The following is a 111,579-nucleotide window of genomic DNA, read 5'->3' as shown; positions in this document are numbered from 1 at the left end:
TTGCGGCCTCCTACAATAGCGTCGATGCGCCCCGTCCACGTCTTGGTTGGGCTAGCGGAGATGAAGTTGACCGCACCGCCCGTAGCATTGCGGCCATAGAGAGTCCCTTGCGGCCCGCGCAGGACTTCGACGCGATCGAGGTCGACCGCGCGCAGGGTTCCCATGAAAGGCCGGGGCAAATAGGCGCCATCCGAATAGATCGCGACCGTCGGTTCGGACGAACCAGCCACAAGGGTCGAGCCGACGCCGCGGATAGTCACAATGGTGTTGCCGAAGTTGGGGACGAACACCAATCCAGGAATCACATTGGCCAGGGCTATGGTATCAGTGACGCCCCGGCTGAGAAGGGTGTCGCCACTCACGGCGGTGATCGAAGCGGGAATATCCTGAACGCTGACGCTGCGCCTCAGCGCGGTCACGACGATGTCGGAGCCGTCATTGCCGCCACTCGACGGCGGGGCCTGAGGCTCTGACGCGGCCGACCCGGGCTCGGTTGCGCCGGCACCCGCAGCCACGGGAGTCTGAGCCCCTGCACCAGACGCTGCCAGCGCACATGAGAAAAGTATAAACGCGCCGCTCGACACACCCCAAAAATTCATATCATCCTCCCAGTGTTTCCATACGCACTAGCCGCACTGAGGATATAGTCAATCGTTTAGTTATCTCGTCATCCGGTGCGTTGGCTCTGTTGCAAAGATTGGCGGCAGTCAGAGGTAGGCTGTCGCTCTGCGCCGATCAGGCGGCTGCTGCGAAATGGTGGTTGAGCATGCCCATGGCCTCCGTCAGCGCCGAGGGCCCAATGCCAAAAGCTCTCTCCACAAGGCGCACCTCGCCCCTGATGCCGGGCTGCAGGCACCAGGGGCGAGCCTGTCCTTTGCGCAGGGCTCGCATGACTTCGAATCCCTTGATCGTGGCATAGGCCGTGGGGATCGATTTGAAACCGCGCACCGGCTTGATCAGTATCTTGAGCTTTCCGTGATCGGCCTCGATCACGTTATTGAGATACTTCACCTGCCGGTGGGCCGTCTCCCGGTCCAGCTTTCCTTCGCGCTTCAATTCGGTGATCGCTGCACCATAGCTCGGCGCTTTGTCGGTATTGAGCGTGGCAGGCTTTTCCCAGTGCTTCAGGCCTCGCAGGGCCTTGCCCAGGAACCGCTTCGCTGCCTTGGCGCTGCGGGTCGGCGACAGGTAGAAATCGATCGTGTCGCCCCGCTTGTCGACTGCCCGGTACAGGTAGGTCCACTTGCCCCGCACCTTGACGTAGGTTTCATCCAGGCGCCAGCTCGGATCAAAGCCACGCCGCCAGAACCAGCGCAGCCGCTTCTCCATCTCCGGGGCGTAGCACTGGACCCAGCGATAGATCGTCGTATGGTCGACCGAAATGCCGCGTTCCGCCAGCATTTCCTCAAGGTCGCGATAGCTGATCGGATAGCGACAATACCAGCGCACCGCCCACAGGATCACATCACCCTGGAAATGGCGCCACTTGAAATCCGTCATCGTTCCGTCCGTCCAATCTCCGCCAAGCATGCTCAAGCTTCACGATTTTTGCAACAGAGCCCACCGACGATGCGGTGCTGATGTTCGACCGCCTGCTGGGTCAGATGTTTCGGCGCGAGCAGAACAGCGCAGACACAGCGCTCAAGCGCGACCGGCGCAACATCAACGGTAAGATCCGGCTACTTGCCCGGCTCGGCGATGCCCTGCTCACTGCCAAGGTGTCGGGCGGCGACATCGGCGCCGCGGTCGAGGCCGTAGTTGGATGGGATGATCTTGGCCGTGAAGTCGATGAAGCCCGCAAGCTGATCCGCCCCGATGCCGTCGATCCCGTTACCGTCGCCGCAACCAACTACCCCGTTCTCGGGGGCGTTTGCGGGAGGGGGCGGAATCCTACGCTCTCATGACCGTCATTTTGGAAGCGGAGCCGCACAGAACCTACACCAAAACTGAGGTCCGGTGTAATTGAAACTGATGATGCACCTGATGGGTGTGCCGCGAGCCGATCGACGACGATTGATCATGCTCTCATCCGCGGATTGACTACCGCATTTCCCATTTCCGTCGTGGGCCTTCCTCTCTCTAAGCACGGGCATCGGTCGAAACCTGCCCCAACGTACGCCGAGGGTTACCCATCTTGCCTGGTCTTCGCGGCACGCCCATCAGGTCCAATAACTTGAGATGCCGTCGTCATGCGGGCTGCATACGTCGCCCGATGTCCCAGACAAATCCCACCAATTCGCGAGCGATCGCCGTGATGACCTTCGGCAAGGGCTTCCCGGACGCAGCCAACATCCGGTAGCGCTGGCACAGTCGGACTTGTGCTTTCCAGGCGATGGCTTTGACTTCATCCGGCAGTCCCTCGACCCGGGCTCGATAGCGGCGTTCTTCCCGCGCTGGCAGTCGATAGGACCAGGCCGCCTCCACCAACATTGCTCGCGCTTCGCGGTTGCCGGTCTTCGTTATTGCGCCTCGGCGCGTCCGGGCACCACTCGACGCTTCAGACGGGACCAGCCCCAGCCAACCCATGAGCTGTTTTGGGGTATCGAACCGACCAAGGTCGCCTATTTCTGCAACTAAGGTGGCGGCGACAATCAAGCCGACACCCCGCAAGGCCTGCAGAGCCTGAACCAACGGCGCCAGCGACCAATAGGGCAATGCCTCCACCAGCATTGCATCCAGTCGGTCGCAGCGCTGCTGTGCTTCCTCGATCCGGCGGATGCTCTCGCCGAATACGAATTGCTGGTGAGGTGCATCAAACGCCTGCTCACCGAGCCAGCGCCAGTGCGCCTTGGTCCAATTGGATCGACCGGCGAACTTGCGCCCATGGCGCAGAAGGAAGCTCAACAACATCTGCCGGCCAGCAACCAAATCGTGTTTCGCCTGGCGTCGCCCACGAATCAGATCACGGATAGCCTCGTGTGCCTCGTCCGGGACCCAGATCGCCGTCAATTCACCAGACCGTAGCAATCGGGCGAGCGTCATCGCGTCACGTCGGTCGGTCTTTATCCGGTCCGCAGGTTTGCGCGGCATGACCGATGGCGCAATCACGCTACATTCCGCCCCCAGATCGACTAACTGACGATGAATTCCGTAGCCACAGCCGCCTGCTTCATAACAGAAATGCAGCGCGACATCCGGGCTGCTCAGTCGGGCCACCAGACGCCGGATCGAATCCTGCGTGTTGGGTATGGTCCCGTAGAACCGGATTTCTCCAGTCCGACCGTCATCGGCGAGCGCAACTGCAATCGTCTCTTTATGGACATCGAGACCGACAAACTTGCTGATCGACATTGTCCTTCTCCTTCCTGACAAGCTGAGCTTACGCCCCACCTGCCTCGAAGCGCGAGGCGAATGACGGTCATTGGGTCTAAGGATTTGGGCCAGCGATATTCCCCGGTTAGATTGATGTGTTCCCATCCCAACGGCGAGACGTGGGCGAGTAGATCAGGCGCGATATGGGTACCGCTGGCGGCCCGGGTATTGACGACCTCGCCGAGCTTCATGGTGTTCCAGAATATGATGATGGCGGCGAGCAGGTTCATTCCGGCGATGCGATAGTGCTGGCCTTCGCCGGATCGATCCCGGATTTCACCTCGGCGGTGGAAGCTGATGGCGCGCTTTAGGGCGTGGTGGGCCTCACCCTTGTTGAGGCCGATCTGAGCCTGGCGCTGGAGGCCGGCATCAAGAATCCAGTCGATCATGAACAGGGTTCGCTCGATGCGGCCCACCTCTCGCAATGCGAGGGCCAGCTCATTCTGGCGCGGGTAAGAGGCGAGCTTGCGAAGAATCTGGCTGGGGGCGACGATCCCCGCTGCGATCGTCGCCATGATGCGCGGGATGTCGGGCCAGTTGCGCTCGATGAGCGGTTCATTGATCTTACCTCCGACCAGCGCTCGCACATTGGCCGGCGTCGCGTTGGGCGTGAAGGCATAGAGTCTTTTCTGAGGGAGATCGCGGATACGGGGGGCGAACCTGTAGCCGAGCAAGGCGCAGGCGGCGAACACATGATCGGTGAAGCCGCCCGTGTCGGCAAAATGCTGGCGAACGCGGCGGCCCGCGTCATTCATGAGCAGCCCGTCCAGGATATAGGGAGCCTCGCTGACCGTTGCCGGGATCACCTGGGTTGCGAACGGCGCATATTGATCGGACACATGGCTGTATCCCTTGAGGCCCGGGACGTTGCCATATTTCGCGTTGATCAGATTCATCGCCTCGCCCTGCTCGGTAGCAAGGAAGAACTGCCCGTCGCTGGATGCCGATTGCCCTTGTCCCCAGAAGGCGGCCATGGGCAGGGCGGCGTGGGCCTCCACGATCATGGCGAGCGCCCGATCATAGGCGCTGCCTTCGACATGCCAGCGCGCGATCCGCAGCAATTCCCAGAAGCTGTGCGTGTTGGTCGCCGCCGCCATCTTGCGCAAACCGAGATTGACGCCTTCCGCCAGCAACACGTTCATCAGGCCGATCCGGTCGCTGCAGGGCGCGCCGGTGCGCAGATGCGTGAACGCCTCGGAAAATCCGGTTCGCTCATCGACTTCCAGCAACAGATCGGTGATCCTCGCGGGCGGGAGCTGTTGATAGAGATCGAGCACGAGATCCTCGGCCCCTTCGGGCGTGTCGGCCCTCAGCTTGTCGATGTGCAGCTTGCCGTTCTCGATGATGCCGCCTGGGATCGTGCCGGTTCGCGCCGCGCGGCCAAACTCCTTCAGCCGTGTATCCAGTCGAGCCCTGCGCTCGGCCAGCCATTCGCCGGGTCGCAGCGGCACGGCGAGCCGCGCGGTCTGCTCTATCGCCTGTGGCGGGACCAGAAGCTGCTTGAGGTCGCCATAGCGGCGCGATCCCGCCAACCATATGTCACCGGACCGGAAGGCGTCGCGGATGTGGAACAGCACCGCGATTTCCCAAAGCCGGTGGTCGCCGCTGGGCTCAGCGCGAAGATGACGATGCCATTTCGAGTTGGGACGTAGAAAATCCACCGGCGGATCGACCTTGATCCCGTTACGCAGCATCGCAACGGCCGCCAGAAGAGGCGTGGCGATCGGCGCCGCCTGCATGTCGAGCAGGCGCAGCATCCTGGGCGCGTAGAGGCGGAAACGGTGATAGCCGTCCAGCACACGGCTGAGCGGGTCGGCCGCGAGCACGTTGGTCAGCGCGGAGGCCGTGGCGACAAGGGTTCTGAACCGTTCCCAGCCAGGCCCGGTGGCGATTATCCCGTCCAGGGCCGTGCCATCGTCCTGCGCTCCAAGCAAAGCACCACCGATTTCGGCAAAGGACTTCAGCGTGTCCCGAACGGCCGCCTTTTCGTCGGCGATCCTGGTGTTGCAAAGGCGTTCGGAGGCCCGATAGAGACGGCCTACGATGCGATCGTGGGTCTCCACGATGACATCGGCCAGCGATGACCGCCATTCCAGGGTGCAGACAGCGAGGATCGCAAGCCGCCTGTCTTCGGGCAGATCACGCATGCCGTCGGCGTAATAGCGCTCGCCCTGCCGGCGAAGCCGGGTCACACGATGCGCCGGCACGCCGTCCAGCAAATCCGCCGGAAGATCGAACCTTTGAAGATATTCCAGTCGATCCATCAGCCGGTTAGCGGCTGCTGAATTTGCGCCAACCTCGAACTGTCGCAGCCATACGAAGCGCGTGACGCGACCATCCACCGTATCCTCCAACAGGTGAGCCAAATTCTCGCTCAGGGTTGGCGTGATGCGATGGGCGATAAGATCCTCGATCCGGCGCTCGGCCTCAACCAGCGCATCGGCGCAAAGGCGCTCGATCGTCGAGGAGCCGGGAAGGATCGTGCGGGTGCGGCGACACTCCGCAACGAAGCGACGGGCAAGATCCTCATTCGATGTCGCCGCCTCGGCTTCCCGAGCGATCCATTCGCGCAAATCCCGTGCGCCCCGCCCCGAAAAGGAGCGATAGCCGTAGATTCGGCGAAGGTCCGCCAGATGCTCGTGCCGGGTCTCCTCGCGCGCGGCATAGAGGAGTAGATCGTCGCTGGTCAGGCCGAGCTGGGCCGCGATGAAATCCGATACCTGCGCCGGGATCAACTCGCCAGGAGCGAGCACCCGGCCCGGGTAGCGCAGGACGCACAGTTGCAGCGCGAAGCCAAAACGATTGTGGGCGCGCCGGCGCTGGCGGATATGCCCGAGATCCTCATCGCTGAGGGTATAGTGCCGCAGCAGCTCACCTTGATCGACCGGCAAGTGAAGCAGCGCCTCGCGCTGTCGATCGGTCAGGGTCACGCGACGCGGCATACATGCTCCTTATTCTTTCCGAGCTACGGTTTGAGATAGCTTGATTGAGATGCTGGTTAAGATACACAATAGCCCAATCTTATGTGCTCATGTTCGTCACCGCCTCAAACCTTCGTTTGTGATCCATGCTGATCGGCTACGCCCGCGTGTCCAAAGCCGACGGCTCGCAGTCGCTCGACCTGCAGCACGATGCCCTTCGCGCTGCCGGTGTCGAGCCAGGCAATATCTATGATGATCGTGCATCCGGTAGCCGTGATGATCGCCCCGGTCTTGCCGCCTGCCTGAAATCGTTGCGCGACGGCGATGTCCTCATCGTTTGGAAGCTCGACCGGCTCGGCCGAACGCTCACCCACCTGGTCAGCACGGTGCAGAATCTGTCGGATCGCGGTATCGGTCTGCGGGTGCTCACCGGCAAGGGCGCGCAGATCGACACCACGACGCCATCGGGCCGGATGGTGTTCGGCATTTTTGCCACACTGGCGGAGTTTGAGCGGGATATGATCCGCGAGCGCACCATGGCTGGCCTGGCCGCTGCCCGCGCGCGGGGACGCAAGGGTGGCCGCAAGTTCGCCCTCTCCAAGGCCCAGGTGCGGCTCGCTCAGGCTGCTATGGCCCAACGCGACACGTCCGTTTCCGACCTCTGCAAGGAACTCGGGATCGAGCGCGTCACTCTCTACCGCTATGTCGGTCCCAACGGGGAACTCCGGGATTACGGTCAGCGCGTGCTTGCTGCCAAAACGCGATGATGATGACGGGAGCCCCGATCAAACTTACCCAAGCGGACGCCGCAGACGTTGCAGACCTGTACAACCGTTGCAGCGACTATTTCCTGTTGCAGGACGGGGCCGCGCCCACGCTGGACGATGCTCGCGAGCTTTTCTCCGATGTGCCGCCCGAAAAGAGCGCCCACAATCAAGCTGTCCTGGGATGGAAGGGGCCTGGCGGCCTATATGCAATCGCGGCCATCCTCCGCGATTATCCGCGTGATGGCACATGGTATCTCGGCTTCATGATCGTAGATGCCGCACAGCGTGGTCGTGGCGTCGGACGCTCAATTTACTCGACGGTCGAAAGCTGGGCCGCTGCGAGAGGTGCCACAGAGATTCGGTTGGCCGTGCTGGAAGCGAATGAAGCGGCAGAGCGATTTTGGCGTTCTCTCGGCTTCATTGAGTATCGGCGCGTTGGGCCAGACACCTTCAAAATGCGTAGCCATCGCCGGATAGAACTGAGCCGTCGCCTTTCTGGCGCGACCGTAGAAGGCAGCAACAAGTAAGATCTCGCGCCGGCTATCTGGGCGAGCTTGGCGTAGGATTCCGCCCCCTCCCGCAAACGCCCCCTTATTGAGCATAATCATGGTTTCGGTCAGGGCCGAGGGTCCAATTCCGAATGCTCTTTCAACCAGGCGCACCTCCCCCATGATACCTGGCTGCAGGCACCATGCCTGGGCCTGTCCTTTGCGTAGGGCGCGCATGACCTCGAAGCCCTTGATCGTGGCGTAGGCCGTTGGCATCGACTTGAAGCCACGTACCGGCTTGATCAGCATCTTCAGCTTGCCGTGGTCGGCCTCGAGCACGTTGTTCAGATATTTCACCTGCCGGTGCTCGGTTTCCGCCGCCAGTTTGCCTTCGCGTTTCAGCTCAGCGATTGCTGCGCCGTAGCTGGGTGCCTTGTCGGTATTGAGTTTGGCCGGCTTTTCCCAGTCCTTCAGGCCACGAAGAGCTTTGCCCAGAAAGCGCTTCGCCGCTTTGGCGCTGCGTGTCGATGACAGATAGAAATCAATCGTGTCGCCCCGTTTGTCGACCGCCCGGTACAGGTAGGTCCATTTGCCCCGCACCTTTACGTAGGTCTCATCCAGACGCCAGCTCGGATCAAAGCCGCGCCGCCAGAACCAGCGGAGACGCTTCTCCATCTCCGGCGCGTAGCGCTGCACCCAGCGATAGATCGTCGTATGATCGACATCGATCCCACGCTCGGACAGCATTTCCTCGAGATCACGGTAGCTGATGCCGTATCGACAATACCAGCGCACCGCCCATAGGATGACCTCGCCGGTAAAATGCCGTCCTTTGAAATCGTTCATCGCAACTGACCTTGACAGTACATGAGCCCAATCTTGGAAACCGTGTCAGAGTTTGCAACAGAGCCGCCGGCGCCACCAGCCCGGACTCGTCCCTCGTTCGCCAGACCGCCGCCGCCTATGCCAGCGAAGGCGTGACCGCGCGGCTCAGCTTTTCCTCGACCGACGCCAATGTGCCGATGAACCTCGGCATCCCCGCCATCACCATCCCGCGCGCGGCCACGGGCGGGCGTGGTCATTCGGTTGATGAATGGATTGATGTCAGCCCGGAACCCTCGCTCAAGGTCAAGCGCATGGACCTGCTCGCGATCCTTGCGGCGGCGGGCTATCGCTGACATCCTGCGCAATGTGACCGGCGCCTTGTTTCAGGCGCCGGTCTGTCACTTCCAGCCCTTATGGCGCGCCGTATGGCCGATGCCCGGATTGAAGGCGTTGGTGGGGTCCAGCGTCTGATAATGGTCGGCCAGCGCGGGCTTCGCGACATAGAGATGGCCGACATTATGTTCGGCCGGATATTCGGCGCCCCGCGCATCCAGCAATTCCAGCATCCGATGTTCCAGCGCCATCGGATCGGTGCCTTTGCGCACGATATAGTCCTGATGCAGCACATGGCAAAAGAAGTGCCCATAATAGAGTTTGTGCAGGATCGGCTCCGTCACATCGGCCGGCAGGGTTTCGAACCAGTCGCGATCGTCGCGCCGCAAAGCGATGTCGAGCGCGACGATATCCTCCACGTCCTGCGGATGAATGGTGCGGTATCGCACCGCCGCACCTGCCACGGCAAAGCGATGCAGAAAGGCGGCCTCGGCTTCCTTGGGTGTGCATTCATAAAAGTCGCCCGAACCACTGGGGAAGCTCTTCTTCAGATGCGCCCGCGCCTCTGATATTCCGTCGCCTACCATTTTCAGGATCAGATGATGTTCGTACCGATCACGGAAATCGCGCATGCGCTGCGGCAGATGATTGGGGAACAGCCGGCTCACCGCCTGCATCAGCCGGTCGCTTAGCCCCTTGGCAATCGCATCGACCCGCCCCTTGAGCGCGAACAGGCGGGGCAGGCGATCGGTGCCCAGATGCTTGATCGCCAGATACATGTCCTTGCCATAGATGGCGGCGATGTCGAACGCATCGCGATGAATATATTCGCCCGATACCGGCAAGGACGCAAAGCCCCCCAATATGGCCCGGCGCAATGCCGTCAGTTCGGCGGTATCATTGGTGCCGATATAGAAGGTCGCGCTCTGCGACTCCTTTGCAAATGTGTCGAGCCGTACCGCAAACAGAGCGACCTTGCCCGCGCTGCCCGATGCCTCGAATAATCGGCTGGGGTCGGCGTTGAAGCGGGCCGGCGTGCCTGCATCGATGTCGCGGACATGCGTGGCATAGCCATCGTCGGACGCCCGGCCGCTCTCACTAATGTCGGCGGCCGTGAAATCGCCCTTCTCGACGCGCGCCAATATGGTTTCCGGGTCCTCCCCCAGCGCGATGCCCAGATGGTTGACCAGCCTCAATTGTCCGTCGCTGCCCACCTGCGCATAGAGCGCCAGTTCGGTATAAACCGGCCCACGCCGTACCAGCGCGCCGCCCGAATTGTTACACACGCCGCCAAAGACTGACGCGCCGATGCAGGATGATCCGATCACCGAATGCGGTTCCCGCCCGACCCGCCCCAACTGCTTTTCAAGGTCGAACAGGGTCGTGCCGGGCAGGCAGACGATTTGCTCCCCGCCCCGGATCATGTGCAGGCCGCGAATACGCAGGGTGTTGATGATGACGACTGGCCGGTCATAGCCGCCATGCGGCGTCGATCCGCCCGTCAGTCCGGTATTGGCCGATTGCAGGATGACGATGACGTCGGCCGCAATACAGGCCTGCAACACCCGCCACTGTTCGATCAGCGTGCCGGGCTGCACCACTGCCAGTACCGGTCCGGATCCAAAGCGAAATCCGGTCGCGAACCGGCGCGTCTGCCGGTCGGCTGTCATCACATGGCGCTGCCCTACCGCTTTGCGCAGATCGGACAACAGGGAAACATGACCGGCATTCATCAGAAAACATCCTTCGCTAAACGCAATTCTCGCAGCCGTTCGCTGCTGCCCGCGCGCATGAACGGGTTGGTGGCATATTCATCCGCGATGGTGAAGGGAACGGTGGGTTCATCCCTGTCCCGCGCTGCTGCTACCCGGATATTACGATCTGCGATTGCCTGATTGCCCGGCTCCATGGCGGCGGCAAAGCGGCCATTGCCGCTCGTATATTCATGGGCGCAATAAATGCTGGTATCCGGGGGCAGGGCGGCAAACATTTCCATATTGCGCCACATCTGTTCCGCCGTCCCCTCGAACAGGCGGCCACAACCCATGGCGAACAGCGTATCCCCCACAAAGATCAGACCCGCCGCCGGAATATGATAGACGACATGGCCCAGTGTATGGCCCGGCGTCGCCAGCACCGCGATGCGCGTTTCGCCAAGCTCGATAATGTCACCCTCGCGCACGGTTATGTCCAGCGTCCCGATACGATCCCGCTCGGCGTCCGGGCCATGGATGGTGGCCCCATATTGCAGCTTCAGCGCCATGTTCCCCCCGACATGATCGTCATGCCAATGGGTGTTGAGGATGATGTCCAGCGTCCACCCCCGCCGGTCGATTTCATAGGCGATGCGTTCGGCATCGGGCGTATCGACCGCCGCTACCCGGCCGGTCGCCATGTCGCGGATCAGCAGGCCGTAATTATCCTGAAGACAGGGGAACAGCACGACCTCCACGGTCGGCCGGGCGGCAGGATACAGGCTCATCTCATCTCCAGTCGGTGCGTCATATCGAGAATTTCAGCGCCGCCACGATGGCGCTGTGATAGGTGGTGCCGTTGCTGTGGGAGTCCGTGTCATAATAGCGGACATCGAACGCCAATGTCTTGGTCAGCGCATAGGTCGCGCCCAGATTCCAGGCCTGAAAATCCTTGAAGCGATGGATTTGCTCGATGCCATAGGCGCCGCTCGCGGTCAGTTTCGGCGTCAGGGCATAGCTACCGTTGATTTCGGTGTAGAGCGCGCGGGTGTCGAGTGTCAGAAAATCCGGCGCGTAAAAGGCTTTGGCACCGATCGTCCCTTTGCCGATCGTCTGTGTGACCGCTGCCTTATATTCTACCGTGTCACGATTGGGGCTATTGGGCGCGCCGATATAGCCATAGCGCACGACACCGATGTCCAGGCTGGTATTGCCGAATGTCGGCGCCCAACCGGCGTAGAGATCATATTCGGCGTCTGTTCCGTCGTTGAAATCGACATTCTCACCGCCGACCCGGACATAGAAATCCCGATATTGCGCCGATGCCAAAGCAAAGGCGAACGGATTGCGATCGGTCTGCGAAATACTGCGGAACCGATAATCAGTTGCGACCCCGCCAGACAGGTTCAGCGTCACGGCATTCTCCTCCTGCGCACGGGCCGGCACAGACAGGCCGGCGATGGATGATATGGCCATTACGGCCTTGATTCTGTTCATCTTTCCTCTCCCTGAAATGGCCGTTTTATGGGCGCACCGCTCCGCATGCCGTCCCATGGTGGGGACATGCGGAAAGGGGCGGGGAGAGGCCTGGCCTTTAGGCCTCTCCCTTTCTTGGGTCAGGCCTCTTGGCCCGTCGGCAATGTCAGGAAAACTGGATGCCGCCGTCGATCAGCACGCACTGGCCCGTCATATAATCGCTGTCGGGCGATGCGAGGTAGGATGCGAGCTTTGCGACATCTTCTGGCACCGACACACGACCCATCAGGATCGCCTCGGAATATTTCTTCAGCGCTTCGCCCTTCTCCATCCCTTCTTCCTTGGCGAGCTTCTCGTCGATCAGTTCCCACATGGCGGTGCCGACGATGCCGGGGCAGTAGGCGTTGACCGTGATCTTGTGCTTGGCGAATTCCATGGCGGCCCCCTGCGTCAGGCCGCGCACCCCCCATTTGGATGCGGAATAGGTCGACAGCAGCGCAAAGGGGCGGAACGCCACGATGGATGCCGCGCCGATGATCTTGCCGCCCTTGCCCTGACGGATCATCTGCTCGGCTGCCGCCTTGTAGCAAAGGAAGGTTCCGCGCAGATTGACGCCCATCACCTGGTCCCATTCGTCCACGCTGGTTTCCAGCAGAGACGTGACCCGGGCGATCCCGGCATTGGACACCATGACATTGAGTTCGCCCAGATCCTGCGCGACCTTTGCCACCATGGCATTGACGTCGGCCTCGACCGACACGTCGGCGATGACAGTCGTCACCCTGCGGCCCGTTGCGCGGATTTCTTCTGCCGTTGCTTCCAGTTGATCGGCGTTGGCGGCAATGTCGTTGAGCGCAATGTCATGGCCGTCCTGCGCCAGACGCTGGGCGATCGCCTTGCCAATGCCCCGGGCGGAACCCGTGACCAGTGCGACCGACTGAGTGATTTCTCGCGACATTTATATTCTCCTATGGTGCGTCCACGGGTCGGCACGGAAATGTACCGCCCGGGACTTATGATGCCGGAGGCCGGAAGCCGCCGGCGAAAGGGGGAATCAGATTTCGTTTCGCGCCATTAGTCCGGCGAGGTGATCGGCCTGCCGGATCGCCAGGGCGACGATGGTCAGCGTGGGGTTTTCGGCCGCGCTGGTCGTGAACTGGCTGCCATCGGAGATGAAGAGATTCTTCACCTGATGACTCTGGCCAAAGCGATTGACGACGCCATCCTCCGGCTTCTCGCTCATCCGGTTGGTGCCCATATTATGGGTGGAGGGATATGGTGGCGTCAGGACGGTGCGTCGCGCTCCTACGGCATCATAGATGGCCGCGCCCTGCTTGAAGGCATGGTTGCGCATCGCTTCGTCATTGTCATGGTCGTCATAATGGACATTGGCGACCGGCATGCCGAACTTGTCCTTGGCGTCGTGGTTCAGCGTGACGCGATTGGTGGCGCGGGGCATGTCTTCCCCCACGATCCACATACCGGCCATATGGTCGTAATGATCGAGTGCCGACGTGAAATCGCGGCCCCAGCCCCCTGGATTCATGAATGCGCCCATGAACGGCACGCCCAGAGAGATGGTCTCGAACTCATAGCCCCCGGCAAAGCCCCGGCTGGTGTCGTGCCGCGCTTCGTCGCGGATGATCCCGGCCATCACCGTGCCGCGATACATATGGACCGGCTTGTCGAACACGCCATAAACCGAACCCGTCGTGTGGCGCATATAATGGCGTCCGACATGGCCCGATCCGTTGCCAAGCCCGTCCTTGAACATATTACTCTCGGAATTGAGCAGGATGCGCGGACTTTCGATCGAATTGCCCGCCACCGCGACAACGCGCGCCTTCTGCCGGTGCATTGCGCCATCCTTGTCGGCATAGACCACGCCCGTCACCTTGCCCGATGCGTCATGCTCGATGCGGATGACCTGACTTTCGGGGCGCACCTCCAGCTTGCCGGTCGCCTCGCCCTTCGGAATTTCGGTATAGAGGGTCGACCATTTCGCCCCTGACTTGCACCCCTGGAAACAAAATCCGATCTGCTGACAACTGCCGCGATCGTCGCGTGGCTGGCTGTTGATCGACATATTGCCGGTATGCACTTCCTTATAGCCGATCTTGGTCGCGCCGGCATGGAACACCTTGTAATTATTGTTACCGGGCAGGCGGGGGATGCCGTTGGTGCCGGTGGTTCCCATCTTATATTCGGCCTTGGCGTACCAGGGCGCCATTTCCTTGCTATCGATCGGCCAGTCGAGCAGCGATGCATCCTTTATGTCGCCATAGGTCGACCGCGCTTTCCACTCATGCTCCTGAAAACGCAGCGATGCGCCGGCCCAGTGGGTCGATGTGCCGCCGACGGCCTTCACGATCCATGCGGGCAGTTCGGGGAAATCGGTCGCCACTCTCCAACTGCCTGACGTGGTCCGCTTGTCTGTCCAGGCGAGCTGGGCGAAACTTTCCCACTCGTCATTGATGAAATCGTTGATTTCGTACCGGGCGCCCGCCTCCAGACAGACGACCTTGATACCTTTTTGCGCCAGTTCGTTGGCCAGCGTTCCGCCGCCCGCGCCAGAGCCGATGATGACGACGACACTGTCGTCGTTCAGGTCAAATTGTGCCATTCTATATCCTCTCCGCCGCGCTCAGGCCGGCAGCCAGTCGAGATCGTTGAAGCCGCGATGGAGGTAGCCGCCCTTTTCGGCGGAGGAGCCTTCATAGCCCAGCTTGGTCCACAGCTCCTGCTGGTTGTAGAGCGCCGTTACCATGCCGGACCGCATCGCCTTGAAGAAAGGCGACTTGGCCTTTTCCAGCGATTGCAACACAGCCACGCGGTCCCCTTCGGCCTCGATCGCCAGATAGGGCTTGCCCTTCATCTTCTGCGACGCGGCGTCCAGTTCGGCGACGCCTTGCTTCATGCTGGTCGCCTTGGCCGGATCGTCCGCCATGGTGCCGTCGATGGTGGCGACGGCGGTTTCATACATGGCGTCGGGCAGGCGGTCGTGCGGATACAGGTCGCGTGCCATCTTGACGAGCGTCGTCAGATCGGCGGCGCCTCCCGTCTTGAGCGTTACGGCTGCATTGGCGACACCCGGCAATACCGGCGCGGCCGCGAGCAAAGCGGCCGTGCCGACCGAACGGCCCAGAAAGCGCCGCCGGTCCATCACCTCAATTTTATCTACCAGTCTCATTACATTCCTCTCCCTTGCTTATGTTGTGATCGGGATGGCTCAGACGTAGCGACCATGGTGCTGCAACACCTCGATCTTGTATCCGTCGGGATCCTGAATGAAGAAGAAGCGGGCCATCAGCGCGCCTTCGCGGAAAAATTCCTTGATCGGCTGTACGGTGATGCCGGCTGCTTCCATACGGGCATGTTCCGCATCCAGATCCGGCACCGTCACCGCGATATGGCCATATCCGTCGCCGAACGTGTAAGGTTCGGTGCGATCATGGTTGATCGTCAGTTCCAGTTCGACGTCGTTTTCCGGGTTGCGCAGATAAACGAGCGTGAAGCCGTCGAACGGATAGCGGTCCGCAATGTCCAGCCCGAGTGCGGCCTTGTAGAAATCCACCGATCGCTGTTCTTCCAGAACACGGATCATGGAATGAATGATCTTTGCCATTTTTGGTCCTATTTCAGAGTGGAGAGATAATCGATGATCGCCTTGCGCTTGGCGGCATCGGCCTGTGCGTAGGCCATCTTTGTGCCTGGCACGGCCTTCGCACTGCCGGTCAGCCACTTGTCGAGCGAGGCGGCATTCCAGGTCTGGCCGCTCTTCTTGAGTGCGGCGGAATATTGATATTTGGCGCCGCTTGCCGCCTTGCGCCCGACGATACCTGCCAGTGAAGGGCCGACACGGTTTTCACCCGCCTTGACGGAGTGGCAGGCGCCGCATTGCTGACCGAACAGTTTGTCACCCGATGCCGGGGCGGATTTGGGAATGGCCATCTGCGCCTGAGCGGCGGTGAAACCGCCTGTCAGGGCGATAACGGCGGCGATTCGCGTAATCGTGAAAAAATTTAGCAATATTCCTCTCCAGGTGATTTGCGCGTGCAAACCTAACCGGCAAGGAGCGTGCCAAATGATGTGGATTGGGAAAGAAAGCCCAAAAATCCGCGCAAATATGGGCGGCCCATGCGATCGTTACGCTTGAGACGAGTTTCTGTATTGATCGGCTGCCTGTGTCAGATGGCACAAAATTGTGCCATCCTCTGTGTCATTGAAACAGTTCTGCCGGGCTGAGGCACATCTTGCCTGCCACTCGACAAACTCCGGGGATTGGTCGTAAATAGGGTATCCCCCGTAGCAACGGACGGGAATGGAGAAGGATGTAAGGCGAAAAGCCTGATTGGAGGATTAGTGGCGCGATTGCAGGACATGGATCTGCAAAGTCCATCATCCGCGCTGGCGAGCGTGTTCGTACAAAGCCCGAGCGAACTGGATTGTGCGTGGGAGGGTTTTTTGTCCGGCGCCCCGCGGGACAGTTTGTTGGCGCGCAATCCCATATTGGATAGCTGGGAACGGTGCCGGGCTTCGGATGTCGGCATTTCGACCGCCTTCGCGCCGCAACTGGCCCTCGATTTTCTCGATTCCCGACGGCGTGAACATCGCCCGCTGCTGCGCGCCTCGGCCGAAACATTGGCGGAGGCGGCCGACATATTGACCGGCACCGACGCCATGATGTTGATCACCGATCCGGCAGGTATCGTGCTGGACGGCATGGGCGATAATCAGACGCTGCGCGCCGGCACCGACATTGCGCTCTGTCGTGGCGGGGACTGGCGCGAAGGGGCTGCCGGAACCAACGGCATTGGCGTTGCCATCGCGACGGCGCGGCCGATGATGGTCCATGCCGGTGAGCATTATTGCGAACCGATGAAGAAATGGAGCTGTGCGGCGGCGCCCATCATCCACCCCGGCGATGGTTCGGTCGCTGGTGTCCTCAACATTTCGGCGCGCAGCAGCGCCGCCAACGGCCAGATGTTCGCATTGGCTGTGCTGGGCGCACGTCGTATCGAAATGGCGATGATGCACGAAGCGGATCAGTTCCGCGCCCGCCTTCTCGAAGTGGCGCTGGAACAGGGGCGCCATTATCATCGTGACGGTCTGCTGGCGGTTGATGAACATGGTCGTCTGGCCTATGCTTCGTCTCAGGCGGCCCGCATGTTGCGTGACCGGCTGGGTGTGCGGATGGTCAGCGCCCGGCCCGGCCAGCGCGCATTTGATGTTGCGGGACTGCCGCGCGAAATTCCCAATGACTGGATTCGACCGATCGAGGTGGATGGCGGGCTGAACGGCTTCATGGTGGTGATCCCGACCGCCGAACCGGCGCGATCTTCCGCATCTTCGCTTGCCACCCACCGTTCCGTGCCGACACGCCGCCATGGTGATGAAAGCGATCCCGACCGTTGCGACTTTACCGCCATCGTTGGTAACAGTCCGTCGATGAAGGCATCGATTGCCCGTGCGCAGAAACTCGCCCCGTCGCCTGTGCCCATGCTCATTCAGGGTGAAACCGGCGTCGGCAAAGAGTTGTTTGCGCGTGCCTTCCATGGTCGTGGCCCCAATGCGGCCGGACCGCTGGTCATGTTCAACTGTGGCGCCGCCAATCGCGAGATGATTGCCAGCGAATTGTTCGGCTATGCGCGTGGTGCTTTCACTGGCGCGTCGAATGAGGGGCGGCCGGGCCGTTTCGAACTCGCCCATGGTGGTACGCTCTGCCTTGATGAGATCGGTGAACTGGCGCTGGACCTGCAACCCTATCTGCTGCGTGTGCTGGAGGAAGGTGTCGTCTCCCGTATCGGTGAAGGGGATGTACGCCGCGTGGATGTGCGCGTGATCGCCATGACCAATCGCGATTTGCATGCAGAGGTTGCCGCCGGGCGTTTCCGTCGCGATCTGTTGCACCGGCTGGCCGTCGCTTCCGTCACCGTTCCGCCGCTGCGGGATCGGGGCGGCGACATCGATCTGCTGCTGGCGCGTTTCGCTGCCGATTGCGCGCGGCGTTACGCGCATGCGCCAGTCCGCTTCACGGATCGGGCGCTGGCTATCCTCCATGCCCATGACTGGCCGGGCAATGTCCGCGAATTGCGCAATGTCGTCGAAACGGCGAGTTTGCTGGCGACCGATGATGTGGCCGACGAACATTGCCTGCCCGATGATCTGAAATCGGCGCAGGTCGTACCGGCCGTATCGCCGTCTGCCAACGGTTTGGAAGAGCGGGAACAGATTGCCAATGCCATCGCCATGGCGGCTGGCAATATGTCGATCGCCAGCACCATGCTGGGCCTGTCGCGATCGACCCTGTATCGCAAGATACTGCACCATAATCTCAGCCGATCGGCGATCCGGGATCAGGTGATGGGCAGGGGGGAGGACGGCGCCTGAACGATCAGGACGCCGCCCCTTTCCCAATTCAGGTCAACGCATCGACCGGCTTTCTCATGCTCCTATGCCCGAACCGGGCATAGAGTGTCGGCAGCACGAACAGCGTCAGCAGCGTGGCGGAAATCAGCCCGCCGATGACGACGGTCGCCAACGGTTTTTGCACTTCCGCGCCCGATCCGCTGGCGAACGCCATCGGCACAAAGCCCAGACTGGCCACCAGCGCGGTCATCGCGACGGGGCGCAGGCGCTGCATCGCCCCTGCGCGAGCCGCCTCGGCCCGATCCATCCCTGTGTGGATCATCGCCTGAATGGCGCTGACCATGACCAGCCCGTTCAGCACCGCTATGCCCGATAACGCGATGAAGCCGACCGCCGCCGAAACGGAAAAATCCATCCCCCGCACGAACAACAGCATCACCCCGCCGACCAGCGCGAACGGCACGCCGGTAAATACGATCGCCGCATCGCGCACATTGCCCAGCGCCCCATAGAGCAGCAGCAGGATCAGGACGAAACAGGCCGGCACGACCAGCTTCAACCGTTCGCTGGCCGATTTCAGATTTTCAAACTGCCCGCCCCATTCCAGGTAGCTGCCCGGCGGCAATCGCAACCCGGCGGCGATGCTGGCCTGTGCATCTGCGACCACGCTGCCGACGTCGCGGCCGCGGACATTGGCCTGCACCACGACGCGCCTCTTGCCATTTTCCCGACCGATCTGGTTCGGTCCTTCGACGATGCGCGAGAGGGAATTGCGGGCCAAGCTTTGATGCACCTTAATCAGGTGGTTTCTTGTCCTTGCAATCTGATCGAACTTTCGAGTAAGTGCGAGACCTTCATTGGACCCGGCATTGCCGGGTGGCTCGGCCCGGCGCCTATCCCCGGGATAACCACTAGCGAAATTAGGGCTTCGCTTTTCCGAGTTCTGAGCGTTTCCGCGCATAGGCGCGATGCCCCGCTAGCCAATCTGTAGGTTCCTGAATGACATCTTTTGCCTCGCTGAAACGCGAATGGCTCGCAAATCCGCGTGCGGACATACTTGCGGGTATCGTCGTTGCATTGGCGCTGATCCCCGAAGCCATCGGCTTCTCGATCATCGCAGGCGTCGATCCGCGCGTCGGCCTTTATGCCTCCTTCTCCATTGCCGTCATCACCGCCCTTGTCGGCGGTCGCCCCGGCATGATTTCCGCTGCCACAGCCGCCATTGCGGTGCTGGTGCTTCCACTGATCCGCGACCATGGCGTCGAATATCTGTTCGCCGCCACGATCCTCATGGGCGTGATTCAGGTCATTGCCGGATTCCTCCGGCTCGACATGCTGATGCAGTATGTGTCGCGGTCGGTGATTACCGGCTTCGTCAATGCGCTGGCGATCCTGATTTTCATCGCCCAGCTACCACAACTGACGGGCGTGACCTGGGTGACATATGCGATGGTCGCTGGCGGCCTTGCCATCATCTACCTGTTCCCACGCATCACCAAGGCAGTGCCTTCGCCGCTGGTCGCGATCGTAATCCTGACGGTCCTCTCGATCTATGGCGGGCTGAACGTCAACACAGTCGGGGACATGGGCAAACTGCCATCATCGCTGCCTGCTTTCCTCATCCCCAACGTGCCTTTCACGCTGGAGACGCTGCAAATCATCCTGCCCTTCTCGCTCACGATGGCGGCCGTTGGTCTGCTGGAATCGATGATGACAGCGCAGATCGTGGATGACCTGACCGACACCGGATCAGACAAGCGCCGTGAGATGAAGGGCCAGGGCATCGCCAATTTCGCGACCGGATTCCTCGGCGGCATGGGCGGCTGCGCGATGATCGGCCAGTCGGTCATCAACGTGAAGTCAGGCGGCTCAACCCGGCTGTCCACCTTCGTATCGGGCGTGTTCCTGCTATTCCTGATCGTGGTGCTTGGCCCACTGGTGGCGCAGATTCCGATGCCTTCGCTGGTCGCGGTGATGATTATGGTGTCGATCGGCACATTTAGTTGGCGCTCGATCAAGGATCTCCGCACCAATCCATGGCAATCCTCGGTGGTCATGGTCGCCACCGTCGTCATCGTCGTATGGACGCATGACCTGGCGCAAGGCGTGTTGGCGGGCGTAATCCTGTCCGGCCTGTTCTTCGCCAGCAAGGTCAAACGCCTCTTCACCGTCGCGTCTGAGCTTTCGGCCGATGGCAATGCACGCACCTATCGTGTTGCCGGTCAGGTGTTCTTCGCCTCCTCGGACAGCTTCACGTCCGCTTTCGATTACAAGGAAGTGCTCGATCGTGTCGTAATCGACGTGAGCAACGCGCATTTCTGGGACATTTCGGCGATTGGCACACTCGACAAGGCGATCCTGAAATTCCGTCGCGAAGGCACAGCGGTTGAGGTGGTTGGCCTCAACGACGCCAGCGCCTCGATGGTCGAACGCTATGCCATTCACGACAAGCCGGGTGCTGAAGCGCAGCTCGGCGCGCATTGAGGAGAGACGCCATGACCAAGATACTCGCCTGTATCGACGCCTCGGCCTATGCGGCCAGCGTCTGTGATCTCGCTGCCTGGGCGTCCAAGCGACTCGATCTGCCGATTGAGCTGCTCCATGTCGTGCAGCGCAAGGATGCCGTGGCAGAGCGGCATGATTTGAGCGGTGCTATCGGCCTAGGAGCCAGGACTGACCTTCTCGAAGAACTGACGAAACTGGAAGAGGCCGATGCCAGGCTTCAGGTCGAGCGTGGCCGCATCTTGCTTGCGACGATGGCTGAGCGCCTCCAGGCTGACGGTGCGAAAGCGATTGCCCCCCTGCACCGCCATGGTGGCATCGTGGAAACGATCCTGGAGCACGAAAGCGATGCCCGCGTCATTGTCATTGGCAAACGCGGAGCCAGCCATGAGTTCGCATCCGATCATATCGGGTCGAAGATCGAACGGGTCGTGCGCGCCAGCGCCAAGCCCGTGCTGATCGCGTCCAGGGCGGTCGCGGAACCGCAATCGGTCATCCTTGCCTATGATGGCAGCAAGGCCGCCGATCGTGCGCTGGAGCGGGTCGCCAACTCACCCCTATTCGACGGTCTACCGGTCCATGTCGTCACAGTCGGTCCTGATGACGAAAAGCATCGCAAGCTGCTGGATAACGCGGGTGCTGCCCTGGCCGGTGGCCGGTCTGTCGAATTGACGGTCGTGCAAGGCAAGCCCGAGGATGCCATTGCCGAGGTGGTTGGCAAGACCCCGGACGCGCTGCTGGTCATGGGAGCTTATGGGCATTCGCCCCTTCGTACCCTGATTGTCGGCAGCACCACGACGACGCTCATTCGCACGGTTCATGTGCCGGTGCTGCTGGTGCGTTGACGTGGCGCTCGACCTCGACCTTTTCCGCGAGAAGCTGCTGCTGTTGAAGCAGATGCTCCTCGCCCAGGAGGAAATGTCGAAAGAGGGCCGCGCGCCGGTTACGCTCGAACAGGACAGCGTAGGCCGACTGTCGCGGATCGACGCCATGCAGGTGCAGGCCATGGCGCTTGCCCAGCAACGTCGCCGCGAAAGTGAGCGTGAAGCTATCGACGCTGCCTTGCGCCGGATCGAAGAGGGCGAGTTCGGCTATTGCGTCACCTGCGGCGAGGAGATCGCCGAAGCCCGCCTGGTCAACCTTCCCTCGGTGACGAGCTGTATCGAGTGCGCCCGTCAGAAATAGAAGTGGAGAGGATCATGCCCACTGGCACGGTCAGATATGTGGACCGGGATCGCGGATTTGGTTTCATTTCCCGCGACGACAAGCAGCCCAAGGTATTTGTGCATGTAACTGCCGTGCTGGAAGCCGGGTATGCTGATCTCGAAAAGGGTCAGCGCTGGGCCTTCGATCTGGCTGAAGATCGAGGAAAGCAAGTCGCCGTCAATCTCACTGCGATATGATTATCAGGACCACAAAACGGTTGTCTGTAAACTAAACCACCGAGGCTGTTGAAAAAGGCGCAGAGTAGCGGGACTGAACAAGGTGGCCGTAAGTTTCAGATCCACGAGGATAGGAGCGGTAGCCATGATGGGAGCGCAGCACCAGGGCGGCAGGGCGGCAAGCTGGCGAGCGCTTGGAGCCATGCTTCCTAAGGATCACGTCCTACGTCGGATTGACCGGCTTCTGGACATGAGCGAACTGCGTGCTGCGCTAGCGTCGCATTACAGCGCACGGGGCCGGCCCTCTGTCGCGCCGGACCTGCTTATCCGCATGGCCCTGATCGGACGCCTGTATGGCATTACATCGGAGCGACGGCTTTGCGAGGAAGTTAGGTTCAACTTGGCCTATCGCTGGTTTTGCCGGCTTCCACTCGATGCAAGCGTGCCCAATCACTCGACTTTTAGCAAAAACCGCCATGGGCGTTTCCGCGATGCGAACGTCTTCCGTCTGCTATTCGAGCAGACAGTGAGGCGGTGCGTGGCGGCAGGGCTGGTCGCACGCAAGGATGCCGCGATCGACGCCTCGTTCATCGCGGCCGATGCAAGTTGGCAGCGCAAAATGGGCGATGGCGACATTGCCGGGGTGCGACTTACTAGGCCTGTGCGGGAGTGGCTTGCCGACGAAGCCATTGCGCCCGCACAGGAGCATGGCGCGCCGCGTGGCAAGCCCGCAGCGATCTCGCGTACTGATCCAGGAGCGGCATGGTCAGCACGCACGGCGCGAGGCCGGTTCGGCTACGCTTTCAACGTGCTGATCGATACCCCAGGAGGCGTCGCCGTGGAGGTGGAAGCCAGTCCCGCCCGCTTCGCTGCAGAAGTGGATGCGGCACGTATCATGCTCGCCCGCGCGGGCGACTGCTTCGACTATCAGCCCAAGCGTGTCGCAGCCGATACAGCTTATGGCAGCGGCGCGTTTCTGGCTTTCGTAAACGATCGCGGCTCGGTTCCACATATCCCGGTGATGGAACGATCAGAGCAGACGAACGGCAAGTTTCCGCGCGAAGCCTTCAGCTACGATTCAGAGCGGGACCACTATGTTTGCCCAGCGGGTAAGCTGCTCCGTTATCGTGGCACCCATCGCCAGGTTGGATGCCTCCGGTATAGCGCCAGTACCCTCGACTGCCAGAACTGCCGGCTGAAACGGCAATGCACATCCGCAAACAACCGGTCAGTGACCCACAGCGAACATGAAGATGTGCGCGATCTGGTACGTAGCGAAATGCAGACCCCGCTTTTCCAGCGGTCGATGCGTCTGCGTCGAGGCGTGGAGCGCCTGTTCGCCGACGCGAAAGGCAAGCGCGGTCTGACGAGGCTCCACCTCCGGGGCCTTCGCGGTGCTGAGGAGGAGTTCCTGTTAGGCGCTGCGGTTTCTAACCTCGTGCTACTCGCGCGCCCAACCAATCAACCCGCCCGTAAGCGCTTCCCCCCACCCGCTTCTGAACGCATCAACCATATGGCAGAAGTCAGCCGTGGACGGTTCGAGCAAGCCAAAGCCGCCGCTATCTTTTGATGCTGATCCCGCCAGTGAGTAGACGGTGGCCGGTGCAATGAACTGACCAGATACACGCGAGGCGCCAACGGCCCCGCTCAGGCGTCCGAAAACACCTGATTGCCGTCATCCTCTCGCCGTTGTCCTATAATTGATGGTGAAACGGGAACTCGGCGGCACGATCAATCTGGGATCAGCGCCCATCCGCGTAATTGCAATGTCGCCATTGTCGCTAGTGCAGATACGTCGATCTCGATGCCCTGCTCGACCGTAGCGGGGTCAATCGTGTTTCCGACCAGTGCCTGGCTGCACACCCTAATGGACACACCCGCGCGCTTCAGCGCGCCTATCAAAGCGAGGTTCGGGTTCGATGCGCTGCCGGTCATCGTAGCATAGGCGTCGTCCTCGACAACGATCGGCGTTGCCGGGCCATGGACGATCACGATCACGTCTCCCGGTAGCGGCCTTACTTCGTCTGCTCCAAGGAGGTTCAGGAAGCGCGCCACCTTGTCCAGCGTTGGATTGATTTTATCGGGCGTTGCCGCGGCCTTGGTCACATTGAACAGCACGCGATAGCGCAACTTGCGATCAGGGCGTTCCGCAGCACCTTCGACGGGTGTGATCGCGCCATAGCCCGGTACCACCGCCTGCCGAGGCACGCCGGCTGAAGCACTGACGCTGCTCATGAGTGACAAGCATCCTGCAACAGCAATGATTGGCATCCGCATCCGCGTTTTCCCTCTTCAGCCGAAATGATCAGCCAACTCTCGCAAAAACGGCCGCACCGATGTTTTGCGGTCGGATCACGGAAGGCGTCTCGCGCGGTCGCACTGGGCGGGGGGCCGGGGCTGTATGGGGAGCCAACAGATCGTCGCCTCCGAACATCGCTTCCAGGGTGCGCACGCACAGTGCGGCTGCATCGTTCGCAAGACGGTAGTGAACCTGCTTCGCCTCACGCCTGGTCTTCACCAGATCGGCGCGTCGCAGTTCGGCAAGCTGCTGGCTGAGCGCCGGTTGCGTCACGCCAGTGGCAGCCTCGATGTCCGCCACCTGGCGTTCGCCGCCCAACAGATAGGACAGGATCATAAGCCGCTGCGGCTGCGCGAACACACGCAGCTTTTCGACCGCGACGTCAGCAAGCGCGCGGGACTGGTGGATTGCCGTCACCGGTCGGCCTTCGTCTGGTGAAACCAGTCGGCTCCCGCGCTGCCCGGCAAGGCAGGAGGCAGAAGCACGTCGTCGCCCGGCTGCCAGTCAGCGGGCGTGTAAGCCTCGCCATCAGCTGAACGCTGCAATGCCCTTACCGTGCGCAGCATCTCGTCGACCGACCGACCAACATTCATCGGATACCAGCTAAGCGCGCGGATGATGCCCTCAGGGTCGATGAAGTAGGTCGCGCGCACGGTTGAGGCATCGCCGGCCTGCTCGTCGAGCATACCGTAAGCATAGCCCACCGCCAGCGAGGGGTCCTCGATAACCGGAAATGGCACCTCTACACCGAAGACGTCTTTGATCGCGCGTAGCCAGGCCACGTGCGAGTAGAGGCTGTCGACCGACAGCCCAAGCAACACGCAGTCCAACTCCTCGAACCTGGGTGCAGCTTTGGCCAATGCTACGAACTCGCTTGTGCAAACCGGGGTGAAGTCGGCAGGGTGCGAGAAAAACACGACCCAGCGACCACGATACTGATCGAGCGCAATCTCGCCCTGCGTGGTGCGGGCGGTGAAGTTCGGGGCTGCATCCCCGATGCGCAGCGAGCGCGATATGTTTGCATCCATCATTTCCATTCCTCCCAAATGGCACAGGTACCCCGTTGACGCAATACAATTACATGACTACATAAATCATGAAATCAATAAACGGAGATGGTCATGCAATCGGTTCTGAACGAAGCCACCGCCCAGATCAGACGCGCAAAAACAGCCGGATCGCCGGTCGTTCAGTCCTTCTTTGATGAGCCCACCAACACCGCGACCTATGTCGTTTGGGACACGGCAACGAAAAAGGCTGCGATCATCGACAGCGTCCTCGATTTCGACGCTGCGGCGGGTCGGACCAAAACCGCGTCGGCGGATGCGGTGATCGCTTATGTGCGGGATCAGGGTCTGACGGTCGATTGGCTGCTGGAAACCCATGCTCACGCTGATCACCTGTCCGCAGCACCCTATCTACAGCAGGCTCTTGGCGGGCAGCTCGCGATCGGTCGTGAGATCATCCGGGTCCAGAACGTCTTTGGCAAAATCTTCAACGTCGGCACAGACTTTGAGCGCGATGGCTCCGAGTTCGACCGGCTTTTCGAGGACGGTGAACGCTTTGCCATCGGCAACATCGACGCCATTGCGCTGCACGTGCCCGGCCATACGCCGGCAGACATGGCCTATGCCATCGGTGACGCGGTCTTCACCGGCGATACGCTCTTCATGCCCGATTACGGCACCGCGCGGGCAGACTTCCCTGGTGGCGACGCACGCCAGCTTTTCCGCTCGATCCGCCGGCTCATGCAACTGCCGGACGAGACGCGCCTGTTCCTCTGCCACGACTACAAGGCGGTGGGCCGCGACGAATATGTCTGGGAGACGACTGTAGGCGCACAGCGTGTCGGCAACGTCCATGTCCACGAAGGGGTCAGCGAAGACGACTTCGTCGCGATGCGGACCAGTCGCGACGCCACCTTGTCGATGCCCAAGCTCATCCTGCCCTCGATCCAGGTGAACATGCGCGGTGGTCATCTGCCGGAGCCGGAAGCCAACGGCACCCGCTATCTCAAGATTCCGCTGGATGCGCTGTGATGCCAGGCTTTCCCCATGCCATGCCGCTCGAAGGCTTCATCGGCGGACTGATGATCGGTGTCGCCGCGGCGATCATGCTCCTGGGGAACGGCCGCATCGCCGGGGTCAGCGGCATGTTCGCGCGGGCTTTGGGCCTTACGGATGGAGGTCCACCGTGGGCAATTGCGCTGCTCTTCACCGCGGGTCTGCCTTTGGGCGCGGGTATTGCAGCGGGCAGTTTAGGCGTGAAGGCCAGCTTTCCGACATCGCTTTCGCTGATCGCCGTCGCCGGTCTGATCGTCGGTATCGGAACGCGGCTCGGGTCCGGGTGCACCAGTGGTCACGGCGTATGCGGCCTGTCCCGCCTGTCGCCCCGGTCCATCGCAGCGACCGTCACGTTCGTGGCGACCGGCGTCGTCACGGTCACGATCATGCGCCTGTCCGGGGTGGTACTGTGATGCGCCAGAACCCTATTTCACTCGTCAGCGGGACGCTGTTCGGCGCTGGCCTTGCCGTCTCCGGAATGATCGATCCGGCGCGGGTGCGGGCGTTTCTCGATGTCACCGGCGCATGGGACCCGACCTTGGCGTTCGTCATGGCAGGCGCGATCCTGCCGATGGCGGTAGCGTGGTTCGTCGTGCGGCGTCGCTCGACCCCGATTGCGGCCGAACAATTCCACACGTCCGCCACCTCGCCGATCGACTGGCGCCTCATCGGCGGTGCGGCCTTGTTCGGCATAGGCTGGGGCATGGTCGGATTGTGCCCAGGTCCCGCCATTGCCGCACTGGCGATCCAGCCTCTGCCGGCACTGGTCTTCATCGCCGCAATGGCGCTCGGCGCTGCCGTCCACCGCTTTGCATTCACATCCCGCCGTTCGGCCTGATTAGACAGGAGACGTCACATGGCTTTCAAGCAGATCACCCCGTCCTTCTCTGCCGCCCCCCAACTGACGCAAGACGACCTCGCCGCTGCCGCGAAGGCAGGATATCGCTCGATCATCTCAAGCCGTCCGGACGGCGAGGAGCCGGGCCAGCCAAGCGCGGAGGAAATGGCCCGGATGGCGGGCGAACACGGTTTGGCGTTCGCCCATGTCCCGATCGTACCGGGCAAGGCGACGGACGCCGATGCGGATTGCATGAAGGCGGCGCTGGCCACGCTGCCACAGCCGACGCTCGGCTTCTGCCGTAGCGGGACGCGCGCGGCGACATTGTGGGCGTTGGCCGAGGCTGATCGCGCCGATCCGGCGACAATCATCGGCCAGGCGAAGGCAGCGGGGTACGACCTTGCCGATCTCACGCCTGCGCTGAAGCGGCGTTCCGAAAGGGCGGATCAATGACCTACGACATCGTCATCATAGGGGGCGGTGCCGCCGGCATCGCGACCGCCTCCAGCATTCTCAAGCGCAACGCCAAGGTAACGATCGCAGTCGTCGACCCCGCCACGGAGCACTACTACCAACCCGGTTGGACAATGGTCGGGGCTGGCGTCTTTACGCCCGAACAGACCCGCAAAGCCGAAGCCGACGTGATGCCGAAGGGCGTCGAGTGGATACGGTTGCCCGCGCTCACCATCGACCCCGACCGCAACACGGTCGAACTCGCTGATGGAGGCATGCTGACCTATCGTATTCTAATCGTCGCGCCCGGGCTGCGCCTGGCGTGGGAGAAGATAGACGGGTTGCCTAACGCCCTCGGCCGCAACGGCGTCACCTCTAACTATCGCTACGATCTGGCATCGTACACCTACCGGCTCGTCAAAGAGTTGCGGCAGGGACGGGCGCTGTTCTCGCAGCCGCCTATGCCGATCAAGTGCGCCGGCGCACCACAGAAGGCGATGTATCTCTCCTGCGACATCTGGCGCGACAGCGGCGTTCTTCCCGCAATCGACGTCGAATTCCACAATGCCGGCGCCGTCCTGTTCGGGGTCGCAACCTACGTCCCGGTGCTTATGGAATATATCGAGCAATATGGGATCGACCTCAGGCTCGAATCCAATCTGGTCGCGGTCGATGGCGATCGTCGTGTGGCCACGTTCGAGCGCAAGCAGGACGGCGTCGCCGAACGGATCGAACGCGCGTTCGACATTCTCCACGTCGTTCCGCCCCAAGTGTCGCATACGGTCGTCGCCAAGAGTCCGCTCGCGGTCGCAAACGGCTTCGTGGATGTCGACGAGGCCACGCTGCGCCATAAGCGATACGACAACGTGTTCAGTCTCGGCGACGCCGCTGGCACCAGCAATGCGAAGACGGCAGCGGCAGCCCGCATGCAAGCGCCCGTCGTCGCGGTGAACGCCCTGGCCGCGCTAGATGGCAAGCCCCCCGCTGCCGACTACAACGGCTACGGCTCATGCCCGCTCACCGTCGAACGCGGCAAGATCGTCCTCGCCGAGTTCGGTTACGGCGGGAAACTGCTGCCGAGCTTCCCGTCATGGCTGTTGGACGGAACGCGCCCGACCCGTGCCGCCTGGTTCCTGAAAGAGCGAATGCTGCCCCCGATTTACTGGCAGGGCATGCTGAAGGGTCGCGAGTGGATGGCCGCCCCACACGAGATCGGCAAGACGGCATGATCCTCGAACCAATCCAGTATCTGCTCGGGGCCCTTTCGGGCAGCCTGGTGGGATTTACCCTTGGCCTCGTAGGCGGCGGGGGCTCGATCCTTGCAGTACCGCTGATGGTGTATCTGGTGCGCGTACCCGATGCGCACCTTGCTATCGGCACGAGCGCGTTTGCCGTTGCAGCCAATGCCGCGACCGGTCTGATCGGCCATGCCAAGGCTCATACCGTAAAATGGCGGTGCGGGGGCATGTATGCCACAGCGGGCGTCATCGGTGCGCTGCTGGGGTCCACCGTTGGCAAGGCCGTCGATGGCGGCAAGCTGCTCTTTCTGTTCGCGCTCGTCATGGTCGTCGTTGGCGTCCAGATGCTGCGCGGGCGGGGTGATGCAGGTAATCCCGGCGCTGAATGTAACCGGGAGAAGGCACCCAAGGTGCTGGGCTACGGCCTTGGGACCGGCTTGTTCTCAGGCTTCTTCGGCATCGGAGGCGGCTTTCTGATCGTTCCAGGCCTCATCGGGTCGACGGGCATGCCGATCCTCAACGCCGTCGGTACGTCGTTGATCGCCGTCACCGCATTCGGGCTAACGACCGCTGCCAACTACGCGTTTTCCGGGCTCGTGGACTGGCCGCTCGCTTTCGCCTTCATCGGTGGTGGCGTTGCAGGCGGGTTGATCGGCACGCGGATTGCCAAGCGTCTGGGCACGGGCAACATGCTCAGCACGGTCTTTGCGGTGCTGATCTTCGTAGTGGCCGCCTATATGCTTTGGAAGAGCGCAGGCGCGTTTCTCTGATGGGCAACGCAATTGCTATCGGGCCACTCATGCTGGCGGTCGATCGTGGACTGGCGGTGCTGTGCGTCTCCGTGTTTCTCGGACTGACGGCGCTGGCAGGACGGTTCCGCTTCCCGCGGGTGTCGGCGGTCGCGACCAGTGCCATTGTCGTCGGACTAGTGACGGCCCGGATCAGCTATGTCGCGGCGCACTGGACGAGCTACGCCGATGCTCCCCTGTCCATCCTCGCAGTGTGGCAAGGCGGTTTCGCGCCTGCTCCTGGCCTCATCGCCGCTGCCGGGACGCTGGCCTTCCGGCTTGGCAGAACGCGCGCGCTGGCGATAGGCTGGGGTGCGCTGGCCATAGCTGGCGGCCTCTGGTTCACGCTTCAGGCTCTGATCCCGCCCGTGACCTACGGCCCGTTTCCCTACCATCTCGCTTTGACGACGCCATCTGGTGCTCCGCTCCCCCTTGATCGCTTCCGGGGGCGCCCCTTCGTGATCAATCTTTGGGCGACTTGGTGCGGCCCATGCCGGCGCGAGCTGCCGATGCTCGACGCGGCAGCATCACGCTATCAGGAGGTGCCGATCCTGCTCGCCGATCAGGGTGAGGCACCAGCGATCGTCAAGGGGTTTCTTAGCCGTGAAGGCATCGGCGCGAGCAATGTCGCGCTCGATCCTGCCCGTGAGCTTTCCCAAGCCTTCGAAGTGGCTGGCTATCCCGCAACCGCCTTCGTCGCTGCGGACGGCACGATCGTGCAGCTCCAGCTTGGCGAGCTGTCACGCGCCGCCCTCGCCGATGGCATCGATATGGCAAGGAAACACCGATGAACCGACGCAACTTCTTCGCTCGTGTCCTTCTGGCCATGGTCGCTTTCGCCGGGCCGGCGATGCCCACGGCTGCGCAGCAACCCGATCTGTCGCGTAAGGCAGTCATCGACGATCCCGTCGCCCCGAAGCGTGTCGCCTCAGCCTATGACGTCACCGTTGTCGAGTTTTTCGACTACAATTGCCCGTATTGCCGCCAAACGGAGGCGGTGCTGAACGCGCTGGTTGCGGCCGACCCGAAGGTTCGGATCGTCTATCGCGACTGGCCGATTTTCGGCCCCGCGTCGCGGGAAGCCTCACGGGCTGCAATTGCAAGCCAATGGCAGGGCAAGCATGCCGCTTTCCATCAAACGTTGATGACCTCACCGGGCCGGCTCGATAACGCTGGGGTCAAGGCTGCTGCCGCGAGAGCCAAGGTGGATTGGCCACGTCTGCAACGCGACCTGAAAACGCGCGGCGCAGAAATCGATGCGCTCCTTGCACGCACCAATGCCATCGCTGAAGCGATCGGGTTCAACGGGACGCCAGCGCTGATCGTCGGTTCGCAGGTTGTGGCCGGCGCAGTCGATCTTCCGACGTTGCGTCGGCTTGTCGCCACCGCGCGCAGCAAGCCAGGGGAACGCTGAGCATGACGGCTGCCCAAGGATGAAGGGATGACGAGAAGTGTAAGTATCGCACGACGTGAAACACATGTTTCCCGACAGGGGACGACGCAAACGGATTGCAGTTCCATGACGACGCCCGATTATGTACGACAAACCCTGTCGCCTTGATCTAATGCGCGACAACATCAATTCAGAGGTTTGTCGTACATGCTCATCGGGTACATGCGTGTCTCATCGGTCGACGATCGCCAGTCGGTCGACCTGCAGCGCGATGCTCTCATCGCCGCCGGCGTCGATGAGCGTCATCTCTATTCCGACAAAGCATCGGGCGCACGGGACGATCGCCCCGGGCTGAAGGCTTGCCTGGAGTACCTGAAGCATGGCGACACGCTGATCGTTTGGAAGCTCGACCGCCTCGGGCGATCCCTGGCCAACCTTCTGACGATCATCACCGACCTGAAAGACCGGCGCGCTTGCTCAATATGAACGCGCGCTCACGCGCGAACGGGTGATGGCGGGTTTGGCAGCAGCTCGGCGGCGCGGTCGGCACGGGGGGCGTCCACCTAGCATCAACGCGGAAACGATCGAGCAGATCACTGACGCACTCAATGCTGGTGCAAGCAAGGCGTCAGTGTGCCGGTCCTTCAAGGTGCCCCGATCGACCCTCATCGGCACGCTTGATCGGATTGGCTGGACGGGGCCAGCCAAGGCCTGAGCAGATGCCCCGCCGTTCTGTTCTGACCGAGGCGCAACATGCCGAGTTGTTCGCCTTGTCCGAAAACGAAGCCGACCTGGTGCGGTACTGGACGCTCGGTGTCGACGATCTGCGCGCCATCACGAGCCGAAGGCGTCCCCACAACCGACTCGGTTTTGCGCTACAGCTCTGTGCCTTGCGCTATCCCGGCCGGCTGCTGAAGCCCGGCGAATTCATCCCGGATGCTCCTCTCAGGTTCGTCGGGGATCAGCTCGGCATCCCGAGACAGCCACGATGGTGCGCGGGCAAATGAGCAAATATGTGCGGCATCTCGGCAGCCTGGTCGAGGACCTGCTCGACATCGCACGCATCGACCAAGGCAAGATCGCGCTCAAGAAGGAGCATCTGTTGCTCCAGGATCTGCTGACCTTTGCCGTCGAAGGATCACGCCATCATATCGATGCGGCCAGCCATGAGCTGATCCAGGATGTCGCGCCTGAGCCGATCTGGCTGGAGGCCGATCATGCCCGTCTTGCGCAGGTCGTCGGCAATCTCCTCACCAACGCCGCCAAATACACGCCTGCGGGCGGAGAAATTCACCTCTCCGCGAGGCGCGAAGAGGATCAGGTCCGCATCGAGGTCGCCGATACGGGCGTCGGCATCCCGGCGGAGATGCAGGCCCGGATCTTCGATCTGTTTGCCCAGATCGATGGGTCCAACCAGCGCACGCAGGAAGGACTTGGGATCGGACTCGCGCTCGTCAAACAGTTGGTCGAGCTCCACGGCGGGACGATCACGCTCAAGCGCAGCGCGCCGGGAGAGGGCAGCGTTTTCGAGGTCGTCTGAGGCGGGCCGCGACCTCTACGGTCCATCGTCCCCAGGCTCGGCCACTCCTGTTGTTCGCTCCTTTTCGAACCCGTGCATGCCCCACCACCACTGCAGCGCGATGATCGCGCCTTTGGCGGGCTGCAACAGGCCAAGAAGCAGAACAAGCGCCAGCGGTACGATGATCGCCATCATCGCGGTGACCGAGAGCGCGAAATCGCGGGCCAGCGCGATGATGAGGGGCGCCATGAGGTGACCGGTCACGATGATTGCCACATAGGCCGGGAAGTCGTCCGCGCGTTGATGGCTCCAGTCCTGGCCGCAGTGCGCGCAGATGGTCACAGGTTTGAGGAATCGGTAGAATAGGTGCGCTTCGCCGCACCTTGGACAGCGGCCGCGCACGCCGCGTAGCGCGGCGGTACCCAGCGTTTCGGGCAGAGCGCAGTCTCGACGTTTCGGCCCGATGAACTGGGCGGGCGGGGCGCCGGCCGGACGATCACGGCGATCGAATGGCGTTCGGGTGAAAGCAGGCAAGATCATCTCGCTGCTATCGAAAAGAGAGGCAAGGCTGGACGGCAGACAGCCCCAGGAATCATATGGCTTTTACACTCAAATATGAAGGCGCAGTTATGATGTATAAAACATCATTCCGACGTCCGAAATGTGCGCTCGTCTGATTAAAGCGGCGATCCGAGAGCCTGCGCTGCGTCGTCCAGATCCGCCTCCGCGATGACATAGCTGTCGCCCTCTCCGGCAAAGAAGAGGTTCAGTTGCGCCTCGCTTCGGGCTTCTGGCGCGGGACCATGGTGCGCCTCGTCCCAATGCGCCTCGACGAAGCTCCACAAGGCCGCGCTGGCCGCTGGCCGATCGTCATAGATGCCTACCTTCTCCGTCCCCTGGAAGACGATCACTAATACCGTAGCCAGCACAGCCTTCTTCGCCCTTGAACCGTTGCCTTTCATGGGATTCCGCACGAACCTGCGACGCTTCAGGCACCCCGTGCGGCTTTCATTCACCCTCCGGGCAAGATGGGCAAAGAATGAGCGGGTTCAACAGGCTGAATTAAGACCATTTTGGAGCTAAACCATTTGCCAATATGCTTGTGCTAGGAAGTGTCGAACGCGCGGGAACAGGTGTCGTCTCAAGCGCGTACTGGACATGGCAAGAAAGACATAGAGACTCATGGCGCAGTTGACGCAGATGGAAATTGCCAATTGGCTTGCGATTTACGTTGGCGTCGGCCTGTGCTGCGCGCTCGCAGTTTCGCTGTCGGTCGGGGTGCTTCTCGGACAGCTGGTTCAGGAGCGTGCCTGGCGCCAAATTCACGATGTGCGTGGAGCAGCATTGTTTCTGCCCCGGACCTGGTGGCGCTGGCAGAAACTCTATTTGCTGTCGACGCCGGTCACCTTGGGCATTGTGGCATGGTTCGCCGCGACGCTCCGCTGGTCCTGAGCAGAGGCGAGGGCGCTCGCCGTATCATTATTGCCTGATGCGCCGGGCTCACAGGCCTAAGGCGGTTCGCACGATATCCGGTACGGCACCGCGCTCAAGCGCGTCGGGCCCGAGGCTAATCAGCGGCGCGATCATCTCGAGGCGCGGATGGATGGCGGCCTTCACCGCCAGAAAGTTCTCGTCGAGGGCGCTCTGCGCCGCAACGACCAGCTGCCGGATCTCGCCGGTCTCTCTCGACTGCGCTTCAAGCAGGAAGTCGGGCCGACAGGCGCCTTGCGGGGTCAACTGGTCGAAGAGCGGCTTTTCGATCACGAGATCAATACCGAGGCGATCGAGCCCTCGTCGCGCGTCAAGCAGGCCGCGATAGAGAGATCGCTCGAATTCGGAGGCAACCGGCACGAAACGCTGGCCTGAGAGGATGGGCTGCGCATAGGCGCGCAGCGCCGCATAGCCGTCGGCCTCGGGATATTCGCCGACCACGACCAGCACCAGGTAAGGACCTTTGATCGGGTTGCCGCGGATCGATGGGGACTGCACCCGATTGGCGAGCACCACCGGCTCGGCGCCCGCGACATGGATGGTCGCACCCTGCACCGCTGTCGCGTAGAGCGCGAGGAACGCCTGCGGTGCGTGACCCGGTGGCCACTGATGGGATAACGCGCGCAGACCTGCGAACACGCGATTATTGTGAAAGGGGCGGGCATGTGTCCATAAGGCGCGGCCGAGCTCGATGCCGGGTGCAAGCTCGATCCGCGCGGCCGCCGCGCTCAGGGCCCTGAATTCTTGTGCAATGGAGCGTTCGGGCGGCTCCGCCCCAAGCGGCGGCGTGCGATGGACACCGGCCAGGGTCATAAGGCGCCAGAGAAGGCGGGCGAGACGCGGCACCGTCGCATTGCGTGTCCTGTCGTCGATACTGTCGGCCTGCGGCTTTTGCGCCAGCTTCTCAGGGGCTGGCCGCAGCACTTCGAAATAGCCTTCCGGGGGATCGGCCGGCGAATGGGGTGTACGGATCTCCGAAATGCGATTGGTCGCCTGCTCGCGAAAGAAGGGGCATTGGGGACGATGCTCGGGCCGGTCGGCGCCCGTCAGGCGCCGCAGATAATAGGTTTCAGCTTCCGACAGGAAGGCGGGGGTCAGGACCGGCGGCCGGGTGTCGGGACCCAGGCAGTCGCATGCGATCCACTTGGCGCCGATCCGTGCTTGCTGGACCAGCGCGATCCCCGCCTCTTCATCGCCGCGCGAGCCTTCGCCCGTATACCAGCGCACCAGTGCGGACCGCACGAGGTCGGGAAGGGGGATGCGACGACCTTTTTGTCCGTCGCCCTGCCGGTCGATCAGCCACATGGAGAAGCCCTTTTGGAGCGCAATGGGCAAAGTCTGACCAGGCGCCGCGGGATTGACAACGGGATTTGGGTTCACCTCCACTCGGGCAAGGACAGGTTTCGGGAGGTTTTATGAAGACCGCGCTCCTTGCTGCACCGCTGCTCACCATCACCCTCGCGGCCCCGCTTGCCGGCGCCAGCCCGCAAGGTTCGCCGCGCACCGTTCAGCTTATCACGATGGGCGTGCCGGCGCCGCCACGCCTGCCGGCCGCTGCGGGCTCAGATGGCACAGACCGCCCGGACACGCCCGCGGTGGACGAAGGAGCTCCGCTCGCCGAGGCACGTCCAGCCGCGCTTCCAGCCTCGTTCAGCGTCCATGATCTCAGCCGCAAATGGGTGCAGTTCCAGATGGCGCAGACCTACGGGCAAGTGGCCCCCGGCGAGACCTCGCCGGTCGACGTGTCGGCTTCCGGGGCGGCGCCGCCAGTTGCGGCCGCGCCCGGCGTTTCTGCCGAGCCGACGCTGGAGGCGATACCCGTCCCTGCGTGGATGCGCGGCGGACTGGCCTTTGCCAGCGCCGCAACCCGATACACGGCAGGATGCTATGCCGGAGGCTATCGGCCGGCCGGTTTCCTCAGCGCCCAGGCGGAGATCCGGCGGGCGGGCTATTACGGGATGATGAGCGCGATCGCGTGCCAATATGGCATCCCGGTCGGCCTTTTCGACGCCATGATCATCCGCGAAAGCCGCTACAATGACCGGGCCGTTTCGCCGAAAAATGCCTATGGATTGACCCAGCTCATGCCCGGCACGGCCGCGGGGCTGGGCGTGGATCGCTACGATATCGAGCAGAATCTGCACGGCGGCGCGCGCTATCTGCGCAGCCAGCTCGATCGCTTCGGCCAGGTCCATCTGGCGTTGGCGGCCTATAATGCCGGGCCGGGACGGGTGCGGGACGGCCAGGTGCCGCGGATCGCCGAGACCCAGGCCTATGTCGACGATATCCTCCTCAACTGGCGGCGCTTGAGCGGTTTCACGCGGACGGCCAGTGTTACCGGCCCATCGTTGCCGCCGACTCCAACATCGCCGCGTTTCAATGGACGCAGCGCGATCGTTTCGCGCTTCTGAGGCGAGACCGAGCCGACGGACGCCGGTGCGAACCGCGCGGACGGCGTCCGTCGGTCAATCCAGGCGGAAGCTCTGCTCCATGCGGGCGCGACGCTCGATGATCGCGATGACCTCGCGTACCACCCGGTCAACGACGCCGTCGCGCAAGGGGCCTGCCCATTCGCGGCGGATCTCGGTGCCATCCATGCCTTCCACGTCGTTGAGCGCATGGACAAGCGAGAGCGGCAGGCTCGCGAACACCTCGGAAATCATCTGCATCATCGTCGAGAATCGGCCGTCATGGAGAAGATCCAGGTCGCGAAGAGTTTCGACACCGAGAACGGCCTGGATGAACCCGATTTGAAGGACATGAAGGATCGTCTGAAACTCGACGAGCGTCATGCTCTCACGGGTGGAAGGATCGGCGGTGGGCCGCAGAAGATTAGACAGGCGGTTGCGCCTGATGCCGGTCTTGAGCGCCAGTTTCCGCACGCTCACATTTTGATCCGACATCGCCTGAAGAATGTAAGGAATATAGTCCCTGAAGGGGATCGCAGCGTTCTCTTCAGCGGACTTGCTTTCGTCCGTCGAGGAAGGTGCCCCGCTGGTGGCAAGGGATGTCATGAACCGGCCCCCTGATCCTGCTCCGTGAGAGCACCAAATCACAGCGGGAAACGCTTTGCAACAACCTGTGACCTGGATTTCTTTATAGGTATCGGCTAAGCCATTGGTACGGATGGACTTACCTGTTGCGAATCGCTCGCAATTTTTCCGGCGGCCTGGGTAGGCGGTAAATCGAGCCCCTGTTCGCGCAACTTCGCTACGACGGCCTTCGCCTTCTGCTCGACGATATAGTCGAACAGGAGAAGCGACAGCATGTCGCCGGCGGACATGCCCTGCCCGAGTTGCTTGGCCAGAATATGCTGGGCCTCGCTGAGGTTCTCGGCGCTGCTCGCGGTAACGCGCAGTTTGATACGAATGCCGCCTTCGGTGGGGATCTTGTCCAGATGCGAGCGAAGCACATCGGAATCATGATCCATGGCCGCGGCGGAGGCGGCGCGGGCATTCACCAGCGTCGCGAGCGTCTGGTAAGAATGGGTTTCGTTCGAGCGCAGCCGCACGCTTTCGGTGGTGAGGCGGAAGAAGTGCTCGGAGATATCGATGCTGACCTGTCGGGGGAAACCTACTCCCGCCGCGTCCTGTCCCTGTGACGTTTTGTAACCCTGCCCCACTCGACCCCCCTGAGTGCCGGATCCCGCGTCCTTGCTACGCGGCACGAACCTCATGCCGATTCCACGGTAGAACCTAACCGTTAACCAATCTTATCGCAAATTTTCGCGAGTCGCGCGGGTGGCTCGGATTTCGGGCCAGCGTGGCGCGCGCTGGTGACCGTCCTGGTCTGCACGGCGGGCCACCCCGGCTCGCAGCGCGTACCGGAGCGGTTCGCGCGCGGCGCCAAGCGACTCGGGCTGGAAGAAAAATTCATGTCTCCCGCAACGCGCCGAGCCGGGGAAGGTTGCTCGGCCGGCGAGCGAGGGGACAGCCTTCGATTGGGCGCGGAACCGCCGCGTCTCAATCGGAAGGAAATGCTCATGCAACAGGTACTGAAGCATGGCGGGCGGGTAGAGCTTGCGATCCTCGTGATCGCGGCGCTGGCCTTCGCGCTGCTCATGTTCGCCGGACCGGCCTTCGCCGGCGCCGACACCACCTTCGACACCGCGCTCACCAAGTTCACCGACTTCCTCGAGGGATCAGGCGGCAAGATCATCACCGTGCTCAGCCTCGCCGGCGGCGTGGTCGCGCTCGCCTCGGGCCGCTTCTCGATGGGCCAGATCGCCATCCCGGTGGGCGTCGGCGTGGGCGCCGGCACCGGCGTGCCGATCGTCACCTCGACCGTCACCGCAACGATCTGACGTGGGTTCGGCCGGCGGCGTAGCAGCGCCGACGGTCCAAATGGAGGGTGGTGCGATGTCTGCGGACAAATATGTCATTCCAACTCATCTGGATGATCCAGAACTGATCGGGCTGTGGACCCTGGATGAGTTCCTCGCGATGGTGATTCCGTTCACCTGGGGGATCCTGTCTCAGCATATCCTTATCGGCATTTTGCTCGCTGGAGCAGGCTGGTGGGGCTTGAAGCGCGCTAAGGCGGGACGGGCGGCATCCTGGCTGCTGCACATGGCCTATTGGCACCTTCCGGCCGGGTTCACCGGCATGAAGGCGACACCGCCCTCCTACCTTCGACTGATGGCCGGCTGACATGGAGATCGCCAACAGCCACGCGCAAAGCCAGCGCGTTCTCAAGCAGCGCAACCTCCTCGTCGCCATCGCCGGCGTGCTCGCAGCGATTACCGCCATCCTCTTCCTGATGGTAGCGACCCGCGATCGGGAGATCGTCCTGCAGCCGATCCTGCGGTCGCCGCTCACAGTCAGCAGCGCCGGGGTCAGCCGCGAGTATCTGGAGATGGTCACGCGCGACGCCGCGGTGCTGACCCTCGATCGATCGCCGAGCAACCTGGAATACTGGATGAAGTCGGTTCTCGATATCACGGCGCCAAGCGCACAGGGGCGGCTCAAGGCGGACCTTCTCAAGATCGTCAACGAGCAGCGCGGATCCTCGATCGCGCAGTTCTTCGCGATCCAGTCGATGAAGCTCGATCCGGACAATCTGACCTCGGACGTGACGGGCGACCTGCACACGATCGTAGGGAGCAAGGTCATCTCCAAGGACCGCCGGACCTTCCGCTTCAAATGGAAATATTCGGGCGTCTCGCTGCAGCTCGTCGGCTTCGGGATGGTGTCCAAAGCCGAGGAAGGAGATCAATGATGAGTGCTATCGCCATCGGCAGCACGGCTGCCGGCGCCGCCTTGTGCTCCCGATATTATTGCCACGCCAGCCGTTTCATCGGCGCGGGACTGGTCGCGGCCGGCCTGCTTCTGATCGCCGAGCCCGCCTGGGCGGACCAGACCATCATGGCGTCGGACAGCAGCCAGGTCGACTGCCAGGCGTCGGCCAAGGACCTGACCCGCATCAGCCTCGTCGAGGACGAGTTCGCCAGTGTCTCGAAGATCTCCACCGGCAATCCGACGGACGATTTCAGCGTCGTCAACGAACCGGTGCGCGGCGACATCTACCTGTCGGTACCCGAGGGTTTCGGGCGGTCCGCGCTCTCCTTCTTCGGCACGACCAAGCGCGGCTATGTCTACAAGTTCGTTTGCCGCATTGGCGGCGAGCAGGCCGCGCAGGTCTTCATTTCCAATCCGGCGATCGCGAAAGATCGCTCGGGTGAGGCGGTCGCCGCCACAATCAAGGCCGGCCCCCAGGACGCAGCCGTCGAACTCGTACAGGCGATGTATTCCAACAGCATCGTCGATGGCTACGAGATGCGGCAGCGCACTTTGCGCCCGGTCTTCGTCGGCGGGCTCAAGGTCCAGATGATCGCGGAATATCGGGGGCAGGAGCTCACCGGCAAGGTTCTGCGCATCGAGAATATGAGCAACGCGCCGATCGCGCTGAACGAAGGCGCGGTCGCGCCGCGCAGCGCGCTCGCCGTCTCCATCGCCGAGCCGATGCTCGCGCCCGGCAAGGTCACCACGGCCTATCTCGTCTCGCAGATCGGGAGGTAGTCATATGGCACTCGCGGATATCTTCTCGCGCACCCGTCGCACCCTGGACGGTCCCGATGAAGAAACAGAAACTGTTTCACCGGTAACCGGCGAAATCGGCAGAAACGAGGCGACCCGCAAGAAGCAGCGGTTGCTGCTCGCGGGCGTTGCCGGCGCGGGGCTGGTGCTCTCGTCCTTCTGGATCTTCGGGGGCAACGACAAGGACGCGGCCGAAGACGACGACGGCGAAAAGGTCGAGGTGTCGACCAAGGATCTCGTGAACCGCAACCTCTCCCAACAGGAGTGGATGGGGATGTCCGAGAACCAGTTCCAGTCGATGGAAAACCAGCTGAAGTCGGTGAATGCGCAGCAAAACCGCGTCGACGCGCTGGCAGCCCAGGTCGAGGCGCTGAAGGGGCAGAACCAGGCCCTTCAGGCCGATGGCCAGCGGGTCTTCTCCGCCTACCAGGCCGAGAACGAACGACTCAAGCGCGAGGCGGCCCAGCAGCGGGCGGCACCGCCGCCCCAACCAGGTCCAGCCGCGCTTTACGGTCCGGGCGGGACCCAGGCCTATCGGCGGCCCGATGGCACGCCGGGGGCGGCCGGGCCCGCCGGCGCGCCGATGGGCGGCGCGGAGGTCAAGATGGTGAACTTCCAGACCACCGAGACCGGCAATGCCTCGCGCGTCGCCAAGGGCAACACGGTCTATACCGACAGCGTCAATTACCTGCCGCCCAACAGCTTCGCATCCGCCAAGGTGATCGTCGGCGTCGATGCCAGTGCCGGCGTCAACAGCCAGTCCGACCCGCTTCCGGTCGTGCTGCGCGTGACAGGCCCTGCACGCAGCGTCTTCCAGAACGGGCGCCTGCTCACCACGAAGATCGAGGGCTGCCTCATCAACGGAGCGGCGCGCGGCGACCTTTCGGCCGAGAAAGTCTACGTCAAACTGCAGAAGATGACCTGTCCGCAGCCCGGCGGCCGCTACGCGGTCTCGGAGGTCAAGGGCTTCATCGCCTTCGGCGGCAAGACCGGGGTGCGCGGCCGGGTGGTCTCGCGCGAAGGCGGGCTGGTGACGCAGGCCTTCATCGCCGGCCTCTTCGGGGGCTTTGGCCGCGGCTTCTCCGCAAACGCCAATTCGGTGTTCCAGGGCACCAACATCACCACAAACGGCAAGCGCGACAAACTCTCGGCGGGCGAGATCCTGGAGGGTGGCTTCGGGGAAGGCGTCGCCCAGACCGGCGACATGGTCTCGAAATATCTGATCGAGCGCGCCGAACAATATCAGCCGGTGATCGAGATGCCGACTGGCATCGATGTCGAAATCGTCTTTCTGGAGGGTGTCTATGTCCGTAACTGATCGCCTTCGCGCCGCTGTTGCGCGTACGCCCTGGAGCTATGGCCTCATCGCCCTGCCGGTGGTGGGACTGGGCGCCGCCGCCATCGCTGCCGCTGCCGCTGCCGTTCCGACCGAAGACAGCCAGGTCGCGGGCCTGCTCAAGGCCCGGCTGCCCAAGACCGAGATCAGCGCGGTTAACTGCGCCAAGGTCGCAGGGCTGTGCGAAGTGACAGCCGGCGCCAACCTCTTCTATGTCGATCGCGGCGCCCGCTATCTGGTCATCGGCCGGGTATACGACATGGAAACGCGGCAGGACGTGACCGCCGCACGCCTCCTGGAGATGAACCCCGACATGCTGGTCGGCGGCGCCGCCAAGGCCAATGCGACGGCCGCGCTCGGCGGCGAGGCGGACGTTTCTCCCGTCGCACCCACCGCCGGCGCGCGCCGTGTCTCCGTGCCGGTGCGGCCGGCCACGCTGTCGCTCGCGGGGCTGCCCCGCGACGGAGCGATCGTCTGGGGCAACAAGGCATCGAGCCAGTCGGTCACGGTCTTTACCGATTTTCGCTGCGGCTACTGCCGCGCGCTTACTAGCGTGCTGCGCAGCATGGACGTCAAGGTCATCGAACGGCCCATTTCGGTCCTGGGCAGCCGGGATCTGGCCGACCGCGTCTATTGCGCCAGGAACCGGGAAGAGGCGCTCCACGCCGCCTATTCCGGCGCGCCGTTCGAAAGCGAGGGCAAATGCGACACGCGTGGCCTCGACGCCAACGAGCAGTTCGCCCGCAGCCATGGCCTGAGCGGGACCCCGGTCATCGTCCGTAGCGATGGCGCCATGCTTGAGGGCTACCGGCCCAAGGACGTGCTGGAAGCATGGCTGAAGGGAGCCAAGTCGTGAAGGGCCGCGCCACTCGCTGGCATGCTGGCCTGGCGCTCGCCGTCCTGCCACTCATGGGGGGCTGCGCATCGTTCGGCAGCAATATCGCGGGGAGTTTTTCCTGCCCTGCGCCGGACGGAATTTGCGCGCCGTCGTCATCGATCGACGACCGGGCACTGGCCCTCATCACGGCTGAAGCGCCGGACGCCGTGCCGTCACGGGCGGGACCCTATCGCGATCCCGACATGGGAGCGGGAAAAGGCGCCCGGACGGCGGTGGCAAGCACGCGGCGCATGCCTGTGTCGATCGGAGAGGCGGGCCGCACGCGTGAGAAAGTGCTGCGGATCGTCTTCCAGCCTTATATCGACGAGCGCGGCCGGCTGCACGAGGCGAGTGCCGTCCATGCCGTGGTTGCGCAGGGCGAGTGGCAGCAGCAGGCTATCGCGGACGCGTCTGGCCTGTCCTCCCGCAATGAGCGCGCCGCGGCCTATGCGGGCGAGACGCTCGCCGACGCGGTCGATCGGACTGAGACGGAGCGCTTCTCCCCCGCCGAAGGCCTGCCTGACCCGGCGGCTGTCGCTGCCGCGCGGGCGCGTGCGACGGCAGATCCGGTTGCCAGCATCAAGAGCGCTGTCGCGGCCCGGCTTTCGCCAAGGCCCGATGCGCGGGCGCGGCGCAAGGTCGCAGCGACGCCCCCGCAACCCGTCAGCGCTGCGGCCCCGTCCGCCGAACCGACTGCTCCTCCCGCGGCAGCGGCTGCACCGCCGACACGCGCGGTCCCGTCCGCTCCGCAGGCTGCGGCAGTCCCTGGCGCTCCCGCCAAGACGACCGCCGGCGCGGAAGCGGCGGCGCGGGTGAAAGCCGATAGCCGGTACCAGGCGGTGGCGTCGCAGGCACAGGATGGTGCGCGGGCAGCGGCCACGGGCGCGCAGGCGCCCGACTTGCGGCCGGTGCTCAAGCCCACGGTGAATTCGGCCGCATTCCCCGGCGCCGTCGCGGAGGAGAACTGACATGGCGAAAGGCGGCTTTTTCGACAGCATGCTCTCGGGGCTCTTCGGCGATGCGGCGCGTCCCGATGATGACCGGCCCGCGCTCGGCGTTCCCATGCTGGCGCACTGGCTGCCCTATCGCAGCTACGATCCCAAGACGGGGATCTTCTACAACAGCGCCTCGCGCGGTTTCGTGATCGAGGCCGCTCCAATGGTGGGCGCTGACGAGCGCACCGCGGAGATCATCACGCAGTTCCTGTCCGAAGGCATTCCCGCGCCGGGCTGCATCCAGTTCCATCAGTGGATGAGCCCGCGCGTGGGGGAGGCGCTGAGCAAATGGTATCTGCCGCGCTACGCCGCACGCGGCGTCTACGAACGGATGGCCAAGCACCGGGTCGATTTCCTCAGCGACGGCGTATGGCAGTCGCTCTCGAAGGACGCGCCCTTTTGCCTGCGCCATCACCGCGTGGCGATCTCCTATTCGACGCCCGAGAGTTCGTCGGTGTCCGATGACGACATCGTCTCGGTCATGGAGGGCCTCGTCTCCGCGCTGGCTTCGGTGGGGGTCACCACCCGGCGCATGGATCCGGTCGCGCTGATCGCCTGGATCGACGACATCACCTCACCGACCACGGCTGCCGGCGAGGACGTCGTCAGCTACAATCCCTTCGATCCCATCGCCGACCAGGCCATTCGCCGCGACATCGAGCTCCGGGTCGAACCCGACCGGATGCTGCTGCGCACCGAGCGGTTCCGACCGACCGGCAAGGTCCACGAAGGGGCCCCGGAGATCGGCGAAATCTATCCCGATGTCTTCGACGTGCGCTCCTTCTCGGTGCGCAACCTGCCCAATCGCTGGGCGCCCTGGGACATGGCGAAGCTGGTGGGCGACATGTTCACCGACAAGCTGCGCATGCCGTGCCCGGTCGCGACGAACCTGTGCGTTGAATATCCGGACACCCAAGCCTCGTCGAACAAGGCGAGTTTCAAGTTCATGCGGACGACGAGTCTCGCCGATTCCAAGTCCGCGCGTTTCCTGCCGCAACTGCGCGACCAGAGCCAGGAGTGGCGCTTCGTCAACGACGAGATCCGGCAGGGCCGCAAGCTCGTGCGGGTGTTCTTTTCGGTCACGTCCTTCTCGCCCAAGGGGCGCGGCGACGCCAACGAACGCGTTCTCAAATCTGTCTACCGAGCAGCGGGCTGGGACCTGCTCGACGACCGCTACCTGCAGGTGATGGGCCTGCTCTGCGCCATGCCCATGACGATGGCCAACGGCCTGTCGCGCGATCTCGAGCGGATGAAGCGCATGCGCACGCTGCTTACCACCACCGCCGCCAATCTCGCGCCGCTGCAGGGCGAATATCTGGGCGGCCATGTGCCGCATCTCCTGATGGTGGGACGGCGCGGCCAGCCTTTCTTCTGGTCACCCTTCGAAAACGCGGCGGGCAACCATAATGTCGCGGTCTTCGGCAAATCGGGTTCGGGCAAGTCGGTGGCCTTGCAGGAGCTGTGCGCCTCGCTGTGCGGCGCTGGCGCGAAGGTGGTCGTGATCGACGACGGCCGATCCTTCGAGCATTCGGCCAAATTGCAGGGCGGCGCCTTCGTCGAGTTCACCATGAGCTCTGGCTTCTGCCTCAATCCCTTCTCGATGATCGACGAGGCCCAGGCGGCGGAGGACGAGGACTATCTGCTCGACTGCATGGCGATGCTTAAGGCCATCGTGAACCAGATGTCGCGCCACATCGACCGTCTCAACGATACCGAGCGCGGCCTCATCGATGGCGCGGTCAACACGGTTTGGGAGGCGCACGGCCGAAGAGGATCGATCGACCTTGTGATCGAGGCGCTCGATGCAACCGGCAACGCGCTCGCGCACGATCTCAGTATTGCTATGCGCCCCTTCTCGGCGGCGGGCACCTACGGCCGGTTCTTCCAGGGGGAAGTCAGCTTCGAACTGAAGGCGCAGCTCACCGTCTTCGAGCTCTCGGATCTCTCGGCGCGCGAAGAACTGCGCAGCGTGGTCCTCACCGCCATCATGTTCATGTCGCAGCAGGTGATGCGCAAGGTCGATCGCGCAATCCCCAAGGCACTGCTGCTGGATGAAGCCTGGCAGCTGCTGCGCGGCGGGGCCATGGCCGACTTCATCGAGACCTATGCGCGCACCTGCCGCAAATATGGCGCCTCGCTCGTCACCGCCACGCAGTCGCTCAACGACTATTATAAGTCGGCGGGGTCAATCGCAGCGCTGGAGAACAGCGACTGGTTCGTCATTCTGCAGCAGAAGCCGGAAACGATAGCCGATTTCAAGAAGCATGATCGCTTCGAGATGGACGATTATACCGATGCGCTGCTGCGCTCCTTGAAGCGCAACGGCTTCGAATATTCGGACATCATGATCAAGGGACCCGAGACGCTGGCGGTTGGTCGCCTGGTTCTGGATCCCTATTCGGCCACATTGTTTTCCTCGAGCCCGCAGACCTTCGCCCGGATCGAGGCGCTGATCGGCGAGGGTCTCAGCATGGACGAGGCGATCGAGCGCATCGCCTTTCCCGACAATCCCGAGAAATGGGCGGCGAATGCGGAGAGTGATCCCGACGTCGCAATCGCTGCGGAGTAGGTCCAGTGGCATCCATCCCGAGCGAAGAGACGCTTAAGCCAAGCCCACCGGCGGCGACTACCCCGTGCATCCGGCTCGACTTGCGCACGATCCTCTATTGGTATCTCCACCTTTTCGGCTTCACCCTGTCGTCGCTGCTGATCAGCTGGGGATTGTTCTTCCTCTTCTTCCTGGCGATCGGCGGCTTCTCGATCGACGGCATGATGCACCAGCTGGCCAATATGGCGAGCCGCTACGTCGCCGCGGACCCAGCGCGCATCGCATCGTTCAAGCAGGTGCTGGCCTGCGCGCAGCTTCTCCTGGCCGGCGCGATCATCGTGCTGCGCCGACATCTCATCATTCCGCGTCATGTGTCTGAAGGGAACCGTTCCCATGGCTGAGCAGGCTGAACTCGATCTTCCTCCCGTCCCCGCGCCGTCTGGCAAAGCCACGCGCTCGCGCCGCCGGACCCTATTCGCAGGATTGACCCGCTGGCAGATGCTGGGCGGGCTCCTGCTGCTCGCGGCGCTCGTCTGGGCGATGTGGGTGACCCGGCAGGTGAGTGCCCGGCCCGATCATATCGTCTCGGTCAAGCTCTCCGAACTGGTCGGAGAATATGTCGAGGCGCAGCGCTACTCGGCATCGCCACCTGAGCGGGTCAAGGCCGAGATGCAGGCCTTCATGGCATCGCTCGACAAGGAGCTTGCGCGTCGCAGCGCCCATGGCGACGTCATCCTCGTCGGCGAGGCTGTGCTCAGCAAGAATGTCGATGACATTACGGAAACGGTGAAGAAGGCAGTCTACGCCTCGGGCGTGCCGATACCCAAGCGGATAACGGCCGAGGAGCTGCAGCGCCTGCAGCAAATGAGCCTGCAGGCCGCGCCCGAGATGCCCGTGCCGCAGGATCCGCGGACGGCCGCGCCGGCGAGCGCCGCACAAGCCACTGCCCAACCGGTTCCATCCGTCCTGCCCCCGGCCGTTGGTGCCCAGGGAGCCACCGTGTCGAGCTTTGGAGCGCCCGATGTCGGCCCTGCTCAGTGACAAGGGCGAAACCCCGATGGTGCCGGCGCACCCCGCGCCGGCCTGGCGACCGCGCAAGCATCTCTGGGCGGCGCTGGGGCTCCTGTCGGTCGGCACAGTGGTTCTGGGCGCGATCGCGGATTGGCGCGATCGTCATGCCTTCCTCATCAACACGAGCGAGTCCCTGCCGAACTGGGCGTTCCTCATCGATCGGGGCCGACTGCCGGGCCGCGGTGACTATGTCTTCTTCGACCCGCCCGCGACCGCTCTCGTGCATCGCCATTTCGGAGCGCGGCCCGCTATGTTCGGCAAGCTGGTTTATGGTCTCCCCGGCGATGTCGTTTCCCATAGCGGGAACGACGTCCTGATCGGCGGGCGCATGGTGGCGCGCATGAAGCGAGCCTCGCGCCTGGGCGAGCTGTTGACGCCCGGCGCGACCGGGCCGGTCCCGGCGGGCTGCTATTTTGTCGGGACGCCGCACAAGGACGGGTTCGACAGCCGCTATGCCGACATCGGATTCGTCTGCGCGCGCCAGATTATCGGGACCGGGGAGCCGCTACTATGAGGCGCACCATCCTGCTGGCGGCGACGACCGCATGCCTTGGCGGCACGACCCTGCTTCTCGCCGGCTCCGCCAGCGAGGCGCGCGACTATGGAACGGCAGGGCAGGCCTTTCCGATCATCGAGCCTGACCTGCTCGCGACGATCGAGGCGCGGCTGCGCCGTGCCGAAGCGAGCGGCGAACTGGCGCGAACCAACGCGCTTTTCGCCAAGCGGGTCGAGGCCAAGGTGCGGCGGCCAGATCCCGTGGCCGGTATCTCGCCGGCCCAGGAGACGCGCAGCTGGGATTTCGATCCCTCGGTTCGCATCGACCATGATGTCCGCGACCAGAAGGGAAATATGATCGCAAAGGCGGGTCAGAAGGTGAACCCGCTCGATTTCGTCGGCATTCATCAGGATCTTGTCTTCGTCGATGGGGATAATGCCGAGCAGCTGGCTTGGGCTTGCGGCAAATATAGCGACATGAAGGCGAAGATCATCTTCGTGAAGGGATCGCCGATCGAGGCGATGTCGCAGCGCAAGCGGCGCTTCTATTTCGACCAGGAGGGCAAGCTCACTGGCCGCTTCGGCATCGAGCACACGCCCGCCGTCGTCAGCCAGGCGGGCCGCGTGATGCGGGTCACCGAACATGCGCTCAAGGGGAGGGCGGGCTGATGCCCTTGTGGCTCGACCTCCTGCGCACGCCGATGGCCGCGCCCGAGACAAGCGACCTGCGCCGCATGCGCCGGACGTGGCAGGCGTTGTGCATCCTTCTCGCGCTAGTGGTCGGGGGGGGCGGCCCGCTGCGCCAATGGGTCGGCCGCCCGGCCGTCGCGGCGGTGGCCCTCGCGCTGCTCGTCGGCACGGCGCTCTACACAGCGCTGTATCTGGCTCGCAAGCAGCGCGCTGACACAGCCTATCTCGATCAATTGGGAGAGCGAGAATGACGCGCGGTCTTCGATCCCTGCTCGGCGCTGTGTCGCTTCTCCTGACGCTGGTGCTTTTTGCGGCGCCAGCGCAAGCGGCCGGACCGACCTGCAACGGCAAGTTCGTCAATCCGATCACCGACGTCTGCTGGTCGTGCCTCTTTCCCCTGTCGGTGGGCGGCCTCAAGATCTGGCCGAGCGGCCGGCCCGATACCAGCAATCCCGCCTCGCCGGTCTGCGCCTGCGCGGATCCGTTGCCGCGCATTGGCATTGCCGTCGGTTTCTGGGAGCCGGCTCGCCTGGCCGATGTGACGATGAAGCCGTGGTGCTTCCCCAACCTGGGCGGTATTCGCATCGCCCCCGGGTTCGATATCGGACAGGGCTATCTCGCCGGTCCCTCGATGGTCGGCGGGCGGTCGCAAAGCACGGCCAAGTGGCATGTGCACTGGTATGTGTATCCGCTGCTCTATTGGATGGAGATCCTCACCGACTTCGTCTGCTTCGAGCAGGCGAGCTTCGACATCGCCTATATGACCGAGATCGATCCGCTCTGGCAGGACGATGCCCTCACCACGCTGATCAACCCCGAAGCGATCATCTTCGCCAATCCGATTGCTCAGGCCGCCTGCGCGGGTGACTGCATTGCCGGAACGGTGAACCTACCGCTCGATCCGCTCTTCTGGTGCGCGGGCTGCCAGGGTTCGATGTACCCGCTCAACGGCAATGTCCCGGCCTCGATCGGCCATGTGCAGTCGTCGCGGCTGGCGGTCTCCCGCTTCGCCTACAAGATGCACCGCGAGGCGCTGGCCTGGGGGACGATGGGCTCGAAGGGCCTGTGCAAGAAGTACCTCATGCCGATCATGCGCAAGCAGCAATATCGCTTCCAGATGGTCAATCCGATCCCGACCGTGAGCGGGAGGTTCGCCTGCTCCGCAATCGGGGCTTCCACGATGCCGCCCGATGCGGGTCGCGCCTATCCCGCCGGCGGCGAGGACATGGGCTACCTCGTCTGGCGCAAGCGCAACTGTTGTGTCCTGTAGGGAGGGGTCGATGCGTTTCGCTGCCTGGGGCGTTACCGCCCTGCTTGCTACCGCCGGTGTATCGGCGCTGCTCGCTCAGACCGTCGATGGTCTCGACGTGCAGGCCATCAAGAAGCGCTCGGCCGATCTCGCCGCGGATGCCGAAGCCTTCGTGAACCACGTCAAGGATCGCGGCGACCAGTTCCGCGAGGAAGCCGTCGCGGTGCGTGAAGCCGGCACCGAAAACATGCGGCAGGTCGCGGCCAAGGATCTGCCCAAGGGGCCCGACGGCGCGATCGACTTCGATGAGATCGTGCAAGGCGCCGCCGGCAATGCCAGCGTCAAGAGCGGCGAGGCGCCGCAATTCATCGTCTTCGCCAGTCTCTCGATGCCGCCGCAGTCCCTGAAGCCGCTTATTCGCGATACGGCGCGCGCTGGCGGCGTCGTGGTGTTCCGCGGCTTTCCGAACAATAGCATGAAGGAGTTTTCGGCTCGGCTCGGGCAGATCGTCGAGCGCCAGGACGAATTCGCCAATGTCGGCATCGATCCGCGACTGTTCCGAGCTTTCAATGTGCAGGCGGTCCCGACCTATGTTGCCGTGTCGTCCGATTTCGACCTGTGCGCCGGCTTCTCCTGCCAGACAAAGGTGCCGCCCTATGACCGCATGACGGGCAATGTCACCGTGGAATATGCGCTCAGCAGCTTTGCCGACGGCAATGGTCCGGGCGCCCGGGTCGCCGCCGTTGGCCTCTCGAATATGCGGGCGCAGCGCTGATGCGCCTCGCGATCGCAATCAGTCTGGCGGTCCTGGCCGGGGCCAGCTTCCCCGCACAGGCGCAGACCACGCTGGAGGAAGCGCGCGAGCAGGGAAAGGCGATGGGAACTGCGGCCAAAGCCAATCCGGTCCTGGTGCCCAGCGACAACGCGCAGGCCGAAGCCGTGCCGGGGTTCTCGGGGACAACCCTCCCGCAGGGCAGCTATTTCGATGATCCGGACAAGCTGATCAACGATGCCCAGGCGCTTAAGTCGAGTAGCGAGCAGTATCAGATCACGACCGACAGCAGCCATGTGCGCCCGACCTTCAGCAATGCCGAGATTCTTTCGACGACCAATCGCGCGACCACCATTGAGGAGGATCCCTCCACCTATCTGGCGGGCGAGGCTTATGGCGGGACGAGCGGAAGCTGCACCGCGCTTCCGCCCGGATCGGGCACGAGCGGCTATTATGAAGCGAGTTGCAACGCGGGCGCCAAGGTAACGACCAACGCCCGCAGCTGCACCGTCAATCTGGATGTGCGCACCGATAAGCGGACGATCTACACCTATTATACCGGCCGTTTGAGTTTCCTGCCGAGCGATGGCGGCCCCTATCCGGCCCGTGCCGCGTTCGACGATGAAATCGCCTCGGGGGTCTGCTGGGAAAGCCGACCCATCGACTATTGCGACAACATGGCGGCCTATGGCTACACGGCGGCCGACACCTGCAAGAGCCTGGGCCACACGGCCGTTGAGGTGAAGTGCAGCGCTGAAGCGCAAGGGATTACGGAGGGCGCCTATCACCCTGGCACGGTGATTTCGACCGGCAACTACTGGCTGACCAGGCAGGAGGAACCGGCGGTTCCCGTCATCACCCGCAACGAGGGTCTCTGCGCAGCCTATGCCAGCGACAGCAACTGCACGCTGGAATCGGAGATCTGCACGGCAAGCGATCCGGTTACCCGGATCGTCGATGGTGTCCCTGTCACGCAGCCGTGCTGGGCGTGGCAGCGCAGCTACCAGTGCCACACCATTTCGTCGGCTAACGACTGCTCAGAACTGGAAGCCAATGGCAGTTGCACCTACCAACGCACCGAATGCTTGGACGAGGATCCTGACGGCGGACCCTGCAAGGTCCAGGAGAAGATCTATCGTTGCCCGACGGCGTCGGGCACCTCGGCCGACGCCCCACAATATATCTGCGGCGATGACGTCTATTGCATCAACGGCGACTGCGAGCCGATCGAACGGCAGGCCTCGACCGAATTCAAGGATGCGCTGGTGGCGCTGCACTCGATCGACCAGGCCGGCAAGGAGTTCGACGAGACCAATTACCGGGTCTTTTCTGGCGTACGCGAGACTTGTCACAAGCCGGTATTTGGCCTCATCAACTGCTGTGCCGGCAAGGTTTCGGGATTGGTGCCGGTAGCGGCGGGCGCCGCCGCTCTGGCCGGCGGGCCGGCCGCGATCGCGGCCTTCGCCACGCCGTTCCTCGTCTTGTTCGCCTGTTCTCAGGACGAGATGAGGCTCGATATCAAGGACCGGATGGGCTTTTGCCACAATCTGGGCACCTACTGCTCATCGAGTTTCCTGGGCATCTGCAAGACCAAGCGCACGGCCTATTGTTGCTTTGAAAGCAAGCTTTCGCGGATTCTCCAGGAGCAGGGCCGCGTGCAGTTGGGAAAGCCCTGGGGGGCGCCCAAGAAGGAGCAGTGCCAGGGTTTCACGATCGAGGAGTTCGCCTCGCTCGACCTCTCGGTGATGGATTTCACCGAAATCTATTCGGACTTCCTGGATGCAGCAAAGCTTCCCGACGAAGTCCAGACGATGACGGACATTCAGTCGAAGATACAGGATTACTATGATCTCCACGGCAAATGATCCGGGGCTACCCCGCGATGCCGGGGACGAAAGCGCGATGACGGTTCTCGAGCTGTCGATCTTCGTCTGCGCCTTCCGCGCCCGCACGCCCATCCGAGCAAGCGAGATCTTCGCGGTCATGCATGGCTGGTTCGGCGACATGCCCGCCGATCAGGTCGCGCTGCTGGTCCCCGGCATGGTGAGCCGTGGCTGGCTGACGCCGGTCGGCGAGGCCGTGAAGGCGAGCGAGCAGGGCCGCCGCGCAGCGCGACCGCTCGTGGAGGGAATTATCCGGATGCTCGATCAAGGCACCCGGCTCATCGACGTGGCGCTGATGATGTCGGTGCTGCGCCTTACCAGGGGAGAACTGGACAATGGCCCTGCCGATAATTGATTCCGTCATCTTCGCCTTGGTGCTGACGCTGACAGGCCCAGGCGCACAGCCGCCGCCCGAGCCTGCGACGGCGAGAAGTTCGCCGTGCCGCGCAGCGAGGGACGCCGGCCCGTCCGATTGCTGCGTCCACCCCCGGGCGCTCGACCTGACCGCCGCCCGCCCTTCCGCGCCTCACTTTGCCGCTGCGCCACAGCCGCAGGAAAGGATCCCGAGCCATGTCGAAGTTCACTAGGATTTGCGCAGTGGTTCTGGCGCTGATGCCCATGACTGTTAACGCGCAGGAGGCCGGGGCAAGCCGCGACACGATCGACGGGCAATCGCCCGACGACTTCTATTGTGGCGAGCGCCGCCTGGGGCAATGGTTCTATTGCTCGAAACCCAAGCCGCGCGAGACCCGCCCAGCGTCGCCGCAGGCGCCCGAGCCATCGGCTGCCGAACGCATGGCCGCGATCGCAAAGGAGCTCGATGAGCTCAAGGCCCGCGCGATCCTTGACCCCTCCGAAGAGAATGTCATCGCCTATGTGCGCTTCCAGCGCGAGCAGCTCGACCGGGCCTCGACTTTCGCGGATACGTGGCAGCGCGCTCTCTGGCAGCATCCCGACATCGACTACACGCTGCAACGCCCGGTTTCGACGGTCGGCAAACGAGCCTGGCTCGACAATCGCAAGGCGGATCGGGATGCCGTCCTGACGAGCCTCAGCCAGCGCTACGGGCTCTTCTATTTCTATGCGCAAAGCTGCGGCGCCTGCGAGCTCTTCGCGCCGATCCTGCGCTCGGTCGCCGACAGCCATCGGATGGCGGTCATGGCGATTTCGATGGACGGCGGCCCAAACAAGGAATTTCCCAACTATGTCGTCGACACGGGCCAGCGTGCCCGCATGGGACTGACCGGCAACGAGACGCCGGCGCTGGTCCTGTTCGACACCCAGACGAAGCGGACGATCCCGGTCGGGTACGGCATCCTCAGCGCCGATGAGATCATGGACCGGATCTTCATGCTCACCAACACCAAGGTGGGGAGTGACTACTGATGGCACGCAAGAGTTCCGGACGGGCACGGGCGGCGATCCGGCGCCTCGGTCATGGCGCCGCCTTATTGGCGGCATCGCATTTCGCGCTGGTGGGCGTTGCCCATGCCGATGTGGCGGGCCAGATGAACAGCTTCTTCAACGACGCGGGCGGTGCGGCCAATGTGACGGGCCCAAGCGCCTTCCAGGGCCAGTCGGCCGGCTACTATTCGATGGGCAATGTCTGGACGCGCTTCCCGCAAAAGTCGGTGTCGCCGTTCAACCTGCAGTTGCCAAGCGCTCGAGCAGGCTGCGGCGGCATCGACCTCTTTTCGGGGTCCTTCTCATTCATCAACGCCTCCGAGATCGTGGCGATGCTCAAGGCCACCGCCAACAATGCGCTCGGCTTTGCTTTCAAGCTCGCGATTGACTCCGTCTCTCCGGAAATCGGCAAGGTGATGGACGAGTTCAGCCAGAAGGCTCAGCTCCTCAACCAGATGAACATCTCGAGCTGCGAGACCGCGCAGGCGCTGGTTGGCGGCATCTGGCCGCAGATGGACACCACCCGCTCGACCATTTGCGAAGCCATCGGCAACAGCCAGGGCATATTCTCGGACTGGGCCGCCTCACGGCAGGGCTGCAACAACGGCAACCAGCGCGATAACACGATCGCCGGAAACAGCGATGCGTCGATGAAGGACCAACTTGTTGGCGAGCCGCATAACTATACCTGGGAGGCCTTGAAGAAGGCAGGCAAGTTCGGCGCCTTCGACCAGAGCTTCTCCGAATTCATCATGACCCTGGTGGGTACGGTAATCACGAAGCCGTCGGACGATCCGAGTGTCGGCGGCAAGGTCGTGATGATCGGCCCGGCCGAAGACGCCGTGGTGACCGCGCTTCTGGATGGTACGGCCGATGCGCCGCCGGTGAAGCTCCTCAAATGCAATGACGAAAACTGCTACGAGGTCGGCGCGCAGACGCTGTCGGTGCCAGCATCGTCCGCGTTGCGTCCCCGGATCGAAGCGCTGATCCAGTCGATGAACGACAAGATCCGCAGCGATACGCCACTCGATGCCGCGGAAAAGCAGCTTCTGAACATCGCGACGGTGCCGATCTTCAAGATCCTGAGCGTCCAGGCTTATGCGCATTATTCGCTGTCGCCCGGCGAGATCCAGGCAATGTCGGAAATCGTCGCGGTCGACCTGCTCACCGCTATGCTCGACAATATGATGGACCGGGTCGAGCAAAGCCAGGTCCACTACCAGACCTTCGACCAGGCTACCGCGGCCCAGTGGAAGGCGCAGATCGCCGCGGCTCGGGCCAAATACGCGCAGCGCGACGTCAAGCTCAACAACAAGCTGCAGGTCACGATGCAGCTCATCAATCGCAGCATGATGCTGGAGTCCACCCTGCAGAATTCGATGACGCCGGGCATGGCTTCGGCGCTGACCTTCTCGCGCGGGCTGAGCTCGCAGGGGCTGAACTGAAGCCGGGGAACAGGCGATGCTAGAGGTCTTCACGGTCGGTGGCGGCGAATATCTGGTCAATACCTTCAATGCTGTAGCGGCCTGGTCGGGAGGCGGGGGCTATCGCGCGCTGCTCCGGGTCGTGATGGTCATGGGCCTCATCTATTCGCTTCTCGTTGTGGCCTTCACGCTCAACTACAAAGCGTGGATGAACTGGTTTCTCCAGGCCACGGCGATCTACCTGTGCCTCATGGTGCCGACCGTCGACATCAAGGTAACAGACAGGGTAAATCCGTCGCTCGCGCCGGCGACGATCGACAACGTACCGTTGGGACTGGGCGTGCTGGCGAGCTTCACCACGCAGATCGGCGATTGGATGACACGCACCGCCGAGACCGTGTTCGTGATGCCCGGCGAGCTCAATTACACGACCAACGGCATGGTTTATGGCGCGAGGCTGTTCGATGCGACGCGCAACTTCGTAATCCGCGACGCCGAGTTTGCGACCAATCTCGAGAAGCATTTCAAGAACTGTGTGTTCGGCGACGTCATGCTCAACCAGAAATCGCTGACCGAGCTGTCGAAGGCGCAGGATCTTTGGGCCGCGATTGGCCCGGGCTCGGAAGCACGCTCCCAGGAATGGCTGGAAAAGGACGGCAGCGGCGCGGTCACGAGCTATATCGTGACGTGCCGCCAGGCCTATGAAGGTCTTTCGGGTCAGTGGGCCAACATGATCGAGGCTAACACCCCGATCTGGGCGAAAGAGGTCTACCCCAAGCTCAGCAACGCGCTTGCTGCCGACAAGCTGAAGCATGATGTTCCTATTGTGAACCAGGCTTTCACGGGGTCGGGAAGCAGCTACGCCGACTATATGCGGCAGAACACTGCGATCAACGCATTCATGCAGGCGCGCAACTCCATGGCGGGTGGCACGGGGGCGGCGGCGATCGACACGTTCGCGCAGACCCGTGCCGACGTACAGGCCCGCAATACCTACAATTCGATTGCGCAACAGGCGATGGCCTGGGTGCCCATCCTCAACATCGTTCTGACAGTTGTGTTCTTTGCGATGTTCCCGGTCATCTTCCCGCTCTTCCTCATGCCGCAAACCGGGCTGAGCGCGCTCAAGGGCTACGCTGTCGGCTTCTTCTACCTGGCTGCCTGGGGCCCGCTTTACGTGATCTTGCATATGATCTGCATGACGCGCGCCGAGACCGCAGCGACCGGCATCGCCTCGGGCGGCGTTACGCTTGGCACGTTCGCGGGCATCGGCGCCGTGAACGGTGAGACTGCGACGATCGCAGGATTCATGCTGATGTCCGTCCCTTTCCTCGCGGCCGGACTGGCACGCGGCGCGATGTCTATCGCCGGCCAGTCCATGTCCATGCTCGCGCCCGCACAGAACGCCGCCGAAGCCGCTGCCCTCGAACAGACGACGGGCAACTATTCCTATGGGAATGTCAGCTGGGCGAATTCGACGTCCAACATGCAGCAGAGCGACCAGTGGACCAAGGCGCCGAGCTATATGGGCGGCGCGCCGATGACGAGTTGGCGCCAGGACAATGGCGCGCTGATCAATGGCTTTGGCAACGGGCAAGAGGTCTTCGATACGGGCGGCGCTATTTCGCGCCTAGCATTCACGCCGACAATGTCGTCGGGGGCCGTCGCCGAATGGCGCGAAATGGCAAACGAGGCGCACCGTCAGTCGCAGGCCTATGAAAACGCCGCAAACGACATTCTGACCTCAACCCATACCAATCGCAGCGCATTTGGAACCTCGACCGAGCGGTCGTCGGGATGGGATTCGAGCAGCGGCCGTCAGGCAAACACTTCGATCGAACAGTTCGACCGGAGAACGGGAAGCAGTTCCCAGGGGCTGGAAGACAGATCCTCGATCGGGCAGTCGCAGCGGGTGTCGAACGGTCATGATCGGAATGTCATAGCGGCGGATCAAATAAATGGAGCGCTGGGCGGGGGGCTCGGCGGCCCGACCGGGACCGGGGCGGGGACGCAAGGAGGTCGCGGAGGCCGCACGCTTCCAAGCATAAGTGGGTCCGTTTCGAAATCCGGTACACAACAGGATCAGCTACAGCATTCCACCGGACAAACCAATTCCACCGATAGCTCCAACACCGCTTCCAGTGGGGTACGCGACGAACATTCGAACGGCACCGGCGCGAGTTCTTCAGACGGTACCTACAGCCGGAGCGGCGTGTTCAGTCGCGCCTCGCAGACTTCGTCGGCTTCGGTGAGCACTGAAGACGCTCTTTCCCGTGCGCGTTCATATCAGGAGTCCGCGCGCAAGCTGGAGGAATTGTCCCAGCAGCTATCCCGCGACGCCAGCTGGGCCGAGAGCCACGGCATGCAGCTCAGCACGAACCTCAGCCAGGACCTCGCGAACTGGTACCGCGCACAGCAAGTTGCAAATCCTGGCCTGGACGCTCCGGAGATCTGGGCGACGGATCTTTCCGAGCATCAGCGCAGTGTCCGGGATGAGATGGTCCAGCGGTGGATGTCGGAGAAGCGTGAAGCGATCTACGAGGAAATTCGCGGAAGCCTGAACGAGCCGGATCTTGTTGACGTACACCGCACCCGCGTGTCGTCCGCAGCCGATGTCAGGGCGACTTATCATCCGCATGGTGCTGGCGGCATTCCGGCTGGGCCGGGTGCCGGTAATCCGGGCGCAGCCGCTGCCGTTATCTCATCAGGTAAAGCTTCGCTAGATGGAGATCGAGCATCTGCGCAGGCGGGCAGAGCGGCGAATTTAGAAGGAGCGGCCCGTGTCCAGTCGGAAGTCAACGAGGGACAAAATAAAGGGTTCTTCCTGGACCCCGAGCTCAGAAAGTGAGCGGTCGCCTACATCCAAAACCAATAGCCGAGTGCGACTGCCGCTACGGCATACGCCACGAGATAGGCAATCTTTCCCGACCGCGTGACATTCCCTTGCTCATCTGTCGCAGGTTCAATGAAGGGGATTTCCTCATAGACGACCCCAACCACCGGTCCGCCACTCAGATTCTTCGTCTGATTATACGTGTCGATATCAAACCGAGCATGCTGGCCCATGAGATCCTCCAAAGTCACCATGAATATACCGGCGAAACAGATTCAGGACAACCTCGCACAATTGAGACAATACCGTGATCAAAAGTGCGGCCTTAAAGCGGGGCAGCCCTGTAAATCAGGACCTCGACCTGTCGGGCAACCTGGCATTTATGTTCTCGTGGCTCCTCGTTTCAGCGTTAGGGCTGCTGCCGTTGTTCGACGAAACGCTCTCACGTGATCCCACACCTTCCGCGTCGGCACTGATCGTCTTTTTCGTCGCCGTTGGATCGGCCGCCGTGCTCAGGCGGCACTACAGCTGGGTCGGCGTCGTAATGCACGTCTTCAGCCAGATTTTCATGTGGCTGTCCGTGTTCTGCGTTTCGCTCGCGGGTGTCCTTTATACGACCGGATAGAGCGGGGCACAGGTCTTGAAACCCCGGAAACCGAAACACATTTTTCGGTTCGTGGGCCGGGCTTGTCGCGCTGAACGACAGGTCGGCGCACCGGGCGTGCTCGGTGTTGCGGTTCGCTATAAGCCTCTCGCTGCGCCCGCGCGATCTGTCGTCTTAATCGATGGAGAGAGCTATGGATTCATTGTTCAATCGGACGATGCCTTCGCAGCGCAGGGCAAGCCCCATCGACCGGGGCTTCGATGCCGGCCTGCGAAACCACATGATCGGCATCTATCGCAACATGGCGCTTGGTCTTGCCCTTACTGGTCTGGTCGCGTTTGGCGTCGCGTCCACGCCGGCCTTGTACGAGCCCATATTCGGCACGCCGCTAAAGTGGGTGGCGATCTTTGCGCCTCTGGCCTTCGTACTTCTGCTATCGTTCGGCCTACATCAGATGTCGGCCGCCATGGCCCGGACAGCCTATTTCGTCTTCGCCGGCGTCATGGGCATCTCGATGGCCAGCATCTTCCTAATGTTCACGGGTGAGAGCATTGCACTCGCCTTCTTTACGGCCGCGGCGGTGTTCGCGGCGATGAGCCTCTGGGGCTATACCACCGGCGCTGACCTGTCGCGTTGGGCCCCGATCGTGATGGTGGGTCTGCTCGCTGTCGTGGCGGCCAGCATCGTCAATCTGTTTCTGGGATCCTCGACGCTGCAGATGCTGTTCTCGATCGCGGGCATCGTGGTGTTCACCGGCCTGACGGCCTGGGATACGCAGCGTCTCAGGAACGAGTATTATGCCTATGCCGGGCAGGAAGAGGCAAGCAAACTCGCCATCGTTGGCGCACTCTCGCTCTATCTCAACCTGATCAACCTGTTCCAGTTGCTGCTGACCTTCATGGGTCAGCGGCGCGAGTAAAGGAGGACGGCACATGCACGATACCTCGCTCTGGCGCGGCGTTCCGCTGGTGGCGCAAAACTGGAAATGGATGATGGTTCGCGGTGTCCTGGCTCTGGCGCTGGGCATAGCGGCGCTGCTCTTCCCTGCGGGCGCACTCTTTGCCTTCACGATGCTGTTTGCCGCTTTTGCTGGCGTCGACGGCATCGCCTCACTGATTGCCGGGATACAGGGCGCCGCGCACAAGGAGGACCGGTGGATCGCCTTGGTCCTGCGCGGCGTGCTCGGACTTGTAGCAGCCGGCCTCTTCGTAGCCTTGCCGCTGGAATTCACCGTCAGCTACGCGTTGGCGACACTGGTTCTGGTTGCTGCCTGGGCGATAGCGGTCGGCTTGCTCGAGATCGTCGCGGCGGTTCGGCTGCGCAAGGAAATCCGCGGGGAAGTGCTCCTCGCCCTTTCCGGCACGATCACCGTCGGGCTAGGCGTCGCGATACTGGTCCTGCTTTATCTGCAGCCGATCGCCTCGATCCTGTCCGTCGCATGGCTTATCGGCGCCTGGGCCTTGCTCGGGGGCGGGCTGTTGATCAGCCTTGCCTGGCGGCTGCGGGCTTCGCGACAGGGCCACAAGGGACCTGATCCAGAGGCGGTGGCGGCGTAAAAGGAAGCGTGCGGCGACCCAAGTCGAAACTTGGGTTCGCCGCATCGATCCCGTGGGTGGCGCCGCAGGCGCGTTAGACCATCGCGGCTTCGATATAGAGAGCGGCATCCCTCACCGTCACGATCTTCTCGGCATCATCGTCCGGTATCTGGACATCGAAGCCTTCCTCGATCGCCATGACAAGCTCGACGACATCCAGACTGTCCGCACCCAAATCCTCCATGAAGCGGGATTCCGGCCTCACCTTGTCGGGATCGACACCCAGTTGCTGGGCAACCAGGTTTGCAACGCGCGTATCAGTATCAGTCATGTCTTTGCCCGCGGGCCATGCTGGCGGATGCCGCATGGCATTCTCTGTCCCTCTCTAGACGAAAGAGCCCCCAAACGTCACGCAGAGTCGCGGAAACTGGGGGGCTTCGAGAGGGCAAGCCACTCGCAAAGCCAAGGCCGTTCTTCAGAGATTTGCGTCAGCATGTAGCGATGAGGGCACCGTCGGCATCGCGGCGGCAACTGTGACCCAGAACGATCAATTTCCCGTCGCGACGCGCGGTTGGTCCAGTGCCGGCGAAGCGATGTTGGCTTGGCCGGTCCCGATCAGATCGGCCGTCGGCATGCGATTATCGAGCACGAACGCCTGGATAATGGGCCATCGCGGACCGAACCACGCCTCGCCGTTTTCGATACCAATTGCGGCATCGCCTTTCAGGGTCGCCGAGCAGATGAAGGTTTCGGGCGGCAGGAACTCGCGCTCCATCGTGGAGAAGAAAGCGCGCACGGCGGGCATGGTCGGTTCGCGCGCATTACCGGCGACGACGATCCCGAGCCGATTGGTGCGCAGGCGCACGAGTGTGCCCACAGGATAAATGCCGATGCTGGAGATGAAGGCATCGAGCACGTGGGGATCGAAATGGCCCTCCCATTCGAGCATTTTCGCCAAGGCATCGGACGGCGTCCAGGGATCCTTGTAGGGGCGCCGGGAGGTTACCGCATCATAGACGTCGCACACCGCGCCCATGCGTGCATGAAGCGAGAGTTGCTCCGCGGTCAGACCGAACGGGTAGCCGGTGCCGTCGACGCGTTCGTGATGGTGCAGGCAGACATCGAGGGCGATGGGTGAGATGCCCTCGGTCATCAGCAGAAGCTCGTGCCCTTTTTGCGGATGCGCGCGGATGATCTCGAATTCGTCATTGTTCAGCGAGCCCGGCTTGTCGAGGACGGTGCCCGGAACGGACATCTTATACCGGAAGCTCATTATTCGGTTCGGATGCCCCCAGACGGGCTGGTGGGCAGCTATGTTCAAGCTGCAGCGCCAGGGGGATCGGCGGTGAAAAAGTGCTGGATCACCTCCCGCGCCAGGCGGGCGGGACGCAGGGTGGCCGCATCGATGCAGCACCAGCTCGACTTCACTTCGGCGAGCACCTCTTCGCCTCGGCGGATCACCGTATCGTAGAAGGCGCGGGCGCCCTGAACCTTTTCCAGCAGGACCGCGGCGATGACGCGGTCGTCGAGAAAGGTCGGACGCCGATAGGTGATCTCATGCTTGAGCGCGACCCAGAGATGGGCCGCGACGGCCTCCCTGGGTGCGAGCGAGCGCCAGTGATCGAGTACGGCATCCTGTACCCATTTGAGGTAGCTGGCATTGTTGACGTGACCCATGAAGTCGATGTCGGAGGGATCGATGCCTATCTCGAAAGCGTGGAGAATCGCGGTGGTCATGGTTCTTGTCATAGCACAAGCAGGCTGGAAGGCCGTTCCCTTATCGAGACGTTGGTGATCAAGCGTCGGCGGCGTGAAGTTCGACGCGCGGCCCGGCATTGCGGACGGAGAGATCGATGGCATCCTCGAACTGCACGAAATTCTCGGCGAACAGGCGCGCGAGCTTGGCCGCGGTTGCGTCATAGGCAGCCTTGTCCGCCCATGTTTCGCGCGGGTCGAGGATGGTGTCGTCGACATCGGGCGCGGCGACGGGAACCTGAAACCGAAAGATCGGGTCGATCCGGCAGGTGACGCCGTCGAGATTGCCATCGAGCGCGGCATTGAGAAGAGCGCGGGTCACCTTGATCGGCATGCGTTTGCCGGTGCCGTAGCTCCCGCCGGTCCAGCCCGTGTTGACGAGCCAGCATTTGACGTCACCTCGCGCGATGCGATCCTTGAGCAGATTGCCGTAGACGGACGGATGACGCGGCATGAACGGCGCGCCGAAGCAGGTGGAAAAGGTTGCGGTCGGTTCGGTCACGCCGATCTCGGTGCCTGCCACGCGCGCGGTGTAGCCCGAGAGGAAATGATACATGGCCTGCTCGGGCGTCAGCCGCGCAATTGAAGGCAGGACGCCGTAGGCATCGGCCGTCAGGAAGATGATGTTGCGGGGTACAGGCCCGAGATTGTCGGCCGACGCGTTGGGAATGAATTCGATCGGATAGGAGGCCCGGCTGTTTTCGGCGAGACTGTCATCATCCAGGTCGATGATCCGCGTTTCAGGATCGATCACCACATTTTCGAGGATCGTGCCGAAGCGGCGCGTAGTGGCGTAGATCTCGGGCTCCGCCTCGGCCGACAGACGGATCACCTTAGCATAGCAGCCGCCCTCGAAGTTGAAGATGGCGCTGTCCGACCAGCCATGCTCGTCGTCGCCGATCAGCGTGCGGCTCGCATCTGCCGACAAGGTCGTCTTGCCGGTCCCCGAAAGGCCGAAGAAGACGGCGGTGTCACCCTTGGGGCCAATGTTGGCCGAGCAATGCATCGGCATCACGCCTTTCTCGGGCAGCAAGTAATTGAGGAGACTGAAGACGGACTTCTTCATCTCGCCGGCATAGGCCGTACCGCCGATCAGAATGAGCTTCTGCGCGAAATTGACCGCGATCACGGTTTCGCTGCGGCAGCCATGGCGTTCAGGATCGGCCCGGAAGCTCGGCAGGTCGATGATCGTATATTCAGGCACGAACGTCGCGAGCTCATCGGTGCTGGGACGAACCAGCAGGGTCCGAACAAAGAGACTGTGCCAGGCGAGCTCGGTGTAGACCCGTACCGCAATGCGATGCTCGCTCTGCGAGCCCCCGAAGAGATCCTGAAGAAAGACGGTGTCCTTGGCGCCCAGCGCGCCCAGGAAGTCTTGCTTGAGCGCCGCGAAATGCTCGGGCGACATGGGAACATTGGTCTTGCCCCACCAGATCGCCGCCTCGGTCTCGCCATCCTGGACGATGAACTTGTCCTGCGCGGAACGGCCGGTGTGCTTGCCCGTTGCGACAACGAAGGCTCCGTCGCGCGAAAGCACGCCCTCTCCCCGGCGCGGCGCCTGCTCGATCAGGGGCGCGGTGCCCAGATTGCGATGCAGCGTGCTGGAAGCTCGAGGCGCGAAAGCGATGGGAAAAACTTGGGAGGCCAATTGTCGATCCTTAAGAGTCTGGTTTAGCAAGCCTTATCACACATGATCTGTGATTGGATAAGATTGCAATTTGATGTTTCATACGTCATGAGGGCGCATGATCACTTCGCAACAAATGCGTGCGGCTCGCGCCCTTCTCGGGATTGACCAGCGCCAACTCGCCCAGCTCGCGCAGCTTTCGCTGCCGACCATCCAGCGCATGGAAGCCTCGGAGGGGCAGGTTCGCGGCGTGGTCGACACCTTGGTAAAAGTGATCGGCGCGCTTGAAAGCGCCGGCATTGAACTGCTCGGCGAGAACGCGCCGAGCAGCGGGGTGGGACGCGGCGTGCGCCTGCGCGAGACGAAGTCCGGTCGCTCCGCCGGCACCGTGCCGTCGCTGTTGTACGACCAGGAAGAGGCCGGCGCGACGCCGCCGCAGTGAACCAAGGGATGATGATGAGCAGTTCGGACGACTATGTGTATGATGAAGCATCCGGCGAATGGATCAGCCCGCAGGATGCGAAGGCCCGCGCGGTAGACCCGGGCGATGCGGTCGAAGTGCGCGATGCCGTAGGCAATGTTCTTGCCGATGGCGACAGCGTCACCTTGATCAAGGACCTTACCGTCAAGGGCGCCAACCAAACGCTCAAGCGCGGCACGCTCATCAAGTCCATTCGCCTGACCGGCGACGCCCAGGAAATCGATTGCCGCTACGAGGGCATCAAGGGCCTCGTTTTGCGCGCCGAATTCGTCCGTAAGCGCTGAGCCTGCCTGGCGCTAAGAAAGAGGAACCCTGTTGGAAGTCATCTCGATCGTCTTGCTTTTGCTGCTCGCGGTGATCCTGAGCGGCATACTGTCCCGAATGCTGCCCTTGCCCTTGCCCCGGCCGTTGTTTCAGATTGGACTTGGAGCGCTCATCGGGTTGGCCGCGGACTGGCGGGTCACGCTCGACCCGCAGATATTCCGGTGCTCCGGATGATCCTTGTCGATCTCCTGGAGGGCGAGAGCTATACGGTTGAGGAGGCTTCCAACGCCGCCTAGGCTCTTGAGGTCCTGCAGGCGCTGCCCTCGATCCGGATCGTCGTCACCGATATCCAGATGCCCGGATCGATGGATGGCTTGCGCCTGGCGCGCTATATTCGCGATGCCTATCCTCCCATCGCTCTTATCGTTTCCTCAGGCGCCGTTCGGCCTGAGCAAGGCGCGTTGCCCAACGATGCTGTCTTTGTCTCGAAGCCGGTCGACCATCGCGAATTGCTCCGCGTGATCGAAGACCCCCTCTCGGCCGCCTGAAAAGGCAGCCGCGAAGCGGCGAGCCTCCATCGGGTCGCCTTAGAAAAGCGCCAGAGCGGTCGCGAGGATGAGGGATCCTGCGACAATGGCGCCCGCGATCCACCGCCCGGCCGCGGCGATCTCCGTGCCCCCACGCTGCAGAGGGATGAACTGATCGCGCTCCAGCCGCTCGATGATCAGCCTCAGCAGCCGCGGGCCATCCTGCCCGATCCTTGTGATCTCGAGCAGCAGACCTTGGAGTACCGGGGTCCAGGCAGCGGGATCGAGCCGCGAGGCAACGATGCGCCCGGCAGCCTGCCGCAGGGCAAGGGTCAGGTCGAAGCCGGGGGCGATGTTGGCGAGCACGCCATCGAGCGTCACCAGTGCCTTGAAGATAAGCAGCAGGTCGGGCAGGACGGTCAGCCGCTCCTGCCGCATGAGCGCGAAAAAATCGTTGACCAGGGTGGCGAGCACCAGGCGCATGCCGCCATGGCGGGCGACAAGCTGTTCGGCCGCCAGAAGGAGCCGCTCGCGAGGCGGGCTCTCACCGGCGGACCATAGGGCGAGCGTCTCCGCCAAGGCCTGCGGATCTCCGATATTGATAGCCTGGACGAAGCGCAAAAGCTCTTCCCGGCGCCGGGGGCTGACATGGCCAATCAGGCCTAGATCCAGCAAGGCGAGGCGGTTTCCGGGCAAGCACAGGAGATTGCCGGGGTGGGGATCGGCATGGAACCGCCCGGTGAGAAGGACCATGTCGAGCACGACCTGGGCGCCGAGCGATGCGATCGCGTGGGGATCGATGTCCGCCTGGACGAGGGCCTCTGCCGAGCGCGGCGCGACCCCTTCGATATAGTCCATGGCGAGCAGCGTTTCCGAGGTCCATTCCCAGTGGATCCGGGGAATGACGACCTGCGCGTTGCCGGCGAGATCGGCGCGCAAGCGGTCGGCATTGCGGGCCTCGTTGGTGAAGTCGAGTTCCTCCAGGATTGCGGAAGCGAGCTGTTGGACGAGCGCGGTGGGCGCAAAGCGCCGGATTTCCGCACTGGCCCGCTCGAGTACCGCCGCGAACTCGGCGATGAGGCGCAGATCCGCTTCCATGCGGGGACGGATGCCGGGCCGCCGGACCTTGAGGACGATGGCGCGACCATCGTGCAGGTGGGCGCGGTGGACCTGCGCCATCGAAGCGGCGGCAAGCGGCTCGGGATCGAACGCGGCGAACGCCTTGCCGACAGGTTCTCCCAAAGCCTCCTCGATGGTGGGCCGCACCATTTCGAACGGGAGGGTCGCCGCCTGGCTGTGAAGCCGCTCCAATTCGGTGATCCAGTCGGGAGGAAGAAGATCGCTGCGCGTGGCGAGAATTTGCCCGAGCTTGACGAAGGTGGGACCCAATTCCTCCAGCGCCAGCCGTGTGCGTGCGGGCAGCGCCGCTGCCTCGCCCGAAAGGGCATCCTTTCCGCCCAGGCCGAGCCGGTCGATCGCCGTGTCGAGGCCATAGCGCGCCAGGACCCCGGTGACCTCGGCAAGGCGGTCCCGATCTCGGGCCGCTACCATCAAGCTTTTCAACATGGCCCCAGAGATAGGGGCTGCGCACCGGAAACGAAGGGGCGACGTTTTCGCGAGGGTCGCGGTGCGCCGGCAGGAACGTAGGAAGCAAGGGCGTGTTTCGTGAGAGCCATCCCGCGCGTCGTGCAGGGCTGCGCCTTGCTACGCGAAGGATCCTGATGGAGATCGCCATTCATGCCCAGCTCGACTATCGGTTCGACCGGCCGACAGACGTCCTCCTGCAGCTCGAAGCCGCGGCGATCCCCGAGCAATCGATCGAGGAAGCGCACATCGACCTGTCGGAGACGGATCATTTCGCGCGTGTCGCCGCGCACGATATGATCGGGGAGCGGATCTGGGTGCGCGTCGGCAGCGAACTGCGCGTCGACTACCATGCGACGGTTTCGATCAACCGAATCCTCGACGATTGCCTGGCGCTGCCAGCGATCCCGCCCCACCAGTTGCCGGGCGAAACCGCACAATATCTGATGCCCTCGCGCTATTGTCCGTCCGACCAGTTCCAGTCCTTCGTCTGCGCTGAATTCGATAGTCTGGAGGGCGGCCAGAAAGTCATTGCCATGCGCGATTGGGTCCATGGCCACTTCAGCTATGTGCCGGGCGCCAGTACGTCGGACACAACCGCCGCCGACACCTTCATTCGCCGGCAGGGCATCTGCCGCGACTATGCCCATGTTCTGATCACCCTGGTGCGGGCCGCGGGGATCCCGGCGCGTATCGCCAGCGTCTATGCGCTCGGCGTCGAGCCCCAGGATTTTCATGCGGTGGCAGAGGTGTTCCTGGGCGGCGAATGGCATCTGGTCGATGCAACCGGCATGGCGCAGGAAGCCGCAATTGCCAAGATCGGCGTGGGCCGGGATGCAGCCGACGTCGCGTTCCTCACCGCTTATGGCCGCGCCGTCCTGAACAGCCAGACCGTCGAAGTCGCCGCCGCGTCCTGACCGCCCGGCAAGGCCAATTCTGCGCGGAAAGGGCGCCCTTCACCGATCCTTTACACAGCTGGCGCAGACAGGGCCGTACGGGGGGCGACATGTGAACCATGCGGCCGGCAAGAGCGATGAAAGACAGTTTCCGCGTGAGGCGATTGCGGCCACGGCCGTCTGCCGAACATTCCGCAGCAAGATCGCCGGGCACGTCTCCAACCTGTCGCGGGGCGGCTGCTGCCTGGTGACCAGGGGCCAGCGGGTCGCTCCCGCACAAATGGTAACCCTTCGCCTGGAAGGCCTGGAGGGTATTCCCGCGACAGTACGCTGGGTCGCCGGCGACGAGGCGGGATTATCCTTCGACTGGCCGCTCTACGAACCGCTACGCGATCATATCGTAGCGCTGCGCGGCACGGTTTCGGCGGAAGAAAAGCCGGCATGAAGACATTTCTGTTCCTGGCCGCGATCGTCGGCGCGGGCTATGCCGGAATGGCGGGGACCGGTTCGAGCGCGGAAACGCTGCGGGCGCGCTGGCTCTCCTTCCACGAAAGCTCAGTCCGCTTGCTCCCCTGACGATGGCCGCCCGTCCCGCGGCGTCTCGCCACAATGCGAGGCGAGGAAAGTCTGCAGGAGGGGTCGCTCGATATCTGGTCAGTGAAGCGTCTCTTTGGCAGGCAGGCCGGAGAGGAGGCGCCACATTTCCTGAAGCGCCATCCAGCAGGCCGCGGCATGGCCCGCGCTCACCGGGCGAAGCAGCAGCAGCGGCGGCACGGTCTTCAGCCTGAGCGAGCGCGAGCAGAGCCTTGGCAGCATGGTACTGCCCAAGATCGGTATCGACATGTTCGTTCTTCATCGCGGTGTTCCCCGCCCCGGGCGGCTGCGGCCCGGACGAGAGAAATTTTATTACGCTGTCGAATGCTACGGTAAAGCGCTATAGCGGTGCATGGCCCAGGAAGATCTCGACGCTTTGGCCACGGTGGTCCAGGACCTCAGGCGCGATCTCATCCGGCTGCAGGGCGCCTTCGCCCGCGATGCGCTCCTGTCGGGCCGCCATAGTCCCGATAGCCTTGGCGATCTTGTTGAGGAATGCGGCCATCTGGTCCCGGGCTATGAGGGATTCATGACGGAAGGGTTCGTGGAGGCGATCCGCAACTGCGGCATCGAGGGGGCACCGTTCACGGTCATTTCGGGCGGCAAGGACGGCTGAAAGGGGCCCGTCCCCTCAAAGAACGGTCAGGGGTTATCGGCGAAGCGGCGAGCGCTCCGCAAGGTCGTTGCGAATGGTGGTCGCTGCGACTCCCCCTTCGCCCATTGCATGGCTGATCTGGTCGAGCCCCAGGACGACGTCGCCGGCCGCATAGAGGCCCGGCACGCTGGTGCGCTGGTGGCTGTCCACCACCAGGCAGCCATCGTCCGTTGCCTTGGCGCCGAGATCGACCGCCAGCTCAGAATGGATCGTCGATCCAAGCGCAGGATAGAGGCTCGCGAAAGTCTGCGTGCCGGCGGGCGTCGCGACCTCGATGGCGTTCTCCCCGATCGCGAAGCTGGCGCAGGGCCCGTCCACGACGGCGATTCCGGCATCGCGCAGCGCCATTCTCTGCTCGTCGGACAGATCATGCGCGCCGGCCGGAGCGATCAGAGACAGGTCGCGGGAATAGCTGCGCAGGAAGATCGCCTCCTTCACCCCGCGCTCGCCAGTCCCCAGAACGCAGACGCGCTGATCGGTCACTTCAAAGCCGTCGCAGATCGGACAGTAACGCAGCAATCCCTGCTCGAGCGCCCGGGCGTGCATCGCCTCATCCATTGGGGGCCGATGGTTCGAAACGCCAGTGGCCAGCAGCACGGTCCGGCTCCTGAACGCGTTCGTTTCGCCATGGGCCACGAAATCGTCTCCGGCCCGCTCCAGCCGCGCGATCGAGGTCTGGGCGAGCGTCGCGCCATAGCGAAGAGCCTGCTCGCGCATGCGAGCAAGGAGGTCCGCCCCGGCAATACCCTCGGGAAAGCCGGCGTGATTACGGGTGAGGGGGATGAGGCCGGCCCGGCTGGCGCCGGCGTCGGCGATCACGACCCGCAAATGGAAGCGGGCGAGATAGATCGCCGCCGTGAGGCCCGCGGGCCCACCTCCGATCACCAGACAATCCAGATCATCAGGTGCTGCGCGGCTGCGGCGCAAGGTCTCAGGATCGGGCATTGTGGCCAGCAGACTGCATGCAAATACCCCTGGGGAGGTTAACGCCCGATCATGTACGGGCGATCCGCGTGCCCGCTATAGGAGAATGGGTCGCGCAGGCCAACCATTCGTCCACGGACCAGACCGGTCGCGGCGGCCAAGGCTCGCAAGTTCTTGCACCCGCGCCGCGCATGTACGAAGATATAAGCCACCGGAAATAACGGACGGAGTTGGTGCGGAACGAATGAGCGTGCTTCAGCGAAACAATGTGACCGTCTCTGGCAGCGGCCGTCGCACAATTGTATTTGCCCATGGCTTCGGGTGCGACCAACAGGCCTGGAAGGACGTCATTCCCGCCTTTTCGACCGAGTACCGGACGGTCGCCTTCGATCATGTCGGCGCGGGCCAGTCGGACCTTTCCGGCTTCGATCCAGAAAAATATAGCAGCCTGCACGGTTAGAAGCGCGACATTCTGGAGGTTCTGGACGCACTCGACCTTTCCGACGTCATCTTTGCGGGTCATTCGGTCGCGGGGATGATGGGTATGCTTGCCGCGATCGAGCAGCCGGATCGCTTCGCCTCCCTCATCATGGTGTGTCCCTCGCCCTGCTATGTCGACGAGCCCGGCTACAAGGGCGGATTTTCGCGCCAGGACCTGGATGAACTGCTTGAGGTGATCGACAGCAACTTTCTCGAATGGGCGCGTGACGGATCCCGCGCCATCATGGGCAATCCCGACAGGCCCGAGCTCGGTTCTGATCTGGGCGAGAGTTTCTGCCGCACCGATCCCAGCATCGCGGCCCATTTCCCGCGCGTGACGTTTCTTTCGGACCACCGCTCCGATTTACCAAAATGCGAAACCCGGACCCTCGTCCTCCAAACGATGAGCGATATGGTCGCCCCCGAAGAGGTCGGGCAGTATGTGGCGGCGCGAATGCCCAATGCGCAGCTACATATCATGGCGGCTACCGGCCATTGTCCGCACATGAGCGCGCCGGCCGAGACCATCGAGGCGATGCGCCAGTTTCTGGATAGCTGAGGCGCCCCTAGTGTCCGAGCCGCCACCCGACGATCAGCCTCCCGAAGAAACGCTCGACGATCTCTACGATCATGCCCCGTGCGGTTATGTGACGCTCGACAGCCGGCTGCGCGTTGTCAGGATCAACGCGACGCTATTGTCATGGCTGGGAGTCGGCAAAGCCGATGTGGTCGGTCGGAAAATCCAGGATGTGCTGACGCCGGCCGGTCGGATTTTTTTCCGAGACCCATGTGTCGCCGCTTCTTCACAGGGAGGGCGTCGTCCGGCAGGTCGCCATTGATCTGAGATGCGCTGAAGGCCGGCGCTTGCCGGTCCTGACGGAATGGCGGCGAGTGGATGTGGAGGGCCGACCTGTCGGTACGCGGGTCATGCTCGTCGATGCGACCGATCGCAGATCCTATGAGCGGGATCTGGTCGCGGCGCGCGAACGAGCCGAGGAGAGCACCCGAGCGCTCAAGATCAGCGAGGCACGGCTGCGCGATCTTAACGAGACCTTGGAGGCCCGCGTCGCCGAACGAACCGCGGCGCTCAACCAGGCCCATGAACAGCTGCGCCATGCCCAGAAGCTCGAAGCGATGGGAACGCTGACCGGGGGCGTTGCGCACGACTTCAACAATTTGCTGACGCCCATCATCGGCGGCCTGGACATGCTTGAGCGGCGGGGGATTGGCGATGACCGCGCCAAGCCCACGATTGCCGGAGCGCTCGCCTCCGCGGAACGGGCAAAAACGCTGGTGCAGAGGCTGCTCGCTTTTGCCCGGAGGCAGCCGCTCAAGCCGGTCGCCGTCGACGTCGCAGCTTTGGTCCAGGGCATGGCCGACCTCATCGAAACCACCGCAGGCCCGCAGATTGAGGTCCGCCTCGACGTGGATGAAACCACGCCCCGCGCGTTGGCGGATGCGAACCAGCTCGAGATGGCGCTGCTGAACCTCGCAGTCAACGCGCGTGACGCAATGCCAGGCGGCGGCACCTTGACCCTCGGCGTGACCTTCGAGGCGAACGCGCGGGGTGAGGCAGGAGCGCCGCGCGTGCGGCTCTCGGTCGCCGACACCGGTACCGGGATGGATGAGGAGACCCTCGCGCGCGCAATCGAGCCCTTCTTCTCGACCAAGGGCGTTGGCAAAGGCACGGGGCTCGGCTTGTCGATGGTCCATGGCCTGGCGGCCCAGCTCGGCGGACACATGGGCATCAAAAGCCAGCCGGGGTCGGGCACCTGCATCGACTTGTGGCTGCCGCTTGCGCCGCAAGAGCCTTGCACGGCGCCGGTATCGAACACCCAAGCACCCGAGCGACGGGAGATCGGAATGGTCTTGCTCGTCGACGACGAAGACCTGATCCGCACGATAACCGCCGATATGCTCACCGAAATGGGCTATCGCGTGATCGAGGCCAATTGCGGCGCGGCCGCGCTGCGGTTGGTGGACGAGGGTCTCACGCCAGATCTTCTGATGACCGATCATCTGATGCCCGGCATGACGGGGACCGAACTGGCGCGGGCGCTTCGCGCGCGTCAGCCGATGCCGGTGCTCATCATCTCGGGCTACGCCGATTCAGACAGCATCGACCCCGATCTCGCGCGCCTGACCAAATCCTTCCGGCAAGGCGATTTGACGCAGGCCCTGGCGCGGATCGGCATCGGACCCTGAAAGCGGCCCTGCCGCGCTCAAGCATACCAAGGACTCTGGAAGTTGGGCACAGCCTCACCCATGGGGTGGTTCATTGTAGAAGTCGACCTGCATCCGCACGTTGCCCAGCGGCGTGACAAAATGCTCCTGCTCGGGTTTCACGACGCCCACGACACGCGGTTCGAGAACGATTTCGGATCGCGGCTCGACATAGGTGAGACACAGGGCGCCTTCCAGGACGCGGATGACGCCCCAAACCCCCGCCTTGGTTCGATGATTGCCGCGCAGTCCGGAGGGGATTGTGTCCTGATCGAACACTGGCGTTGAACGATAGGGTTCGGGCATCATGTCGTCCGCTTGTGGCTCGAGAAGAGCCTGTGGCTGTGGCGCACCGGGAACCATGGCGCTTGGAAAGCCTAATCCACGGCGAGGCCCGGTGCGAGAGGGGAAGGGCGCGGACCCGGCCAGATCGGCTATGCCGCAACCTGCTCGGCGAGCGGCATCACATACCATTGTCCGGCAACGGTCTTCAGCAAGAGCATGGGCCGGCCGCCGTCCACCTGCTGGAAGCGGTAGCGATCGTGATCGCCGTTGGTTTTCACCCACGCGCGCGCCCATTCGGTCGCTTTGAACTCGCTTTGGAATTCATCGCTCTCAGCGACCCGCTGGCTATGGTCGTCGTCGCGAAACAGCTGATAACGCATGGAATGTCTCCTTTCATTGGATGGTGAATGAAGTGGCGACGTCGTCAGGATTTCCCGGGCGTTCGCCTTTTGCCGGCATCCTGGCGCTGCGCGGCCTGATCGAGCGCGCGGATCACCCGGTCGAGCATGGCGGCATTGCTGGCCGCCTTGGGCAGTTCGCGTACCGCAAATCGATGCAGGCGATCGAGATCCTTGCGCGGCACCACGATTTCGATGGATTTTTGCCCGAGATGCTCAGGAGCGACGCCCTGCGCGGCCCGACCGGACGCAAGAAAATGATCCAGGAAGCGCTTGCGATCAGCGAAGGTCCAGCCCAGCGCCTCCAGGTCCTCGGGACCAACCGTCAGCAACGCAATCGCGAACTCCATGATATCGTCGAAGGGCAAGGTGAGGCGGACACCCTTGCCCCGGCCCTTGAGCCTATGGATCAGCGCCTGTTTCATCGTATCGAGAGTATCCCGTCGACCGCGCTCCATTCGGTGGGTCGGATCAGCTGCTCATGGGCGATCCGCACGGAATGCAGGGCGGCGGTGATCTCGCGCCGCCAATGGTCCAGGAAGTCGAACAACACTGGAAAGTCGGACGCGAGATCATATTCCTGCCAGACAAAGAGCTGCAGGAGTGACGGCGCGTCAGGGCGGTAATAGTGAATTTCCGCCGTTGTCATGCCGTAGCCCTGCAGCTGCGCCAGAAAACCGCGGTCGCTCATTGCAAGCTGGTTTGACCTGAATCCCCCTCGTCCAGCGTGCGCATGGCCGCGAGCACTTCGTCGATCGGCACGGCGCGTTTGGCACCGCGCGGCTTTCGCAGCGCTGGCTTGTCGCGCACGGCCGATCTGTCCGATGCCCACGACGCCAGGATGGCGCGTTTGACCTCGGGCTCCAGATCAGGATGGTGCGCGACGTCGAAGGGATGAAGAAAACGGGAAAATGGTTGCGACATAGTCAGCCTCCTTTCCTGTCTTTCGTGGCGGACATCCTCATCCGCACCCTCCAGATTTTGGTACGATGCGGAGTCGCGTCAAGACGTTTTTTCATCTCTAAGCCATTGAGATCGACGCGATTGGCACTCCGTTCCATTGAGTGCCAAAAAATTTTCATGAGGGTCTTGAAGGGGCAAATTGAGCTTCTTAGTTCCCGGGAACCTGTCGTTCCGATGAACGGCGGGGATCATCATTCTTGTTTTGCAACCGGAGGCTTTGCCCATGCATTTCCGCCCTTTGCACGACCGTGTGCTTGTTCGCCGCATCGAAGCCGAGGAGAAGACCTCGGGCGGCATCATCATCCCCGACACCGCCAAGGAAAAACCGCAGGAGGGTGAAGTCCTCGCGGTCGGTCCAGGCACTCGCGACGAAAACGGAAAGCTCACCGACACCACGGTGAAGACCGGCGACCGGGTGCTGTTCGGCAAGTGGTCGGGCAGCGAGGTTCGCATCGATGGCGAGGATCTGCTCATCATGAAGGAGAGCGACATCCTCGGCATCATCGAGCCCGTCGCCGAGCTCAAGCAGGCGGCCTGACGGGCCGCCCCGTCCCTCGAAATCAGGAAGGACAAAGGAAAGGAGTTAGGCAGATGGCTGCCAAGGAAGTGAAGTTCGCCTCGGACGCGCGCGATCGCATGCTGCGCGGCGTCGATACGCTGGCCAACGCCGTCAAGGTGACGCTCGGTCCCAAGGGCCGCAATGTGGTCATCGAGAAGAGCTTCGGCGCGCCGCGCATCACCAAGGACGGCGTCACCGTCGCCAAGGAAATCGAACTGAAGGACAAGTTCGAGAATATGGGCGCACAGATGCTGCGTGAGGTCGCCAACAAGCAGAACGACAAGGCCGGTGACGGCACGACCACCGCCACCGTGCTGGCCCAGTCCATCGTGCGCGAAGGCTCGAAGGCGGTCGCGGCAGGGATGAATCCCATGGACCTGAAGCGCGGCATCGACCTCGCCGTGACGACGGTCGTCGAGGACCTCAAGGCGCACGCGAAGAAGGTCTCGGCCAACAGCGAGATCGCCCAGGTCGCGACCATCTCGGCCAATGGCGATGCCGAAGTGGGCACTATCCTCGCAGAAGCGATGGAAAAGGTCGGCAATGAGGGTGTCATCACCGTCGAAGAGGCCAAGAGCCTCGCGACCGAACTCGAGACCGTCGAGGGCATGCAGTTCGATCGCGGCTATCTCTCGCCTTACTTCGTGACCAACGCCGAGAAACTGAAGGTCGAGCTCGAGGATCCCTACATCCTCATCCACGAGAAGAAGCTTTCGAACCTCCAGGCGCTCATTCCGCTGCTCGAGCAGGTGGTGCAGTCGGGCCGGCCGCTGCTCATCATCGCCGAGGACGTGGAAGGCGAAGCGCTCGCCACGCTCGTCGTCAATAAGCTGCGCGGCGGCCTCAAGGTCGCGGCCGTCAAGGCGCCGGGCTTTGGCGATCGTCGCAAGGCCATGCTTGAGGACATCGCGGTTCTCACCGCCGGCAGCGTGGTCAGCGAGGAACTCGGCACCAAGCTCGAGAACGTCACGCTCGGCATGCTCGGCCGCGCCAAGAAGGTCATCATCGACAAGGACAACACCACGGTCGTCGATGGCGCCGGCGCGCGCGAGGAGATCGACGCCCGTGTGGCGCAGATCCGGGCGCAGATCGAGACGACCACCAGCGACTATGACCGCGAGAAGCTCCAGGAGCGCGTGGCCAAGCTTGCCGGCGGCGTTGCCGTGATCCGCGTGGGCGGCGCGACCGAGGTCGAGGTCAAGGAGAAGAAGGACCGGGTTGACGACGCGCTGCACGCGACCCGCGCCGCTGTCGAGGAAGGCATTCTGCCGGGCGGCGGCATCGCGCTGCTCCGCGCGTTGAAGGCGCTCGACGGCCTCAAGGCAGCCAATGACGACCAGCAGTCCGGTATCGACATCATTCGCCGCGCCCTGCGCGCGCCGGTGCGCCAGATCTGCGACAATGCCGGTGAGGACGGCGCGTTCATCGTAGGCAAGCTGCTCGAAAGCGACGACTATAACTGGGGCTTCAACGCCGCGAGCGGCCAGTATGAGGACCTGGTGAAGTCGGGTGTCATCGATCCCGCCAAGGTCGTGCGCACCGCGCTGCAGGATGCGGCCTCGGTCGCATCCCTGCTCATCACGACCGAAGCGCTGGTCGCCGAGCTACCCAAGGATGAGAAGGCCGCGCCCATGCCGGCCATGGACTACTGATCCTCCACCGACAGGGCCGGCGCGGCCGGCCCTGTCACCTCATCATTATTCAGCATAGCGAGAGGGATTTCCGGGCTTTCTTACAGGATTGCGCGCAGCCTCCTCGTGCGTGCTGCCCAGGAAAAGTGGCTCGGATATGCGCTCGATTATTCCTGTTATCCTGTCCGGCGGGTCCGGTACGCGCCTCTGGCCGATTTCGACCGCGGCCAGCCCCAAGCAATTCATTGCGCTCGCCGGCGAGGAGAGCCTGCTCCAGCAGACAGTTCGGCGTGCTCGCGCCGCAGGCCTTGTCCAGGCACCGATCCTGATCGCCAATCGCGGTCACGACGCGCTGCTCGGCGAGCAATTGCGCGCCATCCACTGCATGCCCGCCCGGCTCATCTTCGAGCCCGTCGGTCGCAATACGGCGCCTGCTATCGCGATGGCGGCGCTCGAGGCGCCCAGTCCGGACGCGCTGCTCCTTGTTATGCCCAGCGATCATGTCATCGCCGATGTTCCAGCTTTCGCCGCCGCGATAGAACGCGCGGCGCCGCAGGCGGCCGCCGGATGGCTCGTCACCTTCGGCATCACGCCGGACCATCCCGAGACGGGCTATGGCTACATCCGCTGCGGCGAAGCGATCTGCCAAGGCGTTCATCAGGTCGATCGCTTCGTCGAGAAGCCCGATAGCGACCGCGCTGCCCGGATGATCGCTGAAGGCGGTCACTGCTGGAACGCCGGCATATTCCTCCTGCGCGCCGATGCCTTTCTCGAGGCCATGCGCCTGCATGCCCCGGCAATGCTGACTGCTGTCGAGGCCGCGCTGGCGTCGGCAACGCGGGAAGGCCGGCGCATCGATCCCGACGCTGACGCCTTTGCCGCCATTCCCGCGGACTCGATTGACTACGCCGTCCTGGAAAAAGCCGCGCGTGTCGCCGTCGTGCCGACGGCGATGGGATGGTCGGATCTGGGCAGCTGGGATGCGCTTCATGCGATTGGCAGCCGCGACGAAGCCGACAATCTCTCGGAGGGCGAGGTAAAGGCGCTCGACAGCCGGAACTGCCTGTTCAAGAGCACCGGGCCACGCATCGCCGCGATCGGCGTTTCCGACCTCATCGTCGTAGCCACCGGCGACACGGTGCTAATCGCGCCGCGCGGGCGTTCGCAGGACGTTCGGCGCCTTGCCGGACAGGAGAGCCCTTCCGCCACCCGCGAGGCCGCCACGGCATCCTGACCCTCAAACGCATCATCCCTGGGAGAACCGATCGATGCTGATAGAAACCTGTCTGGAACGCGAAGAGCCAGCCGACACCGCCCCCGAGGCCGGGGGCTGGGCGGAAAGGCTGACGCCCCGCTATGTCGCCAAGCCCTGGGGCCGGCGCGACGGCCTGCCGGCGCCGGACGAGGCGCAGCCGCTGGGCGAAATGATCTTCGAAGCGCCGGATGCGGGCCTGACGATCAAATGGCTGCAGACGAGCGAGCCGCTGTCGGTCCAGGTCCATCCACAGGGGCCCGGCCGCAAGCATGAATGGTGGCATGTCACCGAGGCGCTCCCGGGCGCCTATCTCGATCTCGGGCTCGAGGCGCCCGCTTCGCGTCAGGCGATCGCCCAAGCGGCCCGCGACGGAACGCTACCCTCGCTGCTTCGGCGAATTCGTCCGCGGGCAGGGGACAGCTTCTACATCAGAGCCGGGACGATCCATGCGCTCGGGCCCGGCCTCACCGTCCTCGAGGTCCAGGAGCACAGCGATGTGACCTATCGCCTCTTCGATTATGGGCGACCGCGCGAGCTTCACCTCGCCCAGGCCCTGTTCGAAGCGCGCACCGAGGTCGAGCCGGTGGAAGCCTTGCCCGGCGCAGGCGCGCCCTTCGCTCTCTCGCAGTTCGCCCTCAACCCGGGCGGCCAGGTCGTCCTCGTGCCCGAGCGCGCCTGTCTGGCCGTCCTGTCGGGCGAGGGCACGATAGCCGGCCGGCCCTTCGCGGCCAACCAATGCTGGCTCACGCACGGACCGGTCGCGCTGCATGCCGACACGCCCGCCCGCCTCGTTCTCGCCGAGCCCCGCTCCGCTCGGTCCACACTTGCTGAAGGAGATCTGTTGCCATGACTATCGATCTGACGCCGCCGCCGGTGCGCCATGTCGCACTCATCGGCAATTTCCCCCCGCGCCGCTGCGGTATAGCAACTTTCACGGCGGATCTGCACGCCGCGCTGAAAGCCGGCGATCCGGATCTCACCATCTCGACGATCGCGCTCAACGACCCCGGCGTGCATCACGATTATCCCCGCGAAGTCGGCTATGAGATCGCGCAGGATAATCTCTCCGACTATGTTGCGGCGGCGGAGCATATTAACGCGCTCAATCCCGACATCGTATGCCTTCAGCACGAGTTCGGGATCTTCGGGGGCGAGGCGGGCGACCATCTCCTTTCCCTCGTCGACAGACTGCGTGCGCCGATCGTGACCACGCTGCACACCGTGCTGACCGATCCCACGGCGGACCAGCGACGCGTGATGGACGCGCTGGCGCAGGCCTCCTCGCGGATCATCGTCATGACTGAGATGGGTCGCACCATCCTTGCCCGCGACATGGGCGTCCCGGCGAACAAGATCGTGGTGATTCCCCATGGCATTCCCGATATGCCGTTCCTCGACCCGGCTTTCGAAAAGCACCGCTTCGGGCTCGACGGGCGGCGCGTGGCGCTCACCTTCGGCCTGCTCTCGCCCAACAAGGGCATCGAGGTGATGATCTCGGCGCTGCCGCAGCTGGTGCGCGATCATCCCGATCTCATCTATGTGGTGCTCGGCGCAACCCATCCGCATCTGGTGGCCCGCGAGGGCGAAGCCTATCGCGAGGACCTTGCCCGGCAGGTCAGCGCGCTCGGGCTCGAGCGCAACGTCCGTTTCGTCAACGAATATGTCGATACGCACACCCTGCAAGCCTGGCTGTCGGCCTGCGACATCTACGTCACTCCCTATCTGACCGAAGCGCAGATCACGAGCGGCACGCTCTCCTACAGCGTGGGGCTCGGTAAGGCGGTCGTATCGACGCCCTACTGGCACGCACAGGAACTTTTGTCCGACGGATGCGGCGTGCTGGTTCCCTTCGCCTCGCCGGACGCCCTGGCGAAGGCGGTGGGCGACCTGCTGGGTGACGGTCGGCGCCGCGACGAATTACGGCGTAGCGCCTACCAGGCGGGGCGCGCCATGACATGGCCGGTGGTCGGCGGCAGCTATCTGTCGCTCTTCGCCCAGGCCCGGCTGGGCTCTCCCCTGGCGACCACGCTCGTCGGTTTGCGCCCGTCCGTCACGCCGGCGCCAGAGCCTTCGCTCGATGCTATCGATCGCATGACGGATGGTTGCGGCATGCTGCAGCATAGCCGCTCCAAGGTGCCGGACCGCCGACACGGCTATTGTCTGGACGATAATGCCCGGGCGCTGATGCTCGCAAGCGAATTTGCCCTGGAAGGGCTGGATACGCCGCGCGCAGCACGCCTTGCCAACATCTACGCGTCCTTTGTCGATTTCGCCTGGGACGAGGATGCGGGCCGCTTCCGCAACTTCATGGGCTATGATCGGGACTGGCTCGAGACGGAAGGGTCGCAGGACAGCTTCGGCCGCGGACTCTGGGCGCTGGGTCGGACCGCGCAGGCAACCGATGACCATGGTCTCAAGCTCTGGGCCACGGCGCTCGCCGACAAGGTTATTCCGGCGAGCAGCTTTCTGCAGAGCCCGCGCGCCCAGGCTTTCGCGACTTCCGGGCTTGCCGCGTTCTTGGCGGTCTATCCCGGCCATCGTCCCGCCCGTTTGCTGATGGAGACCTTCTCGGTCCGCCTGCTGGAACTGCTGCGCGCCAATCGCCGGGACGACTGGATCTGGTTCGAGCCGGTGCTGGCCTATGACAATGCGCGCCTCCCCGAAGCGCTGCTGCGCGCGGGCCGTGCGCTCGCGCGCCCCGATATGGTCGATGAAGCGATCGAGGCGCTTGCGTGGCTAGCCGAGCGCCAAACCGCGAAGGAAGGCCATTTCCGTCCGATCGGGACAGAGAGCTTCGGGCTCCCCCATGAAACGCCGCAGGCGTTCGACCAGCAGCCGCTTGAAGCCTGGGCCACGATCGAGGCTTGCGCCCTGGCGTTCGAGACGACCGGCGACGCCCAATGGCTCACCCATGTCGAGACCGCCTATGCCTGGTATCTGGGCGCCAACGATCTGGGTCTGCGACTGGCCTTGCCCGACGGCGGCTGTTTCGACGGCCTGCAGGTCGATCGGGTCAACCTCAACCAGGGCGCCGAATCCATTCTCGCCTGGCAGTTTGCAGCGCTTGGTGTGCGCCGACTGAGGGCCAGGAGCGACGGGTCGCAGAACCGGGAAGAGGGACAGGAGGAGGGGAGCGTCGCTGCATGTCGCTGATCCAGTCGATTCCCTTGCGGCTGCGGCCCAACCCGGCGCGGGTGGTCGTCCGGCCCTTGCAGATCGCGCCTGAACCACGCGATCTCAGCCCCGTCCAGAATGAGCGCATGCATCGCATCATCAATGGTGTGCGCGCCATGGAGGGCGCGACGGTGGACCGGGAACTGGCCGTCATCCTCGCCGATTTCGGGAACCGCCACCGCGAAATCCGCAGGGTGTTCGAAGAGCGCTTCGAGCAGGTCGCGCGCGAGGTGGAGCTGGCAGACAGTCTATCGCCCTCGGTTCGCCAGTTGATCGGCGCCTATTTCTGCCATGAATATTCGTTTGGCGCAGCGGCGGTGATGAACCCCAGCATCGTGCCGCATCCTGACCAGACTGGCGTACCGGAGGGCGGCTTGCGTTTCGTCCTGTCGCTGCGGGCGGTAGGCGAGGGGCATATCTCCTCGATCACCTTTCGCGAGGGCCTAATCCTACCGTGCGGCACGATCGAGATGGCGCCGGAACCCGATTTCGCGATTGCCGCGCGGCCCGAGACCGGGCCTGGCGGTGAAGTCCGCTTCACTCGGCACGTCGAGGGGATGCGGCTCGATGAGACCGTGCTCTTTCCCGCAACGCCCGCCCAGCGCAACGGGCTCGAGGATCTTCGCCTGGTGCGCTTCACCGATGACGACGCATCGACCTGCTATTACGGCACCTATACCGCCTATAGCGGCGCGGCGATCGCCTCGGAGCTTTTCGTCACCCGCGATTTCGAAACCTTTGCATTGCAGACGCTGACGGGTCCGGCGGCGCGGAACAAGGGCATGGCTCTGTTCCCCCGCCGGTTCGGCGGCGATTATCTGATGATCGGCCGGCAGGACAATGAAAGCCTGTTCCTGTTGCGCTCGCCCGATCTGCATCACTGGGAGGAAGGCGAGCGGATTCTGGGACCGCATTATCCTTGGGAACTGGTTCAGATGGGCAATTGCGGCGCGCCGATTGAGCTTGAGGAAGGTTGGCTCGTCCTCACCCACGGCGTGGGCGCGATGCGCAAATATGCCATTGGCGCGGTGCTGCTGGACAAGGATGATCCCTCGCGGGTCATCGGCCGCTCGGCGGTGCCACTCCTGTCGCCTTCCGATGAGGACCGGGAAGGCTATGTTCCTAATGTCGTCTATACATGCGGGGCGATCGCGCATGGCGGAAGGCTGTTCATGCCCTATGGCGTTGCCGATACGTCGGTAAGCTTTGCCAGGATCGAGATAGCCGATCTGCTCGCCGCGCTGCGCGCGCCCGACAGCATGGATTTGCTCAATGACAACGAACTGGAGTGGCGGGGCCATGAACGCATTGCCGAATGACATGAAGGTAGATGACTCCCCGCCGAGCGAGGGTGCCGCTCTCAAAAGCGTGCGCACCCTGATGGCGCAAAGCGGTGTTCCTTTTGGCACGAGCGGCGTCAGGGGACCCGTCTCGGCCATGACCGACGCGCTCTGTTTTGCCTATACCAGCGCATTCCTCCAGTATTTGCGATCGATCGATGAGTTTGCCCCGGGCCAGCCCGTGGCGCTGGCCGGCGATCTGCGTCCCAGCACACCGCGGATCGTGCAGGCCTGTGCGGCGGCGGTCCGCGCCGCCGGCGGCGTGTTGGTGAACTGCGGGCTCGTGCCGACGCCGGCGCTGGCCTATTACGCGCTGGGCCGCAAGATGCCCTCGATCATGGTGACGGGAAGCCATATTCCGGCTGATCGTAACGGGATCAAATTCTACCGGCCGACAGGCGAGGTCCTCAAGTCGGACGAGGCCGGCATGCTCGAGCAGCGGGTCTCACCCGACGACAGCCTTTTCGATGCGTCGGGCACGCTCCTGAGCGCTGAACCGCTGCCTCCGACCGTCGAGATCACAAGCGCCTATCGCGATCGGTACGTCGGCTTCTTCGGCGCGGACGCACTCAAGGGCGTGACAGTCGGGGTCTACCAACATTCCGCGGTGGGGCAGGACGTCCTGGTGAGCGTGCTCGAGGCGCTCGGCGCCATCGTGCTGCCATTCGGCCGATCCGAAAGCTTTGTGCCGGTCGACACCGAAGCCATTCGCGATGAGGACATCATTCTGGCGCACGCGTGGGCGAACGACCACACGGTCGATGCGATCGTGTCGACGGACGGGGACTCGGACCGGCCGCTCGTCGCCGACGCGCAGGGGACTTGGCTTCGCGGTGATATCACCGCCCTGCTGTGCGCTCGCGCGCTTGGCGCGGACCGCGTCGTGACCCCGGTGAGCAGCAATAGCGCGGCCGAGCTTTCAGGCGCGTTTGTCGCGGTTCGGCGGACGCGGATCGGTTCACCCTATGTGATCGCCGCCATGCAGGAGGAGATCGCGGCCGACCCGGGCGCGATCGTCTGCGGTTATGAGGCCAATGGCAGCGTCCTGCTCGGCTCGACGGTGCTCGACGGTGACCATCCGCTGGATGCCCTTCCCACGCGCGACGCTGTCTTGCCGATCGTTTCGGTACTCGCGGCCGCCAGGCGAAGCAGCGTCGCGGAACTGGTCGCGAGCCTGCCGCAGCGCGCGACCCATAGCGACCGCCTCCCGGATGTGGCTCCGGCGCAAAGCGCGGCGCTTCTGGGCTGGCTCAGGGAGGGATCAGCCGAGGAGCAACGGGCGCGCATCGAAACCTGTTTCGGTACGATTGGCGGCCAGGTGGTGGAGATCGACACCACCGATGGTCTGCGCGTGACATTCGACCGCGGCGTCGTCATCCATCTGCGCGCGTCGGGCAATGCGCCGGAACTGCGCTGCTACACCGAGGCGACGACCGCTGCTGCCGCGGAGGACCTGAGCCGGTGCGCGCTGATCATCCTTCGCGACGAATTGTTGCCTCTTTCTCATCCAGATTGAAAGCAAAGCCGGCGGCATCAGTTTGCCTTTCATCGCGATGATCATGGAGCGCGAGGCGGGCGTGCGCCTGTAAGACAGCGACCGTGAGAGCAGGCTGCGAAGATGCTGCTGGCTACCATGACCTTCCGGGCGTAACTCCGTATGAACAGTCTGGAGCCGCGCTTGACCGAAAACATAAAAATACCTGACACCTATGAAGACATATTTGTGGGGGACAGCGAGATGGCCCGGCTGCTGCGTGTCCATGATTGGACCGCAACGCCGCTTGGTTCTCCGCAACACTGGCCCGACGGGCTCAAGGTCGCGTTGCGCCTGTTGCTGACGTCGAAATTCGAAATGTGGCTCGGTTGGGGGCCCGACATCCATTTCTTCTACAACGACGCCTACCGGCCGACACTGGGCAACAAACACCCGCGCTCTATTGCCATGCCGACGCGCGAGCTGTGGGCCGAGATCTGGGACGACATCAAAGGACGTCTCGAAACGGTCTACCAGAAGGGCGAGGCGACCTGGGACCGCGCTCTTCTGCTCATCCTGGAGCGCGCGGGATATCCCGAGGAGACCTATCACACCTTTTCCTACAGCCCCCTCCTGGGCGACCGGGGGACGGTCGAGGGCGTGTTTTGCGCGGTCAGTGAGGAGACCGACCGGGTCATCAGCGAACGGCGGCTGGAATCGCTGCGCCAGCTCGCGTTGGCCCTTGCAGGCGCCCAAGGGCATGAGGCCGTGCTCGACGCTGTCGAGGCGGAGCTCGCGCGCAACGATCGCGACATGCCCTTTGCGCTTGTCTACCTTTTCGACGAAACGGGCGCCCCTGTCCTGGCGCGCAACTGCGCGGGGATGGATCCCGATCACCCCTGCGCGCATGCAGCAGGTGCGGCGGAAGGTCCCTGGGGGGTCAAGCGGGTTCAGCTCGATTGGACCGCTCCCCTAATCGACGAATGGACGCACGCCGATCTCCCAACCGGATCCTGGGACCGTCCGCCCACCAAGAGCGCCGTCGTTCCCCTGGTCGATCGCGGGAACGACCGGCCACTGGGCGCCCTCGTGGTCGGCCTCAATCCATATCGTCCCGCCGGTGAGCAATATCTGAGTTTCCTCGAATTGCTTGCCGGCCAGATCACCGCAGGCCTGACGAGCAGCTATGCCTTCGAAGCGGAACGTGAGCGCGCGGCGGCGCTGGCGGAAGTCGCCACGATGCGCGAGGAAGCCTCGCGCGTCCTCGAACAGGCGAACCGCCAGCTGATCTCGGAGGTGGAACTGCGAACGCAGGAGCGCGATCGCATTCGCCGGCTCTTCCGCCAAGCCCCGAGCTTCATGTGCATCTTGAAGGGCCCTGACCATGTCTTCGACATGGTCAACGACGCCTATCAGCAACTTGTCGGCCATCGCGATGTGGTCGGCATGCCCCTTCGCGACGGGCTTCCTGAAATAGCCGGGCAGGGTTTCATCGAGCTGCTGGACAGGGTGTACCAGACCGGCGAGCCCTTTGTGGGCCGCAATCTCGAAGCCCATCTCCAGCGCACGCCGGAGGGGCCGCTCGAGACCCGCTTCGTGAACCTCATCTATCAGCCGATCGTCGAGCCGGACGGCAGTGTCTCGGGCATCTTTGTCGACGGCTACGACGTGACGCATCAGAAGCGCGCGGAGGACCAGCTCCACAATCTCAACGAGACGCTCGAACACAGGGTCGAGCAGCGCACTGAAGAACTCGGCACGGCCCTTGGCCGGCTGCAGCGCGAAACGCTGGACCGCGAGGCTGCCGAAGCGGCGCTGCGCCAGTCGCAGAAGCTCGAAGCGCTCGGCAAGCTGACGGGCGGCGTTGCACATGATTTCAACAATCTGCTGCAGGTGGTGAGCGGAAACCTCCAGCTGCTGTCGCGCGACATTGCAGGAAATGAGCGCGCCGAGCAGCGTGTGCAGAATGCGTTGGCAGGCGTCTCGCGCGGCGCGAAGCTCGCCTCGCAGCTCCTCGCCTTCGGCCGCAGACAACCGCTCGAGCCCAAGGTGGTCAATTTGGGCCGCCTCATCAACAATATGGACGATCTCCTGCGCCGGGTCATCGGCGAGGATGTCGAGATCGAGACCATCGTGAGCGGCGGATTGTGGAACTGCCTCGTGGATCCGGGTCAGATCGAAAACGCCATCCTCAATCTGGCGATCAATGCGCGAGATGCCATGCCGGATGGCGGCCGCCTGACGATCGAGGCGGCCAACGCCTGGCTCGATGATGACTATGCCCGCCAGCACGACGAAGTCACCGCCGGGCAATATGTGATGGTGGCCGTTACTGATACCGGCACAGGCATGGCGCCGGAAATCATCGACCAGGTCTTCGAACCATTTTTCAGTACCAAGCCGGAAGGCAAGGGGACGGGGCTTGGTCTTTCAATGGTCCATGGCCTCGTCAAGCAGTCGGGTGGCCATATCAAGATCTACAGCGAGGTGGGTGAGGGCACGACAATCAAGCTCTACCTGCGCCGCGAGACTGCCCGGGAAGACATACTCACCGATACGAGCACGGGACCGGTGCGGGGCGGCTCCGAGACGGTCCTCGTGGTGGAGGACGACGATGCCGTCCGCGAGACCGCCGTCTGCCTGCTGTCCGAACTTGGATACCGGGTGCTGAAGGCGCGCGACGCGCAAAGCGCGCTCACCGTCATCGAGAGTGGCGTGCCGATGGATCTTCTCTTCACTGACGTCGTCATGCCCGGCCCGCTGCGTAGTCCCGAACTTGCGCGCCGAGCGAAGGAACGGCTGCCGAACCTCGCGGTGCTCTTCACCTCGGGCTATACTGAGAACGCGATCGTGCATCATGGCCGGCTCGATCCGGGGGTCGAGCTTCTTTCCAAGCCCTACACGCGCGAAGCGCTTGCCCGCAAAGTCCGCCACGTGCTGGCCAACGAAGCACAGCACCGATTGATCGCGAAGGGCGGCGGAAACGCACCGGAGCCATCGCCCTCGCCGGCGTCCCAGCCCGTGCGGGAGGCCCGCACCCTCCGTATCCTCCTTGTCGAAGACGACGGACTGATCCGCTTCAACACCGCGGACATGCTCGCCGATCTTGGCCATGCCGTCCTGGAAGCCGAGGACGCCGAAGCTGCCGAAGCGCTGCTGGGGCAAAACGAGGTCGACCTTGTCCTGACCGATGTCGGCTTGCCCAAGGCGTCCGGCATCGACCTTGCCAGGACCGTCAAGGCGCGTGTCCCCGCGCCAGCGATCATTTTCGCCAGCGGCGATGGCAGCGGCATTTCATCCACCGAATTTCCCGATGCCGCAATCCTGCTCAAGCCTTACAGTCAGGAGGATCTGCGCCGTGTGGTGTCGGCGATCTCCCTCGACCCAGCGAAGAGTGATCCCGCATAGCGGGATAGCGGGGAGTCATCGGACGACAAATGCCACATCTCACGCCATGGCGGCGAGGAATTTGTGATGCTCTTCAGGGGATGCACCCTTACCGGAGCCAAGGAGCGCCTTGACCGGCTGCGCGAGAGCCTCGCCGAGCGGCGTCTGGTCAACCGGCACAATGACGAGCCCTTCGGCCAGATTACCTTCTCGGCGGGCGTGGCTGACGTCTTCGATCATCCCGACCCGCGCACTGCGCTCAAGGCCGCCGACGAGGCGCTTTATGCGGCCAATGACCGGGGGCCGCAATCAGATCCGCGTCGCGCCCAAGCCGGGCACCGCTCGCTAAAAGGTCAGGAGCGCGCTTGCCGCAGGACGTCCCGGACCACCGACGCGGGAACCGCGAAACCGATGCCGACATTGCCTTCGAACGGCGCCAGGATCGCCGTGTTGATTCCGATAACCTCACCGCGCATGTTGATGAGCGGCCCTCCGGAATTGCCTGGATTGATCGGTGCATCGGTCTGGATGAGGCCGACCGGGCTTTGCGGCGTCAGGCCGCGGCCCAGCGCACTGACGATCCCTGCCGTGACGGTTTGCCCGAGGCCGAAGGGATTGCCGACTGCGACGACATAGTCGCCGACCTCGGCGGTATCGGCACTGGCAAGCGGCGCGGCTTTCAGGTTCCGAGCCGGAATCTGCAAAACCGCGATGTCCGCGTCGGGACTGACGCCGACCAGCCGGGCTTCCAGCTTGCGCTGGTCCTGGAGCATGACAACGATCATGAGGCCGTCCTTGACGACATGAGCGTTGGTCAGAACCAGCCCGCGTGCGGCATCGACGATGACCCCCGAGCCGGCGGACAGGCGCGGCTCGAGCGCCACGTCCGGGACCCCGAAATGACGGCGAAAATAGGGATCGCGAAGCAGGGGATTTTGCGCATAGGGGGAGGGATAGGCCACCGCGATGTTCACCACTGCCGGCGAGATGCGCTTGACCAGCGGAGCGACGGTGAGTCGGCTGATCGGCACCGGCTCTGCTGCGGGAACGGGAGGGATATCCCGCGCTGCGCCGCCCCATGAGAACCCCCAGCCGAACAAGAGGTCAGCCAGCAAGGCACAGCCGAGGGCGCCGATAAAAAGCCCCCCACGCTTCATGACAGGCCCGCGTGGTGATGCGGATCGGCTGCGGTGCCTCTGCCTTGAATGGGGCCGGGGTCTGCAAGCACTGGATAGTTTCCACAACAGCGGGCATGGGGCCCCGTGGGCCAGCAGCAAAGCGGCGCCATGGCACTAAGCTGGAAGGCCTGAAGGGCGGGCTGGACGGGGCGCCGGCGGGGCTTGTCATGGGTGATGAAGCTTAGCCCGCGCCCACGGCAATAGGCCTCCGCAGCCTCGCGCGTGGCAAATTCGAGCATCAGGGAAGAGAGTGGATCTCCTGCCCCGGTCCATCCCGTCAGCGGATCGGGCAAGGGCGCGAACCGCTCCCTAAAGCGCATCCGCCAGCGGCCCCGCCGCGCGCGCCCGGGGTGGTCGGCATAGGGATCGGGCTCGATGATCGCCTGCGCATCAGGCGGCAGCGCGCTGGTATAGCGCTGCCATGTCGGCTGCATGGCGATCGCATCTTCATTGTCGTTGGCCCCTTTGGGAGTCGGCCGCACCCCGGGGGCGGCGGGTAGCGGACTGGTCAGACTTGGTTGCGTTGCCATCCTATCCTCCAAGATGAGGGCGGCCCGATCAGGCCGCCCTCTCTTCCTGGTCAGTTCTTGTTGATCGGAATGCGCCGGACGCTGTCGACGTCTCCCTCCTTGCGCGGGATGGTGACGGTCAACACGCCGTTGCTGAAGCTGGCCTGCGCCTTGTCGGGTTCCACGCCCTTGGGCAGGTGAATCCGCCGTTCGAACCGGCCATAGCTCCGTTCCGAATAGCCGCGATCCTTGTCCTCGAGCTCGGACTTCTTCTCGCCCTTCAAGGCGAGGACGCCGTCCGCGATCGAGAGATCGACCTGCGACTCGTCCATGCCGGGCAGTTCGGCCGTGACGCGGATGTCCTCGTCGGTTTCGCTGAGTTCGATACGCGGATAGTCGATGACATGGCCCAAGGCCGTGAGCGACGACGGCAGGCCCCGCCACAGATCGTCGAACAGGCGATTCACATCGCGGTGAAGCGACATGAGCGGATGGGTGGTCCGATCCCGCTCCGGCTCAGCGCCTACGACCGCGGGTAGCCGGTTTTCCTGCCGGCTCCAGGGAATGAGATCACGAAGAGACATGATGATCATCTCCTTTTGAGGCTGGATTGTGGGGTATGGCCTGCCGGCCGCCGTTTCCGAAGGAACGACGCCGGCAGAACCACTTGGAGCGCGAGATCAGGCCGCCTTGGCTTCCTGGTGCTGCGTCTCGATCTGCGCGGGCTCGGGGGACGACCCGCCGATCGCGATACGCCGGGGCTTCATCGCCTCGGGCACGACGCGCTTGAGGGCAATGGTCAGAAGACCATTGTCGAAGGAAGCCTCGCCGACTTCGATATGATCGGCGAGCTGGAAGCGGCGTTCGAAGGCCCGCGCGGCAATGCCGCGGTGCAGATACTCGCTCTTGCCGTCGTCATCGGCGCGCTTGCCCGTGACGGTGAGCTGGTTCTGCTGCGCCACGACCTCGACGTCCTCGGGACGGAAACCCGCCAGGGCGAGCGTGATCTGATAGCTGTCCTCGCCGTTCCGCAGAATGTCGAACGGTGGATAGCCATCGGAGCCATCGCCCCGCATGCCCGTCTCGAGCAGATCGAAGAGTCGGTCGAAGCCGACGGTGGAGCGCCGATAGGGCGCAAAGTCAAAATTGGTTCTCATTTCCAAATCCTCCGGTTGAGCAATTTGGGCATGAGAAGCGCCGGTACAGTAGAGCCGACGCTCTCTATGTCCAACCGGACCCGAACGGCGTCCGGCACCCCAGACGTAATTTCGGCAAACGCAGATTCAAGAGATAAAAAAGGAAAGGAAACAGAGGTCTGAAGAAATTTGGGCTCACTGAACCTGCGGATTTAGTCTCTGGCGATCACCCATCGGGATCCCGCGAAAACGGGAGCTGCGCACGTAGGCCGAACACTGCGGGATCAGGATAATGTTAACCAGACTCGCTTACCCTTGCCGCAAGGCAAAGGGTTCGTGTGCGTATGAATGGGCAGTGGTTCTGCTGATCGTCAATGCGGTGGTGGCAGGCCTCTTTGCGCTCAGCTATTTCCTGATCGCCCGCATCAGTCGGGGACAACGTCCGGTCATCGCGTTCGGGGTCAGCTACCTTTTGGGCATGGTGACGCCGATCAGCGAGATTGCGATCCGGCTGACCGATTATCCCGCGCCCTTCATGCTGGCGAGCTACATGGCGCTGTTGGGCGGTTTCCTCGCCATGGCGGCCGCGCTCAGCATCTTTCATCGCAAGCGCCCACCCTGGACAGCGATCGCCACTCTTGCCGTGCTGGGCCTGATCACGCGCATTGCGATCTGGGGCGGGACGCGAGACGATCTCATTTATGAGCTGGCCTTCCAGCTGCCCTTGGCCCTCGGCATTCTCCTGTGCAGCCATACGGCCTTTCGCACCGGCAAGGGCCAGCTCAACCACACCCTGGCCGGGCTGTTTCTCCTGAGCGGTCTCAACTTTTTCATCAAACCCTTCGTTGCTGCCGCCCTGGGGTCGGGACAAACCGCAAGAGACTATGCCGGGAGCGCCTATGCGCTTTATTCCCAAGCCAGCACGGCCATCCTACTGACGGCTGCCGGGCTCACCGTTCTGCTGATCGTCATCCAGACGACCATTCAGGAATATGTGCGCACGGCGGAGACCGATCATCTCTCAGGCCTCCTCAATCGCTGCGGTTTCGACCGTCAGGCGCAGGCGCTGCTGGCATCGGCTCCAATCGGCAAGCGCCAGCTCTGTGCCGTGATGATCGACCTCGACCATTTCAAACGGATCAACGACTGCTTTGGGCATGATATGGGCGACCGGGTTATCCAGGCCTTTGCCGATATCCTGCGCAGTACGGCGCCCAAGTCCGCCCATCTTGCGCGCACCGGCGGCGAGGAATTCGTGATCCTGCTCAATCGGGTCTCCGCGCCCGCGGCTGGCCTTATCGTCGAGGCCATGCGCGCCCATACGCGCGAACATGGCCAGGCCGACCTGCCCACTTTCAGCTTCAGCGCGGGAATTGCGCAATACCAGGCGGGAGACAGCCTAGCCGACCTCATGCGCCGCGCCGATCAGGCATGCTACCGACCCAAGACCTTGGGACGTGATCGTATCGAGACCGACGACGGGATAGCGAAGGCAGTGAATGCCTGAAGGCCAGCACCCGGCCCTGGAACCACTTCGATTTTTGAAAGACAGCATGCGCCGCCTTCTCGCCCTTACAATCGCCCTCGTCTCGTCGAGCTTTCCGGCCCTTGCGCGGGCCGCCGAGCAGACCGCCGCGGCTGCCCCTATCATCGTCACCGCGCAGAAGATCGAGCAGCGCGACCTAGAGTGCCGATCACCCTTTCGGTCGCGACCGCGCCGCGCCTCCACGAGCTCGGGGTGACGGACATCGGCGAACTCTCGGCCTATGTGCCGGGCCTCAATATCCAGATCCAAAGCCCGCATAGCCCCGGTGTCGTGATCCGCGGCATCACGTCGGACAATGGCGCCGCGCAGCAGCCGCCGCGCGTCAGTGTCTACTATAACGGGGTCGACATCTCCCGCGCGCGCGGCGCCTATCAAGGCCTCTTCGACCTTGCACGGATCGAGGTTGCCAAGGGACCGCAGGCGACGTTGTTCGGCACGGCCGCCACGATCGGAGCGGTCAGCCTGGTCCCCAATCTTGCGCGGCCGGGTTTCTCGGCCGGCCTCACGAGCGCCATCGGCAATCTCGGCGCCCCGCGCGAGGAAGGCTTCATCAACATCGGTTCCGAGCGGATCTCCGCTCGCGTCGCGGGGCAGTGGAAGAAGCGCGATGGCTACGTCCCAAATCTCGCGCCGGGCCAGGATGATCTCTATGCGCAGGACCAGCTCGGGCTGCGCGGCGCTCTCCATTTTCAGCCGACGGAGAGTCTTTCCGCGAATCTCGTTCTTACCTACGACCGGCAGCGCAATTCCGGAACGCCCTTCCTGTCGCGGCGGCTTGGCTCGACGGCGGCGCAAGGTATCTTCGGGGCAGCCTATCTCGGTGGCTCGCCAGCGTCCGGGGCAGTGCTCGGGGGCGATAAGCTCGGGATCGACCGCCACGTCTATGATGTGAACCTCTCGGTGACCGCGAACATCGCCGATGGCTGGTCCTGCACGACGACCAATGGCTATCGCCGGTTCAATTCGCGCGAGGTGCTCGACGCCGACGGGTCGGCAGCATGGTATCTGGAATTCGCCGAGCAGGCCAAAGGCTGGCAGGCAAGCCATGAAGGCCGTTTCACATATCGTGACGCTCAATGGCGGGCGATCTTCGGCTGGAACGCTTTCATCGAAAACGGATCGCAGACAGTCCCCTTCTCCACCGAGGTCGGCACCTATCTGCAGTGCACCGCCAATCTGGTCCCGGGGCTTGGCTGTGTCGATGCGAACAACCAGGTCACTGCATCGCGGGCAACCGCGCTTCTGTCGCGAGGGCTGGCGACCGTCATTCCCTATTCGAGCTGGTACCGCAACTCGGGCCGCAATACGACCTGGTCGCTGTTCGGCGATGTGAGTTGGAAGGCAGCGCCGCGTCTGGAGTTTCTAGCCGGCGCTCGGCTGCTGATCGAGGACCGGCGCTCGGGCTATACCGCGCAGCAGCCCAATGCGCCGCTCTACGGCCGCCCGCTGCTGCCACTTGTCGACACGGCCGGGGCCACCTATACCGCCAAGCGCAGCTTTACCGCTCTCCTTCCGCGCTTCAGCCTGGTCTATCATCTGTCGCCCGCGAGCACGCTGTTCGCCACCATCTCGCAAGGCCGTCGCTCACCCGCTGTGCAGCTTTCGGCTGCGACGGGGCCTGTACCCGACCTGTCGATCGTCCCGGCCGAGACGGTCTGGAACTACGAGGCGGGTCTGAAGATCGCGCGCGGCGCCATCAGTGGCGCGGTTTCGGTCTATTATGACCGCTATCGCAACTTCCAGGTCACTGTCATCGATGTCTCGAGCGGCGCGGTCCGCATCGACAATGCCGGGTCGGCGGGCAATGCGGGCGTCGAGGCGGAACTGGACGTGCGTCCGGTCCGGGGCGTTCGCTTCTTTGGCAACATGGCTTACACGGGCGCGCGGATCGACGATCGGCCTGCCAACGGTATCTATGCTGGCGATCGCTTTCGGCTCCAGCCCCGCTGGCAGGCGTCGGCAGGGATAGATGATCGAACACCCCGTATCAGATGTCGTCAGCCTCTTTGCCGCGCCGAACGTCACCTACCGCTCCAAGCTCTATTTCGAACTGCCCAATAGCGAGGCCATCAGCCAGTCCGCAGTGACCCTGATCAACGCTCGGGCGGGAGCGCGCCTGTGGAGCGACCGCCTCTAGATTGCCGGGTTCGTGCGCAACCTTACCGACAGGCGCTACCTGCTCGACGCCGGGAATGTCGGCGGCTCGTTCGGCTACCCGACGTTCATTCCGGCCGAGCCCCGCACCTGGGGCATCGAGATATCGGCCCGCTACTAGCGGCGGAGGCAGGCAAAGCGCCCGAGAGGGGAGGTGAGGCGGGTGGCACCCTCTGTGCATCCGCCCGCGGTCAATGGCCTTTGCGTGCCTGGTTCTCCCTGCGTCCGCCCAGTTTCGCGATGCGCTGCTCATCATCGATCCGGTGCATGGCGCGGCTGAGCTTTTCGAAGGCCCGAACCTCGATCTGGCGGACGCGCTCACGGCTCACTTTATAGACGAGGCTCAGATCCTCGAGCGTTTTGGGTTCATCGATCAGACGACGCTGGACCAGGATATCCCGCTCGCGGTCGGAAAGCGTGCCGAGCGCCTCGAACAGCATGTTCTGGCGGCGCTGGCGCTCCTGCGCGCCGGCAAGCGCCTCGTCCTGGAGCGGACTGTCGTCGGTCAGCAGGTCCTGCCACTGATCCTCGCCCGTTTCCCCGAGCGGCACGTTGAGCGAGGCGTCGCCGCCCTGCATCATCCGCCGGTTCATGCTGGTGACTTCGGTTTCCGAGACCCCGAGCGTGTCGGCGATCTGGCGGACCTGATCAGGTTTCAGATCGGTGTCGTCATAGGCCTGGAGGGAGTTCTTGATCCGGCGGAGATTGAAGAACAGGCGCTTTTGCGCGGCCGTCGTGCCGAGCTTGACCATGCTCCAGCTGCGCAGGATGAATTCTTGGATCGAGGCCTTGATCCACCACAGCGCATAGGTCGCAAGACGAAAACCGCGATCAGGGTCGAATCGCCGGACCCCCTGAATCAGGCCGACATTGCCTTCCGCAATGAGGTCGGCAACAGGCAGGCCGTAGCCCCGGTAGCGCATTGCCGCCTTCGCAACCAGGCGAAGGTGGCTGGTCACGAGCTTGGCGGCCGCTTCCGGATCGCCATGCTCCTTGAAGCGCTTGGCAAGCATATATTCGTCTTCGGGCGAGAGGATCGGGAATTTCCTGATCTCCGCCAGATACCGGTTCAGTCCATCCTCACTGGCCGGCGCCGGAATAACGGCGTTCTTGAGTGCAATGTCTGTCATGGCTCTTCACGCAATTACCTGTTTGGCGGGCGAACCTTGCCGCCGGCCAGTCTGCGTGGGTCCTGTGTCCAGGGCCCGCAGCTGTCGCGACGCGGCCAGGCTCTGCCTCGGCTTAACCAGTATAAAATCACTTCAAAGCGTTTTGAATATCCTAATGACGTAAAACCAGCGCCGCAGGTTCCCATCCGGATGCGGCAGACCCGCTGGTGGGGTTCAGCGCTCGCCATGCTCAACGATATCGGCTTGCCGTTGCCTTGCGCCCTTTGTCGATCACGCCACCGATTAGCGTCCAGACGAACGGGGTGATTCAGAACGGCCATGGCTTGCAGCACAATGGCCGGGCAGCAACTTCAATTTCGATTGAGTCCCATTTCGCGGCTTTGGAGCTTGCGTTTCCAGAGTTGCTCGATGCTCCGAATCTCGTCGACAGTCGCCGCCGATCCACTGACTTCCAAGATGCTGACCTGATAGTCGCCTGGCTCGCTGCTCTTCAGGCAAAGATTGCCACCATGACCGTCCTGAGCGTAATTCATCCAGCGGCCGAAAAACCCGCCTTCACCTGTCGCCGAGCCTACATATTGCTCTTTCGTTTTGGCTGAGGTGAGAAGGTAAATTCCGCGTGCGGCCCGCAGCGCTGACACCCATGTCGCCGGCAGGCTCTGCACCTGCGATACGTTCGTCACGAAGTGCGTGTACCCGGGAAAGGCGTCTTCACGAAATGCGCGCGTGAGCTCGATGATCGGCTTGTTCTGACGGTCGGGACGCTGCACCCCTTTGCGCGCGCCCGCGCCCCATTCAATCCAGAGCCGACCGATATAGGGCTCCAGATGCGAGGTGAGCGCCGTGCGGTATTGGTCGAGCGTATCGGCGGTCAAGGTGACGCCGGCGACTTGGTGGAGCGGGTCCAGCCAGCCTGGAGGCGCGGCGCCGATATGCTCCGCCGTGTAGATTCCGGCAAACAACGAGCCTCCTGTCGGCGGCGCGACAAAGCTCGCCCAGATCGGCGCGGCCAGGCTGGCCCGATTTCCGGCGGTCTGGACGCTCTGATAATCCTCGAAGGCCGGTCGGTCGTCGCGCCACAGGCCATAAGGCGTGCGCCCCGTCGACGCCTTGGTCTGGTGCCGCAGGAGGCGAACATCGGCCGGGTCAAGCCCGGCCTTTTCGAGAAGATCGGTGAACAGCAGCATTTACAGAAACTTGTCGCCCGCGTGGTCATCGAACATCGCAGCGTCGCGCACATAATCCGCGACCGTATCGAGCGACTTGTGCCGGCTGTGGTCCTTCATCTTGAAGAGATTGGCGCGCTGGGATGCTGCCTCTGTGAGAAACCCCGCGCGAAGTGAATGGCCTGAGTAGAGGGCAGGATCGAGGCTTGCCGCAGTCGCGCAGGCCTTGACGAGCCGCGCGACCGTCTTGTCGGTCATCGGTTGATCGGTAAGCCCGTCCAACCGGGTCAGCCGCCGAAAAAGAGGCGCCTGCTGTGCCTCGCCGGCCTTCCTATCAGCGCCGTCGAGGGCGGCGACGGACATCCAGGCCTTCAAGAGCCGGATCGGCTGTATCACCCGGCCCTCGGGGATGGCCACAACTTGTCCGAGTGCTTCCTGATCGCGCTTCGATTTCGGGATGGTAATGCGAACGCCCTTGGCGGTGAAGACGAGATCGCCCAGCTGCATCGCGGCCAGCTCAGAACGCCGGAACGCTCCGGCCATGCCGATCGCCAGGATCGCGCGGTCCCGAACGGCTCGCAAACCATTGCCCTTTATCGTGGCGAGCATGGCCTTGAGGACATCAGCCTCCGCCGGCGCCTTCTGGACCTTCTTGCGCGCATAGCGTCGGCGAACGCCCGCCATCATCTGGGCAATGATGCCGGCCGCGTCGCGCGCCGTGGGTGAAGCGAAGTCAGCCTCTTTATGGTGATGATTGATCGCCGCAACGCGGCGTCCGATCGTGACGGGCGCAATACCAGCTTCGGCCTCGACATGGGCAAAAAGCGCGACGATGTCGGGGTGGGCGGGCAATGCCTCGACGTTGCGCGCATCGCAGAATGCGCAGAAGCGTTCCCAGTCGCTGGCATACGCTTTTTGGGTCGAGCTGGCCTTTGCAGCAGCCAGCGTTTCGCGCGCACCCCCAATTTCCGCGAGAAGATCGGCGGGAAGATTGATCGATAATGGAAGCAGGTCGCGTGCCATCGCGATCAGCCTAGCAGAGCCCACTCCCGGCGTAAATCCTATGTCCGAGAATCATATTTATCGGACATAGGTGGACGGGGTGGATCCCGGACACAATGAGCCGTCGCACGCTTATCCAGCCCCCGGCCGAGTGGCTTGATGGCGCAACTGGTGGCACAGCGGCTCGCCGGCGGAATAAGCGCGGATGCTTTCCAAGGTGGTCTCAGCGATAGCTGTCAGCGCTTCTTCGGTGAGGAAGGCCTGGTGGCCCGTCATCAGGACATTGGGAAATGTCAGCAGGCGCTGGAGGATGTCGTCGTCGATGATCTCACTGGAAAGATCGTCGAAGAAGATGCCCGCCTCCTGCTCATAGACATCGAGCGCAACACCGCCCAGCCGGCGCGCCTTGAGCGCCTCGATCAGCGCGGCACTGTCGATAGGCGCACCGCGACTGGTATTGACCAGAACCAGATCGGGCCGCGCTGTCGCCAGGACGCTGCCATCGATCAGATGGCGGGTCTCGGGCGTGAGCGGGCAGTGCAAGGTGATAATATCCGCTTCGCGAAGCAGGTCCTCGCGCTCGACATAGCGCACGCCGATTGCGACGAGCGCTTCGTCAACGACAGGATCGCTGGCCAGGACCTCACAGCCGAAGCCAGCCCGCAAGGATCGAGCGACAAGCCCGCCAATCTGTCCCGTTCCCACGACGCCGGCGACACGTCCGTGCAGGTTACGGCCGACAAGGCCATCGAGCGCGAAATTGTTCTCACGAACTCGGGACCATGCGCGGTGGATCTTGCGATCGAGCGCCAGCAGGAGACCGATCGTGAATTCGGAAACCGCGTGCGGCGAGTAGCCCGGCATCCGCACTACGGCGAGACCGAGCGTCTCGGCCGCCACGAGATCGACATTGTTATAGCCTGCGCAGCGCAACGCGACGAGACCCACCCCGCCTTCGGCCAACATCTCGAGCACCTGCCGGTTGGCGATATCGTTCACAAAGATGCAGGCGACGTCAAAACCGCGCGCGAGCTGCGCCGACGTGGGCGACAAGGCAACGTCAAGGAAATCGAGATCGAACCCATAGGCCGCGTTCGCCTGGGTCAGGAACTGCCGGTCGTATTTCCGCGTGCCAAAGATCGCGATGCGCATGTCCGCCTCCGAGCGCGGACCTGTCCGCGAGAGCAAAGAGGATGGGCGACCGCACTGCCGGCGGAAAGCCTTTCGCGCGTATCGTTCGAATTTTACGCATTTTGTCGCAAAAGGCGGAACTCCGTTAATCACTTTCTGAAATGGGGACGGTTCAAATTCCTCCAGTTTCGATTGGCGATGTTCCCCTTTCTCTTTTGCCTGCGCGATCAACATGACGCGCCCTTGGTCATCCTCGCGGCTATAGTCTGTCTCCTGACGGCGGCAGCAACCGTTCGCCTGTGTCGCCAGGCGGCCTGGACAGACACGGGTTCGCGCAGCTTGTGGCTGACGATGGCGGGGTTGACTGCCGGTCTTGGGATCTGGGCCACGCACTTCATCGCGATGCTGGGCTACGATCCCGGCATCGTCATGGGCTATCATGTCCAACAGACCGTGGTCTCGCTCTTGGTCGTGCTGGCAGGCGCGACAGCGGGCCTCTTCATTGCGACACGCGCGCCGCACTGGCTCGGCTCGCTTCTTGCCGCTTCGGTTATGGGCGGCGGCGTCACGGCCATGCACTACCTTGGCATGGCGGCGCTCGAAATGCCTGCGCTCATTCGCTGGAAGGCCGATTATGTCGCGGCCTCGGCCGTGTTCGCAATCGTCCCGCTAGTCTTGGCGCTGCCCCTTGCGCTGCGCGGCAGATCGCTCGCCAAAGGCGCAGCGGCCGCTGGTCTGATCACCGCCGCCGTCGTCCTGCTTCACTTTACCGGCATGACCGCGATCACGCTGATCCCGTCGCGTGGCGAATTCTCCCCCCTCAGCATGATGTCTCCCCGCGCCATGTCGCTCTGGATATTTCTCGCGGTCTCCTGCACGATCGCTCTGACCGCGGCGGCGGCGATCACGAGCCGGCGGACGGGCATCAAATTGCGCCGACAGGAACGCGAGAATCAGCTTCGCGTCCAAGGCATGAAGGCCCAACTCGACCTAGCCCTTGAGAATATGCACCAGGGCCTGTGCCTATACGACGGCGACGGTCGGCTTTTGCTCTGGAACCAGCGTTTCCTGGATCTATACGGGCTTGGAAGCGATGCGCTCCAATGCGGAATGACGGTGGGACAAGTGATCCGCACCGGCATTGCCAACCATCTTCCCGTTACCGAGGTCGAGCAGCGCGCAGCAGAAATCGAGCGTAACCTCAACCAGGCCCTGAGCGCTTCAGGAGACGCACCCGCAATCTCGGAATATCCCGGCGTGGTGGTGAGCGTACGTTCGCGCGCGCTTCCCGACGGCGGATGGGTGAGCACCTTTGACGATATTACCCAGCAGCGCCGTTCGGAAGAACGAATCCGGCACCTGGCGCTGCATGATGGCCTGACCGGCCTGCCCAACCGGCGTAGGTTCAACGATGTCGTCGACCGCGATCTGGACGTTACGGCGCGAGCCGGTTCGCGCCTGGGACTGGTCGTTGTCGACCTCGACAATTTCAAGGATATCAACGACAGCCGCGGCCATTCAGCCGGAGACCAAGCATTGAAGATGGTCGCCGCAGCGCTCAAGGACGCGGTTCGCGAGAATGAACATGTCGCCCGGCTGGGTGGCGACGAATTCGCCGCCGCAATTCTGTACCGGGAAGATTATGAGCTTGCCGACTTTGTGACGCGCCTGAGCACCGGGCTGGCGGCGATCAATGCCGGCAATGCGCACGATCTGAGCGTCCATGCGAGCCTTGGCATCGCAACCTATCCGGCTGACAGCCAGGATCGCGAACAGCTGTGCAATCATGCCGATCTGGCCATGTACCGGGCAAAAGGGACGGTAGGCGAGCGGATCTGCTATTACGAAAAAGGCATGGACGAGCAGGCGCGCGAACGCCGGCAACTCGCGGCCGATCTTCGGGGCGCCGCCGCGCGCGGTGAGATGACGATCCTCTACCAGCCGCAGCGTTCGCTCAAGGACGACAGGGTAAACGGCTATGAAGCTCTGCTGCGCTGGACCCACCCAAAGCGCGGCCTGGTCCCCCCTGACATCTTCATTCCCGTTGCTGAAGAAACCGGCGAGATCTTGGCGCTTGGCGAGTGGGTGCTGCGGCAAGCCTGTGAGGAGGCGGCCCGCTGGGGTGACGGACTGACCGTGGCCATCAACCTCTCCGCCGTGCAGTTGAGCCAGGCGAGCCTGCCCGAGAGCGTGGCCCAGACCCTTCTGGAGACCGGACTCGCACCAAGGCGTCTCGAACTGGAGATCACTGAAACCGCGATCATCGCCGACAAGCCGCGCGCCTTGCATATTTTGCGTAGACTCAAGGCGATGGGGATCGCCATTGCCATCGACGATTTCGGCACCGGCTATTCCTCGCTCGATACGCTCAACTCGTTCCCCTTCGACAAGATCAAGATCGACAAATCATTCGTCATCGGGTCCGAAGAGCGGCCGCAGGCCAGAGCAATCATCAGGGCGGTGCTCGCGCTGGGCCACAGCCTTGGCGTCCCTGTGCTCGCCGAAGGGGTTGAGACCAGTGGGCACGTCGATCTGCTGGTGGCTGAGGGATGCGACCAGGTCCAAGGCTATCTCTTCGGACGCCCCGGCCATGCACCAAGCCTTCTTGCGAGGGAGCAGGCCCGACTGGCCGCCGGTTGATCCGCAGGTACGTCGCGCAACGACGCGGTAGCGTCGCGAGCGTCCTGAGAGCGCGATGTCGGAAGCGCGGGCGAACCGTCCCCTTAGCTGCCAAGCTATCGGTCGAGAAAGGACTGCGAGCCGAAGCGGCAGCCCCTTTTGCGAAGCTGCCGTACCTTAGCGCGACCCGATGCTACTCCGAATTTGCATCCTTTTGCCCATATATCACATCATTTCCCACCCTCAAAAGCTAGTTTTGATGTATAAATCATCACAATGATTGACGGGTGCCGTCTTTAGGTCGGGTGGCTGGCATCAACCGATGACATCTCCCTCTTTCATCCTACATCACGCCCAAATCCAACTAGCGACTGGATAAGGCTCTTGAATTCATGGAAGAACAGCTTGCTCAGACATTCCTTCTGATCGCGGCTGCATTTGTGGCAGTTGCCATCCTGGCGAGGCTCCGCCTGTCGCCGGTGTTGGGCTATCTCGCCGCCGGCCTGCTCCTGGGCCCCCATGGCATAGGCGCAGTAACCGACAGCGAAGGCACCCATTTTTTCGGCGAGCTCGGCATCGCTCTCCTCATGTTCGTGATTGGCCTTGAATTTTCCGTGCCTCGGCTGCTGTCCAGCGGGGGCGCCATGATCGGGCTCGGGTTCGGAACCGTGGCAGGCGCAACACTGCTGGCGGGAGCTGCGAGCCATTTCCTCGTAGGATTGCCGCTTCTGCCAGCGGCCCTCCTGGGCGGCGCCATCGCCATGTCATCGACCGCCATCATCCAAAAGCATCTCGTCGACACCGACGCGGTATCGAGCCGCCACGGCGTGGCTGCGACCGGCATAGTCCTGTTTGAGGACCTGGTCGCTTTGATCCTGCTGTCGCTCATTGCTGCCCTTCCAGACGCGGCCAACGAGGTCGAGATGGAAAAGGTACTGCTGCGCATGGGTGTCAGCTTCGTGGCATTGGCGGGCGTGGCGCTTCTCGCACGGCGCACGCTTGGCCGTTTGCTCGGGTGGGTCGCGAGATCCGGCCCGGACGAAACCTTCCTGCTGGGCGTGCTGACGCTTGTTGTGGGCGCGTCGCTTGCAGCGGAAAAGATCGGACTGTCGCTTCCTATCGGCGCCTTCGTAGTCGGGATGATGGTCGGCGAAAGTGACTTCAGGCACCAGCTCGAAGAGGAAATCCGGCCATTTCGCGATCTGCTGCTGGGCGTCTTCTTCGTGACGATCGGCATGTCGGTCGACTGGTCGCAGATCCTGGCCCAGCCGGCTGTCACCTTTCTCGTTCTGGCCGCGATCCTTGTCGTCAAGTTCCTGGTCGTCTTTGGCGTCACCCGTCTCTCAGGCCTCCCGGCAAGCAGCGCGGTCAAGACCGGCTTGCTTCTGGCGCATTCGGGTGAGCTTGGGCTACTCATCGTGGGTCGGTCGCTCGATAGCGCCCTTCTGTCGCCCGCGATCGGCCAGCCCGTCCTGGGCGCGATCGCCGCGAGCATGCTCGTCGGACCGATCCTGGCGCAGTGGAGCGACCGGGCCGGAGATCTCATCCTGCGGAGCCGGGATCCGCTCGGCGCGGAGATCGAAACTGCGGTTCGCACAACATCTCAGGAGCTCAAGGGTCACGTCGTGCTTGCCGGCTGCGGCCCCGTGGGCCGTCTGGTCGCGCTCACACTCGAGGCGAGCGAAATTCCATACCTGGCGATCGAGCGAAACGTGGAGCGCCTTCGCCGCGCCCAACAGGACGGTCATAAAGCGGTTTTCGGCGACGCCAGCCGAGCGGGAATACTCAAGGCAGCCGGCGTCGATCGCGCCGCAGCCATCATCGTGCTTGTCAACAATTGGCATCGGTCGGTGCGCATCATTCGCGAAGCCAAGCGCCTGAACCCCGCGATCCATGTGATCGCCAGCCTCCGCGACGATGCGCATCTGGGTGAGCTGGCGCAGGCGGGCGCGGCACATGTCTTTCCCGAAAACTATGCTGCGGGGCTTGGGCTCGGCGCTCAGGCCCTGATGACGCTCGGCATGTCTGCGGACGATGCGACCGATAGGATCCGGGCTATGCGGGCGCAGCTCAGTCCGGACCTTCAGATCGTGCCGCGGTGAGTTGCCAGCCCGACCAACCACACTCAAACTAAATCATTACGACACCAACATAAAATGTGGAGATAGGCGAGCGGATGACTTACCTTGGATGCAGTGACAAACCAGTGAAGCAGGCTCCAGCCATGGTGCGATCTGAACTCGTGGCCCTCCTGGGCAAGGAAAACCCGGAACTCTCCGCGCAGGAGATTGAAAAGATCGTCGATCTCTTCTTCGAGGCGGTCGTCGACCAGCTAGCCGCTGGCGGGCGTGTCGAGCTGCGCGGGTTCGGTGCCTTTTTGACGCGGCTGCACGAGGCTCGCACCGGGCGAAATCCACGCAGCGGCTTGGCCGTGCCGGTCCCGGCCAAGCGATCGGTGCATTTCAAGCCAGGCAAGGCGATGCGGGAGCGGCTGATCGCCGCGGCGGCTGGCATGACCAAGGCAGCGCCCTCTTCCGCCGCTGCTTTCTCTACCGCGTCGGCCGAAGCGCGCGCTGCCTGAAATCCCTCTGGAGCGCCGGGGCCCTGTGACGCCCTTCGGCGTGAAATCGCTGGCCTGTCAGCCGATTGCGCGATGTTCGGGGTCCGCCAGGCGAAAGCAGGTAGCAAAACGGCCCTGGTCGGCGACGTTGACCCCTGCCTCTTCGAAACAGGCACGCCACCGCGCATGAACCCTATCGGCCATAGCGATAACGATCGCGCGCGCATCCTCCTCCCCCAGGTCGAACTGCGCGACCTGCGAGAGCGCGTTGGCAAGGCTGGCCTGGCGACCCTCGGCCCCCACGCCCAGCACGAGCCGGCGATCCAGGCCCACCTGCGGCTTGGGAACGACGTCATAGAGCGGCGACAGCCGCCACCCCTTCCCGTCCCACAGGAAACCATGATTGCGCAGGTGATCGTCGTCATTGGTGACGAGGATATTGAAGACCATGCGCCTGAACAGTTCCTCGAGATCCCGCCGGACCGCAGTGCCGTGCTGGCGTAGCGTCGCGCCCAGATCGGCATAGGCATAGCGGCTGACCTCGCTTTCATGCGCGCCCAGCATCGTAAGCCCCGATGCGAAGGAGGTGCGCAGCATCCGGTTGCCGTCCAGCCTGCGATCGAAACGTTCGATCAGATAGATGTCGCGGCCGAGCAGTTGCTCGAAGCGAAGCGACGGAACGTCGAGCCCGCATTCAGCGGCGAGCCGCATGGTGGCTAGCTCGACCCGGCACTCGGGAAAGGTGTCGTTGCGTGCTGGAAACTTGGCGATCCAGGATTGGCCCTCGATCGTCGTCGCCGCCTTGGGACGCGCACCGCCCAGCGACGAGCCGGCGGTCAAGAGGGGGCGCAGATTTTCGCTGAGCTGGTCGACCTCCTGCGCTTCTTCGGCGGCGGCGGCCAGTTCTGCCAGGGTGAACTGTTCGCCGGGCGCGTCGGCTTCGCCCCAGGGCGCGAGGCGCCTTGGCGCCTCTAGCGTGGGACCGAACGCCAGTGCGCCGACGCGGTGGTCACCGGACGCGAGCAGGAGATCCGCCTCGCTTGGCGTTCGCTCGCCCATCGCCTTGTACATGAGATACTGACCCCACCCGTCGGGCGCGGCGTCGCGGATCCCATTGAAGACGGCAAAGCCTTCCTCGGTCCGGAATTCCTGGCGCGTGCCGGCCGGCGGCAGCGGCAGGGTCACAGGATCGATCGCGACACGGTCGGGCCGCTCGAGATAGCGATTGCCGTATGCGAAGGTCGCGTAGCTGGCACGCGGCTCGCTGTGGAGGCGCAAAAGGCCCGCAGGGACGGCAACGCCGTCCAGATAGACGAAAACGAAGGTTTCGATGTCGGCCATGGCTTAGAAATCCAGCGGATCGTCGCGCCGCGGCGTGTGGATGCTGTGCGGCAGGCGGCCGATTTCCTCGCTGGTCCCGACCCTGTCGGTTTCAGGGGCGACGAGCGATTCCAGGCGAGCCGTCATACCCAGCACGAAGAGAGCGCTCGCCAGCGCGGCGAGGCCTACGGTCGGATCGCCGGCTTCGAGACGCTGCAGCGTCTGCACCGACACCAGCATACGCTCGGCCATCAGTTTCTGCGGGATGCGTCGCCGCTTGCGTGCGGTGCGCAAGTCTTCGCCCAACTGGCGAATGGCACGCTGGCTTTGTGGCGGCAGACCGCTGGAGGCTCGAGAGGCGCGGGGCATGGAAAGTGCATGACATATCATGTGCAAATGAGCAATTAAAATGATATGTCATGCCGAACAGAACGGTTTTCCTGCCCTGCCGTCCTGCTCAGGCGCGCAACGCGCGCGCAGCCGCATCGGTGATCGTGTAAACCGCTTCGCGCTGCGCACCGCGATTATGATGATCGACGCGAAAGCCCTGATAATGCCTGCGCACAAGGCCGGCTCTTACGAGGTCCGAGACAGCGCGGCTGACATTGCAACGGCCCGAACGGCGGATGCGCACTTTCACCTCCTCCTGGACCACACGGGCCGCCTCCTGCGGATCGTCAGGCAGTGCCTTCTGCGCCTCAAGGCCCGACCGCACCTGGTCGACGATGGCGAGGCGGCGCGCATCGCGCTGCGCAATGGGGACGAGAGAGTCGCAGAGCCAATCGCGCAAAGGAATGCGCTCGCCATCCACCTGGACGTAAGGACCTGCACTGCCGCTGTTCCGCCCCGCCGCCTTGGCGATCAGGTTGAGCACCATGAAGGCATAGCGCGGCCGCCGCGAAACATCGGCGATGCGCTCGATGAGGGCAGGCAAATTCAGGTCGTCGGACGGCGGCTGCCTGACCGGATCGACGGAGGCGAAGAGGTCGGGTTGCTGGAACATAAGATGAATCTATCACGCGCGCGCGCAATGTGAATCCCCAGCGGACAGCACATCCAAGTTTTTCCACCCGTGACATTTTACCGAGCCGGAACCGCCGTGGGTTCCACTCAAGCGGGTTCGGTGATCCGTGCCAGATCAGCCCGATGCCGCCAGACGACACCGGTCGGCTGATAGTCGATGACTCCCTTGCCGCCGAGATCGCTGGCAAGGCTGGCCATCAAGCGGGTGCCGAACCCGCCTCGCTCGGGCGCGCATACGGTTGGTCCGCCTCGCTCCTCCCAGCAGATCGTGAGGAATGACTTTCCCTCTTCCGCATCGATGGTCCAGGTAAGGTCGACCTGCCCGCCCGGCACCGACAGGGCGCCATATTTCACCGCATTGGTGGACAGCTCGTGGAGGGACATGGACAGAGCCAGCGAGGCCCGTGCCGATAGAAGAAGGTCAGGCCCCGCAATCCGGATCGCGCCTGTGCGAGCGCCATGAAGCGCCGTTGTTCCTTCGGCGACAGCGCCGATCGGCGCCACCGTCCAGTCGGTGCGGGTTAGCAACTCGTAAGCGGCGCCCAGGGTCTGGAGGCGCTGCCCGATCGCGGTACTCGCCTCCTCCATCGAGGGCGCGCTGCGGAGCGACTGGTGGACGATGGCATTTACCACGGCGAGCGTATTCTTGACCCGGTGCTGGAGCTCGCCAGTCAGCAGCCGCCGATGCATCTCGGCATCCTTTTCCGCGGTGATGTCCCGCACCGTGCCGACGAACTTCTGTTCGCCGCCCAGACCTACGGCAAGCGCGCCCTTGGCGTGGATCCAGCGCTCACGGCCATCACGAGGATTGACCGTGCGATATTCGACGCTGACCGTGCCTGCGCCCCCAGGGGCCAGCGCCTCGGCGATAAGGGCAGCGACCCGCTCGCGATCCTCGGCATGAACCCGCGCGAGAAACGAGGTTTCATAGTCGAGCGCTTCGTCAGGTTCGTGGCCAAGCAACTCCCGGGTGCGCGCGTCCCATTTGAGCGAACGCAGCGCCGGGGTCGATTCCCAGGCGCCGAGTTCGCCTGCGTCAAGGGCAAGGCGGGTCCGCTCCTCGCTCGCAGCGAGCTGCGCGAGCGTTTCTTGCTGCTGGCTGAGCGACCTGCGCAATTCCAGCTGCGTCATGACCTGGCGCGCCAGCACTTCGAGGGTGAGCCGCTGGAAGGGCGTGATGCCCTCCGGGCGAGGCTGCCGATCAAGAACGCACAGCGTGCCGATGGGCAGACCGTCGGGTGTCTTGAGAAGCGCCCCGGCATAGAAGCGAAGACCACCTTCGGCCGTAACCAGGGGATTGCAATCGACCCGCGGATCGAGCCGTGTGTCGGGGATCACCATCATGTCCTCCTCGAGCAGCGCATGCGCGCAGATCGAGACTTCCAGAGGGAGTTCGCGCGCGCCGATGCTGATTTCGGCTTTGAACCACTGCCGCGCGGTCGCGATAAGGTTGACCACGGCGATCGGCGCCCCAAGCGCCTCGGAGGCCAGACGGGCGATGTCGTCAAAGATCGGCTCGGTTGGCGTATCAAGAATGTCATAGCGGTCCAACGCGGCAACGCGCTCGTCCTCGCTCCATGTGTGGACGGCCCTCCGTTGGCAAGTGGCATATTGAGCGTCGCATTGTTGGTTGGTGCGGCCATGTGTCCGACCTGTTGGTGCGGCGCATGATGCCGCTGGCCGTAATGCCATTCGCGCGTTTCGGGTCCCGATCAATTTCACGCACTCGAGGTGCTTGGGGCGAGATGGGTTTTCCCGATCCGGCGGTTTCAACCGACTTTCTGCATTAGCTCCTGTCCGCCCTTTCCAACCTCATGGCGCCGTTGCCCGCGCCGTGTTCCTACGCGACCAGCGGCTCGCGATACCGTTCGCCGCTCGTCATCATTGCCCAGATCGTGCGCGCGTTCTTGTTGGCTAAAGCCACTGCCGCGACCTTGGTCTTGCGACGTGCGAGAAGCTGCACCAGCCAAGGTCGCTTCGCACCGTTGCGCTCAGCGTAGCGAACGACCGCCATGGCGCCGACGATGAGCATCTGGCGCAGATAGCTATTCCCTGCCTTGGTGATGCTGCCAAGACGCTCCTTCCCGCCGCTTGAGTTCTGTCGCGGGACCAAACCGATCCAGGCCGCGAGGTTGCGCCCTGAGCGGAAGATCGCTGGATCGGGAACGGTCGCGACGATCGCGCTGGCGAGCAACGGCCCGACGCCCGGGATCTCCATGAGCCGCCGACCAAGCTCAGTCTCTCTCGCGCTGGCCAGGATGCGGCGATCATTTTCGAGGATCTGCTCCTTCACGATCCGCAACTGCACAGCCAACATCTCAAGGCACATACGCGCATCGGTGGGCACGCGACCATCGGTCATATCCGCAATCACATCGAGCAGTTGCTCGATACCGTTCCGGCCGATTGGTGCAATGACGCCGAACTCTGCGAGATGCGCCCGGATCGCGTTCGAGAGCTGAGTGCGCTGGCGGCACAGGATCAGGCGAACTCGGTGCAGCATCATTGCGCTCTGCTGCTCTGGCGACTTAATCCCGACGAACCTCATGGTCGGACGCGTCACCGCCTCACAGATCGCTTCTGCATCGGCCGCGTCGTTCTTGCTGCGCTTGACGTAGGGCTTCACATACTGCGCTGGCAACAGCTTTACATCGTGACCCAGCGCCAACAGCTCGCGGGCCCAATAATGCGATGACGCGCATGCCTCGATGCCGATCAAACATGGTGGTAGCTTGGCGAAGAACTTAAGCATGCGGCTGCGCGTCAGTCGCTGCCGAAGTACTTCACCTCCATCTGCGTCGACACCATGAACCTGAAACACGCTCTTTGCGATATCCAAACCGATCGTTGTCACCGTTCCCATCGTGGCTCTCCTTCCGACTCATCCGCAGACTATCCTGCCGAAGAGGGTGGAGAGCCGTCCACATCATCAATTTCGGCCGGACGTGCTAGGGACCCTGGAGATGTTCGTTTGTACCATCCCGACTGAGTAGCAGCTTTAGGCGGTAAAGTGCGGCAATTCGCCGCAGCCAGTGCATTTCAGAGAAAGCCATAAAGCTTAATAGCCAACATCCGCGCACAACTCCCGTGCGTTGAGGCTTCTAGGGGATATTGCCTCGCTCGCTCCGCCTCACATCTGATACCATCCGTGACACTTTACCCCGACCTCTGGGTAAAGTGTCACACGCGACATCAGGATTGCAGGAAGACAGCACGCAGGCCCGCAGCCGACTGACCCCGAGACGTGGCCCAGTGAACCGCCTCAGGCCGTCGATCGACCTGGTCTTCGGGATGCCCAAGGTCACGCAGCTTCTTTCTGATGGAATCGCTTGATCCTTGCGACCGAACCGTCACGATGCAGGAACCTTTGTAGCGGTGCGGGGAACGGCATATGGGCAGATGGACAGGCATCGGCGCGCTCGCGGCAGTTGTATGGGCGCCGCCGCTTGTGGCCCAATCGGCAGGCATGACCCGCGAACAGGCGAAAGCCCTCTATGGCGCGGGCGGCTTTCCTGTCGTCACCGACGCCGTCGGGCCGACGAACCGCTGCGGCAAACCGGCAAGGCCGCGCCTTACCTTCGTCGATATGAACGGTGATGGACGCAAGGAAGCCCTCTTTATCGACAGCGGAGATTGCTACCAGCAGGAGAAGCGCTGGTATGCCGTCGCCACCCAGGGCCCGGATGGCCGCTGGCGCCGCATTCTTGAAGGGGAAGGCTCCGTCGCGGCGTCGGGTACAGCAGTCAACGGCTGGTTCGTGCTCAACGCAACGCGCGGCGGCGTGACGACGCGGCTCACTTATGATGGCAATGTCTACGCGGACGCACGTATGGCTTCACAGGCGGCGCGGGCCGCCCCATCGGCGGCTCGAAATGCGACCTCGGGTCCAGCCGCCGCCGCGCCCGCTGGAGACGCCGCGATCTTTCTTGCCGCCGGCTTCCACCTCAAGAAGGGTCGCTGGGAAAGCGGCTGCAACGATGGCGACGAGGACAATGGGCCAGGGTCTTATGGACCCGGCACGATCGAGGAGCGGCGCGACTTGAACGGCGACGGCAGACCCGAGGCCATCATCACCGAAGGCGGCACCTATTGTTATGGCAATACGGGCGCCGCCTTCTGGGTGATGAGCCAGCAGGCCGACGGCCGCTGGAAGCGCATGTATAATTCGGTCGGGATCGCCGATATTCGTCCCACCAAAGGCGCAGACGGTTGGCCCGATATCGGCATCGGCGGCCCCGGCCTTTGCATGCCGGTCGTGCGATGGAACGGCCGGGCCTATGTCGACTTGCGGGTCGAGGGCAAGGGATGTGCCCGTTAAGCCGACACGGGATTGCCGAAGCGATTGGCGCTCCGCGAGCCCGGCTCTATGCAAAGCCATAGCTGGGTGATGATCCCAAAGGCCGCGATGGCCATGGCGAAAGGCGCGTCGATCGCCAGCGGGTCGCCGCGCAGCGTCGCCCAGACCAATCCGACCGTATTGAACCCCGATAATCCAACGTCGTGGAAACGCTTGACCGTAATGGCGATCCCCACCCAGACCGCCAGCGCGCTAATGACGACGACCGCGACATTGATGGTGGCGGCATAGCGTAGCGCGAGCAGCGGGTTGAAAGGCAGGAGATCGAACGCGATCGCCCAACCTGTGGCCACAACCGCCAGGAACGGGGCGCGGCCCACTCGACCTTTCGGAGACAGCAGGATTTCGCCAATGTCCATGCTTTGTCCTTTCTCAGTCGAGCGCCGGTGGATCGGTGAGGTTCACGCGCGTGTGAAGCTTTCCGCCCGGACGCCGATGCAGATCGATCCCGTTTGAGGTGGTGGCGGTGAAGGTCATGGGTTTGACGACGGTCTCGTAGGTGGTCGAAGGTCCGAAGAATCTTCCACGCCCATGCCATTTGTCGCCCTCAATGATCCCCATGCGGTAGGTGCCAGGCGGCACCGGGACCTCCGCATGATCCTCACGACGGACATAGACCGAGATCACATGACGATCGCTCGCACGCTCGAAGAGCAGCACCACGGCGTTGGCATCAGCCGTGCTCACCCGTAGCTTTGAGGTCGCGTCCTTGCGCTCGATGCCTCGAGCCACGGTTACGCTTCCCGTCGCGGGAAACAGCAGGGACGGTCCTGCATCGGAAAGCCAGCCGGAGCGTTTCGCCTCCCGGTAGGCGGGATAAAGAAACGTCACGGCCGACAGCAGCATGATCCACTTCTGCATGGGATGGACGACGACGCGCGGTTCGGGCGTGAGTTGGCCACGCCGCCTGCGCGCGCGCATATAATCGCGATCCGCGAGACCCATAGCCGTCAATTCCAGCCGTCGCGGCGGCCTTCGCCGCCATCGCGCAGCGTGCGCCCATCGAGCGCGGAACGCCGGATTTCGAGCTCGACGCTCTCGCCGTTGCGCCGGGTACGGAAGTCGCTGGGGTCGATATTATTGGCCTTCGCGAAATCCTCGGCCGCCTTTTCGCTGCCGAACTTGCCGGCATCGTCATAATCCCATCCAGACATATCCTCGTCTCGTCTTACAAATCGAGGCCCAGACTGCGTTCGGGCAGCGGGGGCAGCAGATCGGCTTGTTCGGGCTTGAGGCGCGGCGCGCTCAGATCATCAGACTTCGCCCTGGCGGCCACCTGCCCTTCGGCCGGGGGCACCGGCGGAAAGCCATCGAGTCCTTCGGCCGCTTTGGGACCAGGTCCGCCTTCGACAGGTCCCGGATCGAATGGGCCGGATGCCTGCGCCCTTCCCGGACCGTCGATTTCGAGCCGGCCCAGGGTCTCGAGCGCAGAGGTCTTGTTCCCGGGGTTGTGGTCGAGTTGCCGCTCGAGCTTCGCCTTGTCGTCGACCACCATGGTGAGGTCGTCGCGCACGCGGGTGACGCCGACGTTGAAGAGGCGCTGGTTCGACAGGTTGCGCTCATGGCTATCCATGACCGTGATCGCCTTGTCGGTGGTGATCCCCTGCGCCATGTGCATGTTGAGCGCATAGGCCAGGTCCACCCGGCTCAGCATGGGATCGCCAAACGCGAGCACGAGCCGGTCCCTCCCCGCCGTCTCGACTGTCACGCTGTCGCGATTGACGGCGACAACCCGGGCGAGCGAGGCGTTGGTCAGGCCGCGCGGCTTGTCGTTGGCCGTCCAGCGTATGCGGTCACCGGCCCGCAAGTGGAGATCCTTCTTCTCGGTCAGCTGGAGGCGATCGCGTGTCTCGGTCGGCGACAATTTCAGCGGATCGAAACGTATACGGCGGCGGCCTTCGCCCAGCTCGACCTTGCCATTGGCGTGGACAGCCAGGACGTCGTAGCGCCCGGCGCGGAGCCCTATGTCCTGGCCGCCGCCCCGACCGACCTCGAGCGTCATGCCGGCGCGGTAGGTGGCCGCGTAGCGCAGTTCCTCGCGCGTCGTGTTGACCCGCTCATAGACCGTGAGATGGATGCCCTCCCCTTCCAGCGATCCTTCGGCGGCAAGACCCGCCTGGATCCTCTCGTTGATCGCCGCACGTGCCTCGCGTCCCGAGGCAAAGACCGCGGTCGCCTGGCGCTCCGCGGGATCGAGCGCCAGCCAGAGATCGGCGGCATGTTCTGCGGGCTGGGAGGCTTCGATGACCTTGTCGCCCAGCACCCGCATCGCCTCGCTTGCCTTGCCGATATTGGCAAGCGCGGCGACGGTGCGCAGGACGTCGGTCCGCTGGCGGATATTCTCGTCCATGCGCGCCAGCGTGCCGCCCG

Annotated in this window: 115 protein-coding genes, 10 pseudogenes and 1 other annotated feature (2 of these 126 running past the window's edge); of the genes and pseudogenes, 73 read left to right on the top strand and 52 right to left on the bottom strand. The window is 63.3% G+C overall.

The window, feature by feature from the left end; translation table 11 throughout:
* Positions 1-515, bottom strand: partial view of a TonB-dependent receptor gene (locus HH800_RS27955; protein WP_169863541.1) — the 5' end (the start) only. It extends 1,621 nt beyond the left edge of the window; 515 of the gene's 2,136 nt are visible here — the first part of the coding sequence; its start codon is at positions 513-515; its stop codon lies beyond the left edge, outside the window.
* A gap of 220 nt (positions 516-735) precedes the next feature.
* Entirely contained in the window at positions 736-1,500 is a 765-nt protein-coding gene (locus tag HH800_RS27950; protein WP_001389365.1) for an IS6-like element IS6100 family transposase, read from the bottom strand.
* Positions 1,501-1,562: 62 nt separating this feature from the next.
* Here HH800_RS27950 and HH800_RS27945 point away from each other — a divergent pair.
* A pseudogene (locus HH800_RS27945) lies at positions 1,563-1,862 on the top strand (Tn3 family transposase); the annotation flags it as partial.
* Positions 1,863-2,187: 325 nt separating this feature from the next.
* Here HH800_RS27945 and HH800_RS27940 read toward each other — a convergent pair.
* Both HH800_RS27940 and HH800_RS27935 read right to left on the bottom strand, forming a co-directional pair.
* Positions 2,188-3,291: an IS110 family transposase gene (locus HH800_RS27940; RefSeq protein WP_015063481.1), complete on the bottom strand. Its 1,104-nt coding sequence runs from the start codon at positions 3,289-3,291 to the stop codon at positions 2,188-2,190.
* Between the two features lie 83 nt (positions 3,292-3,374).
* Positions 3,375-6,254, bottom strand: a pseudogene (locus tag HH800_RS27935) (Tn3 family transposase); the annotation flags it as partial.
* 125 nt (positions 6,255-6,379) lie between these two features.
* Between HH800_RS27935 and HH800_RS27930 the strand changes: the two are divergent.
* A complete protein-coding gene (locus HH800_RS27930; protein WP_008832583.1) occupies positions 6,380-7,000 on the top strand; it encodes a recombinase family protein in 621 nt (206 codons plus the stop codon).
* The gene (locus HH800_RS29545) at positions 6,997-7,527 is read left to right on the top strand and encodes a GNAT family N-acetyltransferase (protein WP_007686150.1); all 531 of its coding nucleotides are present in this window, start codon (positions 6,997-6,999) and stop codon (positions 7,525-7,527) included. The genes HH800_RS27930 and HH800_RS29545 overlap by 4 nt, the downstream gene beginning before the upstream one ends.
* 69 nt (positions 7,528-7,596) lie before the next feature.
* Here the strand turns inward: HH800_RS29545 and HH800_RS27920 are convergent.
* A pseudogene (locus tag HH800_RS27920) lies at positions 7,597-8,334 on the bottom strand (IS6 family transposase); the annotation flags it as partial.
* A gap of 11 nt (positions 8,335-8,345) precedes the next feature.
* Between HH800_RS27920 and HH800_RS27915 the strand changes: the two are divergent.
* Positions 8,346-8,666, top strand: a complete 321-nt coding sequence (locus HH800_RS27915) for a hypothetical protein (protein WP_235682162.1) — start codon at positions 8,346-8,348, stop codon at positions 8,664-8,666.
* Between the two features lie 45 nt (positions 8,667-8,711).
* Here the strand turns inward: HH800_RS27915 and dld are convergent, their stop codons facing one another.
* The 8 genes from dld to HH800_RS27875 form a co-directional block, all read right to left on the bottom strand.
* Positions 8,712-10,379, bottom strand: a complete 1,668-nt coding sequence (gene dld / locus HH800_RS27910; RefSeq protein WP_169863540.1) for a D-lactate dehydrogenase — start codon at positions 10,377-10,379, stop codon at positions 8,712-8,714.
* The gene (gloB, locus tag HH800_RS27905) at positions 10,379-11,128 is read right to left on the bottom strand and encodes a hydroxyacylglutathione hydrolase (RefSeq protein ID WP_169863539.1); all 750 of its coding nucleotides are present in this window, start codon (positions 11,126-11,128) and stop codon (positions 10,379-10,381) included. The genes dld and gloB overlap by 1 nt, the downstream gene beginning before the upstream one ends.
* A 19-nt stretch (positions 11,129-11,147) precedes the next feature.
* Positions 11,148-11,837, bottom strand: coding sequence for a TorF family putative porin (locus tag HH800_RS27900; RefSeq protein ID WP_169863538.1), 690 nt, complete (start codon positions 11,835-11,837; stop codon positions 11,148-11,150).
* Positions 11,838-11,982: 145 nt separating this feature from the next.
* A complete protein-coding gene (locus HH800_RS27895) occupies positions 11,983-12,774 on the bottom strand; it encodes an SDR family NAD(P)-dependent oxidoreductase (RefSeq protein ID WP_169863537.1) in 792 nt (263 codons plus the stop codon).
* Between the two features lie 96 nt (positions 12,775-12,870).
* Entirely contained in the window at positions 12,871-14,439 is a 1,569-nt protein-coding gene (locus HH800_RS27890) for a GMC family oxidoreductase (protein ID WP_169863536.1), read from the bottom strand.
* A 21-nt stretch (positions 14,440-14,460) separates the two neighbouring features.
* Positions 14,461-15,006 (bottom strand): gluconate 2-dehydrogenase subunit 3 family protein, encoded by a 546-nt coding sequence (locus HH800_RS27885; RefSeq protein WP_169863535.1) that lies wholly within the window; start codon positions 15,004-15,006, stop codon positions 14,461-14,463.
* A gap of 39 nt (positions 15,007-15,045) precedes the next feature.
* Positions 15,046-15,441 (bottom strand): VOC family protein, encoded by a 396-nt coding sequence (locus HH800_RS27880; protein WP_169863534.1) that lies wholly within the window; start codon positions 15,439-15,441, stop codon positions 15,046-15,048.
* 8 nt (positions 15,442-15,449) lie between these two features.
* Positions 15,450-15,875 carry a c-type cytochrome gene (locus HH800_RS27875; protein ID WP_235682161.1) on the bottom strand — a complete coding sequence of 142 codons (426 nt, stop codon included), beginning with the start codon at positions 15,873-15,875 and terminating at the stop codon, positions 15,450-15,452.
* A 432-nt stretch (positions 15,876-16,307) separates the two neighbouring features.
* On the opposite strand from HH800_RS27875, the gene HH800_RS27870 reads away from it, so the two are divergent.
* Positions 16,308-18,206 carry a sigma-54-dependent Fis family transcriptional regulator gene (locus tag HH800_RS27870; protein ID WP_169863533.1) on the top strand — a complete coding sequence of 633 codons (1,899 nt, stop codon included), beginning with the start codon at positions 16,308-16,310 and terminating at the stop codon, positions 18,204-18,206.
* A 28-nt stretch (positions 18,207-18,234) separates the two neighbouring features.
* Here HH800_RS27870 and HH800_RS27865 read toward each other — a convergent pair.
* Positions 18,235-18,945, bottom strand: a pseudogene (locus tag HH800_RS27865) (efflux RND transporter permease subunit); the annotation flags it as partial.
* A gap of 96 nt (positions 18,946-19,041) precedes the next feature.
* Positions 19,042-19,095: a sequence feature (sul1 is cis-regulatory element that is thought to sense ions involved in sulfur or methionine metabolism; They are found in Alphaproteobacteria), on the top strand.
* Positions 19,096-19,184: 89 nt separating this feature from the next.
* Between HH800_RS27865 and HH800_RS27860 the strand changes: the two are divergent.
* The 5 genes from HH800_RS27860 (at position 19,185) to HH800_RS27840 (ending at position 23,639) form a co-directional block, all read left to right on the top strand.
* On the top strand, positions 19,185-20,669 hold the full coding sequence (locus HH800_RS27860) for a SulP family inorganic anion transporter (protein WP_169863532.1): 1,485 nt from the start codon (positions 19,185-19,187) through the stop codon (positions 20,667-20,669).
* 11 nt (positions 20,670-20,680) lie between these two features.
* Positions 20,681-21,532, top strand: coding sequence for a universal stress protein (locus HH800_RS27855; protein ID WP_169863531.1), 852 nt, complete (start codon positions 20,681-20,683; stop codon positions 21,530-21,532).
* Between the two features lies 1 nt (position 21,533).
* A complete protein-coding gene (locus HH800_RS27850; RefSeq protein WP_235682160.1) occupies positions 21,534-21,872 on the top strand; it encodes a TraR/DksA family transcriptional regulator in 339 nt (112 codons plus the stop codon).
* Between the two features lie 14 nt (positions 21,873-21,886).
* Positions 21,887-22,090 (top strand): cold-shock protein, encoded by a 204-nt coding sequence (locus HH800_RS27845; RefSeq protein ID WP_169863529.1) that lies wholly within the window; start codon positions 21,887-21,889, stop codon positions 22,088-22,090.
* Positions 22,091-22,319: 229 nt separating this feature from the next.
* Positions 22,320-23,639, top strand: a complete 1,320-nt coding sequence (locus tag HH800_RS27840; RefSeq protein WP_235682159.1) for a transposase — start codon at positions 22,320-22,322, stop codon at positions 23,637-23,639.
* A gap of 161 nt (positions 23,640-23,800) precedes the next feature.
* On the opposite strand, the gene HH800_RS27835 is transcribed toward HH800_RS27840, so the two are convergent.
* From HH800_RS27835 to HH800_RS27825, 3 genes are all read right to left on the bottom strand, one after another.
* Complete coding sequence (locus tag HH800_RS27835; protein ID WP_169863527.1) at positions 23,801-24,304, bottom strand: DsrE family protein; 504 nt, start codon at positions 24,302-24,304, stop codon at positions 23,801-23,803.
* A gap of 70 nt (positions 24,305-24,374) precedes the next feature.
* Positions 24,375-24,785 (bottom strand): ArsR/SmtB family transcription factor, encoded by a 411-nt coding sequence (locus HH800_RS27830; protein WP_169863526.1) that lies wholly within the window; start codon positions 24,783-24,785, stop codon positions 24,375-24,377.
* Entirely contained in the window at positions 24,782-25,405 is a 624-nt protein-coding gene (locus tag HH800_RS27825) for a peroxiredoxin (RefSeq protein ID WP_169863525.1), read from the bottom strand. Before HH800_RS27825 ends, HH800_RS27830 begins: the two co-directional genes overlap by 4 nt.
* A gap of 84 nt (positions 25,406-25,489) precedes the next feature.
* On the opposite strand from HH800_RS27825, the gene HH800_RS27820 reads away from it, so the two are divergent.
* The 11 genes and pseudogenes from HH800_RS27820 (at position 25,490) to HH800_RS27770 (ending at position 32,681) form a co-directional block, all read left to right on the top strand.
* Entirely contained in the window at positions 25,490-26,407 is a 918-nt protein-coding gene (locus HH800_RS27820) for an MBL fold metallo-hydrolase (protein WP_169863524.1), read from the top strand.
* A 20-nt stretch (positions 26,408-26,427) separates the two neighbouring features.
* Positions 26,428-26,844 (top strand): YeeE/YedE family protein, encoded by a 417-nt coding sequence (locus tag HH800_RS27815; RefSeq protein WP_235682158.1) that lies wholly within the window; start codon positions 26,428-26,430, stop codon positions 26,842-26,844.
* Positions 26,844-27,269, top strand: coding sequence for a DUF6691 family protein (locus HH800_RS27810; protein WP_169863522.1), 426 nt, complete (start codon positions 26,844-26,846; stop codon positions 27,267-27,269). The genes HH800_RS27815 and HH800_RS27810 overlap by 1 nt, the downstream gene beginning before the upstream one ends.
* An 18-nt stretch (positions 27,270-27,287) precedes the next feature.
* Positions 27,288-27,722, top strand: a complete 435-nt coding sequence (locus HH800_RS29540) for a TIGR01244 family sulfur transferase (RefSeq protein WP_169863521.1) — start codon at positions 27,288-27,290, stop codon at positions 27,720-27,722.
* Positions 27,719-28,951, top strand: a complete 1,233-nt coding sequence (locus tag HH800_RS27800; RefSeq protein ID WP_169863520.1) for an NAD(P)/FAD-dependent oxidoreductase — start codon at positions 27,719-27,721, stop codon at positions 28,949-28,951. Before HH800_RS29540 ends, HH800_RS27800 begins: the two co-directional genes overlap by 4 nt.
* Positions 28,948-29,730 (top strand): sulfite exporter TauE/SafE family protein, encoded by a 783-nt coding sequence (locus tag HH800_RS27795; protein WP_169863519.1) that lies wholly within the window; start codon positions 28,948-28,950, stop codon positions 29,728-29,730. The genes HH800_RS27800 and HH800_RS27795 overlap by 4 nt, the downstream gene beginning before the upstream one ends.
* 29 nt (positions 29,731-29,759) lie before the next feature.
* A complete protein-coding gene (locus HH800_RS27790) occupies positions 29,760-30,539 on the top strand; it encodes a TlpA disulfide reductase family protein (protein ID WP_235682174.1) in 780 nt (259 codons plus the stop codon).
* Positions 30,536-31,162, top strand: a complete 627-nt coding sequence (locus HH800_RS27785) for a DsbA family protein (protein ID WP_169863517.1) — start codon at positions 30,536-30,538, stop codon at positions 31,160-31,162. Before HH800_RS27790 ends, HH800_RS27785 begins: the two co-directional genes overlap by 4 nt.
* 186 nt (positions 31,163-31,348) lie before the next feature.
* A pseudogene (locus tag HH800_RS27780) lies at positions 31,349-31,856 on the top strand (recombinase family protein).
* Between the two features lie 4 nt (positions 31,857-31,860).
* A pseudogene (locus tag HH800_RS27775) lies at positions 31,861-32,115 on the top strand (DUF4158 domain-containing protein); the annotation flags it as partial.
* Between the two features lie 29 nt (positions 32,116-32,144).
* Positions 32,145-32,681 carry a sensor histidine kinase gene (locus tag HH800_RS27770; protein WP_233423686.1) on the top strand — a complete coding sequence of 179 codons (537 nt, stop codon included), beginning with the start codon at positions 32,145-32,147 and terminating at the stop codon, positions 32,679-32,681.
* A gap of 15 nt (positions 32,682-32,696) precedes the next feature.
* Here HH800_RS27770 and HH800_RS27765 read toward each other — a convergent pair whose 3' ends face one another.
* The gene (locus HH800_RS27765; protein ID WP_232037468.1) at positions 32,697-33,200 is read right to left on the bottom strand and encodes a DUF983 domain-containing protein; all 504 of its coding nucleotides are present in this window, start codon (positions 33,198-33,200) and stop codon (positions 32,697-32,699) included.
* Positions 33,201-33,337: 137 nt separating this feature from the next.
* Complete coding sequence (locus tag HH800_RS27760; RefSeq protein ID WP_066701775.1) at positions 33,338-33,622, bottom strand: hypothetical protein; 285 nt, start codon at positions 33,620-33,622, stop codon at positions 33,338-33,340.
* Positions 33,623-33,842: 220 nt separating this feature from the next.
* Between HH800_RS27760 and HH800_RS27755 the strand changes: the two genes are divergently transcribed.
* Positions 33,843-34,112: a hypothetical protein gene (locus tag HH800_RS27755; protein WP_066701706.1), complete on the top strand. Its 270-nt coding sequence runs from the start codon at positions 33,843-33,845 to the stop codon at positions 34,110-34,112.
* 48 nt (positions 34,113-34,160) lie between these two features.
* Here HH800_RS27755 and HH800_RS27750 read toward each other — a convergent pair whose 3' ends face one another.
* Positions 34,161-35,456, bottom strand: coding sequence for a hypothetical protein (locus tag HH800_RS27750; protein WP_066701708.1), 1,296 nt, complete (start codon positions 35,454-35,456; stop codon positions 34,161-34,163).
* 110 nt (positions 35,457-35,566) lie between these two features.
* On the opposite strand from HH800_RS27750, the gene HH800_RS27745 reads away from it, so the two are divergent.
* Complete coding sequence (locus HH800_RS27745; protein ID WP_066701710.1) at positions 35,567-36,562, top strand: lytic transglycosylase domain-containing protein; 996 nt, start codon at positions 35,567-35,569, stop codon at positions 36,560-36,562.
* A 54-nt stretch (positions 36,563-36,616) separates the two neighbouring features.
* Here HH800_RS27745 and HH800_RS27740 read toward each other — a convergent pair whose 3' ends face one another.
* The gene (locus HH800_RS27740) at positions 36,617-37,165 is read right to left on the bottom strand and encodes a hypothetical protein (RefSeq protein WP_066701713.1); all 549 of its coding nucleotides are present in this window, start codon (positions 37,163-37,165) and stop codon (positions 36,617-36,619) included.
* Between the two features lie 95 nt (positions 37,166-37,260).
* Complete coding sequence (locus HH800_RS27735) at positions 37,261-37,773, bottom strand: hypothetical protein (RefSeq protein WP_036528824.1); 513 nt, start codon at positions 37,771-37,773, stop codon at positions 37,261-37,263.
* A gap of 360 nt (positions 37,774-38,133) precedes the next feature.
* On the opposite strand from HH800_RS27735, the gene HH800_RS27730 reads away from it, so the two are divergent.
* From HH800_RS27730 to HH800_RS27635, 20 genes are all read left to right on the top strand, one after another.
* Complete coding sequence (locus HH800_RS27730; protein WP_008832026.1) at positions 38,134-38,454, top strand: TrbC/VirB2 family protein; 321 nt, start codon at positions 38,134-38,136, stop codon at positions 38,452-38,454.
* A gap of 55 nt (positions 38,455-38,509) precedes the next feature.
* Positions 38,510-38,800: a type IV conjugative transfer system protein TraL gene (gene traL / locus HH800_RS27725; RefSeq protein WP_008832027.1), complete on the top strand. Its 291-nt coding sequence runs from the start codon at positions 38,510-38,512 to the stop codon at positions 38,798-38,800.
* Between the two features lies 1 nt (position 38,801).
* The gene (locus tag HH800_RS27720) at positions 38,802-39,368 is read left to right on the top strand and encodes a type IV conjugative transfer system protein TraE (RefSeq protein ID WP_066701717.1); all 567 of its coding nucleotides are present in this window, start codon (positions 38,802-38,804) and stop codon (positions 39,366-39,368) included.
* Positions 39,365-40,168: a type-F conjugative transfer system secretin TraK gene (locus HH800_RS27715; RefSeq protein WP_066701719.1), complete on the top strand. Its 804-nt coding sequence runs from the start codon at positions 39,365-39,367 to the stop codon at positions 40,166-40,168. Before HH800_RS27720 ends, HH800_RS27715 begins: the two co-directional genes overlap by 4 nt.
* Positions 40,169-40,172: 4 nt before the next feature.
* Positions 40,173-41,504, top strand: coding sequence for a TraB/VirB10 family protein (locus HH800_RS27710; protein WP_066701722.1), 1,332 nt, complete (start codon positions 40,173-40,175; stop codon positions 41,502-41,504).
* Entirely contained in the window at positions 41,491-42,378 is an 888-nt protein-coding gene (locus tag HH800_RS27705; RefSeq protein ID WP_066701776.1) for a DsbC family protein, read from the top strand. Before HH800_RS27710 ends, HH800_RS27705 begins: the two co-directional genes overlap by 14 nt.
* Positions 42,375-43,367 carry a TraV family lipoprotein gene (locus tag HH800_RS27700; RefSeq protein WP_235682173.1) on the top strand — a complete coding sequence of 331 codons (993 nt, stop codon included), beginning with the start codon at positions 42,375-42,377 and terminating at the stop codon, positions 43,365-43,367. Before HH800_RS27705 ends, HH800_RS27700 begins: the two co-directional genes overlap by 4 nt.
* 1 nt (position 43,368) lies before the next feature.
* Positions 43,369-45,963, top strand: a complete 2,595-nt coding sequence (gene traC, locus HH800_RS27695) for a type IV secretion system protein TraC (protein WP_066701727.1) — start codon at positions 43,369-43,371, stop codon at positions 45,961-45,963.
* Positions 45,964-45,968: 5 nt separating this feature from the next.
* A complete protein-coding gene (locus HH800_RS27690; protein ID WP_036528777.1) occupies positions 45,969-46,343 on the top strand; it encodes a hypothetical protein in 375 nt (124 codons plus the stop codon).
* Entirely contained in the window at positions 46,336-46,983 is a 648-nt protein-coding gene (locus HH800_RS27685) for a TrbI F-type domain-containing protein (protein ID WP_036528775.1), read from the top strand. Before HH800_RS27690 ends, HH800_RS27685 begins: the two co-directional genes overlap by 8 nt.
* Entirely contained in the window at positions 46,964-47,527 is a 564-nt protein-coding gene (locus HH800_RS27680; RefSeq protein ID WP_232037466.1) for a S26 family signal peptidase, read from the top strand. The genes HH800_RS27685 and HH800_RS27680 overlap by 20 nt, the downstream gene beginning before the upstream one ends.
* Positions 47,524-48,177 (top strand): type-F conjugative transfer system protein TraW, encoded by a 654-nt coding sequence (gene traW, locus HH800_RS27675; protein ID WP_066701729.1) that lies wholly within the window; start codon positions 47,524-47,526, stop codon positions 48,175-48,177. The genes HH800_RS27680 and traW overlap by 4 nt, the downstream gene beginning before the upstream one ends.
* A complete protein-coding gene (locus tag HH800_RS27670) occupies positions 48,177-48,449 on the top strand; it encodes a hypothetical protein (RefSeq protein WP_169863516.1) in 273 nt (90 codons plus the stop codon). Before traW ends, HH800_RS27670 begins: the two co-directional genes overlap by 1 nt.
* The gene (gene traU / locus HH800_RS27665) at positions 48,446-49,468 is read left to right on the top strand and encodes a conjugal transfer pilus assembly protein TraU (protein WP_066701734.1); all 1,023 of its coding nucleotides are present in this window, start codon (positions 48,446-48,448) and stop codon (positions 49,466-49,468) included. The genes HH800_RS27670 and traU overlap by 4 nt, the downstream gene beginning before the upstream one ends.
* 10 nt (positions 49,469-49,478) lie before the next feature.
* Positions 49,479-50,222, top strand: a complete 744-nt coding sequence (trbC, locus tag HH800_RS27660) for a type-F conjugative transfer system pilin assembly protein TrbC (protein WP_036528769.1) — start codon at positions 49,479-49,481, stop codon at positions 50,220-50,222.
* Positions 50,222-52,084, top strand: a complete 1,863-nt coding sequence (locus HH800_RS27655) for a conjugal transfer protein TraN (RefSeq protein WP_066701736.1) — start codon at positions 50,222-50,224, stop codon at positions 52,082-52,084. Before trbC ends, HH800_RS27655 begins: the two co-directional genes overlap by 1 nt.
* The gene (locus HH800_RS27650; RefSeq protein WP_232037464.1) at positions 52,065-52,457 is read left to right on the top strand and encodes a hypothetical protein; all 393 of its coding nucleotides are present in this window, start codon (positions 52,065-52,067) and stop codon (positions 52,455-52,457) included. Before HH800_RS27655 ends, HH800_RS27650 begins: the two co-directional genes overlap by 20 nt.
* 215 nt (positions 52,458-52,672) lie before the next feature.
* Complete coding sequence (locus HH800_RS27645) at positions 52,673-53,488, top strand: conjugal transfer protein TraF (RefSeq protein ID WP_066701737.1); 816 nt, start codon at positions 52,673-52,675, stop codon at positions 53,486-53,488.
* Positions 53,488-54,951: a conjugal transfer protein TraH gene (locus HH800_RS27640; RefSeq protein WP_066701739.1), complete on the top strand. Its 1,464-nt coding sequence runs from the start codon at positions 53,488-53,490 to the stop codon at positions 54,949-54,951. Before HH800_RS27645 ends, HH800_RS27640 begins: the two co-directional genes overlap by 1 nt.
* A gap of 16 nt (positions 54,952-54,967) precedes the next feature.
* Positions 54,968-57,778 carry a conjugal transfer protein TraG N-terminal domain-containing protein gene (locus HH800_RS27635; RefSeq protein WP_066701741.1) on the top strand — a complete coding sequence of 937 codons (2,811 nt, stop codon included), beginning with the start codon at positions 54,968-54,970 and terminating at the stop codon, positions 57,776-57,778.
* Positions 57,779-57,786: 8 nt separating this feature from the next.
* On the opposite strand, the gene HH800_RS27630 is transcribed toward HH800_RS27635, so the two are convergent.
* The gene (locus HH800_RS27630; protein WP_066701781.1) at positions 57,787-57,996 is read right to left on the bottom strand and encodes a hypothetical protein; all 210 of its coding nucleotides are present in this window, start codon (positions 57,994-57,996) and stop codon (positions 57,787-57,789) included.
* A gap of 74 nt (positions 57,997-58,070) precedes the next feature.
* Between HH800_RS27630 and HH800_RS27625 the strand changes: the two genes are divergently transcribed.
* From HH800_RS27625 to HH800_RS27615, 3 genes are all read left to right on the top strand, one after another.
* Complete coding sequence (locus HH800_RS27625) at positions 58,071-58,388, top strand: hypothetical protein (RefSeq protein ID WP_232037463.1); 318 nt, start codon at positions 58,071-58,073, stop codon at positions 58,386-58,388.
* 259 nt (positions 58,389-58,647) lie between these two features.
* Positions 58,648-59,286, top strand: a complete 639-nt coding sequence (locus HH800_RS27620) for a Bax inhibitor-1 family protein (protein WP_083952560.1) — start codon at positions 58,648-58,650, stop codon at positions 59,284-59,286.
* Positions 59,287-59,299: 13 nt separating this feature from the next.
* Positions 59,300-59,923 carry an HdeD family acid-resistance protein gene (locus HH800_RS27615; RefSeq protein ID WP_066701749.1) on the top strand — a complete coding sequence of 208 codons (624 nt, stop codon included), beginning with the start codon at positions 59,300-59,302 and terminating at the stop codon, positions 59,921-59,923.
* Between the two features lie 73 nt (positions 59,924-59,996).
* On the opposite strand, the gene acpP is transcribed toward HH800_RS27615, so the two are convergent.
* The 4 genes from acpP to HH800_RS27595 all read right to left on the bottom strand — a co-directional run bounded on the left by acpP (position 59,997) and on the right by HH800_RS27595 (position 63,305).
* Complete coding sequence (acpP, locus tag HH800_RS27610) at positions 59,997-60,233, bottom strand: acyl carrier protein (RefSeq protein ID WP_066701786.1); 237 nt, start codon at positions 60,231-60,233, stop codon at positions 59,997-59,999.
* A gap of 216 nt (positions 60,234-60,449) precedes the next feature.
* Positions 60,450-61,157, bottom strand: a complete 708-nt coding sequence (locus tag HH800_RS27605; RefSeq protein ID WP_305851985.1) for an HD-GYP domain-containing protein — start codon at positions 61,155-61,157, stop codon at positions 60,450-60,452.
* Between the two features lie 62 nt (positions 61,158-61,219).
* Entirely contained in the window at positions 61,220-61,639 is a 420-nt protein-coding gene (locus HH800_RS27600) for an acyl-CoA thioesterase (RefSeq protein ID WP_048938211.1), read from the bottom strand.
* Positions 61,640-61,697: 58 nt separating this feature from the next.
* Positions 61,698-63,305 carry a phosphoenolpyruvate carboxykinase gene (locus tag HH800_RS27595; protein WP_048938212.1) on the bottom strand — a complete coding sequence of 536 codons (1,608 nt, stop codon included), beginning with the start codon at positions 63,303-63,305 and terminating at the stop codon, positions 61,698-61,700.
* Between the two features lie 97 nt (positions 63,306-63,402).
* Between HH800_RS27595 and HH800_RS27590 the strand changes: the two genes are divergently transcribed.
* The 4 genes and pseudogenes from HH800_RS27590 (at position 63,403) to HH800_RS29270 (ending at position 64,577) form a co-directional block, all read left to right on the top strand.
* Positions 63,403-63,726: a helix-turn-helix domain-containing protein gene (locus tag HH800_RS27590; RefSeq protein WP_008829942.1), complete on the top strand. Its 324-nt coding sequence runs from the start codon at positions 63,403-63,405 to the stop codon at positions 63,724-63,726.
* A 14-nt stretch (positions 63,727-63,740) separates the two neighbouring features.
* Entirely contained in the window at positions 63,741-64,049 is a 309-nt protein-coding gene (locus tag HH800_RS27585; protein WP_011950649.1) for an alkylphosphonate utilization protein, read from the top strand.
* A gap of 31 nt (positions 64,050-64,080) precedes the next feature.
* Positions 64,081-64,248: pseudogene (locus HH800_RS27580) on the top strand (Na+/H+ antiporter); the annotation flags it as partial.
* A gap of 134 nt (positions 64,249-64,382) precedes the next feature.
* A complete protein-coding gene (locus HH800_RS29270; RefSeq protein WP_232037462.1) occupies positions 64,383-64,577 on the top strand; it encodes a hypothetical protein in 195 nt (64 codons plus the stop codon).
* A 39-nt stretch (positions 64,578-64,616) separates the two neighbouring features.
* Here the strand turns inward: HH800_RS29270 and HH800_RS27570 are convergent, their stop codons facing one another.
* Positions 64,617-66,122, bottom strand: coding sequence for an ABC1 kinase family protein (locus HH800_RS27570; RefSeq protein ID WP_066701752.1), 1,506 nt, complete (start codon positions 66,120-66,122; stop codon positions 64,617-64,619).
* 155 nt (positions 66,123-66,277) lie between these two features.
* Here HH800_RS27570 and HH800_RS27565 point away from each other — a divergent pair, with 155 nt between their 5' ends.
* From HH800_RS27565 to HH800_RS29425, 3 genes are all read left to right on the top strand, one after another.
* Entirely contained in the window at positions 66,278-67,057 is a 780-nt protein-coding gene (locus HH800_RS27565; protein ID WP_066701754.1) for a transglutaminase-like domain-containing protein, read from the top strand.
* A 91-nt stretch (positions 67,058-67,148) separates the two neighbouring features.
* Positions 67,149-67,481: a PilZ domain-containing protein gene (locus HH800_RS27560; protein WP_066701755.1), complete on the top strand. Its 333-nt coding sequence runs from the start codon at positions 67,149-67,151 to the stop codon at positions 67,479-67,481.
* Positions 67,478-67,612, top strand: coding sequence for a hypothetical protein (locus HH800_RS29425; RefSeq protein WP_267886517.1), 135 nt, complete (start codon positions 67,478-67,480; stop codon positions 67,610-67,612). Before HH800_RS27560 ends, HH800_RS29425 begins: the two co-directional genes overlap by 4 nt.
* A gap of 78 nt (positions 67,613-67,690) precedes the next feature.
* Here HH800_RS29425 and HH800_RS27555 read toward each other — a convergent pair whose 3' ends face one another.
* Entirely contained in the window at positions 67,691-67,879 is a 189-nt protein-coding gene (locus HH800_RS27555; RefSeq protein ID WP_066701756.1) for a hypothetical protein, read from the bottom strand.
* 103 nt (positions 67,880-67,982) lie between these two features.
* Between HH800_RS27555 and HH800_RS27550 the strand changes: the two genes are divergently transcribed.
* Complete coding sequence (locus HH800_RS27550) at positions 67,983-68,246, top strand: hypothetical protein (protein ID WP_066701758.1); 264 nt, start codon at positions 67,983-67,985, stop codon at positions 68,244-68,246.
* A 33-nt stretch (positions 68,247-68,279) separates the two neighbouring features.
* Here HH800_RS27550 and HH800_RS27545 read toward each other — a convergent pair whose 3' ends face one another.
* On the bottom strand, positions 68,280-69,230 hold the full coding sequence (locus HH800_RS27545; protein WP_066701760.1) for an NAD(P)/FAD-dependent oxidoreductase: 951 nt from the start codon (positions 69,228-69,230) through the stop codon (positions 68,280-68,282).
* A gap of 223 nt (positions 69,231-69,453) precedes the next feature.
* Here HH800_RS27545 and HH800_RS27540 point away from each other — a divergent pair.
* The 3 genes and pseudogenes from HH800_RS27540 to HH800_RS27530 all read left to right on the top strand — a co-directional run bounded on the left by HH800_RS27540 (position 69,454) and on the right by HH800_RS27530 (position 71,894).
* Positions 69,454-70,248: pseudogene (locus HH800_RS27540) on the top strand (alpha/beta fold hydrolase).
* 10 nt (positions 70,249-70,258) lie between these two features.
* Complete coding sequence (locus HH800_RS27535; RefSeq protein WP_169800216.1) at positions 70,259-70,528, top strand: PAS domain-containing protein; 270 nt, start codon at positions 70,259-70,261, stop codon at positions 70,526-70,528.
* A gap of 88 nt (positions 70,529-70,616) precedes the next feature.
* A complete protein-coding gene (locus HH800_RS27530; RefSeq protein ID WP_066701762.1) occupies positions 70,617-71,894 on the top strand; it encodes an ATP-binding protein in 1,278 nt (425 codons plus the stop codon).
* Between the two features lie 54 nt (positions 71,895-71,948).
* On the opposite strand, the gene HH800_RS27525 is transcribed toward HH800_RS27530, so the two are convergent.
* From HH800_RS27525 to HH800_RS27505, 5 genes are all read right to left on the bottom strand, one after another.
* The gene (locus tag HH800_RS27525; protein WP_397587088.1) at positions 71,949-72,221 is read right to left on the bottom strand and encodes a DUF1971 domain-containing protein; all 273 of its coding nucleotides are present in this window, start codon (positions 72,219-72,221) and stop codon (positions 71,949-71,951) included.
* 125 nt (positions 72,222-72,346) lie between these two features.
* Positions 72,347-72,577 (bottom strand): hypothetical protein, encoded by a 231-nt coding sequence (locus HH800_RS27520; RefSeq protein WP_036528742.1) that lies wholly within the window; start codon positions 72,575-72,577, stop codon positions 72,347-72,349.
* Between the two features lie 44 nt (positions 72,578-72,621).
* Positions 72,622-72,963, bottom strand: coding sequence for a hypothetical protein (locus HH800_RS27515; protein ID WP_235682172.1), 342 nt, complete (start codon positions 72,961-72,963; stop codon positions 72,622-72,624).
* Between the two features lie 53 nt (positions 72,964-73,016).
* Positions 73,017-73,286, bottom strand: coding sequence for an usg protein (locus tag HH800_RS27510; RefSeq protein WP_169863515.1), 270 nt, complete (start codon positions 73,284-73,286; stop codon positions 73,017-73,019).
* On the bottom strand, positions 73,283-73,519 hold the full coding sequence (locus tag HH800_RS27505; protein ID WP_008829925.1) for a hypothetical protein: 237 nt from the start codon (positions 73,517-73,519) through the stop codon (positions 73,283-73,285). Before HH800_RS27505 ends, HH800_RS27510 begins: the two co-directional genes overlap by 4 nt.
* Before the next feature lie 262 nt (positions 73,520-73,781).
* Here HH800_RS27505 and groES point away from each other — a divergent pair, with 262 nt between their 5' ends.
* The 9 genes and pseudogenes from groES to HH800_RS29265 form a co-directional block, all read left to right on the top strand.
* Entirely contained in the window at positions 73,782-74,096 is a 315-nt protein-coding gene (groES, locus tag HH800_RS27500) for a co-chaperone GroES (RefSeq protein ID WP_008829924.1), read from the top strand.
* A 53-nt stretch (positions 74,097-74,149) separates the two neighbouring features.
* Positions 74,150-75,769: a chaperonin GroEL gene (gene groL, locus HH800_RS27495; protein ID WP_008829923.1), complete on the top strand. Its 1,620-nt coding sequence runs from the start codon at positions 74,150-74,152 to the stop codon at positions 75,767-75,769.
* A 136-nt stretch (positions 75,770-75,905) separates the two neighbouring features.
* On the top strand, positions 75,906-76,982 hold the full coding sequence (locus tag HH800_RS27490) for a mannose-1-phosphate guanylyltransferase/mannose-6-phosphate isomerase (protein ID WP_169863558.1): 1,077 nt from the start codon (positions 75,906-75,908) through the stop codon (positions 76,980-76,982).
* 34 nt (positions 76,983-77,016) lie between these two features.
* Positions 77,017-77,853, top strand: a complete 837-nt coding sequence (locus tag HH800_RS27485; RefSeq protein ID WP_066701766.1) for a class I mannose-6-phosphate isomerase — start codon at positions 77,017-77,019, stop codon at positions 77,851-77,853.
* Positions 77,850-80,156, top strand: coding sequence for a glycosyltransferase family 4 protein (locus tag HH800_RS27480; protein WP_066701769.1), 2,307 nt, complete (start codon positions 77,850-77,852; stop codon positions 80,154-80,156). The genes HH800_RS27485 and HH800_RS27480 overlap by 4 nt, the downstream gene beginning before the upstream one ends.
* Positions 80,147-81,496: a glycoside hydrolase family 130 protein gene (locus tag HH800_RS27475; protein ID WP_066701770.1), complete on the top strand. Its 1,350-nt coding sequence runs from the start codon at positions 80,147-80,149 to the stop codon at positions 81,494-81,496. Before HH800_RS27480 ends, HH800_RS27475 begins: the two co-directional genes overlap by 10 nt.
* Positions 81,477-83,033 carry a phosphomannomutase gene (locus tag HH800_RS27470; protein WP_083952558.1) on the top strand — a complete coding sequence of 519 codons (1,557 nt, stop codon included), beginning with the start codon at positions 81,477-81,479 and terminating at the stop codon, positions 83,031-83,033. The genes HH800_RS27475 and HH800_RS27470 overlap by 20 nt, the downstream gene beginning before the upstream one ends.
* 141 nt (positions 83,034-83,174) lie before the next feature.
* On the top strand, positions 83,175-86,399 hold the full coding sequence (locus HH800_RS27465; RefSeq protein ID WP_217998381.1) for a response regulator: 3,225 nt from the start codon (positions 83,175-83,177) through the stop codon (positions 86,397-86,399).
* Between the two features lie 66 nt (positions 86,400-86,465).
* Positions 86,466-86,621: pseudogene (locus tag HH800_RS29265) on the top strand (GGDEF domain-containing protein); the annotation flags it as partial.
* Between the two features lie 110 nt (positions 86,622-86,731).
* Here HH800_RS29265 and HH800_RS27455 read toward each other — a convergent pair.
* From HH800_RS27455 to HH800_RS27440, 4 genes are all read right to left on the bottom strand, one after another.
* Complete coding sequence (locus HH800_RS27455; protein ID WP_235682171.1) at positions 86,732-87,493, bottom strand: trypsin-like peptidase domain-containing protein; 762 nt, start codon at positions 87,491-87,493, stop codon at positions 86,732-86,734.
* 38 nt (positions 87,494-87,531) lie between these two features.
* Positions 87,532-88,086 carry an NADH dehydrogenase ubiquinone Fe-S protein 4 gene (locus tag HH800_RS27450; RefSeq protein ID WP_083952596.1) on the bottom strand — a complete coding sequence of 185 codons (555 nt, stop codon included), beginning with the start codon at positions 88,084-88,086 and terminating at the stop codon, positions 87,532-87,534.
* A 50-nt stretch (positions 88,087-88,136) separates the two neighbouring features.
* Positions 88,137-88,649 (bottom strand): Hsp20/alpha crystallin family protein, encoded by a 513-nt coding sequence (locus tag HH800_RS27445; RefSeq protein ID WP_066702638.1) that lies wholly within the window; start codon positions 88,647-88,649, stop codon positions 88,137-88,139.
* A 96-nt stretch (positions 88,650-88,745) separates the two neighbouring features.
* Positions 88,746-89,222, bottom strand: a complete 477-nt coding sequence (locus HH800_RS27440) for an Hsp20 family protein (RefSeq protein ID WP_008829907.1) — start codon at positions 89,220-89,222, stop codon at positions 88,746-88,748.
* A 334-nt stretch (positions 89,223-89,556) separates the two neighbouring features.
* On the opposite strand from HH800_RS27440, the gene HH800_RS27435 reads away from it, so the two are divergent.
* The 3 genes from HH800_RS27435 (at position 89,557) to HH800_RS29420 (ending at position 93,022) form a co-directional block, all read left to right on the top strand.
* Complete coding sequence (locus HH800_RS27435) at positions 89,557-90,708, top strand: sensor domain-containing diguanylate cyclase (RefSeq protein WP_232037455.1); 1,152 nt, start codon at positions 89,557-89,559, stop codon at positions 90,706-90,708.
* A gap of 180 nt (positions 90,709-90,888) precedes the next feature.
* Positions 90,889-92,808: a TonB-dependent receptor gene (locus HH800_RS27430; protein WP_232037456.1), complete on the top strand. Its 1,920-nt coding sequence runs from the start codon at positions 90,889-90,891 to the stop codon at positions 92,806-92,808.
* 88 nt (positions 92,809-92,896) lie between these two features.
* The gene (locus HH800_RS29420; RefSeq protein ID WP_267886522.1) at positions 92,897-93,022 is read left to right on the top strand and encodes a hypothetical protein; all 126 of its coding nucleotides are present in this window, start codon (positions 92,897-92,899) and stop codon (positions 93,020-93,022) included.
* Positions 93,023-93,092: 70 nt separating this feature from the next.
* Here HH800_RS29420 and rpoH read toward each other — a convergent pair whose 3' ends face one another.
* From rpoH to HH800_RS27410, 4 genes are all read right to left on the bottom strand, one after another.
* The gene (gene rpoH / locus HH800_RS27425) at positions 93,093-94,031 is read right to left on the bottom strand and encodes an RNA polymerase sigma factor RpoH (protein WP_066702595.1); all 939 of its coding nucleotides are present in this window, start codon (positions 94,029-94,031) and stop codon (positions 93,093-93,095) included.
* 350 nt (positions 94,032-94,381) lie between these two features.
* Positions 94,382-95,218 (bottom strand): GIY-YIG nuclease family protein, encoded by an 837-nt coding sequence (locus tag HH800_RS27420; RefSeq protein ID WP_066702598.1) that lies wholly within the window; start codon positions 95,216-95,218, stop codon positions 94,382-94,384.
* Entirely contained in the window at positions 95,219-96,220 is a 1,002-nt protein-coding gene (locus tag HH800_RS27415) for a site-specific integrase (protein WP_066702604.1), read from the bottom strand.
* Positions 96,221-96,331: 111 nt separating this feature from the next.
* Positions 96,332-97,351 (bottom strand): 2-hydroxyacid dehydrogenase, encoded by a 1,020-nt coding sequence (locus HH800_RS27410; protein ID WP_066702607.1) that lies wholly within the window; start codon positions 97,349-97,351, stop codon positions 96,332-96,334.
* 177 nt (positions 97,352-97,528) lie between these two features.
* Between HH800_RS27410 and HH800_RS27405 the strand changes: the two genes are divergently transcribed.
* The 3 genes and pseudogenes from HH800_RS27405 to HH800_RS27395 form a co-directional block, all read left to right on the top strand.
* On the top strand, positions 97,529-99,970 hold the full coding sequence (locus tag HH800_RS27405) for an EAL domain-containing protein (protein WP_169863556.1): 2,442 nt from the start codon (positions 97,529-97,531) through the stop codon (positions 99,968-99,970).
* Between the two features lie 371 nt (positions 99,971-100,341).
* Positions 100,342-102,051, top strand: a complete 1,710-nt coding sequence (locus tag HH800_RS27400) for a cation:proton antiporter (RefSeq protein WP_066702614.1) — start codon at positions 100,342-100,344, stop codon at positions 102,049-102,051.
* A 122-nt stretch (positions 102,052-102,173) separates the two neighbouring features.
* Positions 102,174-102,443, top strand: a pseudogene (locus HH800_RS27395) (HU family DNA-binding protein); the annotation flags it as partial.
* A gap of 144 nt (positions 102,444-102,587) precedes the next feature.
* Here the strand turns inward: HH800_RS27395 and HH800_RS27390 are convergent.
* From HH800_RS27390 to HH800_RS27370, 5 genes are all read right to left on the bottom strand, one after another.
* Positions 102,588-103,850: a type II toxin-antitoxin system HipA family toxin gene (locus HH800_RS27390; protein ID WP_011950483.1), complete on the bottom strand. Its 1,263-nt coding sequence runs from the start codon at positions 103,848-103,850 to the stop codon at positions 102,588-102,590.
* A 3-nt stretch (positions 103,851-103,853) separates the two neighbouring features.
* A complete protein-coding gene (locus HH800_RS27385; protein WP_107917698.1) occupies positions 103,854-104,198 on the bottom strand; it encodes a helix-turn-helix domain-containing protein in 345 nt (114 codons plus the stop codon).
* 88 nt (positions 104,199-104,286) lie between these two features.
* On the bottom strand, positions 104,287-104,832 hold the full coding sequence (locus HH800_RS27380; protein WP_008829885.1) for a hypothetical protein: 546 nt from the start codon (positions 104,830-104,832) through the stop codon (positions 104,287-104,289).
* A gap of 107 nt (positions 104,833-104,939) precedes the next feature.
* Positions 104,940-106,403, bottom strand: a complete 1,464-nt coding sequence (locus tag HH800_RS27375) for a sensor histidine kinase (protein ID WP_226952288.1) — start codon at positions 106,401-106,403, stop codon at positions 104,940-104,942.
* Positions 106,404-106,692: 289 nt separating this feature from the next.
* Entirely contained in the window at positions 106,693-107,715 is a 1,023-nt protein-coding gene (locus HH800_RS27370; RefSeq protein ID WP_169863514.1) for an IS110 family transposase, read from the bottom strand.
* 528 nt (positions 107,716-108,243) lie between these two features.
* On the opposite strand from HH800_RS27370, the gene HH800_RS27365 reads away from it, so the two are divergent.
* On the top strand, positions 108,244-109,170 hold the full coding sequence (locus HH800_RS27365) for a hypothetical protein (RefSeq protein ID WP_011950486.1): 927 nt from the start codon (positions 108,244-108,246) through the stop codon (positions 109,168-109,170).
* On the opposite strand, the gene HH800_RS27360 is transcribed toward HH800_RS27365, so the two are convergent.
* The 4 genes in view from HH800_RS27360 to mobF are tightly spaced (at most 14 nt apart) and all read right to left on the bottom strand, a layout consistent with a single transcriptional unit that may run on beyond the window.
* A complete protein-coding gene (locus tag HH800_RS27360; protein ID WP_066702618.1) occupies positions 109,167-109,568 on the bottom strand; it encodes a DUF805 domain-containing protein in 402 nt (133 codons plus the stop codon). The genes HH800_RS27365 and HH800_RS27360 overlap by 4 nt on opposite strands.
* A 13-nt stretch (positions 109,569-109,581) precedes the next feature.
* The gene (locus HH800_RS27355) at positions 109,582-110,154 is read right to left on the bottom strand and encodes a hypothetical protein (RefSeq protein ID WP_169863513.1); all 573 of its coding nucleotides are present in this window, start codon (positions 110,152-110,154) and stop codon (positions 109,582-109,584) included.
* Positions 110,155-110,159: 5 nt separating this feature from the next.
* On the bottom strand, positions 110,160-110,363 hold the full coding sequence (locus tag HH800_RS27350) for a hypothetical protein (protein WP_041380143.1): 204 nt from the start codon (positions 110,361-110,363) through the stop codon (positions 110,160-110,162).
* A 14-nt stretch (positions 110,364-110,377) separates the two neighbouring features.
* Positions 110,378-111,579: the final stretch of a MobF family relaxase gene (mobF, locus tag HH800_RS27345; protein ID WP_066702621.1), read on the bottom strand. The gene runs 1,831 nt beyond the window's last position; the window shows 1,202 of its 3,033 coding nt (coding positions 1,832-3,033); the start codon falls outside the window, past its right edge; it ends in the stop codon at positions 110,378-110,380.

Source organism: Sphingobium yanoikuyae (assembly GCF_013001025.1).
Taxonomy (GTDB): Bacteria; Pseudomonadota; Alphaproteobacteria; order Sphingomonadales; family Sphingomonadaceae; genus Sphingobium; species Sphingobium yanoikuyae_A.
Note: the sequence above shows the minus strand (reverse complement) of the source record. Positions and strands in the feature narration are given on the sequence as shown.

What these genes read in the sequence shown, in the direction of transcription:
- HH800_RS27420 (WP_066702598.1), bottom strand. Translation starts at nt 95,218, where the DNA reads ATGCTGCTGTTCACCGATCTTCTCGAAAAGGCCGGGCTTGACCCGGCC.
- HH800_RS27790 (WP_235682174.1), top strand. Translation starts at nt 29,760, where the DNA reads ATGCTGGCGGTCGATCGTGGACTGGCGGTGCTGTGCGTCTCCGTGTTT.
- rpoH (WP_066702595.1), bottom strand. Translation starts at nt 94,031, where the DNA reads ATGACAGACATTGCACTCAAGAACGCCGTTATTCCGGCGCCGGCCAGT.
- HH800_RS27350 (WP_041380143.1), bottom strand. Translation starts at nt 110,363, where the DNA reads ATGTCTGGATGGGATTATGACGATGCCGGCAAGTTCGGCAGCGAAAAG.
- HH800_RS27525 (WP_397587088.1), bottom strand. Translation starts at nt 72,221, where the DNA reads ATGATGCCCGAACCCTATCGTTCAACGCCAGTGTTCGATCAGGACACA.
- HH800_RS27505 (WP_008829925.1), bottom strand. Translation starts at nt 73,519, where the DNA reads ATGTCGCAACCATTTTCCCGTTTTCTTCATCCCTTCGACGTCGCGCAC.
- HH800_RS27510 (WP_169863515.1), bottom strand. Translation starts at nt 73,286, where the DNA reads ATGAGCGACCGCGGTTTTCTGGCGCAGCTGCAGGGCTACGGCATGACA.
- HH800_RS27475 (WP_066701770.1), top strand. Translation starts at nt 80,147, where the DNA reads ATGTCGCTGATCCAGTCGATTCCCTTGCGGCTGCGGCCCAACCCGGCG.
- HH800_RS29540 (WP_169863521.1), top strand. Translation starts at nt 27,288, where the DNA reads ATGGCTTTCAAGCAGATCACCCCGTCCTTCTCTGCCGCCCCCCAACTG.
- HH800_RS27480 (WP_066701769.1), top strand. Translation starts at nt 77,850, where the DNA reads ATGACTATCGATCTGACGCCGCCGCCGGTGCGCCATGTCGCACTCATC.
- HH800_RS29545 (WP_007686150.1), top strand. Translation starts at nt 6,997, where the DNA reads ATGATGATGACGGGAGCCCCGATCAAACTTACCCAAGCGGACGCCGCA.
- HH800_RS27950 (WP_001389365.1), bottom strand. Translation starts at nt 1,500, where the DNA reads ATGACGGATTTCAAGTGGCGCCATTTCCAGGGTGATGTGATCCTGTGG.
- HH800_RS27890 (WP_169863536.1), bottom strand. Translation starts at nt 14,439, where the DNA reads ATGGCACAATTTGACCTGAACGACGACAGTGTCGTCGTCATCATCGGC.
- HH800_RS27740 (WP_066701713.1), bottom strand. Translation starts at nt 37,165, where the DNA reads ATGACATCCCTTGCCACCAGCGGGGCACCTTCCTCGACGGACGAAAGC.
- HH800_RS27370 (WP_169863514.1), bottom strand. Translation starts at nt 107,715, where the DNA reads ATGGGAACGGTGACAACGATCGGTTTGGATATCGCAAAGAGCGTGTTT.
- HH800_RS27490 (WP_169863558.1), top strand. Translation starts at nt 75,906, where the DNA reads ATGCGCTCGATTATTCCTGTTATCCTGTCCGGCGGGTCCGGTACGCGC.
- HH800_RS27680 (WP_232037466.1), top strand. Translation starts at nt 46,964, where the DNA reads ATGTCGGCCCTGCTCAGTGACAAGGGCGAAACCCCGATGGTGCCGGCG.
- HH800_RS27720 (WP_066701717.1), top strand. Translation starts at nt 38,802, where the DNA reads ATGGAGATCGCCAACAGCCACGCGCAAAGCCAGCGCGTTCTCAAGCAG.
- HH800_RS27800 (WP_169863520.1), top strand. Translation starts at nt 27,719, where the DNA reads ATGACCTACGACATCGTCATCATAGGGGGCGGTGCCGCCGGCATCGCG.
- HH800_RS27545 (WP_066701760.1), bottom strand. Translation starts at nt 69,230, where the DNA reads ATGCCCGATCCTGAGACCTTGCGCCGCAGCCGCGCAGCACCTGATGAT.
- HH800_RS27590 (WP_008829942.1), top strand. Translation starts at nt 63,403, where the DNA reads ATGATCACTTCGCAACAAATGCGTGCGGCTCGCGCCCTTCTCGGGATT.
- HH800_RS27635 (WP_066701741.1), top strand. Translation starts at nt 54,968, where the DNA reads ATGCTAGAGGTCTTCACGGTCGGTGGCGGCGAATATCTGGTCAATACC.
- HH800_RS27445 (WP_066702638.1), bottom strand. Translation starts at nt 88,649, where the DNA reads ATGTCTCTTCGTGATCTCATTCCCTGGAGCCGGCAGGAAAACCGGCTA.
- groES (WP_008829924.1), top strand. Translation starts at nt 73,782, where the DNA reads ATGCATTTCCGCCCTTTGCACGACCGTGTGCTTGTTCGCCGCATCGAA.
- HH800_RS27795 (WP_169863519.1), top strand. Translation starts at nt 28,948, where the DNA reads ATGATCCTCGAACCAATCCAGTATCTGCTCGGGGCCCTTTCGGGCAGC.
- groL (WP_008829923.1), top strand. Translation starts at nt 74,150, where the DNA reads ATGGCTGCCAAGGAAGTGAAGTTCGCCTCGGACGCGCGCGATCGCATG.
- HH800_RS27705 (WP_066701776.1), top strand. Translation starts at nt 41,491, where the DNA reads ATGTCCGTAACTGATCGCCTTCGCGCCGCTGTTGCGCGTACGCCCTGG.
- HH800_RS27685 (WP_036528775.1), top strand. Translation starts at nt 46,336, where the DNA reads ATGGCTGAGCAGGCTGAACTCGATCTTCCTCCCGTCCCCGCGCCGTCT.
- HH800_RS27815 (WP_235682158.1), top strand. Translation starts at nt 26,428, where the DNA reads ATGCCGCTCGAAGGCTTCATCGGCGGACTGATGATCGGTGTCGCCGCG.
- HH800_RS27550 (WP_066701758.1), top strand. Translation starts at nt 67,983, where the DNA reads ATGGCCCAGGAAGATCTCGACGCTTTGGCCACGGTGGTCCAGGACCTC.
- traL (WP_008832027.1), top strand. Translation starts at nt 38,510, where the DNA reads ATGTCTGCGGACAAATATGTCATTCCAACTCATCTGGATGATCCAGAA.
- HH800_RS27930 (WP_008832583.1), top strand. Translation starts at nt 6,380, where the DNA reads ATGCTGATCGGCTACGCCCGCGTGTCCAAAGCCGACGGCTCGCAGTCG.
- gloB (WP_169863539.1), bottom strand. Translation starts at nt 11,128, where the DNA reads ATGAGCCTGTATCCTGCCGCCCGGCCGACCGTGGAGGTCGTGCTGTTC.
- HH800_RS29270 (WP_232037462.1), top strand. Translation starts at nt 64,383, where the DNA reads ATGCCCGGATCGATGGATGGCTTGCGCCTGGCGCGCTATATTCGCGAT.
- HH800_RS27655 (WP_066701736.1), top strand. Translation starts at nt 50,222, where the DNA reads ATGCGCCTCGCGATCGCAATCAGTCTGGCGGTCCTGGCCGGGGCCAGC.
- HH800_RS27390 (WP_011950483.1), bottom strand. Translation starts at nt 103,850, where the DNA reads ATGGCCGACATCGAAACCTTCGTTTTCGTCTATCTGGACGGCGTTGCC.
- HH800_RS27645 (WP_066701737.1), top strand. Translation starts at nt 52,673, where the DNA reads ATGTCGAAGTTCACTAGGATTTGCGCAGTGGTTCTGGCGCTGATGCCC.
- traU (WP_066701734.1), top strand. Translation starts at nt 48,446, where the DNA reads ATGACGCGCGGTCTTCGATCCCTGCTCGGCGCTGTGTCGCTTCTCCTG.
- HH800_RS27440 (WP_008829907.1), bottom strand. Translation starts at nt 89,222, where the DNA reads ATGAGAACCAATTTTGACTTTGCGCCCTATCGGCGCTCCACCGTCGGC.
- HH800_RS27745 (WP_066701710.1), top strand. Translation starts at nt 35,567, where the DNA reads ATGAAGACCGCGCTCCTTGCTGCACCGCTGCTCACCATCACCCTCGCG.
- trbC (WP_036528769.1), top strand. Translation starts at nt 49,479, where the DNA reads ATGCGTTTCGCTGCCTGGGGCGTTACCGCCCTGCTTGCTACCGCCGGT.
- HH800_RS27840 (WP_235682159.1), top strand. Translation starts at nt 22,320, where the DNA reads ATGAGCGAACTGCGTGCTGCGCTAGCGTCGCATTACAGCGCACGGGGC.
- HH800_RS27640 (WP_066701739.1), top strand. Translation starts at nt 53,488, where the DNA reads ATGGCACGCAAGAGTTCCGGACGGGCACGGGCGGCGATCCGGCGCCTC.
- HH800_RS27770 (WP_233423686.1), top strand. Translation starts at nt 32,145, where the DNA reads ATGAGCAAATATGTGCGGCATCTCGGCAGCCTGGTCGAGGACCTGCTC.
- acpP (WP_066701786.1), bottom strand. Translation starts at nt 60,233, where the DNA reads ATGACTGATACTGATACGCGCGTTGCAAACCTGGTTGCCCAGCAACTG.
- HH800_RS27450 (WP_083952596.1), bottom strand. Translation starts at nt 88,086, where the DNA reads ATGGCAACGCAACCAAGTCTGACCAGTCCGCTACCCGCCGCCCCCGGG.
- HH800_RS27380 (WP_008829885.1), bottom strand. Translation starts at nt 104,832, where the DNA reads ATGTTCCAGCAACCCGACCTCTTCGCCTCCGTCGATCCGGTCAGGCAG.
- HH800_RS27365 (WP_011950486.1), top strand. Translation starts at nt 108,244, where the DNA reads ATGGGCAGATGGACAGGCATCGGCGCGCTCGCGGCAGTTGTATGGGCG.
- HH800_RS27555 (WP_066701756.1), bottom strand. Translation starts at nt 67,879, where the DNA reads ATGTCGATACCGATCTTGGGCAGTACCATGCTGCCAAGGCTCTGCTCG.
- traC (WP_066701727.1), top strand. Translation starts at nt 43,369, where the DNA reads ATGGCGAAAGGCGGCTTTTTCGACAGCATGCTCTCGGGGCTCTTCGGC.
- HH800_RS27825 (WP_169863525.1), bottom strand. Translation starts at nt 25,405, where the DNA reads ATGGAAATGATGGATGCAAACATATCGCGCTCGCTGCGCATCGGGGAT.
- HH800_RS27860 (WP_169863532.1), top strand. Translation starts at nt 19,185, where the DNA reads ATGACATCTTTTGCCTCGCTGAAACGCGAATGGCTCGCAAATCCGCGT.
- HH800_RS27360 (WP_066702618.1), bottom strand. Translation starts at nt 109,568, where the DNA reads ATGGACATTGGCGAAATCCTGCTGTCTCCGAAAGGTCGAGTGGGCCGC.
- HH800_RS27605 (WP_305851985.1), bottom strand. Translation starts at nt 61,157, where the DNA reads ATGTCCGTTCCGGGCACCGTCCTCGACAAGCCGGGCTCGCTGAACAAT.
- HH800_RS27485 (WP_066701766.1), top strand. Translation starts at nt 77,017, where the DNA reads ATGCTGATAGAAACCTGTCTGGAACGCGAAGAGCCAGCCGACACCGCC.
- HH800_RS27710 (WP_066701722.1), top strand. Translation starts at nt 40,173, where the DNA reads ATGGCACTCGCGGATATCTTCTCGCGCACCCGTCGCACCCTGGACGGT.
- HH800_RS27615 (WP_066701749.1), top strand. Translation starts at nt 59,300, where the DNA reads ATGCACGATACCTCGCTCTGGCGCGGCGTTCCGCTGGTGGCGCAAAAC.
- HH800_RS27900 (WP_169863538.1), bottom strand. Translation starts at nt 11,837, where the DNA reads ATGAACAGAATCAAGGCCGTAATGGCCATATCATCCATCGCCGGCCTG.
- HH800_RS27895 (WP_169863537.1), bottom strand. Translation starts at nt 12,774, where the DNA reads ATGTCGCGAGAAATCACTCAGTCGGTCGCACTGGTCACGGGTTCCGCC.
- HH800_RS27520 (WP_036528742.1), bottom strand. Translation starts at nt 72,577, where the DNA reads ATGCGTTATCAGCTGTTTCGCGACGACGACCATAGCCAGCGGGTCGCT.
- HH800_RS27470 (WP_083952558.1), top strand. Translation starts at nt 81,477, where the DNA reads ATGAACGCATTGCCGAATGACATGAAGGTAGATGACTCCCCGCCGAGC.
- HH800_RS27730 (WP_008832026.1), top strand. Translation starts at nt 38,134, where the DNA reads ATGCAACAGGTACTGAAGCATGGCGGGCGGGTAGAGCTTGCGATCCTC.
- HH800_RS27755 (WP_066701706.1), top strand. Translation starts at nt 33,843, where the DNA reads ATGGCGCAGTTGACGCAGATGGAAATTGCCAATTGGCTTGCGATTTAC.
- HH800_RS27585 (WP_011950649.1), top strand. Translation starts at nt 63,741, where the DNA reads ATGAGCAGTTCGGACGACTATGTGTATGATGAAGCATCCGGCGAATGG.
- HH800_RS27940 (WP_015063481.1), bottom strand. Translation starts at nt 3,291, where the DNA reads ATGTCGATCAGCAAGTTTGTCGGTCTCGATGTCCATAAAGAGACGATT.
- HH800_RS27530 (WP_066701762.1), top strand. Translation starts at nt 70,617, where the DNA reads ATGCTCGTCGATGCGACCGATCGCAGATCCTATGAGCGGGATCTGGTC.
- HH800_RS27415 (WP_066702604.1), bottom strand. Translation starts at nt 96,220, where the DNA reads ATGGCACGCGACCTGCTTCCATTATCGATCAATCTTCCCGCCGATCTT.
- HH800_RS27845 (WP_169863529.1), top strand. Translation starts at nt 21,887, where the DNA reads ATGCCCACTGGCACGGTCAGATATGTGGACCGGGATCGCGGATTTGGT.
- HH800_RS27750 (WP_066701708.1), bottom strand. Translation starts at nt 35,456, where the DNA reads ATGTGGCTGATCGACCGGCAGGGCGACGGACAAAAAGGTCGTCGCATC.
- HH800_RS27385 (WP_107917698.1), bottom strand. Translation starts at nt 104,198, where the DNA reads ATGCCCCGCGCCTCTCGAGCCTCCAGCGGTCTGCCGCCACAAAGCCAG.
- HH800_RS27820 (WP_169863524.1), top strand. Translation starts at nt 25,490, where the DNA reads ATGCAATCGGTTCTGAACGAAGCCACCGCCCAGATCAGACGCGCAAAA.
- HH800_RS29425 (WP_267886517.1), top strand. Translation starts at nt 67,478, where the DNA reads ATGAAGACATTTCTGTTCCTGGCCGCGATCGTCGGCGCGGGCTATGCC.
- HH800_RS27835 (WP_169863527.1), bottom strand. Translation starts at nt 24,304, where the DNA reads ATGAGCAGCGTCAGTGCTTCAGCCGGCGTGCCTCGGCAGGCGGTGGTA.
- traW (WP_066701729.1), top strand. Translation starts at nt 47,524, where the DNA reads ATGAGGCGCACCATCCTGCTGGCGGCGACGACCGCATGCCTTGGCGGC.
- HH800_RS27565 (WP_066701754.1), top strand. Translation starts at nt 66,278, where the DNA reads ATGGAGATCGCCATTCATGCCCAGCTCGACTATCGGTTCGACCGGCCG.
- HH800_RS27810 (WP_169863522.1), top strand. Translation starts at nt 26,844, where the DNA reads ATGCGCCAGAACCCTATTTCACTCGTCAGCGGGACGCTGTTCGGCGCT.
- HH800_RS27620 (WP_083952560.1), top strand. Translation starts at nt 58,648, where the DNA reads ATGATCGGCATCTATCGCAACATGGCGCTTGGTCTTGCCCTTACTGGT.
- HH800_RS27785 (WP_169863517.1), top strand. Translation starts at nt 30,536, where the DNA reads ATGAACCGACGCAACTTCTTCGCTCGTGTCCTTCTGGCCATGGTCGCT.
- HH800_RS27570 (WP_066701752.1), bottom strand. Translation starts at nt 66,122, where the DNA reads ATGTTGAAAAGCTTGATGGTAGCGGCCCGAGATCGGGACCGCCTTGCC.
- HH800_RS27600 (WP_048938211.1), bottom strand. Translation starts at nt 61,639, where the DNA reads ATGACCACCGCGATTCTCCACGCTTTCGAGATAGGCATCGATCCCTCC.
- HH800_RS27855 (WP_169863531.1), top strand. Translation starts at nt 20,681, where the DNA reads ATGACCAAGATACTCGCCTGTATCGACGCCTCGGCCTATGCGGCCAGC.
- HH800_RS27650 (WP_232037464.1), top strand. Translation starts at nt 52,065, where the DNA reads ATGATCTCCACGGCAAATGATCCGGGGCTACCCCGCGATGCCGGGGAC.
- HH800_RS27885 (WP_169863535.1), bottom strand. Translation starts at nt 15,006, where the DNA reads ATGAGACTGGTAGATAAAATTGAGGTGATGGACCGGCGGCGCTTTCTG.
- dld (WP_169863540.1), bottom strand. Translation starts at nt 10,379, where the DNA reads ATGAATGCCGGTCATGTTTCCCTGTTGTCCGATCTGCGCAAAGCGGTA.
- HH800_RS27630 (WP_066701781.1), bottom strand. Translation starts at nt 57,996, where the DNA reads ATGGGCCAGCATGCTCGGTTTGATATCGACACGTATAATCAGACGAAG.
- HH800_RS27465 (WP_217998381.1), top strand. Translation starts at nt 83,175, where the DNA reads ATGAACAGTCTGGAGCCGCGCTTGACCGAAAACATAAAAATACCTGAC.
- HH800_RS27715 (WP_066701719.1), top strand. Translation starts at nt 39,365, where the DNA reads ATGATGAGTGCTATCGCCATCGGCAGCACGGCTGCCGGCGCCGCCTTG.
- HH800_RS27760 (WP_066701775.1), bottom strand. Translation starts at nt 33,622, where the DNA reads ATGAAAGGCAACGGTTCAAGGGCGAAGAAGGCTGTGCTGGCTACGGTA.
- HH800_RS27670 (WP_169863516.1), top strand. Translation starts at nt 48,177, where the DNA reads ATGCCCTTGTGGCTCGACCTCCTGCGCACGCCGATGGCCGCGCCCGAG.
- HH800_RS27765 (WP_232037468.1), bottom strand. Translation starts at nt 33,200, where the DNA reads ATGATCTTGCCTGCTTTCACCCGAACGCCATTCGATCGCCGTGATCGT.
- HH800_RS27410 (WP_066702607.1), bottom strand. Translation starts at nt 97,351, where the DNA reads ATGCGCATCGCGATCTTTGGCACGCGGAAATACGACCGGCAGTTCCTG.
- HH800_RS27355 (WP_169863513.1), bottom strand. Translation starts at nt 110,154, where the DNA reads ATGGGTCTCGCGGATCGCGATTATATGCGCGCGCGCAGGCGGCGTGGC.
- HH800_RS27880 (WP_169863534.1), bottom strand. Translation starts at nt 15,441, where the DNA reads ATGGCAAAGATCATTCATTCCATGATCCGTGTTCTGGAAGAACAGCGA.
- HH800_RS27400 (WP_066702614.1), top strand. Translation starts at nt 100,342, where the DNA reads ATGGAAGAACAGCTTGCTCAGACATTCCTTCTGATCGCGGCTGCATTT.
- HH800_RS27405 (WP_169863556.1), top strand. Translation starts at nt 97,529, where the DNA reads ATGTTCCCCTTTCTCTTTTGCCTGCGCGATCAACATGACGCGCCCTTG.